The 115,343-nt window shown below is 60.8% G+C and carries 100 protein-coding genes, 4 tRNA genes and 1 pseudogene (2 of these 105 cut by a window edge); 33 read left to right on the top strand and 72 right to left on the bottom strand.

Features of this window, described 5'->3' with window-relative positions; translation table 11 throughout:
- From mltG to J3P95_RS08435, 9 genes are all read right to left on the bottom strand, one after another.
- On the bottom strand, positions 1–487 hold the 5' end (the start) of the coding sequence (gene mltG, locus J3P95_RS08475) for an endolytic transglycosylase MltG (protein ID WP_434562091.1). The gene continues 674 nt to the left of window position 1, outside the view; the window shows 487 of its 1,161 coding nt (coding positions 1–487); its start codon is at positions 485–487; its stop codon lies off the left edge, out of view.
- A gap of 3 nt (positions 488–490) precedes the next feature.
- Positions 491–1,306: an aminodeoxychorismate lyase gene (gene pabC / locus J3P95_RS08470; protein ID WP_434562089.1), complete on the bottom strand. Its 816-nt coding sequence runs from the start codon at positions 1,304–1,306 to the stop codon at positions 491–493.
- Positions 1,306–2,550 carry a beta-ketoacyl-ACP synthase II gene (gene fabF, locus J3P95_RS08465; RefSeq protein ID WP_434562087.1) on the bottom strand — a complete coding sequence of 415 codons (1,245 nt, stop codon included), beginning with the start codon at positions 2,548–2,550 and terminating at the stop codon, positions 1,306–1,308. Before fabF ends, pabC begins: the two co-directional genes overlap by 1 nt.
- Positions 2,551–2,658: 108 nt before the next feature.
- A complete protein-coding gene (gene acpP / locus J3P95_RS08460) occupies positions 2,659–2,895 on the bottom strand; it encodes an acyl carrier protein (protein ID WP_003175607.1) in 237 nt (78 codons plus the stop codon).
- Positions 2,896–3,086: 191 nt separating this feature from the next.
- On the bottom strand, positions 3,087–3,830 hold the full coding sequence (fabG, locus tag J3P95_RS08455) for a 3-oxoacyl-ACP reductase FabG (RefSeq protein WP_434562085.1): 744 nt from the start codon (positions 3,828–3,830) through the stop codon (positions 3,087–3,089).
- A gap of 15 nt (positions 3,831–3,845) precedes the next feature.
- Positions 3,846–4,784, bottom strand: coding sequence for an ACP S-malonyltransferase (gene fabD, locus J3P95_RS08450; protein WP_434577865.1), 939 nt, complete (start codon positions 4,782–4,784; stop codon positions 3,846–3,848).
- Positions 4,785–4,907: 123 nt separating this feature from the next.
- Positions 4,908–5,918 (bottom strand): phosphate acyltransferase PlsX, encoded by a 1,011-nt coding sequence (plsX, locus tag J3P95_RS08445; RefSeq protein ID WP_434562081.1) that lies wholly within the window; start codon positions 5,916–5,918, stop codon positions 4,908–4,910.
- Positions 5,919–5,922: 4 nt separating this feature from the next.
- Positions 5,923–6,105: a 50S ribosomal protein L32 gene (rpmF, locus tag J3P95_RS08440; RefSeq protein WP_003179396.1), complete on the bottom strand. Its 183-nt coding sequence runs from the start codon at positions 6,103–6,105 to the stop codon at positions 5,923–5,925.
- Between the two features lie 13 nt (positions 6,106–6,118).
- Positions 6,119–6,646: a YceD family protein gene (locus J3P95_RS08435; RefSeq protein WP_014339505.1), complete on the bottom strand. Its 528-nt coding sequence runs from the start codon at positions 6,644–6,646 to the stop codon at positions 6,119–6,121.
- A 105-nt stretch (positions 6,647–6,751) separates the two neighbouring features.
- On the opposite strand from J3P95_RS08435, the gene J3P95_RS08430 reads away from it, so the two are divergent.
- Positions 6,752–7,330 carry a Maf family protein gene (locus tag J3P95_RS08430; RefSeq protein ID WP_434562079.1) on the top strand — a complete coding sequence of 193 codons (579 nt, stop codon included), beginning with the start codon at positions 6,752–6,754 and terminating at the stop codon, positions 7,328–7,330.
- A 53-nt stretch (positions 7,331–7,383) separates the two neighbouring features.
- Here J3P95_RS08430 and J3P95_RS08425 read toward each other — a convergent pair whose 3' ends face one another.
- Genes J3P95_RS08425 through rluC form a run of 3 tightly spaced genes read right to left on the bottom strand, consistent with a single transcriptional unit; the run spans position 7,384 to position 10,002 of the window.
- Positions 7,384–8,373, bottom strand: a complete 990-nt coding sequence (locus J3P95_RS08425; protein WP_434562077.1) for a S49 family peptidase — start codon at positions 8,371–8,373, stop codon at positions 7,384–7,386.
- Positions 8,374–8,393: 20 nt separating this feature from the next.
- The gene (locus J3P95_RS08420) at positions 8,394–9,056 is read right to left on the bottom strand and encodes an HAD-IA family hydrolase (protein ID WP_434562075.1); all 663 of its coding nucleotides are present in this window, start codon (positions 9,054–9,056) and stop codon (positions 8,394–8,396) included.
- Positions 9,046–10,002: a 23S rRNA pseudouridine(955/2504/2580) synthase RluC gene (gene rluC, locus J3P95_RS08415; protein ID WP_434562073.1), complete on the bottom strand. Its 957-nt coding sequence runs from the start codon at positions 10,000–10,002 to the stop codon at positions 9,046–9,048. The genes J3P95_RS08420 and rluC overlap by 11 nt, the downstream gene beginning before the upstream one ends.
- Before the next feature lie 698 nt (positions 10,003–10,700).
- Between rluC and rne the strand changes: the two genes are divergently transcribed.
- Positions 10,701–13,928, top strand: a complete 3,228-nt coding sequence (rne, locus tag J3P95_RS08410; RefSeq protein WP_434577869.1) for a ribonuclease E — start codon at positions 10,701–10,703, stop codon at positions 13,926–13,928.
- 79 nt (positions 13,929–14,007) lie between these two features.
- Here the strand turns inward: rne and J3P95_RS08405 are convergent, their stop codons facing one another.
- From J3P95_RS08405 to J3P95_RS08350, 12 genes are all read right to left on the bottom strand, one after another.
- Positions 14,008–14,598, bottom strand: a complete 591-nt coding sequence (locus tag J3P95_RS08405) for a nucleotidyltransferase family protein (RefSeq protein ID WP_434562069.1) — start codon at positions 14,596–14,598, stop codon at positions 14,008–14,010.
- 18 nt (positions 14,599–14,616) lie between these two features.
- Positions 14,617–15,588, bottom strand: a complete 972-nt coding sequence (locus J3P95_RS08400) for an XdhC family protein (protein WP_434577871.1) — start codon at positions 15,586–15,588, stop codon at positions 14,617–14,619.
- Positions 15,588–17,903, bottom strand: coding sequence for a molybdopterin cofactor-binding domain-containing protein (locus J3P95_RS08395; RefSeq protein WP_434577872.1), 2,316 nt, complete (start codon positions 17,901–17,903; stop codon positions 15,588–15,590). The genes J3P95_RS08400 and J3P95_RS08395 overlap by 1 nt, the downstream gene beginning before the upstream one ends.
- Positions 17,900–18,370, bottom strand: a complete 471-nt coding sequence (locus J3P95_RS08390) for a (2Fe-2S)-binding protein (protein WP_434562063.1) — start codon at positions 18,368–18,370, stop codon at positions 17,900–17,902. Before J3P95_RS08390 ends, J3P95_RS08395 begins: the two co-directional genes overlap by 4 nt.
- A 265-nt stretch (positions 18,371–18,635) precedes the next feature.
- Entirely contained in the window at positions 18,636–19,655 is a 1,020-nt protein-coding gene (gene murB / locus J3P95_RS08385; protein WP_434562061.1) for a UDP-N-acetylmuramate dehydrogenase, read from the bottom strand.
- Positions 19,652–20,116, bottom strand: coding sequence for a low molecular weight protein-tyrosine-phosphatase (locus J3P95_RS08380; protein WP_434562059.1), 465 nt, complete (start codon positions 20,114–20,116; stop codon positions 19,652–19,654). Before J3P95_RS08380 ends, murB begins: the two co-directional genes overlap by 4 nt.
- The gene (gene kdsB, locus J3P95_RS08375) at positions 20,116–20,880 is read right to left on the bottom strand and encodes a 3-deoxy-manno-octulosonate cytidylyltransferase (RefSeq protein ID WP_186611532.1); all 765 of its coding nucleotides are present in this window, start codon (positions 20,878–20,880) and stop codon (positions 20,116–20,118) included. Before kdsB ends, J3P95_RS08380 begins: the two co-directional genes overlap by 1 nt.
- Positions 20,877–21,062 carry a Trm112 family protein gene (locus J3P95_RS08370; RefSeq protein WP_003179363.1) on the bottom strand — a complete coding sequence of 62 codons (186 nt, stop codon included), beginning with the start codon at positions 21,060–21,062 and terminating at the stop codon, positions 20,877–20,879. Before J3P95_RS08370 ends, kdsB begins: the two co-directional genes overlap by 4 nt.
- Positions 21,063–21,085: 23 nt before the next feature.
- Positions 21,086–22,096 (bottom strand): tetraacyldisaccharide 4'-kinase, encoded by a 1,011-nt coding sequence (gene lpxK / locus J3P95_RS08365; protein ID WP_434577876.1) that lies wholly within the window; start codon positions 22,094–22,096, stop codon positions 21,086–21,088.
- Positions 22,096–22,524: a biopolymer transporter ExbD gene (locus tag J3P95_RS08360; protein WP_186611534.1), complete on the bottom strand. Its 429-nt coding sequence runs from the start codon at positions 22,522–22,524 to the stop codon at positions 22,096–22,098. Before J3P95_RS08360 ends, lpxK begins: the two co-directional genes overlap by 1 nt.
- Positions 22,521–23,156 (bottom strand): MotA/TolQ/ExbB proton channel family protein, encoded by a 636-nt coding sequence (locus J3P95_RS08355; RefSeq protein WP_434563748.1) that lies wholly within the window; start codon positions 23,154–23,156, stop codon positions 22,521–22,523. Before J3P95_RS08355 ends, J3P95_RS08360 begins: the two co-directional genes overlap by 4 nt.
- A 95-nt stretch (positions 23,157–23,251) precedes the next feature.
- The gene (locus J3P95_RS08350; protein ID WP_434577878.1) at positions 23,252–25,498 is read right to left on the bottom strand and encodes a DNA internalization-related competence protein ComEC/Rec2; all 2,247 of its coding nucleotides are present in this window, start codon (positions 25,496–25,498) and stop codon (positions 23,252–23,254) included.
- A gap of 144 nt (positions 25,499–25,642) precedes the next feature.
- Here J3P95_RS08350 and J3P95_RS08345 point away from each other — a divergent pair, with 144 nt between their 5' ends.
- The gene (locus J3P95_RS08345; protein WP_434562053.1) at positions 25,643–26,158 is read left to right on the top strand and encodes a DUF2062 domain-containing protein; all 516 of its coding nucleotides are present in this window, start codon (positions 25,643–25,645) and stop codon (positions 26,156–26,158) included.
- Between the two features lie 72 nt (positions 26,159–26,230).
- Here J3P95_RS08345 and J3P95_RS08340 read toward each other — a convergent pair whose 3' ends face one another.
- The 3 genes from J3P95_RS08340 to J3P95_RS08330 form a co-directional block, all read right to left on the bottom strand.
- Positions 26,231–27,010, bottom strand: a complete 780-nt coding sequence (locus J3P95_RS08340) for an ABC transporter permease (RefSeq protein WP_186611537.1) — start codon at positions 27,008–27,010, stop codon at positions 26,231–26,233.
- A complete protein-coding gene (locus J3P95_RS08335) occupies positions 27,007–27,939 on the bottom strand; it encodes an ABC transporter ATP-binding protein (protein WP_434562051.1) in 933 nt (310 codons plus the stop codon). The genes J3P95_RS08340 and J3P95_RS08335 overlap by 4 nt, the downstream gene beginning before the upstream one ends.
- A 133-nt stretch (positions 27,940–28,072) precedes the next feature.
- A complete protein-coding gene (locus J3P95_RS08330; RefSeq protein ID WP_434577880.1) occupies positions 28,073–28,696 on the bottom strand; it encodes a glutathione S-transferase family protein in 624 nt (207 codons plus the stop codon).
- 296 nt (positions 28,697–28,992) lie between these two features.
- Between J3P95_RS08330 and J3P95_RS08325 the strand changes: the two genes are divergently transcribed.
- Together J3P95_RS08325 and J3P95_RS08320 are read left to right on the top strand one after the other, a co-directional pair.
- Complete coding sequence (locus tag J3P95_RS08325) at positions 28,993–31,440, top strand: acyl-CoA dehydrogenase (RefSeq protein WP_434577882.1); 2,448 nt, start codon at positions 28,993–28,995, stop codon at positions 31,438–31,440.
- An 88-nt stretch (positions 31,441–31,528) separates the two neighbouring features.
- The gene (locus J3P95_RS08320) at positions 31,529–31,936 is read left to right on the top strand and encodes a PA2817 family protein (protein ID WP_434577884.1); all 408 of its coding nucleotides are present in this window, start codon (positions 31,529–31,531) and stop codon (positions 31,934–31,936) included.
- A 170-nt stretch (positions 31,937–32,106) separates the two neighbouring features.
- Here J3P95_RS08320 and J3P95_RS08315 read toward each other — a convergent pair.
- The 4 genes from J3P95_RS08315 to J3P95_RS08300 form a co-directional block, all read right to left on the bottom strand.
- Positions 32,107–32,182 (bottom strand) — tRNA-Gly (locus J3P95_RS08315).
- A gap of 3 nt (positions 32,183–32,185) precedes the next feature.
- Positions 32,186–32,261: transfer RNA gene (locus tag J3P95_RS08310), tRNA-Glu, on the bottom strand.
- 105 nt (positions 32,262–32,366) lie between these two features.
- A tRNA-Gly gene (locus J3P95_RS08305) sits at positions 32,367–32,442 on the bottom strand.
- 2 nt (positions 32,443–32,444) lie between these two features.
- A tRNA-Glu gene (locus J3P95_RS08300) sits at positions 32,445–32,520 on the bottom strand.
- Positions 32,521–32,889: 369 nt separating this feature from the next.
- Between J3P95_RS08300 and J3P95_RS08295 the strand changes: the two genes are divergently transcribed.
- Positions 32,890–33,648: a hypothetical protein gene (locus tag J3P95_RS08295; protein ID WP_434562043.1), complete on the top strand. Its 759-nt coding sequence runs from the start codon at positions 32,890–32,892 to the stop codon at positions 33,646–33,648.
- A gap of 423 nt (positions 33,649–34,071) precedes the next feature.
- Here J3P95_RS08295 and J3P95_RS08290 read toward each other — a convergent pair whose 3' ends face one another.
- The 4 genes and pseudogenes from J3P95_RS08290 to J3P95_RS08275 form a co-directional block, all read right to left on the bottom strand.
- Entirely contained in the window at positions 34,072–34,935 is an 864-nt protein-coding gene (locus J3P95_RS08290; protein ID WP_434626661.1) for a methyl-accepting chemotaxis protein, read from the bottom strand.
- Positions 34,933–35,127: pseudogene (locus J3P95_RS08285) on the bottom strand (HAMP domain-containing protein); the annotation flags it as partial. The pseudogene J3P95_RS08285 and the gene J3P95_RS08290, both read right to left, overlap by 3 nt.
- 1,022 nt (positions 35,128–36,149) lie before the next feature.
- Positions 36,150–37,547: a PLP-dependent aminotransferase family protein gene (locus J3P95_RS08280; RefSeq protein WP_434562039.1), complete on the bottom strand. Its 1,398-nt coding sequence runs from the start codon at positions 37,545–37,547 to the stop codon at positions 36,150–36,152.
- Positions 37,548–37,744: 197 nt separating this feature from the next.
- Entirely contained in the window at positions 37,745–38,506 is a 762-nt protein-coding gene (locus J3P95_RS08275; protein ID WP_434577886.1) for an SDR family oxidoreductase, read from the bottom strand.
- A 226-nt stretch (positions 38,507–38,732) separates the two neighbouring features.
- On the opposite strand from J3P95_RS08275, the gene J3P95_RS08270 reads away from it, so the two are divergent.
- Positions 38,733–39,737, top strand: a complete 1,005-nt coding sequence (locus tag J3P95_RS08270) for an NADP-dependent oxidoreductase (protein WP_434562037.1) — start codon at positions 38,733–38,735, stop codon at positions 39,735–39,737.
- Between the two features lie 54 nt (positions 39,738–39,791).
- Here the strand turns inward: J3P95_RS08270 and pyrF are convergent, their stop codons facing one another.
- The 9 genes from pyrF to J3P95_RS08225 all read right to left on the bottom strand — a co-directional run bounded on the left by pyrF (position 39,792) and on the right by J3P95_RS08225 (position 46,848).
- Positions 39,792–40,490, bottom strand: a complete 699-nt coding sequence (gene pyrF, locus J3P95_RS08265; RefSeq protein ID WP_434577888.1) for an orotidine-5'-phosphate decarboxylase — start codon at positions 40,488–40,490, stop codon at positions 39,792–39,794.
- Positions 40,491–40,639: 149 nt separating this feature from the next.
- On the bottom strand, positions 40,640–41,686 hold the full coding sequence (locus J3P95_RS08260; RefSeq protein WP_434562033.1) for an AI-2E family transporter: 1,047 nt from the start codon (positions 41,684–41,686) through the stop codon (positions 40,640–40,642).
- A 62-nt stretch (positions 41,687–41,748) separates the two neighbouring features.
- Positions 41,749–42,567: a DUF4892 domain-containing protein gene (locus J3P95_RS08255; RefSeq protein ID WP_434577889.1), complete on the bottom strand. Its 819-nt coding sequence runs from the start codon at positions 42,565–42,567 to the stop codon at positions 41,749–41,751.
- A gap of 129 nt (positions 42,568–42,696) precedes the next feature.
- Positions 42,697–43,548 (bottom strand): alpha/beta fold hydrolase, encoded by an 852-nt coding sequence (locus tag J3P95_RS08250; protein WP_434562029.1) that lies wholly within the window; start codon positions 43,546–43,548, stop codon positions 42,697–42,699.
- A complete protein-coding gene (locus J3P95_RS08245) occupies positions 43,545–44,339 on the bottom strand; it encodes an alpha/beta fold hydrolase (RefSeq protein ID WP_434577890.1) in 795 nt (264 codons plus the stop codon). The genes J3P95_RS08250 and J3P95_RS08245 overlap by 4 nt, the downstream gene beginning before the upstream one ends.
- Before the next feature lie 170 nt (positions 44,340–44,509).
- Positions 44,510–44,953, bottom strand: a complete 444-nt coding sequence (locus J3P95_RS08240) for a hotdog fold thioesterase (RefSeq protein WP_434562025.1) — start codon at positions 44,951–44,953, stop codon at positions 44,510–44,512.
- A 44-nt stretch (positions 44,954–44,997) separates the two neighbouring features.
- Entirely contained in the window at positions 44,998–45,450 is a 453-nt protein-coding gene (gene sixA, locus J3P95_RS08235; protein ID WP_434577892.1) for a phosphohistidine phosphatase SixA, read from the bottom strand.
- Positions 45,447–45,794, bottom strand: a complete 348-nt coding sequence (locus J3P95_RS08230) for a DUF4389 domain-containing protein (RefSeq protein ID WP_434577894.1) — start codon at positions 45,792–45,794, stop codon at positions 45,447–45,449. Before J3P95_RS08230 ends, sixA begins: the two co-directional genes overlap by 4 nt.
- Positions 45,795–45,822: 28 nt before the next feature.
- Positions 45,823–46,848, bottom strand: coding sequence for an NAD(P)H-dependent glycerol-3-phosphate dehydrogenase (locus J3P95_RS08225; protein WP_434562019.1), 1,026 nt, complete (start codon positions 46,846–46,848; stop codon positions 45,823–45,825).
- A 265-nt stretch (positions 46,849–47,113) separates the two neighbouring features.
- On the opposite strand from J3P95_RS08225, the gene J3P95_RS08220 reads away from it, so the two are divergent.
- From J3P95_RS08220 to fabB, 5 genes are all read left to right on the top strand, one after another.
- Complete coding sequence (locus J3P95_RS08220; protein ID WP_434581259.1) at positions 47,114–49,171, top strand: TonB-dependent receptor plug domain-containing protein; 2,058 nt, start codon at positions 47,114–47,116, stop codon at positions 49,169–49,171.
- Entirely contained in the window at positions 49,172–50,104 is a 933-nt protein-coding gene (locus tag J3P95_RS08215; protein ID WP_434577896.1) for an ABC transporter substrate-binding protein, read from the top strand.
- Entirely contained in the window at positions 50,101–52,002 is a 1,902-nt protein-coding gene (locus J3P95_RS08210) for an ATP-binding protein (protein WP_434577897.1), read from the top strand. The genes J3P95_RS08215 and J3P95_RS08210 overlap by 4 nt, the downstream gene beginning before the upstream one ends.
- 250 nt (positions 52,003–52,252) lie before the next feature.
- The gene (fabA, locus tag J3P95_RS08205) at positions 52,253–52,768 is read left to right on the top strand and encodes a 3-hydroxyacyl-[acyl-carrier-protein] dehydratase FabA (protein ID WP_003204400.1); all 516 of its coding nucleotides are present in this window, start codon (positions 52,253–52,255) and stop codon (positions 52,766–52,768) included.
- Between the two features lie 11 nt (positions 52,769–52,779).
- Complete coding sequence (gene fabB / locus J3P95_RS08200; RefSeq protein WP_434562013.1) at positions 52,780–53,997, top strand: beta-ketoacyl-ACP synthase I; 1,218 nt, start codon at positions 52,780–52,782, stop codon at positions 53,995–53,997.
- 75 nt (positions 53,998–54,072) lie between these two features.
- Here the strand turns inward: fabB and J3P95_RS08195 are convergent, their stop codons facing one another.
- The gene (locus J3P95_RS08195; RefSeq protein WP_186611576.1) at positions 54,073–54,537 is read right to left on the bottom strand and encodes a DUF3859 domain-containing protein; all 465 of its coding nucleotides are present in this window, start codon (positions 54,535–54,537) and stop codon (positions 54,073–54,075) included.
- Positions 54,538–54,657: 120 nt separating this feature from the next.
- A complete protein-coding gene (locus J3P95_RS08190) occupies positions 54,658–55,674 on the bottom strand; it encodes an amidohydrolase family protein (protein ID WP_434562011.1) in 1,017 nt (338 codons plus the stop codon).
- Between the two features lie 121 nt (positions 55,675–55,795).
- Here J3P95_RS08190 and J3P95_RS08185 point away from each other — a divergent pair, with 121 nt between their 5' ends.
- Positions 55,796–56,656, top strand: coding sequence for a pirin family protein (locus J3P95_RS08185; RefSeq protein ID WP_434577899.1), 861 nt, complete (start codon positions 55,796–55,798; stop codon positions 56,654–56,656).
- Between the two features lie 60 nt (positions 56,657–56,716).
- Here J3P95_RS08185 and J3P95_RS08180 read toward each other — a convergent pair whose 3' ends face one another.
- The 4 genes from J3P95_RS08180 to J3P95_RS08165 form a co-directional block, all read right to left on the bottom strand.
- Positions 56,717–57,445, bottom strand: a complete 729-nt coding sequence (locus J3P95_RS08180; RefSeq protein ID WP_434562007.1) for a dienelactone hydrolase family protein — start codon at positions 57,443–57,445, stop codon at positions 56,717–56,719.
- Positions 57,446–57,513: 68 nt separating this feature from the next.
- Entirely contained in the window at positions 57,514–59,418 is a 1,905-nt protein-coding gene (gene htpG / locus J3P95_RS08175; protein WP_434577901.1) for a molecular chaperone HtpG, read from the bottom strand.
- 87 nt (positions 59,419–59,505) lie between these two features.
- Entirely contained in the window at positions 59,506–59,967 is a 462-nt protein-coding gene (locus tag J3P95_RS08170) for a PaaI family thioesterase (protein WP_434562003.1), read from the bottom strand.
- Positions 59,964–60,440, bottom strand: a complete 477-nt coding sequence (locus tag J3P95_RS08165; protein WP_434562001.1) for a PaaI family thioesterase — start codon at positions 60,438–60,440, stop codon at positions 59,964–59,966. Before J3P95_RS08165 ends, J3P95_RS08170 begins: the two co-directional genes overlap by 4 nt.
- Positions 60,441–60,598: 158 nt before the next feature.
- Here J3P95_RS08165 and J3P95_RS08160 point away from each other — a divergent pair, with 158 nt between their 5' ends.
- Entirely contained in the window at positions 60,599–60,850 is a 252-nt protein-coding gene (locus J3P95_RS08160; RefSeq protein WP_030138335.1) for a hypothetical protein, read from the top strand.
- Between the two features lie 77 nt (positions 60,851–60,927).
- Here the strand turns inward: J3P95_RS08160 and J3P95_RS08155 are convergent, their stop codons facing one another.
- From J3P95_RS08155 to sdhC, 11 genes are all read right to left on the bottom strand, one after another.
- A complete protein-coding gene (locus tag J3P95_RS08155) occupies positions 60,928–61,665 on the bottom strand; it encodes a DUF599 domain-containing protein (protein WP_434561999.1) in 738 nt (245 codons plus the stop codon).
- 163 nt (positions 61,666–61,828) lie between these two features.
- On the bottom strand, positions 61,829–63,142 hold the full coding sequence (gene brnQ / locus J3P95_RS08150; RefSeq protein WP_434577903.1) for a branched-chain amino acid transport system II carrier protein: 1,314 nt from the start codon (positions 63,140–63,142) through the stop codon (positions 61,829–61,831).
- A 357-nt stretch (positions 63,143–63,499) separates the two neighbouring features.
- A complete protein-coding gene (gene sucD, locus J3P95_RS08145; protein ID WP_039594137.1) occupies positions 63,500–64,384 on the bottom strand; it encodes a succinate--CoA ligase subunit alpha in 885 nt (294 codons plus the stop codon).
- A complete protein-coding gene (gene sucC / locus J3P95_RS08140; protein WP_007919879.1) occupies positions 64,384–65,550 on the bottom strand; it encodes an ADP-forming succinate--CoA ligase subunit beta in 1,167 nt (388 codons plus the stop codon). The genes sucD and sucC overlap by 1 nt, the downstream gene beginning before the upstream one ends.
- Positions 65,551–65,746: 196 nt before the next feature.
- Positions 65,747–67,183 (bottom strand): dihydrolipoyl dehydrogenase, encoded by a 1,437-nt coding sequence (gene lpdA, locus J3P95_RS08135; RefSeq protein ID WP_434561995.1) that lies wholly within the window; start codon positions 67,181–67,183, stop codon positions 65,747–65,749.
- A 105-nt stretch (positions 67,184–67,288) separates the two neighbouring features.
- Positions 67,289–68,509 (bottom strand): 2-oxoglutarate dehydrogenase complex dihydrolipoyllysine-residue succinyltransferase, encoded by a 1,221-nt coding sequence (gene odhB, locus J3P95_RS08130; RefSeq protein WP_434577907.1) that lies wholly within the window; start codon positions 68,507–68,509, stop codon positions 67,289–67,291.
- A 43-nt stretch (positions 68,510–68,552) separates the two neighbouring features.
- Positions 68,553–71,384 carry a 2-oxoglutarate dehydrogenase E1 component gene (locus J3P95_RS08125; protein ID WP_434561991.1) on the bottom strand — a complete coding sequence of 944 codons (2,832 nt, stop codon included), beginning with the start codon at positions 71,382–71,384 and terminating at the stop codon, positions 68,553–68,555.
- A gap of 262 nt (positions 71,385–71,646) precedes the next feature.
- Positions 71,647–72,351 (bottom strand): succinate dehydrogenase iron-sulfur subunit, encoded by a 705-nt coding sequence (locus J3P95_RS08120; protein WP_434561989.1) that lies wholly within the window; start codon positions 72,349–72,351, stop codon positions 71,647–71,649.
- Between the two features lie 11 nt (positions 72,352–72,362).
- Positions 72,363–74,135 carry a succinate dehydrogenase flavoprotein subunit gene (gene sdhA, locus J3P95_RS08115; protein ID WP_434561987.1) on the bottom strand — a complete coding sequence of 591 codons (1,773 nt, stop codon included), beginning with the start codon at positions 74,133–74,135 and terminating at the stop codon, positions 72,363–72,365.
- A 3-nt stretch (positions 74,136–74,138) separates the two neighbouring features.
- Positions 74,139–74,507, bottom strand: a complete 369-nt coding sequence (sdhD, locus tag J3P95_RS08110; protein ID WP_003179222.1) for a succinate dehydrogenase, hydrophobic membrane anchor protein — start codon at positions 74,505–74,507, stop codon at positions 74,139–74,141.
- Complete coding sequence (sdhC, locus tag J3P95_RS08105; protein ID WP_024780620.1) at positions 74,501–74,875, bottom strand: succinate dehydrogenase, cytochrome b556 subunit; 375 nt, start codon at positions 74,873–74,875, stop codon at positions 74,501–74,503. The genes sdhD and sdhC overlap by 7 nt, the downstream gene beginning before the upstream one ends.
- 365 nt (positions 74,876–75,240) lie before the next feature.
- Between sdhC and gltA the strand changes: the two genes are divergently transcribed.
- Complete coding sequence (gltA, locus tag J3P95_RS08100) at positions 75,241–76,530, top strand: citrate synthase (RefSeq protein WP_186611589.1); 1,290 nt, start codon at positions 75,241–75,243, stop codon at positions 76,528–76,530.
- A gap of 240 nt (positions 76,531–76,770) precedes the next feature.
- On the opposite strand, the gene J3P95_RS08095 is transcribed toward gltA, so the two are convergent.
- The 3 genes from J3P95_RS08095 to J3P95_RS08085 form a co-directional block, all read right to left on the bottom strand.
- Positions 76,771–78,429: a cation acetate symporter gene (locus tag J3P95_RS08095; protein WP_434577910.1), complete on the bottom strand. Its 1,659-nt coding sequence runs from the start codon at positions 78,427–78,429 to the stop codon at positions 76,771–76,773.
- On the bottom strand, positions 78,426–78,737 hold the full coding sequence (locus J3P95_RS08090) for a DUF485 domain-containing protein (RefSeq protein WP_434561983.1): 312 nt from the start codon (positions 78,735–78,737) through the stop codon (positions 78,426–78,428). Before J3P95_RS08090 ends, J3P95_RS08095 begins: the two co-directional genes overlap by 4 nt.
- A 225-nt stretch (positions 78,738–78,962) precedes the next feature.
- Positions 78,963–79,817, bottom strand: coding sequence for a glycine betaine ABC transporter substrate-binding protein (locus J3P95_RS08085; protein ID WP_434561982.1), 855 nt, complete (start codon positions 79,815–79,817; stop codon positions 78,963–78,965).
- Between the two features lie 427 nt (positions 79,818–80,244).
- Between J3P95_RS08085 and J3P95_RS08080 the strand changes: the two genes are divergently transcribed.
- Both J3P95_RS08080 and J3P95_RS08075 read left to right on the top strand, forming a co-directional pair.
- Positions 80,245–81,543: a serine/threonine protein kinase gene (locus J3P95_RS08080; RefSeq protein WP_434577913.1), complete on the top strand. Its 1,299-nt coding sequence runs from the start codon at positions 80,245–80,247 to the stop codon at positions 81,541–81,543.
- The gene (locus tag J3P95_RS08075; protein ID WP_186636176.1) at positions 81,536–82,324 is read left to right on the top strand and encodes an MlaA family lipoprotein; all 789 of its coding nucleotides are present in this window, start codon (positions 81,536–81,538) and stop codon (positions 82,322–82,324) included. Before J3P95_RS08080 ends, J3P95_RS08075 begins: the two co-directional genes overlap by 8 nt.
- 64 nt (positions 82,325–82,388) lie before the next feature.
- Here J3P95_RS08075 and J3P95_RS08070 read toward each other — a convergent pair whose 3' ends face one another.
- Positions 82,389–83,303, bottom strand: a complete 915-nt coding sequence (locus tag J3P95_RS08070) for a DUF808 domain-containing protein (protein ID WP_434561978.1) — start codon at positions 83,301–83,303, stop codon at positions 82,389–82,391.
- 131 nt (positions 83,304–83,434) lie between these two features.
- On the opposite strand from J3P95_RS08070, the gene J3P95_RS08065 reads away from it, so the two are divergent.
- From J3P95_RS08065 to J3P95_RS08040, 6 genes are all read left to right on the top strand, one after another.
- On the top strand, positions 83,435–84,040 hold the full coding sequence (locus tag J3P95_RS08065) for a TetR/AcrR family transcriptional regulator (RefSeq protein ID WP_186636170.1): 606 nt from the start codon (positions 83,435–83,437) through the stop codon (positions 84,038–84,040).
- A gap of 110 nt (positions 84,041–84,150) precedes the next feature.
- Positions 84,151–84,738, top strand: a complete 588-nt coding sequence (locus J3P95_RS08060; protein WP_434561976.1) for a UPF0149 family protein — start codon at positions 84,151–84,153, stop codon at positions 84,736–84,738.
- 8 nt (positions 84,739–84,746) lie between these two features.
- The gene (locus tag J3P95_RS08055; protein WP_434561974.1) at positions 84,747–85,136 is read left to right on the top strand and encodes a YbaN family protein; all 390 of its coding nucleotides are present in this window, start codon (positions 84,747–84,749) and stop codon (positions 85,134–85,136) included.
- 384 nt (positions 85,137–85,520) lie between these two features.
- A complete protein-coding gene (locus J3P95_RS08050; RefSeq protein ID WP_434626469.1) occupies positions 85,521–87,506 on the top strand; it encodes a hypothetical protein in 1,986 nt (661 codons plus the stop codon).
- A 162-nt stretch (positions 87,507–87,668) separates the two neighbouring features.
- Positions 87,669–88,091, top strand: a complete 423-nt coding sequence (locus tag J3P95_RS08045) for a hypothetical protein (RefSeq protein WP_434561970.1) — start codon at positions 87,669–87,671, stop codon at positions 88,089–88,091.
- 229 nt (positions 88,092–88,320) lie between these two features.
- Complete coding sequence (locus J3P95_RS08040) at positions 88,321–89,655, top strand: Ig-like domain-containing protein (protein WP_434577918.1); 1,335 nt, start codon at positions 88,321–88,323, stop codon at positions 89,653–89,655.
- Positions 89,656–89,763: 108 nt separating this feature from the next.
- On the opposite strand, the gene J3P95_RS08035 is transcribed toward J3P95_RS08040, so the two are convergent.
- Positions 89,764–96,138 (bottom strand): retention module-containing protein, encoded by a 6,375-nt coding sequence (locus J3P95_RS08035; RefSeq protein WP_434577920.1) that lies wholly within the window; start codon positions 96,136–96,138, stop codon positions 89,764–89,766.
- Between the two features lie 448 nt (positions 96,139–96,586).
- Between J3P95_RS08035 and J3P95_RS08030 the strand changes: the two genes are divergently transcribed.
- The 3 genes from J3P95_RS08030 (at position 96,587) to J3P95_RS08020 (ending at position 101,683) form a co-directional block, all read left to right on the top strand.
- On the top strand, positions 96,587–97,945 hold the full coding sequence (locus J3P95_RS08030) for a TolC family outer membrane protein (RefSeq protein WP_434577921.1): 1,359 nt from the start codon (positions 96,587–96,589) through the stop codon (positions 97,943–97,945).
- A 19-nt stretch (positions 97,946–97,964) separates the two neighbouring features.
- The gene (locus J3P95_RS08025) at positions 97,965–100,124 is read left to right on the top strand and encodes a type I secretion system permease/ATPase (RefSeq protein ID WP_434577923.1); all 2,160 of its coding nucleotides are present in this window, start codon (positions 97,965–97,967) and stop codon (positions 100,122–100,124) included.
- Between the two features lie 194 nt (positions 100,125–100,318).
- Complete coding sequence (locus J3P95_RS08020; RefSeq protein WP_434561960.1) at positions 100,319–101,683, top strand: HlyD family type I secretion periplasmic adaptor subunit; 1,365 nt, start codon at positions 100,319–100,321, stop codon at positions 101,681–101,683.
- 159 nt (positions 101,684–101,842) lie between these two features.
- Here J3P95_RS08020 and J3P95_RS08015 read toward each other — a convergent pair whose 3' ends face one another.
- Both J3P95_RS08015 and J3P95_RS08010 read right to left on the bottom strand, forming a co-directional pair.
- Positions 101,843–102,439, bottom strand: a complete 597-nt coding sequence (locus J3P95_RS08015) for a tRNA-uridine aminocarboxypropyltransferase (protein WP_434577925.1) — start codon at positions 102,437–102,439, stop codon at positions 101,843–101,845.
- A gap of 2 nt (positions 102,440–102,441) precedes the next feature.
- Positions 102,442–103,335 carry a LysR family transcriptional regulator gene (locus tag J3P95_RS08010; protein WP_047227898.1) on the bottom strand — a complete coding sequence of 298 codons (894 nt, stop codon included), beginning with the start codon at positions 103,333–103,335 and terminating at the stop codon, positions 102,442–102,444.
- Positions 103,336–103,611: 276 nt separating this feature from the next.
- Here J3P95_RS08010 and J3P95_RS08005 point away from each other — a divergent pair, with 276 nt between their 5' ends.
- From J3P95_RS08005 to J3P95_RS07985, 5 genes are all read left to right on the top strand, one after another.
- Positions 103,612–104,871 carry an IS256 family transposase gene (locus tag J3P95_RS08005; protein WP_434577927.1) on the top strand — a complete coding sequence of 420 codons (1,260 nt, stop codon included), beginning with the start codon at positions 103,612–103,614 and terminating at the stop codon, positions 104,869–104,871.
- A 178-nt stretch (positions 104,872–105,049) separates the two neighbouring features.
- Positions 105,050–106,000, top strand: coding sequence for an agmatinase (gene speB, locus J3P95_RS08000; RefSeq protein ID WP_434561956.1), 951 nt, complete (start codon positions 105,050–105,052; stop codon positions 105,998–106,000).
- 9 nt (positions 106,001–106,009) lie between these two features.
- Positions 106,010–106,417, top strand: a complete 408-nt coding sequence (locus J3P95_RS07995; protein WP_434561954.1) for a YybH family protein — start codon at positions 106,010–106,012, stop codon at positions 106,415–106,417.
- Between the two features lie 51 nt (positions 106,418–106,468).
- Positions 106,469–107,974: a purine-cytosine permease family protein gene (locus tag J3P95_RS07990; protein ID WP_434581260.1), complete on the top strand. Its 1,506-nt coding sequence runs from the start codon at positions 106,469–106,471 to the stop codon at positions 107,972–107,974.
- A gap of 201 nt (positions 107,975–108,175) precedes the next feature.
- Positions 108,176–109,564, top strand: coding sequence for a sodium:solute symporter (locus J3P95_RS07985; RefSeq protein WP_186614022.1), 1,389 nt, complete (start codon positions 108,176–108,178; stop codon positions 109,562–109,564).
- 157 nt (positions 109,565–109,721) lie between these two features.
- Here the strand turns inward: J3P95_RS07985 and J3P95_RS07980 are convergent, their stop codons facing one another.
- Both J3P95_RS07980 and ptrR read right to left on the bottom strand, forming a co-directional pair.
- On the bottom strand, positions 109,722–109,850 hold the full coding sequence (locus tag J3P95_RS07980) for a PA1414 family protein (protein WP_256222727.1): 129 nt from the start codon (positions 109,848–109,850) through the stop codon (positions 109,722–109,724).
- A gap of 139 nt (positions 109,851–109,989) precedes the next feature.
- Positions 109,990–110,883, bottom strand: coding sequence for a putrescine utilization regulator PtrR (gene ptrR, locus J3P95_RS07975; protein ID WP_434577930.1), 894 nt, complete (start codon positions 110,881–110,883; stop codon positions 109,990–109,992).
- A gap of 103 nt (positions 110,884–110,986) precedes the next feature.
- Here ptrR and J3P95_RS07970 point away from each other — a divergent pair, with 103 nt between their 5' ends.
- Complete coding sequence (locus tag J3P95_RS07970; RefSeq protein WP_434577932.1) at positions 110,987–112,159, top strand: MFS transporter; 1,173 nt, start codon at positions 110,987–110,989, stop codon at positions 112,157–112,159.
- Here the strand turns inward: J3P95_RS07970 and J3P95_RS07965 are convergent, their stop codons facing one another.
- Both J3P95_RS07965 and J3P95_RS07960 read right to left on the bottom strand, forming a co-directional pair.
- On the bottom strand, positions 112,160–113,614 hold the full coding sequence (locus tag J3P95_RS07965; protein ID WP_434577934.1) for an NCS1 family nucleobase:cation symporter-1: 1,455 nt from the start codon (positions 113,612–113,614) through the stop codon (positions 112,160–112,162).
- 400 nt (positions 113,615–114,014) lie between these two features.
- Positions 114,015–114,851 (bottom strand): CvfB family protein, encoded by an 837-nt coding sequence (locus tag J3P95_RS07960; protein WP_434561948.1) that lies wholly within the window; start codon positions 114,849–114,851, stop codon positions 114,015–114,017.
- A gap of 327 nt (positions 114,852–115,178) precedes the next feature.
- On the opposite strand from J3P95_RS07960, the gene J3P95_RS07955 reads away from it, so the two are divergent.
- Positions 115,179–115,343, top strand: the 5' portion of a protein-coding gene (locus J3P95_RS07955) for a hypothetical protein (protein ID WP_172436054.1). It continues 24 nt past the right edge of the window; only the first 165 of its 189 coding nucleotides appear in the window; it begins with the start codon at positions 115,179–115,181; its stop codon lies off the right edge, out of view.

Genomic DNA, 115,343 nt, shown 5'->3' with positions numbered 1-115,343 from the left:
GAAAGAACCGGCCCTCGGGAAATACCCCGGAATGGCCAAGACGCTCCATCACCTGGCTGTCGCTCAGGCCGGCAACGGTTTGCTCGAGCTTTTCAGCCTTGGCCAGCGCAGCGCGAACCTGACGGAAGTTCCAACCCTCTACCAGCGTCACGCTGTACTGCACCACTTCGCCGCGCTTCCAAACACCGATCAGGCCTTCCATGGTCATCCCCGGCGTCATCCGGTATTCACCGGAATGCAACGGCTGGCCGGCGAGATTGAAACGCCAGTAGACCCGCAACCAGAAAGCATCCTTTATCAGGCCATCAGCTTCGAGACGATTGAAGGTGCCGGTTGGCGTGGTCCCGTTGGGCACGTCGAGCAGTTCTTCCTGGGCGATGTTCAAAGGCTGCTGCAAAGCTGAATGAATTTTCCAGGCCGAAGCGCCCAACAACAGCCCCGCCAGAACCAGTCCGGTCTCTAGCAGCAACAAGAATTTACGTCTCACGAATCAGGCTTCCAATAGCGCACGGGCAAGGGACTGCAGTTTACGGGTGAGCGGGCCAACCGACCAGCGCGCCGAACCGCATCCGCGTACCGGCCACACGCCATACACGCTGTTGCAGACAAAGACTTCGTCGGCCTGGTGCAGCTGTTCGAGGCTGATATCGGTGATTTGCGTGGCGATGCCTTGAGACTCGGCTTGAAACAATAATTGCCCACGCATCACCCCGGCGACACCACAACGGCTCAAGTCCGCCGTGATCAGCGCTCCGTCGCGCACCATAAATAGATTGCTGAACACGCCTTCGATCACCCGCCCGGACATATCCAGCATCAAGCCTTCGGCGTGCTCGGTGTCGCTCCACTCGGCGCGGGCCAGCACTTGCTCAAGGCGATTGAGGTGTTTGAGGCCGGCGAGCAGCGGTTGCTCGGACAGGCGTGTAACGCAGGGGAACAGTTGAATGCCTTGCTCGGCATGGGCCAGCGGATAGGCGGCCGGCGGGCTGCCCTGCAAGATGCGGCGGGCCTGGGCCAAAGGATTGGCGGCGTAGCCCCGCAGGCTGTCACCGCGGGTCACGGTCAGTTTCAGGATGCCATCGCCAAGCTGCTGCGCATAGGCTCGCAGTTCGGCGTTCAACACCGCCTGATCGACACCGATTGCCAACCGTTGGCACCCCAGCGCGAGGCGTTGCAGATGGCGTTCCAGCAAAACGAGCTTGCCGTCACGCACGGCGATGGTTTCGAAAAACCCATCACCGTAGGCCAGGCCGCGATCTTTCAGCGACAGAGCGTCAGCCGGCTGACCGTCGACCCAGCTTTCCATCAACCGGCGAACCGGCGAAACACCAGCGAGCCGTTGGTTCCGCCGAAGCCGAAGGAGTTGGACAACACCACATCGATGTCCATGCTACGGGCCGTATGCGGCACGAAGTCCAGGTCGCAACCCTCGTCCGGCTCATCGAGGTTGATGGTCGGCGGCGCCACCTGGCTATTGATCGCCAGCACGCTGAAGATCGCTTCCACCGCCCCTGCTGCACCCAGCAGGTGACCGGTCATGGACTTGGTAGAGCTGACAGCCAGCTTGTAGGCGTGGTCGCCGAACACGGTCTTGATCGCCTGGGCTTCGGCCAAGTCGCCGGCCGGGGTCGAAGTGCCATGGGCGTTGATGTACTGCACCTGTTCGCCGTTGAGCTTCGCATCCCGCAGGGCGTTGGTGATGCAACGGGCAGCACCGGCACCATCGGGCGGCGGCGACGTCATGTGATACGCATCGCCGCTGGTGCCAAACCCGATCAGTTCGGCATAGATGGTCGCGCCGCGCGCCTTGGCGTGCTCCAGCTCTTCGAGAACCAGCGCTCCGGCACCGTCCGACAGCACGAAGCCATCACGGCCCTTGTCCCACGGCCGGCTGGCCCGGGCTGGCTCATCGTTGCGGGTCGACAGCGCACGGGACGCGCCGAAACCGCCCATGCCCAGGCCACAGGCGGCCATCTCGGCGCCGCCAGCAATCATCACGTCGGCTTCGTCATACATGATGTTGCGCGCGGCCATGCCGATGCAGTGGGTACCCGTGGTGCAAGCGGTGGCAATGGCGTAGTTCGGCCCCTGTGCACCCAAGTGGATGGACAGGAATCCGGAAATCATATTGATGATCGAGCCCGGCACAAAAAACGGAGAAATCCGTCGCGGCCCCGAATCATGCAGCGTGCGGCTGGTTTCTTCGATATTGGTCAAGCCGCCAATACCCGATCCCATGGCCACGCCGATGCGTTCACGGTTGGCGTCAGTGACTTCCAGGCCGGCGTTACGCACCGCCTGGAACCCGGCTGCCAGACCGTATTGAATGAACAGGTCAAGCTTGCGAGCTTCCTTGACCGACAGGTATTCCTCGACATTGAAGTCCTTTACCGAGCCGCCAAAACGGGTGGAATAGGCAGAAAGGTCGGTGTGTTCGATCAGACCAATGCCACTACGGCCAGCCAGAATGCCCTGCCAGCTGCTCGGCACATCCGTGCCCAGTGGCGACAACATACCCATACCGGTGACTACGACGCGTCTACGCGACACAGCACTCTCCTTTTTCTAATGACGACTTTGCATCAGGCCTAAAGAAAAAACCGCACGCCGTAAAGGCAGTGCGGTTTTTCCATGACAGCTAGCGACGACTAAAAACGATTACGCCTGGTGGCTGGTAACGTAGTCGATAGCAGCTTGTACAGTAGTGATCTTCTCAGCTTCTTCGTCAGGAATCTCGGTCTCGAATTCCTCTTCCAGAGCCATCACCAGCTCAACAGTGTCAAGGGAGTCGGCACCCAGGTCTTCAACGAAGGAAGCGGTGTTCACAACTTCTTCTTCTTTGACGCCCAGTTGCTCGGCAACGATTTTCTTGACGCGCTCTTCGATGGTGCTCATACCTTGTTTTCACTCCTAATGGACAAATTCAGGCAGCTGGCCGGTGGGTAAGTGTATAGAAAGACTTTTCAGTTTTTCAACCGAAAGCTTCACTCCTCGAACCCTGGGGCCCGCCGCCTATAAATAGATTGCAGCTTTATAACGGATTTTAGACAGCTCGTATGACATTTTTTTGAAGCAATCCGTCACATTTAACTCATGTACATCCCGCCGTTTACCGGGATTGTAGCCCCAGTCACGTATGCCGCACCGTCCGAAGCAAGAAAAGCGACCACCGACGCGATTTCTTGAGCTTGCCCCAGACGACCCAGCGGAATCTGCGTCAACAAGGCTTCACGCTGTGCTTCTGGCAGTTCACGGGTCATGTCGGTGTCGATGAAACCCGGTGCAACCGAGTTTACCGTAATCGAGCGCGAACCCACTTCACGCGCCAGCGCACGACTGAAACCTTCCAGGCCAGCCTTCGCTGCAGCATAGTTTACTTGGCCTGCGTTGCCCATGGCACCCACCACCGAACCAATACTGATAATCCGACCCCAACGGGCCTTGGTCATGCCACGCAAAACGCCCTTGGACAGCCGATACAGGCTGTTCAGGTTGGTATCGATAACGTCGAACCATTCGTCATCTTTCATGCGCATCATCAGGTTATCGCGGGTGATGCCAGCATTATTGACCAGGATCGCCGGCGCACCGAACTGTTCCTGAATGCTTGCCAACACCGCCGAGACAGATTCGTCGCTGGTCACGTTCAGTTCAAGGCCGGTGCCCTGAATAGCGTTTTCCTTCAGGGTCGCGGCGATACGCTCGGCACCCGAAGCGGAAGTCGCGGTGCCAACAACGATGGCGCCTTGGCGACCCAATTCCAGGGCAATGGCCTGGCCGATGCCACGGCTTGCACCGGTCACCAGTGCAACTTTACCTTGCAGACTCATGCAAGCTTCTCCTGTTCAGGCTTGCGCTGCGCGAGCGGCAGCGAAAGCGTCTGGGGTATTGAGATTGGAAGTCGATACGCCTTCGGCGCAGCGTTTGTTCAGGCCAGCCAGCACTTTGCCAGGCCCGCACTCGACCAGTTCGGTCGCGCCCTTTGCCGCCAGGGCCTGCACCGTTTCGACCCAGCGAACCGGCTTGTAGAGTTGTTCCAGCAAATCGCGCTTGAGGGTCTCGAGATCCGGTGCCACGTCGGCGCTGACGTTTTGCACAACGGGAATCTGCGGCGCTTGCCACTGGATCGCGGCGATGGATTCGGCAAAGCGCTCGGCGGCCGGGCGCATCAGCTCGCAGTGCGACGGCACGCTGACTGGCAGCGGCATGGCGCGCTTGGCGCCACGGGCCTTGCAGCCTTCAATGGCGCGCTCGACGGCCGCCTTGGCGCCAGCAATGACCACTTGGCCCGGGGAGTTGAAGTTCACTGCACTGACTACTTCGCCCTGTGCCGCTTCAGCGCAGGCGGCCAGCACATCGGCATCGTCCAGGCCGAGGATCGCGGCCATGCCACCCTTCCCGGCCGGAACGGCTTCCTGCATCAGCTGGCCACGACGCTCTACCAGCTTGACCGCATCACCCAGGCTCAAGCTGCCAGCGGCCACCAGGGCGCTGTATTCGCCCAGGCTGTGACCGGCGACAAACGCCGGGCGTGGGCCGCCTTCGGCCAGCCACAGGCGCCACAGCGCAACGGAGGCGGTCAAAATGGCGGGCTGGGTTTTATCGGTTTGATTGAGTTGTTCTTCCGGCCCTTGTTGGGTCAGTGCCCACAAGTCGTAGCCGAGCGCATCGGACGCTTCTTTGAATGTTTCAAGGACCAGTGGGTATTGCGCGCCCAACTCGGCCAACATGCCGAGGGACTGCGAGCCCTGTCCTGGAAAGACGAATGCGAGGGAAGCAGACATGAAAACAAAGCCCCTAATGATCTTGTCGTCAAAAATTGACGCCCCTGGGGGCGCTAGGAAACTGACAGTTGGATGGCCGGTTGAACCGACCGGTCACATTTAAGCATTGTCGGACGAAAACGCCTAAGTTAACAAATCCCCGAGGCGGCCATGAAGCCGTTCCGGCAGATTTTCCTGGATTTCGATCACAGCCCTGTTGATCGCGCTTTGAAAACCCTGCACGCCCGCCGAGCCATGGCTCTTGATGACAATGCCCTGCAACCCCAGGAAACTCGCCCCGTTGTGCCGCGCCGGCGCCAGGTCGGCCTGCAGTCGCCGCATCAACGGCAGCGCCAGGGCGCCAACCATCCGCGAGGCCAGGCTCTGCTTGAACAACGTCTCGATGCGCTGGCCGATCATGGTTGCCAGGCCTTCACTGGACTTGAGCAGGATATTGCCGACGAAGCCGTCGCAAACCACCACATCGGCCTCGCCACGGTACAAGCCGTCGCCCTCGATGAAACCGATGTAGTTGATACCGCGCGCGCCCTGCAACAACGTCGCCGCCAGCTTGACCTGCTGGTTGCCCTTGATGTCTTCGGTGCCGATATTGAGCAGCGCCACGCGAGGTTGGGCGATGCCGAGGGTCTGCGCCGCAACCGAGCCCATCACGGCGAACTGCAACAGGTGCTCGGCGCTGCAATCGACGTTGGCGCCCAGGTCCAGCAACTGGCAGAAGCCGCGCTGGGTCGGGATCGCAGCCACCATCGCCGGGCGATCGATACCCGGCAGGGTCTTGAGTACGTAGCGCGACAGCGCCATCAGCGCACCGGTGTTACCCGCGCTGACGCACGCTTGGGCCTTACCGTCTCGCAACAACTCAAGGGCCACCCGCATCGAAGCGTCAGGCTTGCCACGCAGAGCCTGGGCCGGTTTTTCGTCCATCGTGATGACTTCGGACGCAGGCGCAATCGATAGGCGCGCGCGATCCACAGCCGATTGGCCGCTGAGCATTTCTTCAAGGAGAGAGGGTTGACCGACGAGGGTCAGGTGTAGCGAGGGCGTGGCATTCAGGCAAGCAAGGCTGGCCTGGACAATGCTGCGGGGACCGAAGTCCCCGCCCATTGCGTCAATCGCGATGACTTGAGCGGACAAGTGATTACTCGTCAGCGCCCTTGTCGATCACTTTACGGCCACGGTATACGCCTTCTGGCGATACGTGGTGACGCAGGTGAACTTCACCGGTGGTTTTTTCTACAGACAGGGTGCTAGCCTCGAGAGCGTCGTGCGAACGGCGCATGTCACGGGCAGAGCGGGATTTTTTGTTCTGCTGAACAGCCATAATTGATTAACTCCTAAACGTTTGGGTCACGCTTTAACTGCGCCAATACACTGAACGGGTTGGACCGCGTTACCTCGTCCTCGCTCGGTTCGGGCTCATCTGCTCCCGCCGGCTGCTGGCATTCTTCCGGATGATGAGCAGGCACAATGGGCAAGGCGAGCAGAAGCTCCTCCTCGATCAGTGACTGCAGATCCAATGGATCTTCGCCCAGTTCCAGCACGTCATAACCTTTCGGCAACGACTGGGTATTCGCACCCTCCTTCACCACGGCGTAACTGCATTCGCTATGGATCGGCAGGGTGACCAGCTCAAGACAACGCTGGCAAACCATTTTGACTTCAGTGTCGATAAAGCTGTGGATGACCACAGATTTACGTTCATCTCGTTCAAAAACGAATTTGGCCTGGACCGTACCGACATTGTCGGAAAGCGGGTCGCAGAGTCTCTTCAAATCGGCCAGCAGCAGTTCACCTTGAAGGGTGGTGCCACGGTCAGCCAATTTGCGCGGGTCAACGTGAGGTGGAATCGGGTCATTCAACATAGGCGCAGCATTATAGGGATGCACCGGGCCATGTCAAAGGAAATTCAGCCCTGTCCGTCACTTGCGCGCCTCGCTAGAATTCGCTCCTGCCTCCTGGAGACGCCCATGCTGCCTTTATTACTTGCCTCAAGCTCGGTCTACCGCCGGGAATTGCTCGCCCGCCTGGGGCTGCCGTTCGTCTGCAGCTCACCGGACATCGACGAAAGCCGCCACGCCGATGAATCCGCGCTCGAACTGGTAAAACGCCTGGCCCGGGAAAAAGCCTTGGCGCTAGCCGCCAGCCATCCGGCGCACCTGATCATCGGATCAGACCAGGTCGCCGTGCTCGACGAGCGCATCCTGGGCAAGCCCCACACCTTCGAAAACGCCCGTGAACAACTACTGGCCGCCAGCGGCGCCCGCGTAACGTTCCTGACGGGCCTGGCGCTGCTTAACAGCCAGACAGGCAACTGCCAGGTCGATTGCGTTCCGTTTACCGTGACGATGCGGACATTGGATCAGGCACGCGTTGAGCGCTACTTGCGGGCGGAGCAGCCGTACGACTGCGCGGGTAGCTTCAAGGCCGAGGGACTGGGCGTGAGCCTGTTTCAGAGCACCGAGGGCCCGGACGCCACCAGCCTGATCGGACTGCCGTTGATTCGCCTGGTGGATATGTTGCTGGCCGAGGGTGCGCAGATTCCCTGAATACCTCGCCACAGGGACCGCATCGCCTTTCAGGTGCGCAGCCTTTCAAAAAATCAGCGCAACGCCGGGCCTTGGAAGCCCATCCACATTGCCAGGTGCTCGGCAATGCTTGCGCCCAGTTTTTTCGAGAAGCGATCGAACGGCGATTCTTCGATGGTGAAATCCACCAGCTCTTTCTCGCCGATCACGTCCCGAGCCACGAAACTCGCGCTGCCCAGGCCATCGATCAAGCCCAGCGGCAACGCCTGCTCCCCGGACCAGACCAACCCGGAAAACAACTCCGGATGCTCCTTGTCCTTCAGGCGTTCGCCCCGCCCTTTCTTGACGCTAGCGATGAACTGCTTGTGAGTCGTGTCCAGCACGCCTTGCCAGAACGCGGTTTCTTCAGGCTTGCGCGGCTGAAACGGATCAAGGAACGACTTATGCTCGCCCGAGGTATAGACCCGGCGCTCGACACCCAGCTTTTCCATGGTCCCGACAAAACCATAACCCGCCGCCGTCACACCGATGGAACCGACCAGACTCGCCTTGTCGGCATAGATCTGGTCTGCCGCACTGGCAATGTAATAGGCCCCGGACGCACCGAGATCGGCGATGACCGCGTAGACCTTGATGTTCGGATGCAACGCGCGCAACCGGACGATCTCGTCATACACATAACCCGACTGTACCGGACTGCCGCCCGGACTGTTGATGCGCAGCACCACACCCTTGACCTTCGGATCCTCGAACGCTGCCCGCAGGCTACCGACGATGTTGTCCGCGCTGGCGGGCTCCTTGTCGGCGATCATGCCTTCGATGTCGATCAGCGCGGTATACGCCGAACCGCCCGCGGCGCTTTTCTCCAGGCTCATCAGCGGTGTGAACAGCATGAGCGCGGCGAAAAGATAAACAAACGTCAGCAGCTTGAAGAAAATGCCCCAGCGGCGCGAACGGCGCTGCTCCTGGACACTGGCCAGCAGAGTCTTTTCCAGCAGCTTCCAGCTTTTATCATCACCGTTCTCGGCGTTTGCCTTGGCCGGTGCCTTCCATTCATCCGTCATGCATGCATCCCCGTCAAAACTTAATCGGCACGCCGGCTCAGCCAGGCGTGCAACTCAGGAAAATGGTCAATGGCCAGGCACGGCTCGAAGGCCTTTAGCGCCTCGATCGTCTGGGCACCATAACTGACAGCCACCGAGCCCATGCCAGCATTGCGCGCCATTTGCAGATCGAACGACGAGTCCCCGACCATCAGCGCCTGTTCGGGCCGCATATCGCAATGAGCAAGGATCTGCTCAAGCATCAATGGGTGCGGCTTGCTGGCGGTTTCGTCCGCGGCTCGGGTGATGTCGAAATAATCGTCCCAGCCGTGAGCCTTCAACACCCGATCCAGCCCGCGCCGAGCCTTGCCAGTTGCGACCGCCAGGCGATAGCCCTCGCCCCGCAACGCATGAAGCGTCTGCGCCACGCCTTCGAACAACGGCGAAGGCTCGGCTTCCAGTGCAATGTAGTGATCGGCGTAATGCTGGCGAAAAACGATTAATTGCTCATCGTCGATCTCCGGATACAGGCTGCGAATCGCCTCCGGCAACCCAAGGCCGATGATGCCTTTTACCGCCAGATCGTCACGCAAGGGAAAACCCGTGCGGTCCGACGCGACATGCATCGCCTCCACGATCCGACCGATGGAGTTGGCCAGAGTGCCGTCCCAATCGAATATGAGCAGCTTGTAATCAGGATGCACTCAACCGCTCCACGGTCTTGGCCCACATGTCATCCACGGGAGCCTGCAATTTCAACTCACCGCCGTCGGGCAGCGGCACGGTCAGCATATAGGCATGGAGAAACAGGCGCTTGCCACCCAGGTCGCGGATTTCCTTGGTGAAATCGTCATCGCCATATTTGCTGTCACCGGCAATGCAATGCCCGGCATGCAGGGTATGGACGCGAATCTGGTGCGTGCGCCCGGTCACCGGCTTGGCCTCGACCATGGTGGCGAAATCGCCGAAGCGACGGAGCACCTTGAATACGGTAAGCGCTTCCTTACCCTCCTCGTTGACTTCCACCATGCGCTCACCCGAGCGCAAGTTGCTCTTGAGCAACGGCGCACGGACCTGCTTCACGGAGGTATCCCAACGACCACGCACCAGCGCCATGTAGCGCTTGTCGACACCATCGCCGCGCAACTGCTCGTGCAGATGCCGCAGCATGCTGCGCTTCTTGGCGATCATCAGCAGACCGGAGGTATCGCGATCCAGGCGATGGACCAGTTCCAGCTCCTTGGTATCCGGACGCAACTGACGAAAGGCTTCGATCACCCCGAAGCTCAGGCCACTGCCGCCGTGGACCGCGATACCCGCGGGCTTGTTGACCACGATCAGCGCCTTGTCTTCGAAGACAATCGAGGCTTCAAGGCGTTGCAACAAACCTTGCGCCAAGGGCACCGGTTCGTCGCGCTCGGGCACGCGAACCGGCGGCACGCGCACGACGTCGCCGGCCTGGAGTTTGTACTCGGGCTTGATCCGACCTTTGTTCACCCGCACTTCGCCTTTGCGCAAGATGCGATAGATCAAGGTCTTGGGCACGCCTTTGAGCCGGGCAAGGAGGAAATTATCGATTCGTTGGCCGGCATATTCCGGCGAGACCTCGAGCAGTTGAACGCCAGGGGTCGAAGGGGCAGTAGTTGTCATGGCCGCGATGATAACAATTTTTTATGGAATTGAAGCACTTAATCATTGCTGCTATAGTCGCGAACGCCGCCAAAAGTGGCTGGCCAGCGGACTAGCGGTTAAAAACCGGCCCTGACCAACGCAATTCACGAGGACGAGAGGCCGTCCTACGGGGCTTTTGCTACGTAACGGTAGAGTTTTCGAGTGTAACGAGCGCAGGTGACATGAGGCCTGAAATACGCCGCAAAGCAGAGTTTTGACTCGCCTTGCGCGCCACATTCATGGCCAGTTCACAAAGTGCAGTCACTTGGGAACGACCCCGAGCGAGAGCTTCGGAAACAACGCCTAAATTAGCCATGATGCGTGACCTCCCCTTTCGGAGCTCACGGTAAATGCCAACCCGCTGCGGATTCTGCGCGCGGCAGCACCCGAATTATCAGGGATACGTGTAGGGTGGAGATGTACAACCGTCGGACTGTGTAGCATTAGGCTTATATTTAGACGCTTCATCTCGTCCACAGACGCCGGTTGATTCCTCCTCCTGACTGAGTGCTTGAGTACCAGCAAGCAGGACGCGTCCGTCGCGACTTCGCCATCATTGGGTCGAACTCGCTGGACACTGGAATGGCCCGCCATTACCAGGACGCACCTGACACCGACCGTGAGAAGTCGTGTGTGCCGAACGCCGTTTCCGGCAGCCCGGAAACCGACGGTACTACATGAAAAGAATGCTGATTAACGCAACTCAACCCGAAGAGTTGCGTGTTGCACTGGTAGACGGCCAGCGCCTCTACGACCTGGATATCGAATCCGGTGCACGCGAGCAGAAGAAGGCCAACATCTATAAAGGCCGGATTACTCGCATCGAACCAAGCCTTGAGGCTGCCTTTGTCGATTTCGGCTCCGAGCGCCACGGCTTCCTGCCCCTCAAAGAAATCTCCCGCGAATACTTCAAGAAGGCCCCTGAAGGCCGCGTCAACATCAAGGACGTCCTGAGCGAAGGCCAGGAAGTCATCGTCCAGGTCGAAAAAGAAGAACGTGGCAACAAGGGCGCCGCCCTGACCACCTTCATCAGCCTCGCCGGCCGTTACCTGGTCCTGATGCCGAACAACCCGCGTGCCGGTGGTATCTCCCGCCGCATCGAAGGCGAAGAGCGCAACGAACTGCGTGAAGCCCTCAACGGCCTGGTCGCACCCGCCGACATGGGCCTGATCGTGCGCACTGCCGGCCTTGGCCGCAGCAGCGAAGAAATGCAGTGGGACCTCGACTACCTGCTGCAACTGTGGACCGCCATCAAAGAAGCCTCGCTGGATCGCTCCGCGCCATTCCTGATCTACCAGGAAAGCAACGTGATCATCCGCGCCATCCGCGACTACCTGCGCCAGGACATCGGCGAAGTGCTGATCGACAGCGTCGAAGCCCAGGACGAAGCCCTGACTTTCATCCGCCAGGTGATGCCGCAGTACGCCAGCAAGATCAAGCTCTACGAAGACAGCGTCCCGCTGTTCAACCGTTTCCAGATCGAAAGCCAGATCGAAACCGCCTTCCAGCGCGTCGTCGAACTGCCGTCCGGCGGCTCCATCGTCATCGATCCGACCGAGGCCCTGGTGTCCATCGACATCAACTCGGCGCGCGCCACCAAAGGCAGCGACATCGAAGAAACCGCGCTGCAGACCAACCTTGAAGCCGCCGAAGAAATCGCCCGTCAGTTGCGCCTGCGCGACATCGGCGGACTGATCGTCATCGACTTCATCGACATGACCCCGGCCAAGAACCAGCGCGCCGTGGAAGAGAAGGTCCGTGAGTGCCTGGAAGCCGACCGCGCCCGCGTACAGGTCGGTCGTATCTCGCGTTTCGGCCTGCTGGAAATGTCCCGTCAGCGCCTGCGTCCATCGCTGGGTGAAAGCAGCGGCATCGTTTGCCCTCGCTGCAACGGCACCGGCATCATCCGTGACGTTGAATCGCTGTCCTTGGCGATCCTGCGCCTGATCGAAGAAGAAGCCCTGAAAGACCGCACCGCCGAAGTCCGCGCCCAGGTGCCGATTCCAGTGGCAGCGTTCCTGCTCAACGAGAAACGCAACTCGATCACCAAGATCGAACTGCGCACCCGGGCCCGTATCGTCATCCTGCCGAACGATCACCTCGAGACGCCGCACTTCGAAGTGCAGCGCCTGCGCGATGACAGCCCGGAAGCCCACACCAACCAGTCGAGCTACGAAATCGCTGCTGCCGCTGCCGAAGTGGAAGAAGTCCAGCCCGCTGCGGCGACTCGCACCCTGGTTCGCCAGGAAGCGGCGGTCAAGACTGCCCCAGCCCGCGCCAACGCTCCGGTCCCGACCGAAGTCGCCGCCCCGGCCCCTGCCCCAGCGGCCGCGCCAGAACCGAGCCTGTTCAAGGGCCTGGTGAAATCCTTGGTCAGCCTGTTTGCCTCCAAGGAAGAGCCTGCCGCTCCGGCCGTCGTCGCCAAGCCTGCCGCTACCGAGCGTCCGGCCCGCAACGAGGAGCGCCGTAACGGTCGCCAGCAGACCCGCAATCGCAACGGTCGCCGTGACGAAGAGCGCAAGCCGCGCGAAGAACGCGCGCCCCGTGAAGAACGAGCGCCACGCGAGCCGCGCGAAGAGCGTCAGCCACGCGAAGCCCGCGAGGAAACGCCAGCGACTCCAACCGTAGCCCGTGAAGAGCGCGCACCGCGTCCTCCACGTGAAGAGCGTCAGCCGCGTGCACCGCGCGAAGACCGCAAGCCGCGTGGCGAACGTGAAGAACGTGTCCGCGAACTGCGTGAGCCACTGGATGCCGCACCAGCTGCCGCCGCTGGCGCCGCACCGGCTGAAGAGCGCCCGGCCCGCCAGCCTCGCGAAGAACGCGCACCGCGTCAGCCGCGTGAAGAGCGTCAACCACGCGCCGAGCAGGCAGCCGCCGCTGCCAGCGAAGAAGAAGTGCTGAACAGCGAAGAGCAGTTGCAGGAAGACGGCCAGGACAATGCCGAAGGCGATCGTCCACGCCGCCGCTCCCGTGGCCAGCGTCGTCGCAGCAACCGCCGCGAGCGTCAACGTGATGCTAATGGCAACGTGATCGAAGGTTCGGAAGAGTCCGAATCCGCCGAGAACGCCGAAGCGCCAAGCGGTGCGGATCTGGCCGCAGGCCTGGCCGTCACCGCGGCAGTGGCCAGCAGCGCGATCAGCGCCCCGGCCGAAGCCCAGGCACACGAGCAGGCTGAACGCGCCACCGCTGCGGTGGAAGACGCCCCGGTTGAAGCGCCAGTCGTCGAAGCGACCACGCCAGTACAAGCCACCGCTTCGCCGGAAGTGGAACTCGCGCCGGTTCCCGACGCAGAGCCTGAAGTCCAAGCCGCCGCCGAGCCGGCACCGGTCGTCGAGCAGCCAGTGGCCGCCGCCGAACCTGCCGTCGAAGCTCCGGTGCAGGAAACCCCGGCCGAGGAAGTTGCGCCCGAACCTGTTCGTGAAGAGCAGACGACGTTCAACTGGCACGCAGAACCCGCAGCGCCAGCGCCAATCGCCGAGCCTGAGCCGGTGAAAACCGTCGAAGCGCAAGTGATCGAGCCTGCTCCGGAGGTCGAAGCTGCCTCGGTGGAAGAGCCTGCGCCAGTGATCGAGGCTCCTGCGGTTGTCGAAGCTCCGGCCCCGGTTGAGGCACCTGCACCTGTCAGCGCCTTGGCTCCGAATGGCCGCGCTCCGAATGATCCGCGTGAAGTGCGCCGTCGCAAGCGTGAAGCCGAGCGCCTGCAGAAGGAAGCCGAACAGGCTGCCGCTGCCCTGGCGCCTGCCGCCGAACCGACGCCAGTCGTGGAAGCCGTCGAAGCCCCTGCCCCGGTTGCCGAAACCGCAGCAGAGCCAGCGATCGACGAACCTCAGCAGTCCGCTGAAGAAGTTGCACCGCACCACCCTGAAGCCCTGGAAAAAGAGCACGAGCCTAAACCTCACGCCTGATTCCATCGCCCAGTAAAAAGCCCCGCCTGGTGATGCCAGGCGGGGCTTTTTTATGCCTCAGTGGATCTGATCGAGTGAGTTATCTAAAAACCAGTGCCTCAGGCACATCGACATCCCACGTCACACCTGGATCGTCCACCGGCACGTGGACCACGTGCGCCCCGGCTAACAGCACCTTGGCGCCGCGATCACCCGTCAAGGCCATCAGTGGCGGACCCAACGCGCGACCGAATCCCACCGGATGCCCATGCTCCCCGGCAAGCACCGGCACGCTGACGCCATCCTCGCGCATCCCCGCCATCACCCCTTCGAAGCTCGACGGCAAGATGAACGGCATGTCGCCCAACACGATCAGCCAGCCATCAAGGTCCGGGCACGCCCGGACGCCGGCGGCAATGCTGTCGCCCAGGCCGGGCGAGTCCAGCTCCACGTAATCGCACCCGTAGGCCTGGGCCATGCGAATGGCCTGCGGACGATCGTTGCGGGTCACCAGCACGCGCTTTTCCAGGGAGGACGGTAAATTGGCCAGCACATGTTCGATCACTGAGCGCACCGCACCGTCACGCCCGGTGCAATCGGCCAGCAACTTATCCTTGTCGGCACCGGCAACCTCACGGAAACGGCGACCCGATCCCGCCGCAAGAATGATCACGCCAATGGACCCAGTCATAACCTGCTCCTTTGTGGCTTACAGCGGTTTCTTCTGCCGCAGTTCGATGCCATTTTTGATGGCAACGATTTCCGCCAGCAACGACAAGGCGATTTCCGCTGGTGTATGACTGCCGATGTGCAGGCCGATAGGGCCATGCAGCCGTTCGATGGCCTGTGCCGACAAGCCTAGCTGAGCCAGGTTGTCCCGGCGTTTCTGGCTGTTGACCCGCGACCCCAGGGCGCCCACATAAAAGGCCTTGGAATCGAGGGCGGTCAACAAGGCCATGTCGTCCAGGCGCGGGTCATGGGTCAGCGCCACGATCGCCGTGCGCTCATCAGTCTGGATGCTCAGCACCGCTTCGTCGGGCATGCCGGTCACGAAGCGGCCATGCTGCTCTTCCCAGCCGTAGACGAATTCCTTGCGCGGATCGCAGATCAGCACTTCGAAATCCAGCAGCCGGGCCATCTCCGCGACGTAACGGGACAGCTGCCCAGCGCCGATCAACAGCAGCCGCCAACGCGGCCCATAAATCGCCCGCAGTGTCTCGCCATCAAACACTAAAGCATCGCTTTTACTGGCCGGCACCAACGACACGCTACCGGTGGCGACGGTCAATTCCCGGGCGACAATCTCATGGGCCTCGCAACGCTCCAGCAAGTCGGCAACCCACTGTGGATCGCCCACTCGCTCTTCCGTCAGGCGCAAGGTGCCGCCGCACGGTAGGCCGAAGCGCGCTGCCTCCTCGCGGGTGACGCCATAGGTGATCAACTGCACCGGCGGGCCGTCCGCCGGAATCCGGCCGTCGTGCAACCGGGCAATCAAGTCATCTTCGACACAACCGCCCGACACCGAACCGATTACCACGCCATCCTCGCGCAGGGCCAGCATGGCGCCGGGAGGCCGTGGCGCGGTGCCCCAGGTCTGGACTACGGTAAACAACACCACGCGCTGCCCGGCGCGGCGCCACGCCAGCACGCTGCGCAGGACATTCAGGTCAACGCTGTCCATCAGGCTTTGGCCTGTTGCCAGCCTTGCAGCTGATAACGCACGGGCAGATCGCGGATACGCTTGCCGGTGGCAGCAAAAATCGCGTTGCACAGCGCCGGTGCAATCGGCGGCACGCCTGGCTCACCCACGCCGCCCAAGGGCACTTCACCCGGCGGCGTGACCAGATGCACCGCCACTTCCTTGGGCGCCAGGGACATGCGCGCCACTTCGTACATGTGGAAGTTATCCTGCTGGACCTTGCCGTCCTTGAAGCTGATTTCCCCCACCACCGCATTACCCAAGCCCATGACGCAGGCGCCTTCGAACTGGGAGCGGATGCGCTCGGGGTTGATCTGTGGCCCACAATCCACGGCAATGTCGGCCTTGTGCACGATCACCGTGCCGTCATCCTTGACCTCGACTTCGATCACCGCCGCGACGTAAGTGACGAAACTGTAGTGCACCGCCAGCCCCAAGCCCCGGCCCTTGGGCAGTTCGCGCCCCCAGCCGGCGGCTTTTGCGGCGGTCTCCAGCACAGTACGGATCCGCGCCGTATCGATGGGATAACGCTCGGGGGATTCGCCGTAGTTCCAATCGTCGTTCAGGCTGTTCGGATTGATCTTGCGGTCCGGCCCCAGCAACTTGAGGTGATACTTCAGAGGATCCTGGCCGGCCTTGTGGGCCAATTCATCGATGAAGCTCTGGATCGCAAAACCGTGGGGAATATTCGACACCGAGCGGTACCAGCCCACCCGGGTATGAGCCACTGCCTCGGGATTTTCCAGGCGCATGTTGGCAATCGCATAGGCCATGTTGGTCACGCCCATTCCTACTTCGAACGGCGCTTCGTGGGTCATGCCCGGAGCGAACAACGCGGTGATGGTCGGCGCCACGGTGCGATGCAGCCAACCGGAAGGCATGCCGTCCTGGTTCAGGCTGGCCTTCAGGTATTGGGCCGATACGGTGTGGAAATACGAATGGTGGATGTCATCCTCGCGGGTCCATTGCACCCGTATCGCCTGACCGGGAAACTCCTTGGCGAGCACGGCGGCTTCGACGACGAAGTCGGGTTTCGACTTGCGTCCGAAACCACCGCCCAACAAGGTGATGTTCACCGTGACCTTCTCGAAAGGAATGCCCAGGCGTTCGGCGACACGTTCGCGGGTCACCTGCGGTGCCTGGCTCGGGGCCCAGGCTTCGCATTGGCCATCCTTGAACCGGGCGACGGCGACCATCGGCTCCATTGGGGACTGGGACAGGTGCGGCAGATAATACGAAGCTTCCAACGTCGAATCGGCCTTGGCCCATGCGCCATCGAGATCACCGGTGCTGCGCAGGACTTTTCCAGGCTGGCGAGCAGCCGCTTCCAGTTCCTTGCGATAGGCGATGGAGTCGTAACCGGCGTTCGGGCCGTCGTCCCACTCTATTTTCAGCGCTTCGCGGCCCTTGATCGCCGCCCAGGTATTTTTCGCCACCACCGCCACGCCGCCCAGAGGCTGGAATTCCGAAGGCAATGGGCGCCCCTCGATCTGGAGCACCTTGACCACGCCTGGTACTTTCAACGCCGCGCTGCTGTCGACGCTCTTGACCTTGCCGCCATAGACCGGCGGCCGCGCGATGACGGCATAGAGCATGCCGTCGAAATGCACGTCGGCACCGAAGACTGCGCGACCGTTGACGATGTCCGCGCCGTCGATGGCACGGCTCGCCTCCTTGCCGATGTAACGAAACTCCGAAGGCTGCTTGAGGCGCAGGTTCTCGCGGGCCGGCACCGGCAAGGCACTGGCTGCGGCAGCCAAGGCGCCATAACCCAGCTCCCGCCCGGAAGGCTGGTGCACCACTTTGTGCAGCTGCGCGCGGCATTCGCCTACCGGCACGTTCCATTGTGCAGCGGCGGCCAGTTCCAACATGGTCCGCGCGGCGGCACCGCAACGGCGCATCGGCTCGTACCAATGGCGCATGCTGCGCGAGCCGTCGGTGTCCTGGTTGCCGAAGCGCGCCTCATCTGCCGGTGCCTGCTTGACCTTGACCAGCGCCCAGTCGGCGTCCAGTTCGTCGGCCACCACCATGCTCAGGCTGGTGCGCACACCCTGGCCCATCTCGGAACGGTTACAGATCACCGTCACGCTGCCGTCGGCGGCAATGCTCAAGTAGACCTTGGGGTCGTCGACCGCGCCATTGGGCATGCCCTCGGCGCCAAATTTCTTTTCCTCGGCGAAGGCATCCGGCAGGCCCCACGTGGCCGCCAGCACCAGCACACCGGTAGCGCTCGCACCTTTCAGGAAACCACGACGGCTGAGGTTGCTCAGGACAAAATCATCGGGCAAGCGGCTCATGCCTTGGCCTCCTTCAGGTGAGTGGAGGCTTGGCGTATCGCGGTCTTGATCCGGTTATAAGTGCCGCAGCGGCAGAGGTTGCCGACCATAGCTTCTTCGATCTGCTCGTCGCTGGGGTTGGGGTTGGTCTTGAGCAGGGCTGTAGCAGACATGATCTGCCCGCCCTGGCAAAAACCGCACTGAGCTACCGCGGTGTCCAGCCAGGCTTTCTGCACCACCTGCCCGACCGGGTCGACGTGAAGCGCGTCGATGGTGCTGACGCTTTGCCCCTTCACCGAGCCGATCGGCGTGATGCAACTGCGAGCAGGGGCGCCGTCGATGTGGATGGTGCAGGCGCCGCACAAGCCCATGCCGCAGCCGAACTTGGTGCCGTTGTAACCGGCCACGTCACGGATTGCCCATAGCAGCGGCATGTCCTCGGTCACATCCAGTTGGTGATCTTTTCCATTGAGTTTCAGGGTAATCATGGGCACGCCCGCATCGTCATCGAGTTATGGGGTCGAGCCATCTGCCGTTTGGTTATCGGTTCGGTGTCGCAGACTGGCTCAGGCTAATCGGGCTCTCTTGTGCACACGCGAGCACGCGTCTGCACCGGGCCTCAGGGATGCGTATGCTCGCATCGCCAGCCCGTTAAATTAACCCAGGATCAAGCAAAACGCCCTGCACAATCCTGCACAAATGGTTTTGTGCAGCCTGTCCAGGGCGTTTTTTCCGGCGATTGCGAAGCGCGGGTCAGTACCGATTGGGCTCCATTTCCAGCTCGACCTGAAAACGTTCGGCAATGTCCTTTTGGATGCGCCGAGCCAGTTCAAGCAGTTGCAGGCCGGTCGCATTGCCGTAGTTGACCAACACCAGCGCCTGCAATTTATGCACCCCGGCGTCGCCCTCGCGAAACCCCTTCCAGCCGGCGTGCTCGATCAGCCAGCCAGCGGCGATCTTCATCTGGCCGTCGGGCTGTGGATAAGCCACCAAGTCCGGGTATCGGGCCTTGAGTTGCGCCACGTGGGAGGCCGGCACCAACGGGTTCTTGAAGAAGCTGCCGGCATTGCCCAGCACCGCTGGGTCTGGCAGTTTTTCGCTGCGGATACTGCAGATGGCCCGGCTCACATCCGTGGGCGTTGGCTGATCGATGCCCTGTTCGGTCAATCGCTGGCGGACCGGGCCGTACTCCAAATGCAAGTGCGCGGCACGACTGAGGGCGAAACGCACCCGCAGGATCAACCAGCGCCCGGCCTGTTGCTTGAACAGGCTGTCGCGGTAGGCGAAACCGCATTCCTCAAGGGTGAAATCGCGCAGCTCGTCGGTGTCACGATCCAGCGCGGTGAGGCCAGCGAAGACGTCCTTTATCTCCACCCCGTAGGCGCCGATATTCTGCATCGGTGCCGCACCCACCGTACCGGGAATCAGGCTGAGGTTCTCCAGCCCCGACCAACCTTGCGCCAGCGTGTACTGGACAAAAGCGTGCCATGGCTCGCCCGCCTCGGCCTCGACCACCACGCGCTCGCCGTCATCACTGAGCAGGCGGACGCCTTGGCTGGCCATGCGCAACACCAGCGCGTCCACGTCGCCGGTCAACAAGAGGTTGCTGCCGCCGCCGATGACCAACAGGGGCATGTCTTGCTCGGCGGCGTAGGCCAAGGCCTCACGGACATCCTCGTCGTTGTGGGCTTGGGCGAACAACCGGGCGGCGACATCCACGCCAAAGCTGTTGAATGGCTTGAGGCTGACACCCGGCTGGACGTGCAAGGTCATAACCGCCCCTTCAGTTCGACCACCAGGCGATCCGTGGCACGTTCAATCAAATCCAACACCTGCTCGAAACCTTGCTCACCGTCATAGTAAGGGTCTGGTACGTCATCGAGTTCCGCCTCGTAACGACGCAGGAACAGGTCCAGTTCAGCCCTGGCATTGGTCGGTTGCAGGACTTTGAGATTGCGCAGGTTGCTGCTGTCCATCGCCAGGATCAGGTCATAGGCGGCGAAATCGGCGCGCGTCACTTGTTGGGCGCGCTGGGCCGACAAGTCGTAGCCACGGCTCAGGGCCGCGGCCTGGCTGCGCTTGTCCGGTGCCTTGCCGACGTGCCAGTCACCGGTGCCGGCGGAGGCGACCTCCACCTGAGCGTCCAGCCCGGCTTCGCGCAACTTGTGGCGCAAGATGCCTTCGGCCGTGGGCGATCGGCAGATATTGCCGAGACAGACAAACAAAACCCGCATCAGGCCTCCAGCAAGCGCCGAACGCGCTCAAGATCTTCAGCGGTATCGACACCGGTCGGCGGAGCGATCAGTGCATCGGCCACATGGATTCGTACGCCGTGCCACAGGGCACGCAACTGTTCCAGCGCTTCGGTGTTTTCCAGCCAGCACGGTCCCCAGGCCACGAAGTCGTGGAGGAAGCCGGCGCGGTAGGCGTAGATGCCGATATGGCGGCGGTACGGCACGCCTTCGGGCATCACGTCCCGGCTTTGCGCGAAGGCATCCCGCGCCCAGGGCAACGTCGCGCGGCTGAAGGTCAAGGCCAGGCCATTGAGGTCGCTGATCACCTTGACCACATTGGGATTGAACAACGCTTGCACGTCGTCGATCGGCTCAGCCAGGGTCGCCATGCGCGCTTCGGGATGGGCCGCCAGGTTAGCCGCGACCTGATCGATCACACTGGGCGGGATCAACGGCTCGTCGCCTTGTACGTTGACCACGATGGCGTCGGGTTCAAGGCCCAGTTTCGTGGCGACTTCCGCCAGTCGATCGGTGCCGGAATTATGATCTTCGCGGGTCAGCACCACTTCGGCGCCAAACGCCTCGCAGGCTTCGACGATGCGCGCATCGTCAGTCGCGACCACCACGCGCTGGGCGCTGCTTTTGCTGGCCTGTTCCCAGACGTGCTGGATCATCGGCTTGCCGGCGATCAACAACAACGGCTTGCCCGGCAGGCGCGTCGAGGCGAAGCGCGACGGAATGACGACGGTGAAGGCTGTGGTCATTTATCCAGGCGCTCATCAGTGGTCAGGGTGCGGGCTTCGCTCTCGAGCATCACCGGGATGCCGTCGCGAATCGGATAGGCCAGGCCGGCACCCTTGCTGATCAGTTCGGTCTTGTCGGCGCTGAGCTTGAGCGGGCCTTTGCAAACTGGGCAGGCCAGAATATCGAGCAATTTGGTGTCCATGGAATTCCCCTGGGTAAAAGGTTTTAAGGCAAGAGCCGATCCGGCAACAGGCGCATCAATTGCCTATCGAACCAGGCCGCGAAGGCTGGCGACGGTGCGGCGTCCACCGCCAGGTACCACCAGTGCGGCGCGGCGAAGGCACGGCACTTGACCGCGTCCTTTTCCGTCATGACCACTGGCAGGGTTGGCGTGAAATTCAAGGCCTGGGCACTGTATTCGGCGTGATCGGCAAACCCGTGCGGTATAGGCCGCCAGTGTAGCGTTTCGAGGGTCGTGAAGAAACGCTGCGGATTGCCGATACCGGCCACGGCGTGCAGGGCCTGCCCGGCTGGAAAGTGGTCGAGGGTGCGCCGTTCTCCACTGGCGAGGTTCACCAGGGCGGTGGGCCGCAATTGGAAGGCGAAGCCGTCTTCGCGGTCGGCGCTGGCGCCGTTGTACAACACCGCATCGACCGATTGCAGGCGTTCGACCGGTTCGCGCAACGGACCGGCAGGCAGGCAACGGCGGTTGCCGAGGCCGCGGGCGTTGTCGATCAGTACCAGTTCAAGGTCCCGGGCCAGGCGGTAATGCTGCATGCCGTCGTCGGACAGGATCAGGTCCAGCGGCTCGGCTTCCAGCAGCGCGCGGACTGCGCGACTGCGATCAGGGTCGATCATCAACGGCACACCGGTGCGCTGGACGATCAGCAGCGGCTCGTCACCCGCGATGTCGGCGCCCTGCTCGGCCTGGACCCGCCAAGGCAGTTGCGGCGGCTTGGCTCCATAGCCACGACTGACCACGCCAACCCGCAAGCCACTGCGCTGGCAATGTTCGATCATCCACAGGATCAACGGCGTCTTGCCGGTACCGCCAACGGTAATATTGCCGACCACGATCAGCGGCACGGGCGGTTGGTAGATCTCGCCGTCGCCCGCCAGGAAGCGTTCGCGCTTGCTCACCACCACACGTCGATACAGCCATTCCAGCGGTCGCAACAGCGTCAGGGCCGGGTGACCTTCGTACCACGCGGCAAGCAATCGATCGGACATGGCCATCAGGGCGCCGGCGCCGCCTCGACCGTCGTCATGCGCAGGTGGCTGAAGCCGAGCTTGCCGGCCGCGTCCATGGCGGTGATAACGGATTGATGAGGGGTCTTGCCGTCGGCGCTGATGGACAACGGCAGGCTGGTGTCACCGCCGGATTCCTTCTGCAGGGCCTCGATCAGGCTCGCCAGGTCGCTTTTGGGCAGCAAATGGTTGTTCACCGAGAACGCGCCTTCGGCGCTGATGGTGACTTCCAGGTTCTTCAACTGCTGGTCTTCGGCGGGCGAACCACTGACCGCTTGCGGCAATTCGACCTTGAGCTGGGTCTCCCGGGTGAACGTGGTGGTCACGACGAAAAACAGCAGCAGGATGAACACCACGTCGATCAGCGACGCGAGATTGATCTCGATGTTTTCCCGTGGTTTGCGGCGGAATTTCACTGCTTGCCCCCGGCCAGGTCCACGTCACGGTCGCCCTGCACCACCTCGACCAGCTTGATGGCTTCCTGCTCCATGCCCACCACCAACTCGTCGACGCGGCGTTGCAGGAATCGGTGGAAGAACACGGCTGGGATACCGACCATCAGGCCTGCGGCGGTGGTGATCAGGGCCTTGGAAATACCCCCCGCCAACACCGCGGCGTTGGTGGTCATGCCAGAACCGGTGAAGGCACTGAAAATATCGATCATGCCCAGCACAGTGCCCAGCAGGCCCAGCAATGGGGACATGGCCGCGATGGTACCCAGGGCGTTGAGGTAGCGCTCCAGGTCATGAATGACCCGCGCGGCCGCTTCTTCAATGCATTCCTTCATGATCTCGCGACCATGCTTGGAATTCGCCAGGCCCGCCGCAAGAATCTCCCCCAAAGGCGAACTGGCTCGCAGCTCCTTGAGCTTGTCCTTGTTCAGCTGTTTGTCCTTGATCCAGACCCAGACCTGCCCGAGCAGATGCTCCGGGGTCACGCGACTGACCCGCAGGGTCCACAGGCGTTCGGCAACGATACCCAATGCCGCGATGGAACTCAGAATGATCGGCAACATCATCCAACCGCCGGATTTGACCAATTCCCACACAGTGACAGCCCCCTCGAAAAAGTGCGCCACTTTATCATACAGACTCGCCGTGCAGACCCGCCCGGCCGACAACACGGCAAGAACGATGAGCCAGATCAATGCTGCGTCGATGGGCCAGCGGGTGGCGGCTCACGCCAGTATCGACGTTCGCCGGCTAGGGTGTGCGCCGGCCCGAACGCGCCCAGTTGCAGACGAATGGCACCCTGTTTGGCACTGTCATAGATTGTCATGCCCAACCTTCGATAGCGCTCTATCACCCATGGATGCGGATGGCCATATGCGTTGTTTCGCCCTCGGGAGATCAATACCGAATGAGGCTGCAGGCGCGCCAGCAGCGCAATCGACGATGAGCTGCGGCTGCCATGATGCGGTGACGCCAGCCATTGGGTCGGCGCCCCCAATGGACCGTCGAGCAAGGCGCGCTCGGCATGGGTGTCGATGTCACCCGTCAGCAACAATCGCTCGCCGCAGGCCTCGACCAGCAAGACGCAGGACGTCTGGTTACTTTCGACAGCCGATGCCCATCGCCAGAGCTCGAACCTGACCCCGTCCCACTCCCAGCCTTCACCGCTATCGCACGGGCCCGCCTGCAGATCGACGGCCAGCGTAGCGGGGTCGCCGCTGATCACCCGAGTCGTCGGTAGCCCGTTGCGCACGGCACGGGCGCCGCCGGCGTGATCTGCATCGGCGTGGCTGAGCAACATCAGGTCCAATCCGCGCACGCCGAGCTTGCGCAACGTCGGCACCACCACGCGCTCGCCCGCATCGGCGTCGCCAAAGCGCGGCCCCGCGTCATATAGCAAGGCATGGCGACGGGTGCGCACCAGGACCGCCAACCCCTGGCCAACGTCCAGTTGCCAGATTTCGGCCTGCCCCTGGGGCACTTCTTCCCATGGAGGAAAAACGATCAGCAACAACATCGGCCAGCCCAGGATCCGCAACGGCAAGCCCCTGGGCAACAACAGCAACAACGCGCCGAGCGTCGCAAGAGCCCAGGCCCATAGCGGCAAGGCGGGCGGTACCCAAGCCGGTATTCGCCCGGCTGCCAAGGCAAGCCCCTTGAATAGCAGATCGAGCAATCCACCGGCGATCCATAAAAGGCTTTCCCCCACGAACGGGACCGGCAGCAACGCCGTGCCAAGCAGGGCCGCAGGCAATACCAACAAGCTGATCCAGGGCACCGCCAGCAAGTTGATCAACGGACCGCTGAGACTGACCGGCAAACCCAGTATCAGTAACAACGGGCAAAGGCCGAGCGCAATCAGCCACTGGGCGCGGGTCCAAGTCTGCCACCAACGCCAGGGCCCCAGGCGAGCGCCAAACGTGAACATCAATATGGCCACGGCGGCAAACGACAACCAGAACCCTGGCCGCAGGCTCGCCAGCGGGTCCAGCACCAGCACTCCAACGAAGGCCAACAGCCAAGCCCACCAAGGCTTCGCCTGCCGGAAGCGCAAGCGCCACAACAGCACCAGCCCGATCATGGCGCAGGCCCGCCGCACCGGCACCTCGAACCCGGCGAGCAAGCCGTAACCCAGGGCAGCGGCAAAAGCCAGCGCACAGGCCCAGGGCAACCACGGCAGACGCGACGGCCATACGCCATAACGCGCCGCGCCGGCCACCAGTAGATAAACCAGGCCGGCAAGCAAGCCGATATGCTGTCCGGAGATCACCAGTAAATGGACAGTGCCGGTGTCTTGCAGCACCTGCCAATCTTCCCGGGCCAGACCGGCACCGTCGCCTAGAACCAACGCCATCAGCGCGCCGGAGCGACCCTGGGCATCGACTTTTGCCAGCGCCTGGCGCACCCCATCGCGCCAGGCGCCTTCGGCCGGCTGCACCCGCCAACCATCCTTGACCGAGCCGGTCGCGCCAATGCCCCGGCTCAGCAACCACGCTTCATAGTCGAAGCCGTGGGGATTGAGCAGCCCGGCGGGCCTTTTGAGCTTGACCGCCAGGCGCCATTTTTCACCGCTGTTGACCGCCGGCCCGTCGTACCAGGCCAGGCGCATCAACGTCGGCAAGCGTGTGCGTCGGGATTGAGCGTCGGCCAGTTCGAAGCGCACCACGCCGTCACTCTGTTGCGGCAAGCCGACGACACGCCCCTCGACCCAACGGGTCTCACCCTCCAGCGCGGCGGGTAACCGGTCGTCCAATGCAAGCTGCGCCGAGAAACAGGCCCAAGCCAGCCCGAAGAAAAAGAAGCCCACCGGGTAAAGGCGCGATGGCAACACCATCAATGCCGATATCGACATGGCTGCGATCAGCCACAGCGGCGGCAATACCGGTAGAAAAATCGGGGCCAGCAGCCCCAATGCAAGCGCGACCATTGCTGTACGCATAAGCTCATCCTTGAGAGTTCCCTCTCAGGCTTAGCCGGTTCATGGCACCGCGCGCGTTATCAATTGTCACAAAGTCTGAATCTGCCGGCCGTAGAATCCGGACATACTTGCGACCTGACTGCTTTGATCCCACCGAGAAGCCTTATGCCCCGGCGCCTATTCAAACGTTTCATGCCTGACCCAGCGAGCATTCGGGAACACAAGTCCTTACGCTTTCTCGGTACTCTGCTTCACGATCCCAACCTTTGGCACCTCAATCGCCATTCAGTGGCACGAGCGATGGCCGTCGGCCTGTTCGCCGCGTTTCTGCCGATCCCGTTGCAAATGCTGTTGGCCGCGGCGCTGGCCGTCACGGTGCGTGGCAATATTCCGATTGCGGTGAGCCTGGTCTGGTTGACCAACCCCATCACGATGCCTGCGGTGTTCTTCTGCACTTATCAAACCGGCGCCTGGCTGATGGACGTGCCAGCCCGGACGTTGCCGGATGAGCTGACCTGGGAGTGGATCACTAACCAGTTGTCGACATTGTGGCAGCCGTTTTTGCTGGGGTCTGTGGTGACGGGGTTGGTGCTTGGCGCGTTGGCTTATTTTGTCACCATGGCGTATTGGCGATGGTGGGTGACGCGGCAGTGGCGGCGACGTAAGAAAAGCCGGATGTGAAATGCGAAAAGGCCTCCAACAATTGGAGGCCTTTTCGTTCCGCTCGAGAGGGTGGCGCATGAAACTACCGGCTCAGGTCCGCATCCCCCGCCCACTCACCAACAACCGCGCACACCCCACATAAAGCACCACGGTCGCCACCACCATGAACGTAATCGCAATGCTGATGCGAATGTCCGAAACCCCAAGGATCCCGTAGCGGAAAGCGTTGACCATGTGCAGCACCGGGTTGGCCAGCGATACGGTCTGCCAGAACGGTGGCAGCAGGGAAATCGAGTAGAACACTCCGCCCAGGTAGGTCAACGGCGTGAGCACGAAGGTCGGGATGATGGAAATGTCATCGAAGTTGCGCGCAAACACGGCGTTGATGAAACCCAGTAGCGAAAAGATCGTCGCCGTCAGCACTACAACCAGGATCGTCAACCCCAGGTGATGCACTTGCAGGTCAGTGAAGAACAGTGACAGCAGCGTCACGATCAGACCCACCGCCAGCCCTCGCAGCACGCCGCCCAAGGTGAAGCCGATCAGGATCGTGTGAGGTGAAACCGGCGAGACCATCAGTTCTTCGATCGAACGCTGGAACTTGCTGCCGAAGAAACTCGACACGACGTTGCCGTAGGAGTTGGTGATCACCGACATCATGATCAGTCCCGGCACGATGTAGTCCATGTACGTGAAGCCGCCCATGTCGCCGATCTGCCGGCCGATCAGGTTGCCGAAGATGACGAAATACAGAACCATCGTGATGGCCGGCGGCAGCAGCGTTTGCGGCCAGATTCGCATGAAACGTCGGACTTCTCGGTAGACGATGGTGTTGAGAGCGATGAGGTTGGGGCGCAATTCGGAACTCATACCGCCACCTTCGCCAGGTTTTTCTCCACCAGGGACACGAACAACTCCTCAAGGCGATTGGTTTTGTTACGCAAGCTCAGCACTTCGATGTTCTGTAGCGCCAATTGGGTGAACAACCCGGTGATACCAGCGGCTTTGTCGACCTGGACTTCCAGTGTGTGGCCGTCCACCAGCCGGGTGGGATAGCCAACGAGCTGCGGCACGACACTCAGGTCATGCTTGAGGTCCAGCAAGAAGGTTTCCACATGCAACTGGCTCAGCAACTGGCGCATGCTGGTGTTTTCCACGATGGTGCCGTGGTCGATGATGCCGATGTTGCGGCACAGCTGCTCGGCTTCTTCAAGGTAGTGCGTGGTGAGGATGATGGTGATGCCTTTCTGGTTCAGCTCGGTCAGGAAGGTCCACATCGAACGGCGTAGCTCGATGTCCACACCCGCGGTCGGTTCGTCGAGGATCAGCAGGCGCGGCTCGTGCACCAGCGCGCGGGCAATCATCAGGCGCCGCTTCATGCCCCCGGACAAAGAACGGGACGGCACGTCGCGCTTGTCCCACAACCCTAGTTGGGTCAGGTACTGTTCGGCGCGCTCATTGGCGACCTTCGGCGGGATGCCGTAGTAGCCGGCCTGGGTCACGACGATGTCGAAGGTCTTTTCGAATTGGTTGAAATTGAATTCCTGGGGCACCACGCCAATGCAACGCTTGAGCGCGGCGGGTGAACGGTCCAGGTCATGGCCGAAGACATTTACCGTACCGCCGGACTTATTCACCAGGGTGGAAAGAATGCCGATGGTGGTGGACTTGCCTGCTCCGTTAGGGCCAAGCAAGGCGAAGAAATCACCTTCGGCAACGTCCAGATCGATACCACTCAGGGCCTGGAAACCGTTGCCGTAGGTTTTGGTTAACTGCCGTATGGACAGAGCGGAACTCATATCGGATTACGCACCAAGAAGGGGAAGAAAAGAATAGATAAGGGCGTGCGGCGAGCAATACAACCACGGCACACGAAGGCAATGGTGAGTGGCGTCGCCGCACAAGTACAGTGAAGTGTGTCGATAGTAAGTATTAAGTCAACGCGGTCATGACGGCTTTTCGATAGGCTGGACGCTGCGTGAGCCGTGCATACCAGGCCTCCAGGTGAGGCAGGTCGGGGCGCCCGATGGGCATCTCGAACCAGGCATAAATGAAACTGCCCAAGGGAATGTCGCCGATGCCGATTTCTTCACCCGAGAGGTAAGGCTGTTCGGCCAAGGCCTGCTCCACCATCGCCAGCAAGTCGCTGCATTCCTTGATTCCCGCGTTGATGGCCGCCCAGTCCTGTTGCTCGGGAGGGGTGCGCAACACACCCCAGAATACCGTGCGAAACGGCGCAGCGAAGCTGGAGGTGGTCCAGTCCATCCATTTTTCAGCCCGAGCTCGGGCCCGAACGTCAGCGGGGTACCAGGCCGAACCCGGGGCATGACGAGCGGCCAGATAGCGGACGATGGAGTTGGATTCCCAGAGCACGAAGCCGTCCTCCTCGATCATCGGGACACGGCCGTTGGGATTCTTCGCACGGTACTCAGGCGTGTCCACCACACCGAACGCCCCGCCCGCGTCGATGGCCTGGTAAACCAGGCCCAGCTCTTCGGCGCACCATAACGCCTTGCGCACGTTCGATGAATTCTTCCGGCCCCAGATCTTCAGCATCACGGCTTCCTCATTGGATAAATGCCGCAGCAGCATACGCCGGATCAGCCCTGGCTCAAATCGCCCGGCAGGTCCTCAATCCATAACAGCCCTGGCTCGGCGATAACGACGTTTCGGCCAGACAATGGCGTTTTCTCACGCTGACAACGAACGATTTCCCACGGCTGTTGCCAACCAGACTGGCGCAATGTGTCGAGGGTTTCCCACGAAAACAGTCACATCGCGCCTACCGCCGGTTTTGCAGGGGCCGTCTAAGCTCTGAAGGTCGGTTTGCCTTGGTTCACGGAGGATCACTTATGCTGTTGTTGTGGATACTGGTGCTGGTCGTTGGAATAGCCTGGCTGGCGCACCGTCGCACCGCCCCGCTGCCCGCGCTGGGCATCGTCGCGGTCTATTTGCTCGTCATGGGTGTTTCCAGCCACGCCCCCGGTTGGCTGATGCTGATCCTGTGGCTGGCGCTCGCCGTCGTCGCTGCCCCGCTGTTGTTGCCAGACCTGCGCCGCAAATATTTCAGCGCACCGATGTTCGACTGGTTCCAGAAGACCTTGCCGCCCATGTCGCAGACCGAACGCGATGCCATCGACGCCGGCACGGTGTGGTGGGACGGCGAGCTTTTCAGTGGCCGCCCGAACTGGGACATGTTGCTGGCCTACCCCAAGGTGCAATTGACCGAAGAAGAGCAGGCGTTCCTCGACGGCCCTACCGAAGCGCTCTGCGCGATGGTCAGCGACTGGCAGATCGGCCAAGCCATGGACCTGCCGCCGCAGGCCTGGGCCCATATAAAGGAACACGGTTTCTTCGCGCTGATCATCCCCAAGGAATACGGCGGCAAGGGGTTCTCCGCCTATGCCCATTCCCAGGTGGCGATGAAACTGGCGACCCGCAGCGGCGACCTGGCCTCCACCGTGATGGTCCCCAATTCCCTCGGCCCGGCCGAACTGCTCTTGCACTATGGCACCGATGAACAACGCAACCATTACCTGCCGCGTCTGGCCCGTGGTGACGATATCCCCTGCTTCGCCCTGACTGGGCCGCTGGCCGGCTCCGACGCCGGGGCGATGCCCGACACCGGCATCATTTGCAAAGGCGAATGGGAAGGCAAGGAAACCCTGGGCCTGCGCTTGAACTGGGAAAAGCGCTACATCACCCTTGGCCCGGTCGCCACCCTCCTCGGCCTGGCCTTCAAAGCCTACGATCCCGACCACCTGCTCGGCGACGAAGAGGACCTCGGGATCAGCCTGGCGCTGATCCCGACGGATACACCCGGCGTCCAGATCGGTCGCCGTCACCTGCCCCTCGGTGCCGCCTTCATGAACGGGCCGAACTGGGGCAAGGACGTGTTCATCCCGCTGGACTTCCTCATCGGCGGCCAGGCCATGCTCGGCAAGGGCTGGATGATGTTGATGAACTGCCTGTCGGTCGGGCGCTCGATTTCCCTGCCGGCGGTAGGCACCGGCGCGGCGAAGTTCACCAGCCTGGTGACAGGCCAATACACCCAGGTGCGTGAACAATTCAACGTACCGCTGGCTGCCTTCGAAGGTATTCAAGAGGCCATGGCGCGGATCGGTGGTAACGCCTGGCTGATGGATGCCGCGCGCATGCTGACCGCCAATGCGGTAGACCTCGGCGAGAAACCCTCGGTGCTGTCGGCGATCCTCAAGTACCACCTGACCGAACGCGGTCGCGAGTGCATCAGCCACGCCATGGACGTGCACGGCGGCAAGGGCATCATCATGGGCCCGAACAATTACCTGGGCCGAAGCTGGCAAGGCGCACCGATTTTCATCACGGTCGAAGGAGCGAACATCCTCTCGCGCAACCTGATGATCTTTGGCCAGGGTGCAATCCGCTGCCATCCGTTTGTACTCAAGGAAATGGCGCTGGCGACCCGGGAAGATCAGGACCAGGCGCTGATCGAATTCGACGGCTTACTGCTCAAGCACATCGGCTTCGCGGTCAGCAATGCCGCCAGCACCCTGGTGCTGAACCTGGGCCTGGGACATTTCGACAACGTGCCGGGCAATGCCTTGAGCCAAGGGTATTTCCGCGCCCTCAATCGGCAGGCGGCAGCATTCGCCCTGCTGGCGGATTTGAGCATGATGTTGCTCGGCGGCGAACTCAAACGTCGCGAACGCCTGTCCGCACGCCTGGGTGATGTATTGAGCAACCTTTACCTGGCGTCTGCAGCTCTAAAGCGCTACCACGACCTCGACTCGCCAGACCATATGGCGCCGCTGTTCCAATGGGCCATGGAAGAAAGCCTGGGCCAGTCGGAGCGGGCGTTGGACGAACTGCTGGCGAACTTTCCGAACCGCGTGCTGGGTTGCCTGCTGCGGGTGGTGGTGTTCCCTTTCGGCCGGCGCCACAAGGGCCCGAGCGACAGGTTGGACGCCGAGGTAGCCGCCGTGATCGGCCGGGCCAAGGGCGATCCAACCTTGGAGGAACTGCTACAAGGCTGTTATCGCCCGCAATCGACGGACGACCCAGTCGGAGCGTTGCAACATGCCGCCGACCTGCTGGCCGCCGCCCAGCCGCTGCACAAAAAACTGCAGGGCGCGTTCAAGCACGGGCAGCTCAACCCGGCGCCCGGTGAACACCTCATCGACGCTGCCCTGGAAGCGGGTGTCCTGCAAGCCGGTGAGGCGCAGACTTTGCGCGCAGCTGAAGCGGCACGCCGCCAGGTCATCGACGTGGATGATTTCGACAAGGAGGAACTGATGCTCGCCGAGGCGAAAGTTCGTTAACCCTGTCGGCGATCTGATCGCTGCCATGTAAAAGCGGGCGCAGGGGCTTTATACTCCTGCGCCCGTTTTGCTCTTGAGGACTTATCTCGTGTCCAACGTCGTTGCCGATCACCTCGTCTTGCTTGACCACTTGCGCAGCATCCTGGTCGCCGTGGGTGAGGCCGAACAGGTTCCCGAAGAAAGCCATGCGCTGTTCCTGGAGCGCTTTGACGAATTGCGCGCGCAACTGCCGGTCGACCCGATCCAAAGCCAGTACCTGGGCCAGGATCTGCTGTGCCAGGTCATCGTGCGTTATCCACAGATCGCCCACCTGGTGCCTCGCGACCTGCTGTGGTATTTCGGCGGCGATTGCCTGCACTACATGCCTGACGAAGAAATCGGTCTGTACCAGGCCCTTGAGGAACGTCGCTTCGAAGCCGAGCAAAACGACGAGCCTTTCGACTGGAACCAGGAAAAACAATTGCTGGCCATGTCGGATCAGGACAGTAAGCACTGATTGCAAACAGCACGACAAAGACCCGCATGAGTTAAAACTCTGCGGGTCTTTTTTTGATCTTTTTATCGAGCATGTTTGGCAGTGGGCGCGCGATACTTAGCCTTGAAGTTGGGACAGACTTTTCCTGCGCGCAAAAAAAACGCCGCTCAATGAGCGGCGTTTTTTGAATTTGGAGCGGGAAACGAGACTCGAACTCGCGACCCCGACCTTGGCAAGGTCGTGCTCTACCAACTGAGCTATTCCCGCAAATGGCGTCCCCTAGGGGACTCGAACCCCTGTTACCGCCGTGAAAGGGCGGTGTCCTAGGCCACTAGACGAAGGGGACACGCTAACTGAAATACATGGTGTGTATTCCAGTGCCCAAACCCGCATCCTAAGATGTCGGCTCTGGCTTCACTCAGCACTGCCCGAAAGCAACGCTGCTTAAAATTGGAGCGGGAAACGAGACTCGAACTCGCGACCCCGACCTTGGCAAGGTCGTGCTCTACCAACTGAGCTATTCCCGCATTGGCGTCCCCTAGGGGACTCGAACCCCTGTTACCGCCGTGAAAGGGCGGTGTCCTAGGCCACTAGACGAAGGGGACACACGTACAACATTCACTGCTTATCGCGTTTGGCTGAGTGCTTTACGCTGTAAGTGGCGCGCATTCTATGGACGGATTGGAGGGTCGTCAACCCCCAGATATAAATTTATTTAAATCAATGACTTCCTCAGGTTTGGGGCGGATTTGCGGATTTTGCCCGCCCGGTCCCTGACGCCTATATTCTGTCGCCCGCCAAGACGTTATAGTCGCACGCGGCAAATGATGGCAATGTGCATCTATGGCTGCGTACTCCATAAACAGCACGACGCCCGTCTAATCGCATCGTTCGGGCCTATGCGCTTAAAAGCCAAGCCACTACACTCATGACATGCAAACGCTAATAAAGAGGTCTTACCGGTGACACCACTCATGATCACCCTGCTCGTCGTAGCCGGGATCGCGCTGTTGATCGCCATTGGCTACATGAACCATGTGGTGGAAAACAACAAGCTGGAAAAGGCCCGCACCAAGGTTGAACTCAACGACCGTTTGCGTCGTTGCGGCGAGCTGACCGAAACCTTCCCCGGCCAGCTGATGACTCCGGCCCTGAAACTGTTGATCACACGCCTTGAACTCAACGTCTGCCAGCGCTTGCTCAATCTGGACAAGACCAATGCTGCGGTCAAGGCACGCCTGGACGAACTGACTGCATTGGCGGCCCAAGGTGAATCGATCCCGGTGAGCAACCCGCCGGCACCGATCCAGACCGAAGCCAAGGCCAAGGATGTACGGTTTCTGCTCGAGGCCTTGCACGGCCAGATCACCCGCGCTGCCCAGGACGGTTTCCTGCCGTCCAATGAGGCCAAGCGTTGGATCCGTGAAGTGCGGCATATCCTGGTGCTGTTGCACATCGAATTCTTCAACAACCTTGGCCAGCAGGCTTTGCAACAGGAACAGCCGGGGCAGGCTCGCCTGGCGTTCGAGCGTGGCGTGCAGTATCTGCGCAAGCAGCAGGAGCCCCAGCTCTATGTCGAGCAGTTGGCCTATCTGGAGAAGCTCCTGGCTCGGGCCAATGCCCAGGTCCTGGCCAGCACTCAGCCGGTCGAGGGTGAGGTGAATCAGTTGACGGAAGGCTTGAAGGACGACGAAGCGAACGACGAGTGGAAGAAGAAGAAGGTTTACGATTGAGTTGGGGACTGGGATTGGGACTGGGATTGGGTGTATATCCGTTGCCGCGGTAACGGCTGCTTAAGGTTTCGCCCTTACGGCGAGTCACTTTTGAAAAGCGTCAAAAGTAACCAAAACCGCTTTGCCCCACCACTCGGCACCTCGCCTAGGCTCGGTGTACCCGAACGCAGGCATTGCTCCGTGGGCCCGCTGCGAAGGGCCATCCATGGCCCAGCGCAGCTATCCCGGCATCCATGCCGGGATGCCCACTGCGCAATACCTGCGTTCGGCCAGCGTGGTTAACGGGGCGCCGAAATCAACGTCCGCCGCGAGGCGGCCTTATAGCCGACCTGTCTCTGGATGGCCGCGTTTCTTCTGTGAGAGCAAGACTGCTCACGGTAGCCGAATCAGTTGCAAAGGTTGGATTGCTGTCGCCGCCCCCATTCACAACCTGAAATGCCCCACCATCCCCTTCAATTCAGCGCCCAGCTGCGCCAGTTCAATACTGGACGCGGCGTTGCCTTGCATGGCCACGGATGACTGATCGGCGCTTGCCCGGATGCTGGTGACGCTGCGGTTGATTTCTTCGGCCACTGAGCTCTGTTGCTCGGCGGCCGCGGCGATCTGCTGGTTCATTTGCTGGATGAGCGACACCGCTGCCGCGATGCTGCCGAGGGCGCTTTCGGTCTGTAGTGCATCGCTGACGGCCATTTTCACCAGGTCGCCGCTGCTCTGGATCTGTTGTACGGAGGTCTGGGCGGCTGAGCGCAAAGCACTCACCAGTCGCTCGATTTCCTCAGTGGACTGTTGCGTACGCTTGGCCAAGGCCCGTACTTCGTCGGCCACCACAGCAAATCCCCTGCCCTGTTCGCCCGCCCGAGCCGCCTCGATCGCGGCATTGAGCGCCAGCAGGTTGGTTTGTTCGGCCACGCTCTTGATGACACTCAGGACCTTGCCGATGTTTTGTATTTCGGCGCTCAGGCTTTCGATGCTGGTGCTGGCCAGTGTGGCCGAGTCGGCCAATTGCTCGATGCGTACCATGCTCTGGCGCACTACCTGCTGGCCGCTTTCGACCTTGTCGTCAGCCGTCTGAGCCGCTTGCGCCGCCTCTTCGGCATTGCGGGCGACGTCGTGCACGGTGGCGGTCATCTGGTTCATGGCCGTCGCCACTTGCTCGGTTTCCTCCTTCTGGCTGCTGACTTCCAAGTTGGTCTGTTCGGTCACGGACGACAGCGACTGGGCCGAGCTGGCCAGTTGCTCGATCCCGGCCTGCAATCCACTGACGATGCTGCTCAAGCCGGCGGCCATCTGTTGCATCGCGAGCATCAACTGGCCGATCTCGTCCCGACGCGTCACTTCGACCTTGGCACTCAAGTCACCCGAAGCAATTTGCTGAGCGACACGAATGACACTGCGCAGCGGCGTGACGATCAGCCGGGTGATGACCCAAGCGGCGATCAATCCCACCAGCAGCGCCAAGGCCGACGAGCCGATGATCATCAGCGAGTTCTTCTTCAGTTCCCTCTGCATGGCACTGTCTTCGGCGCCGTAGGCCTGGTTGACCCGCGCCACGACCTGATCGGCGCGCTCGTGCAGTTGCTGGTAGACGGTCTTTTCGTTGGCCAACAGGCCGGTGTATTCGGCGAGCTGTTGGTTGAACCCGCCAATATGCCCGGCCACTTCGTTGAGCACGGTCTGGTAGCCTGGATCCTTGACGGCGCTCCTGAGCCCTTCGGCCAGTTTCATGGCCTGCTCGGCCTGTTCTATATTGCCTTGTCCAGCGGCTTCATCACTGCCTTTGCGGCTCTGATCAAGGCGAACGCGCGCTTCGTTCATGGCCTGCAACATCATCCGCGACACTTCGCTGACCTGATTGGCCTGCTCGATGAACTCGGCGCCCTCCTTGCCTTCCGACTCCTTCAACGTGTAGGCGCCGTCATCGGCTAACCCAGCCTGCAACACATCCAGGTTGTTGGCGACGCTGGAGACTGACCAACTGGCCATTTCGAGGGCCAGATCCTTGCTCTGGCTCAGCCCGACGAACTCATCGAATGCTTTGCGATAGGCCGCCAGGGCCTGTTCCACATCTTCCATCACTGGCACGTTGGCAGCCGATTGTGCCTTGAGCTCGTTTGCCAGGGCCACCAGCCCGTCAACACCCTGGCGCAAGGCATCGGCGGTCTTGGGATCGGAGCGCAAGGCGTATTCCTGTTCAAGCAGCCGGACCTTGAGCAGCTCGTTGTTGAGGGACGACATCTGCTTCAAGCCATCGAAGCGAAAACTGATGGTTTGCAGGGACCAGACGCCAATAGCCGCCACTACTGCGGTGAGCAGCAATACCAGGACGAACCCGATGCCCAGTTTCTTTGCCATACCCAGGTTGGCAAAACGTCCTTGCACGGCCGAAATCATTGCGCCCAATCCTCTGCCAGTGTGTGTTGATTGCAGGTTCGCAACGAGACGCCCCGCAACACAAGATGCTCGCGTCGGAATAATGGCAAAAAGCTACAGCCGCGTCGTTTTCAGGACACTTGAGGTCGATCCAGAGCCGTCGCTCGGAAGAACGCCAAGGCTTTGGGATCTCGGGCATAGGCCACGTTGATACGCAGCCAGTCAGTGTCCGTGCCCGAAGGGCTGAATGCGGTGCGCGACGACAGCTGTATACCGCACCGTTTGGCCAGCCGCTGCAACTCAGCATAGTCACACAATGGCGCACGCGCCCATATGAACAAGCCACCCGCCGGCTTGCCAAACACTTTCCAGTCGGCGTCCTCCAGCAGCTGCAAAGCCACTGCCATATCCACGCTCAGTCGCTGCCGTTGGCGTTGGACCAGTTTGCGATAGGCACCGTTGGCCAGAAGATTGGCCAGCACCGATTCGCAGAATCGAGAACCGCCCATGCTGGTGATCTCCTTGACCTCGCTCAAGCGCGCGATAGTGGCCGGCCCGGCGACCACGAAGCCGACTCGCAACGAGCTGCTCAGGGTTTTTGAAAAGCTGCCCAGGTAAACCACATCGGCATCCAGCGCCGCCAGGCGCGGGCGCATCGAACTTTGAAAATCGGCATAGACGTCGTCTTCGATAACCAGCATGGCGTGTTTTTTTGTCAGTTGCAGCAGCTGCTGGGCCACGGCTGGAGCCAGGCTGCTCCCGGTAGGATTGTGGCAGGCGCTGTTGACGAACAGAGCGCAGGGCCGATGGATCGCCAGCAGGCATTGCAGGGCGTCGATGTCCGGTCCGCGTGGGGTCCTGGGCAGTTCGATCATGTCTATTTTATGCAGCCTGAGCAGATCGAACAGGTTCGAATAGCCGGGACTCTCCACTACCACGCAACATCCTGGTGGCAGCAGGGTGCGCACGATCAGGTCAAGCCCGTGGGTGGCGCCCGCAGTCGTAAGGATCCGGTTCTTATCGGCGTCGATATCGAACTGCTTCAGTCGCCTGGACAGAAGCTCGCGTAGGGCCGGCAACCCCAGCGGCGTGCTGTAATTGAACAGGCCTGCCATGTCTGTTCGGGTTACCTGACGGATCGCATAGCCCAGATCGTCGCTTTCGCGCCAACTCTCGGGCAGGCCGCCACAACCCAGCTTCAGCTCTTGTTGCGCGTCGCTGGCCGGGCGGGGCGGGGCAGACAGTGCGTCCTGGAGCCAGACGCTGCCTGCCGGCTCCCCCACTGCCGAAGGGGCGAGGGCGACAAAAAAACTCGAGCCATTACGGGATTCCAGCACGCCTTGGGCAACCAGGCGTTGGTAGGCGTCGTGAACACTGGCCTGGCTGAGCAGGTTCTCCCGCGCCAGTTGCCGGATCGATGGCAGGCGAGTGCCCGGTTCAACCGTCCCTTGTCGAACCCAACTGGCCAGCGCATCGACGATTTGCTGCACGACAGGTACCAGTGCCTGCCGGTCGATTCTCAACTCCATGAGTAACCAAGCTCCTAAGCGTTTGTTTTATTTCCACAAACAGTTAAGCACAGGCCGCCGCCGGACGATGTACGACATCGGCGCAAAACCACCTGATTCTCATTCTTTGAAATACATTGGCGCCCTTATCAAGGGAACCTTCGGCGCCAAAAGAAAAAGCCCGCGGGCAATGCGGGCCCTATCTTACGTAGTTGGCGTCAGAACGCAGTGACCCCACCGTCCACTGCCAAGGAATGTCCCGTGGTGAATGCAGCGCCATCGCTGCACAGATACAACACTGCGCTGGCAATTTCCTCGACCTTGCCAATGCGCCCGACCGGGTGCATTGCGTTGGCGAAATCGGCTTTTTTCGGGTCCGCCTCGTAGGCTCGACGGAACATGTCCGTGTCGATCACTGCCGGGCAAACTGCATTCACGCGGATTTTCTTCTTGGCGTACTCAATGGCCGCCGACTTGGTCAGGCCGATCACGGCATGCTTGGACGCCGCATAGATACTCATTTTCGGCGCCGCCCCGAGCCCTGCCACCGAGGCGGTATTGACGATAGCTCCACCGCCTTGAGCCAACAGCAATGGCAACTGGTACTTCATGCACAGCCACACGCCCTTTACGTTGACGCCCATGATTGCGTCGAATTCATCCAGCGTACCGTCAGCCAACTTGCCCTTCTCGATCTCGATGCCCGCGTTGTTGAAGGCATAATCGAGGCGCCCATAAGCACTGATCACTTCGCTCATCAGATTCTGCACGTCGCTTTCCAATGTCACGTCGCAACGCACGAACACAGCTTCGCCCCCCGCCTCGCGGATCGACTGCACCGTGCCCTCGCCGCCCGCCACGTCGAGGTCGGCAACGACCACCTTGAGGTCTTGCGCCGCGAATGCCTGAGCCGTGGCGCGGCCAATGCCCGCCGCCGCCCCCGTCACCACCGCAACCTGTCCGGAAAACGTCATGCTCATTGTCAATGCCTCGAAGAATTACCGCTGATTGCTGCATATAGCCATCGATCGCAACGGCACGGCAGCACTATCCAACCGCCGGTTGGCATCGCATGAGCGCCAGTGATAATAGCGCCCGTCGCACTATCACTGGCTTGGATAAACCTGCATTCGCTGTATTGGCAAACCTTGCGGCGCAGGCCTGGAGGGTCTATCAACAAGGCTTCATTCATTTTGAGTGCCTGTCATGACTGCCCAGACCAACCGCCAGTTCCTGCTCGCCAAACGCCCGGTGGGCGCCGCGACCCGTGAGACGTTTACCTTTCAAGAAGTCCCCGTCGGCGAAGCGGCAGCCGGCCAGATCCTGGTCAAGAATGAGTACCTGTCCCTCGACCCGGCCATGCGCGGCTGGATGAATGAAGGCAAGTCCTACATCCCGCCGGTCGGCATCGGTGAAGTCATGCGGGCGTTGGGCGTGGGCCAGGTCATCGCGTCGAACAATCCGGGATTTGCGGTCGGGGATTACGTCAACGGTGCGCTGGGCGTGCAGGATTATTTCCTTGGCGAGCCGCGAGGTTTCTACAAGGTGGACCCGAAACTGGCGCCGCTGCCACGCTATTTATCCGCGCTGGGCATGACCGGGATGACTGCTTATTTCGCCCTGCTGGATGTCGGTGCGCCCAAAGCCGGAGAAACCGTGGTGCTTTCCGGGGCCGCCGGTGCAGTGGGCAGCATTGCCGGGCAGATCGCCAAGATCAAAGGTTGCCGTGTGGTGGGCATCGCCGGTGGCGCCGATAAATGCAAATTCCTGATCAATGAGCTGGGCTTTGACGGCGCCATCGACTACAAGAGCGAAGACGTCCACGCAGGCCTAAAGCGCGAGTGCCCCAAAGGCGTAGATGTTTATTTCGACAACGTCGGCGGCGACATCCTCGATGCGGTTCTCAGCCGCCTGGCCCTCAAGGCTCGCGTGGTGATTTGCGGTGCGATCAGCCAATACAACAACAAGGAAGCGGTAAAGGGCCCGGCCAACTACCTGTCGCTGCTGGTCAACCGCGCGCGTATGGAAGGTTTCGTGGTTATGGACTATGCGTCGCAGTTCGCCGCGGCTGGGCAGGAAATGGCCGGCTGGATGGCCAAGGGACAACTCAAGAGCAAGGAAGATATCGTCGAAGGGCTGGAAACGTTTCCCGAGACACTGACCAAATTGTTCAGTGGCGAGAACTTCGGGAAGCTGGTTCTCAAGGTCTGAAGCGAGACAAGCGGGAGCGAGCTTGCTCGCTCCCGCACGATCTGCAGTGTTGGATCAGGCCAGTTCGGCCACCACCGCCGCCAGCGCCTTGGCCGGATCCGCCGCCTGGCTGATCGGGCGGCCTATCACCAGATAATCGGAGCCGGCGTCCAATGCCTGGCGCGGTGTCAGGATACGGCGTTGATCGTCCTGGGCGCTGCCCGCCGGACGAATCCCCGGCGTCACCAGTTGCAGCGATGGATGGGCCGACTTCAGGGCGTTGGCTTCCAGGGCTGAACAAACCAGGCCGTCCATGCCGGCTTTCTGGGCCAGCGCCGCCAAGCGCAGCACTTGCTCCTGAGGCTCGATGTCCAGGCCGATCCCTGCCAAATCCTCACGCTCCATGCTGGTCAGCACAGTCACGCCGATCAACAGCGGTTTTGGACCGCTGCGCTGATTGAGCACTTCGCGGCACGCGGCCATCATGCGCAGGCCACCGGAGCAATGCACGTTGACCATCCACACCCCCATCTCCGCGGCAGCCTTGACGGCCATCGCGGTGGTGTTCGGGATGTCGTGGAATTTAAGGTCCAGGAACACTTCGAAACCCTTGTCACGCAAGGTACCGACGATTTCCGAGGCACAGCTGGTGAACAGCTCCTTGCCGACTTTGACCCGGCAAAGCTTGGGGTCCAACTGGTCGGCCAGCTTCAGGGCGGCGTCACGGGTGGGGAAATCCAGGGCGACGATGATGGGCGTCTGGCAGGCGGACATGAGTGGGCTCTCAGGCAAGTCGAAATCGGCGCGCATTGTAGCGGAACCAGCGCCCGTGCGGGACCCGATGATCGTTAAATCGTCAAACGCCCACGCACGGGTCTTTCACCAGCAGGCTCGTGTCCCGATCCCTCTCGCCACAGCTTGTTCTATATGTCCTGCCGCGCGTGGCTCTTGCTCCAGTCCGTCAGCAAGCTGTACGCCACCGCCAGCAAGGTTGGACCGATGAACAGCCCAATGAAACCGAATGCAATCAGCCCGCCGAACACCCCCAGCAACACGATGACCAGCGGCAGGTTCCCGCCACGGCTGATCAAGTACGGCTTGAGCACGTTGTCCACGCCGCTGATGATGAAGGTCCCCCAGATGCCCAGGAACACCGCCATTCCGTATTCGCCCTTCCACGCCAGCCAGGCGGTGGCGGGGATCCAGACCAATGGCGGCCCCATGGGAATCAGACTGAGCAGGAAGGTGACGATCCCCAGTACCAGGGCACCCGGTACCCCGGCGATCAGGAAGCCGATCAGCGCCAGCACGGCCTGGGCCGCCGCGGTCCCGATCACGCCATTGACCACTCGTTGGACCGTACCGGCCACCAGTTCGACGTAGTAGCCGGCACGGTCGCCGATCAGCCGCTCCAGCAGCCCTTGGACAAACGCCGCCAGTCGCGGGCCGTCGCGGTAGAAGAAGAACACGAACACAATGCTCAGGGTCAATTCGAGAATCCCGCCGCCGATTTGCGCACTGCGGGCCAACAACCAGTTGCCGACCCGTCCCAGGTACGGCTTGACGGAAGCCATCATCGCCGCTCCTTGCTGGTCGATACTGTCCCAGAGCGTCACCAGCCGTCCGCCGACCAATGGCACACCGGCCAGCCACTCGGGCGCTTCGGGCAGGCCGTCGACCTGGACGTCCCTGATGAAGGCCGTGGCATCGCGCACATGATCGGCCAGGTTGAACCCCAGCCACACCAGCGGCACCGCCACCAGCAACATCCAGCCTACCGTCAGCAACGCCGCCGCCAGGGATTCACGGCCATTGACCCAACGCGTCAGCAAGCGCATCAGCGGCCAACTGGCAAACGCCAGCACGGCGCCCCAGAACAGCGCCGACCAGAACGGAGCCATTACCCAAAGGCTTGCTCCGAACAACACCAGGAGCAGGATCTGCACCAACAGCCGATCGTTATTGAGCATGGACGGTCCCGAAAAATGAACAAGGCCGGGATAAGGTCGTCAAGCGCACTCCCCCAGATAGCTTATCGCAGCAGTTCAAGGTGTAGGCCAGTGACGTCACTCCTGGTCGCCTCCATTCTTGCCGCGCGGACACCTTGATCGACCAAGGCCTGGCGCCAAGCCTCGGCGTGCGGGCCGGCGATGCTGACTCGCAGGCCCGTGTCCAGGTTCAGGGCCCGGGACAGCAAGCGCAACCAGGCGTCATCCGGCTCGCCGGCCAGACGCGGCAAATCCAGCACGCCTGTGTCCTTGAGCTGGCGCAGCAGTGTCGCCGATGTCGGCAGGACGTTCCCCAAGGGCGCGCCCGCTTCGAACTGCTCGATCTGCAGGTACGCCTTGCGGTTGCCACGGGTTATCGCATACAGCGCGATCAGTGTGTTGTCCGCAGGCGGCGCCAGGCGCAGCAACAGGTAGGCCTGACCGTTATCGGCGCCATAGAGCTTGGCATTGCCGAATACGTCGTTGGCCCACAGGCTGCTTTCGCCGCAATCGCGAGCTTGGCACCAGAACAACAGCTCGGCACCCTGCTTTTGCAAGGCTTCGCGCGCAGTGGTAAAGGCTTGGGTGGCGGAATGTTCCGGCGGCAGTTCGTAGGTCACTGACGTGGCGTTGCCACGGGCATCGACCTGCCCGTCGAAACGCAACTGGCCGCTGATCCTGCGGATCGCCCCCATCGGGTAGATGCGCTCAAGGTCGCTGGTTTGCCGGTAATCGACGATCTGCGCGTCGGGCATACGTGGCACGCGTTCCAGGTCCCGACTGCCGGGCACATCGGCGGCCAGCGATGCCGGGCTGAGACAGGCCAGCGCCAGCAGGACGAATGAGTGAATGGTCGGTTTCATCGGATGGACTTGGCCTGGATCCGCGCGACGCAAAGGCGTTCGTCAATGCGCAGCAAGGCGAGTGGGTGGTTGTCTGTCATGGTTGGCTCCCTTTCAACCCGCCCAGCCTCGACACTTGCCCGGCGCAAGTCAAGGAACGCAGAAGAACCGATTGAAACAGTCTGCTACAAGCGCGGCACCGACCTCGTCGTTCAGGTGCAAATGATGACCGCCAGGCAGCTGTTCATGACTGAAGGGTAGACGCTCCAGCAACTCGGGGTGCTGGGCAAGCATGCCGTCGGCCGCCACCACCAGATGAGCAGGACAAGCGACCCGAGCCACGAAGGCCATGGCTTGTTCATCGGTCAGGCGCAGCGGTGAGGGCAAGGTCAGTCGGTTGTCGGTGCGCCAGGTGTAGCCCCCCGGCACCGGCATCAGCCCGCGCTGGGCCAACAGCTCGGCTGCCTCGCGACTGACCGCCACCAGCCCTTTCATACGGGCTTCGATGGCCCGGTCGAGGGTTTTGTAGACGGGTTTGCGTTTTTGTTGCAGTTCCAGCTGCGCTTGTAAGGCCATGCCCATGCGCTCCGCCGCATTGTCGCCTTTGGCCGTAGGAGGAATCACTCCATCAATCAAGCCCAAGTGCGTGATCCGCTCCGGCAAAGCGCCGGCCAACACCAGCGAAACAATCGCGCCCATGGAGTGCCCCAACAAGGCAAAACGCTTCAAGCCCAGTTGTTCGGCGACTTGCAGCACGTCATGCGCGTAGTCCCACAGGGCGTAGCCGGCGCCAGGCGGGCGGTGCCCGGAATGACCGTGACCGGCCATGTCCAGGGCAATGACTCGGACACCCTTCAGTCGGGGTGCCAGCCGGGCGAAACTGTTGGCATTGTCCAGCCAGCCATGCAAGGCGATCACCGGTCGGCCATCTTCCGGCCCGAACAGGTGGGCCGCCAGTTCGATGTGAGGCAGGCTCAGGCGAACCTCTTCGACGGCATTCATGCTCGCTGCCCTTCCCAGCGCTGGAGCAGGTCCTTGATCAAGGTGGCCGTCTCCTGGGGGTATTCGAGAGGAAACATGTGGCCGCCCGGCATGCTCAGGGATTCGCCCAAGGGCATGCGCCCCACCGAACGGGTGTGGTGACGCATTACCACCCGGCTCTGTCGGCCTCGCACCACCGCCAGCGGCACTTGTAGCTTTAGAGCCCGACCTGGGCTGGTGTGCGGCACGCCGCGATAGATGCTGATTTCCGTGGCCGGGTCGAAGCGCAGTCGCAACCGGTCGCCAATGGGCTGCAAGCCATGTTGCAGGTACGCTTCGAAGCATTCTGGATCGAAACCGCGAAACAGCGTCTTGCCGGCAAAATAGGCCCGCGCCGATTCGAGATCGTTGAACTCCTCGCGCCGGCCCAGAGTCCGCCCGGCCGGGGTCAGGCGATCGATGAAGCCCAGGCGCTTGGCGGCGAGGATCACCCAACGGTCCGCGCGGGTCAGCACCGGCGAATCAAGCATGACCACGCCCCGATACAGCCGAGGGCATCGCAACGCTGCGTGAAGGTGCAGTACGCCGCCTAGAGAGTGGCCCACGCCCCATACCGGCTCCGGTTGTTGTTCGAGGTGATGAATCAGTTCGTCCACCAGGTTGTTCCAGTTGTCATCCACCGGAAATCGCGGGTCATGGCCGTGCAGTTCAAGGTGCGCAACCTCGTATTGCGGCGCTAGCGCGGCAAAGAGCTTGCCGTAGGTGGCCGAAGGGAAACCGTTGGCGTGGGCGAAAAACACCTGTTGCGACATGTAGGCCGATCCATTGCGAGAACTGCGACCGATTGTGCGCAGAACCCGACGCTGGGGCAATGACCGTAACTGACAGGAATGATGACAGCTGGATTCAAGCTGCAAGCTGCAAGCCTCACGCTGCCAGTAAACGCAGGCCTGCTTCGCTTGTAGCTTGTAGCTTGTAGCTTTTAGCGCCCCGGCGGCTGCTCACCCAACGGTACCACCGCCATGGTCAAGCGCGACACGCAGTTGACCTTGCCGTCATCGTTGACCAGGCGGATGTCCCAGACTTGGGTGGTGCGGCCCAGGTGAACCGAGCGAGCCGTGGCCGTGACTCGCCCGCTGCGCACGCCGCGCAGGTGGTTGGCGTTGATCTCCAGACCGACGCAATAGAACTTGCTGGTATCCACGCACAGGTAGGCGGCCATGGAGCCGACCGTTTCGGCCAACACCACCGAAGCGCCGCCGTGCAGCAGGCCGAACGGTTGGTGGGTGCGGTGATCGACCACCATGCTGGCGGTCAGGGACTCGTCGTCGAACGACTCGAAACGGATGTCCAGCACTTCGCTGATGGTGTTCTTACCGGCAGCGTTCAACTGTTCGATGTTGGGGATGGTGCGCCACAGACTCATCGTTGCCCTTCCTTTTTGATTTTTATGTTCCGGCAAGTGGTTTTTCAGGGATGCTTAAGGCTTTCGAGCGTCATCGCACCGGCCAACGGCAGGTCACCTTCAAGCTCGGCCAGCCCAGCCGTTTGCACCTGCTCGGGCTGCTGCAAGTGACCGTGCTGCAACAAGCCCAGCAAGCTGCCCACCAGCGGGTTGTGGCTGACCAACAGCACGTCGTCCTGATCCTTCAGATGTTTCGGCACATCGGTCGGTCGGGTCTCGGGCGTCAGCCAGTCCACGGTAATCAGCTCAGGCTCGAACCCCAACGCTTCACGCACCAGTTGGGCGGTCTGTTGGGCGCGCACGTAGGGGCTGGCATAAATGACCCGCAACGGCTCGCCCATCAACCGACCGGCGCTGCGCAGCACTTCTTCGCGACCATGCACCGTCAATACCCGCTCCGGATCGGGACGAACGCCGTGGGGCTCGGCCTCACCATGACGCAATACCCATAGTTTCATAGCTTTGGCTCCTCGTCGCGGACTGGATGCGGCGCCGGCGCTACGGCATGAGGCGCTTCGCCTTCTGGTGTGCGTGGGGTTGGCCAGTCAGCGAATGGCCAGGGTTTCTGGTCGCTGTGGAACGTGCCGAAGCGGCCGATCTGCGCCAGGAACTGGCTCAGGCTGTCGCCGAAATTCATCAGGCCGGCGCTGGGTGCGCCGTAGATCAACCGGTAGATCAACTGTATCAGCACCACGGCGCCGAGGATGAATTGCGCCACCTGCCAGACCAGCAGGTAAATCACCATCCACAGCACACGCAGCAGGATGGATTCGTATCGAGGCTGCCCTTTCGGATCATTCATGGTTCGCTCCTGCTTGCGGTCAATAGAATCAGTTGAAACCGCTGGTGGAAATGAAATCGACGTCGGTCTTCGGTTCGCCACGCATCAACAGTTCGATCACCTGTTCCAGCGTCCGCCCTTCGAACAGAATCGCGTGCAACCCGGCGACCAATGGCATGTAGACGCCGGCCTCCTGGGACTTGGCCTTGAGCACCTTGAGCGTATTGACCCCCTCGGCCACTTCGCCCAGGCGCGACACCGCCTCATCCAGGCTCAGCCCTTGGCCGAGAGCAAAACCCACCTGGTAGTTGCGGCTCTTGGGCGAGGAACAGGTGACAATCAAATCGCCCACCCCGGCCAGCCCGAGGAAGGTCATCGGGTTGGCGCCCTGGCTGACGGCAAAGCGGGTCATTTCCGCCAGCGCCCGGGTGATCAGCATGCTCTTGGTGTTCTCACCCATGCCCAGCGCGACCGCCATGCCGGCGATGATTGCATAGACATTTTTCAACGCCCCGCCCAACTCCACGCCGAAACGGTCAGCACTGGCGTAGACCCGGAAGGTGCGGCCATGCAGTGCCGCCTGGACCCGCTGGCAGAGTTCTTCATCTTCGCTGGCGACCACGGTGGCGGTCAGTGCGTGTTCGGCGATCTCGCGCGCCAGGTTCGGCCCGGAAATCACGCCGATGCGCGCCTTGGGGGCGATCTCTTCGAGGATCTCGCTCATCAGCTTGAAGGTCTGTGCCTCGATGCCTTTGGTCAGACTCACCAGCAATTTGCCGCTCAAGCGTTCGGCATGCGCCGCCAATACCGAGCGCAAGGCGCTGGAGGGCAAGGCGACAAAGAACAGGTCGCTGCCCTCAAGTGTCGCCTGCAAGTCAGTGACGGGCTCCACTTCAGGCCGGACCTTGATGCCTTTGAGGTAACGCGGATTCTCCCGGTTCACGCGGATGGCCTCGGCCTGCTCCGGGTCACGCATCCATTGGCGTACCGCGTGGCCATTTTCCGCCAGCAGGTTGGCCACGGCGGTGCCGAAACTCCCGCCTCCCAGGACCGCAATCGGGCGCTGTTCAGTCATATGCAATCCGCTCTTCCGTACCAAGTGGCAATGCCAGGCATTATACGGAGCGGCCAGATCGCGACCAGCCCCGTTAGTAAATAGCCACAGCCGTAGGAGGCAGACCATCAATTTCCAGGAAAATGCTGTCAACGTGAATGGAAAAGTCGTTCGGCTCGGTTAACATGCCCGCCACCCTTCCTTTATCAAAGGCTGTGCCGTGCTCGCTGGCCCTTCCCGTTCAGGTTCACCACTGCTATTGGCGCTGATCATCAGTGCGCCAGTGATGGCCGACGACTTGTTCGTGGACAACCAGCCCTTGCCCCAGATACTGACCGCCACGCGCCTGAAACAATCGCCAGCGGCGGTGCCGGGCAGCATGACCGTGCTCGACAGCGAACTGATCAAGGCCAGCGGCGCCCGGGACATCAGCGAACTGTTGCGTCTGGTGCCGGGCATGATGGTCGGCAATCTCAGCGGCAACCAGGCCACGGCGAACTACCACGGCACCAGCGCCAGCGAAGCGCGACGCATGCAGGTGCTGATCGACGGCCGCTCGGTGTACCGCGCCGGCCTCGCGACGGTGGACTGGAGCGATATCCCAGTGGCCATGGAAGACATCGATCGGATCGAAGTCTTCCGCGGCCCCAACACCGTCAGCTACGGCGCCAACGCCCTGATGGCGGTGGTCAACATCATCACCCGCGCCCCGGTCGACAGCCACGGTACACGCTTGAAAATAACCCGGGGTCAGCGCGGGATCGGCGACTGGTACGCGAGCCAGGGCAGTGGCTGGGAGCACGGAGACTGGCGACTTTCACTGTCAGGCCAGGAAGACGACGGTTTTGACAGTGACCGCAACGGCGCAAACTACCGCGACAGCCGACGCCTGGACCGCTTCAACCTGTCGGTCAGCCAGACCCTGGACGAACGCCAGAGCATCGACTGGCAGTTGAACGCCAAGGACGGGACCAATCAACGTCCCTATACCTATCGCCCGGTTTTCGCCGGGATTACCGCGGCAGGTGACAACTCCGACGTCGTCGCCAAGGATTACGCCGGCTCGCTGCGTTGGAACCTGGACCTGAACCCCAATCACAGTCTTTATGTGCAAGGCTCGATCCAGCATTGGGATCGCCAACAAACCTGGCGCGCCTGTGACGCCGAGGTGTCCTTCAGCCCGCAATTGACCGATCTCTGGCAGCTCAACCCCCACTACGCCGAGAAGCTGGCACGCAACATTCCCAGCTTCCTCGGCACGGGTGCGCCTGCCGGCACGGCCCAGGAACAGGCGTTGGCCAATCAAGTGATCGACCAGTGGCGCAACGGCGCCTCGCGCACCCTGTGCGGCGACATCGACCAGAGCGCCCGGGAATCGCGCTATGACTTGGAAATCCAGGACACCTTGAGCCTGTCCGACAGCCTGCGGCTGGTCACCGGGGCGAATTATCGCTACGACCGCGCCGATTCCGAAACTTATTTCAACGGCACACTCGACGACACCACCTGGCGCTTGTTCGGCCAGCTCGAATGGCGAGCCAGCGAGCACTGGCTGTTGCAGGGCGGTGCAATGTTCGAAGACACGCGTCTGACCGGCAGCTCGCTGACCCCGCGCATGGCGGTCAACTACCTGATCACCCCGCGACACGGACTGCGGGCGGTGTACTCCGAGGCCGTACGCTCGCCGGACATGTTCGAGAACAATGTCAATTGGAGCTACCAGGTGACCAACCTGCGGCCCGCCGCGTTCGGCCAGGACAGCGCCCGTTATTTCGTCCGCACCCGCGGCCCGGGCAACCTGGAACAAGAGCACATGCGTTCCCGGGAGCTGGGCTACAACGGTTATTTCATGGACCTGGGCCTGGCGGTCGATGTGAAGCTGTTCCATGACGAAATCACCGGCATGATCAGCGAACCGCTGCGCAACAATCAGTACATCGCCAGCAACAGCAACAAATCGCAATTTACCGGCGCCGAGACCCAATTGGACTGGCGCGTGACCCGCGCCGATCGCCTGCGCCTGACCTACGCCTACGTTGACGCCCTGGCGAGCAATCCCCTCGATGAACAACTGACCGCCCGCAACAGCGGTTCGGCCGGCTGGCTCCGTGACTGGGGCCGAGGCTGGAACAGTGCGGTCTTCTATTACGCCGCTGATGCCCTCAATGGCTATCGCTACGAGCGGATCGACACCCGCCTCGCCCGGCGCATTCCCCTGGGCAAGGCCAGCCTGGAGCTGGCGGGCATCCTGCAACAACGTCTCGACGATCAGCCGACCACGTTCGTCGACAACCGCTACGACTCCCGTCATGTGCTGTATTTCAGCGCGGAGTTATCCTTCTAGATGTTGCGCGACCAACCCAGCAAGACGCCCTTTTGTGGCCGCCTGTGGTGGCTACTGTGCCTGGCGTTCGCTGGCCTGCTGGGCACCCTTGAGGCGCGGGCCGCCGAGATTCTGTTGACCGGCGCCCAGGACGGTCCCGGCGTGCAATCGTTTACCCAAGCCCTACAGGCCCGGCGTCCCCAGGACCGCGTGCGGTTTGCACTCCTGGCCAGCCTGCCGGCACCGGACCGTTTGCCCGCCGACATGCGCCTGGTCCTGCTGGACCTGCCGGGCCTCGACTGGCGCCTGCAAACGCCCAACGGGCCGGCCACCCTGGTGCTGCGGATCAGCCGCCAACAAGCCCGCGAGCGCCTCGGCGAGGCGACGCCCGATCAACTGAGCCTGCTCTGGAGCGATCCACCGATAGCCCGGCAATTGCGCCTGATTCGCAAGGTCCTGCCGCAAGTGCGGCGGGTCGGCGTGCTGTTCGACAGGCACAGCGAGTTTCTGCTCAAGGATCTTCGCCAGGCCGCGACGCCCCTGGGCCTGGAAATCGTCAGCGAACGCTGGGACGACACCAACGACAGCCGCCCTTTGCAAAGGCTGTTGGGCCAGAGCGATGTCTTGCTGGGCCTCGATGACCCCGACCTCTACAACCCCAAGACCGTGAAGAACGTGCTGCTCAGCAGTTATGCCCGACAACGGGCGCTGATCGGCCCAAGTGCCGCCTTCGTCAAGGCCGGCAGCCTGGCCAGCACCTACAGCGACCAGGAAGACTGGCTGGCGATTCTTGACGACCTGCTCGACCGCCCCACCGCCACTTGGCCACGCGCCTTGTATCCGGCCCGTTTCAAGATTCTGAGCAACCAGCAGGTCGCCCGCTCGCTGGGGATCGAACCGATTGACGCCGAATCCGTCGCTGCGCAGTTGGCAGAAGGAGAACATCGCCCATGACCTTGCGTCGCCGTTGGGACATCAATACCCGCACCCAGCTCATTGCGCTTGGCCCGGCTTTGTTGCTGACCGTGCTGTTGATCAGCTTTTTCACCTTCGTGCGTATCCAGGACCTGCGCCAGGAACTCAACCACACCGGGCAACTGATCGCCAACCAACTGGCCCCCGCGGCGGAATACGGTGTGATTTCCGGCAACAACGACGTACTGGAAAGCCTGCTCACGGCCACTCTCGCCACGCCACACGTGCGTTTCCTGGAAGTCCAGGATCGCTCGGAGCGGGTGCTTGTGTACGTCGAGCAACCCGCACAAACCGGCGGCCATTCCCGGCAGGTGGAGGTGTTCCAGGCCCCGGTTCGCCTGCAGCGCATTGCCCTGAACAATGATTTCCTGCAAAGCGCCGGCCCGTCCATCGAGATGCCCGGCGAGGACTATCTGGGCCGTGTCATCGTCGGCATGTCCAGCGAGGCCTTCAGCCAGCGCCAACAGGAAATCTTGCTCAAGGCGGCGATCCTGGCACTGTTTGCCCTGTTGTTCACCTTCCTGGTGGCGCGTCGCCTGGCGGCGAGCCTATCGCAGCCGATTCGCGACATCGGCAACGCGGTCAAGGCCATCCAGCAAGGCGACTACAGCACCCCACTGCCGATCGTCGACGACGGCGAACTGGGCGCGTTGTCGCGGCACATCAACAATCTGGCGGACGGTCTGGAACAAGCCAGCCGCGAACAGCACCAGGCCATGGCGCAACTGATCAAGACTCGGGAGGAAGCGGAAAAAGCCAACAGCGCCAAGTCGGAATTCCTGGCAATGATGAGCCATGAACTGCGCACGCCGATGAACGGTGTGCTGGGCATGCTGCAACTGCTCGAAACCACGCAGATGACCGATGAGCAGCAGGAGTACACCGCGCTGGCGTCGGAATCCACCGAGCACCTGTTGAAGGTGATCAACGACATCCTCGATTTCTCGCGCATCGAACGTTCGGCGCTGGAACTGGAACATATCCCCTTCAACTTGTCTGAACTGGTCGGCAGCTGTGCCCAATCGTTCCAGCACAGCGCCGCGCAACGCAAGCTGGGCCTGGACCTGCTGATCCCTGACGACATGAAGGTGCTGCGGGTACAAGGCGACCCGACGCGTATCCGACAGATACTGGTGAACCTGATCGGCAACGCACTGAAGTTCACCGACCAGGGGCGGGTCACCGTGCAATGCCAATGGCAGGCCCTGGATCACGAGTTGCTGTGGTTCACCTGCACGGTGCGCGACAGTGGCATCGGTATCCCAGCCGAGAGCCTGGAGCGAATGTTCGACGCTTTCCAACAGGCCGATAGTTCGATTTCCCGGCGCTACGGCGGCACGGGCCTGGGCCTGCCGATCGCCCGCACCCTGGCCGAACGCATGGGCGGCACGCTGCGTGCCCAGAGCCAGGAGGGCCAGGGCTCGGTGTTTACCTTGGAAATCCCGTTGGCCTTGTCGCGCCTGGCCCCGCCGATCTTGGTCCCGCGCCTGCCTGCTGGAAACGGCGATGGAGAAGGCCGCAACATCTTGCTGGTAGAAGACAACCCGGTGAACCAGACCGTGATCGAAGCGATGCTGCGCAGCCTGGGCTTCAAGGTGAGCGTTGCCACGGACGGCGCCCAGGCGGTACGCAGCGCCGAGAGCCTGATTTTCGAAGCGATCCTGATGGACTGCCGGCTGCCGGTGATCGATGGCTACGAAGCCACGCGCCAGATTCGCCAGTTGCCCGGCTGCGCCGAGGTGCCCATCATCGCGCTGACGGCCAACGCGTTGCAGGGCGACCGCGAAGCGTGCCTCGCGGCGGGCATGAACGATTACCTGGCAAAACCCTTCAAACGGGTTGACCTGCAGCAGATTCTGCAGCGTTGGGTGGGATGAATGCGGTCTCTTGGACGATCTGTGACTGGCGTGAAAAGCGAAAGTGCGGCAGTCTTAGGCACCCGGACACGCCTCGATCGGGAAAGGAATAACCATTTCAGTGCACAGGTGTACATTCATTTTCCCGTGTGCTGTGACTTTCACTACAACGCAATAGTCTATGAGTAGGCTGCCGACTCGAGGCATGAACGCTTCGATCGGCCGGGAAGATTTGCCCCACCCTGCCGCATGGGACTATTGAGGAGCTCGCATGACCAAACAAAACGCCTTTACTCGGGAAGATCTGCTGCGCTGCAGTCGCGGTGAGCTGTTCGGCCCAGGTAACGCGCAACTGCCCGCCCCGAACATGCTGATGGTGGATCGCATTACCCATATCAGCGAAGAGGGTGGCAAGTACGGCAAAGGTGAATTGGTCGCCGAGCTGGATATCACTCCGGACCTGTGGTTCTTCGCCTGTCACTTCGAAGGCGACCCGGTGATGCCGGGCTGCCTGGGCCTGGATGCCATGTGGCAACTGGTCGGCTTCTTCCTCGGCTGGCAGGGCCTGCCGGGTCGCGGTCGCGCCTTGGGCTCGGGCGAAGTGAAGTTCTTCGGTCAGGTTCTGCCGACCGCCAAGAAGATCACCTATAACATTCATATCAAACGCGTCCTCAAGGGCAAGCTGAACATGGCCATCGCCGATGGTTCGGTGGCTGTCGACGGTCGCGAGATCTACACCGCCGAAGGCCTTCGGGTCGGCGTTTTCACCTCCACTGACAACTTCTAAGGGTTATCCGCATGCGCCGCGTCGTTATCACTGGTCTGGGCATCGTTTCGTGCCTGGGCAATGACAAAGAGACCGTCTCCGCTAACCTGCGTGCAAGTCGCCCTGGCATCCGGTACAACCCGGAATATGCCGAAATGGGTCTGCGTAGCCAGGTTTCCGGCTCCATTGACCTCAACCTCGAAGAGCTGATCGATCGCAAGATCTACCGTTTCGTCGGCCATGCGGCGGCTTACGCCTACCTGGCCATGAAGGACGCCATCGCTGACTCCGGCCTGACCGAAGAGCAGGTGTCCAACCCGCGCACCGGCCTGATCGCCGGCTCCGGCGGCGCCTCGACCTTGAACCAGATGGAAGCGTTGGACATCCTGCGCGAGAAAGGCGTCAAGCGCGTAGGTCCGTACCGCGTCACGCGGACCATGAGCAGCACCGTTTCCGCCTGCCTGGCCACACCGTTCAAGATCAAGGGCCTGAACTATTCCATCGCCTCTGCCTGTGCCACCAGTGCCCACTGCATCGGTACTGCCATGGAACAGATCCAGATGGGCAAGCAGGACATCGTCTTTGCCGGTGGCGGCGAAGAAGAACATTGGAGCCAGTCGTTCCTGTTCGACGCGATGGGCGCCCTGTCCAGCAAGCGCAACGACACGCCGGAAAAAGCTTCCCGTGCCTACGATGCCGACCGTGATGGCTTCGTCATCGCCGGCGGTGGTGGCATGGTCGTGGTCGAGGAGCTGGAACACGCCCTCGCCCGTGGCGCAAAAATCTATGCGGAAATTGTCGGCTACGGCGCCACTTCGGACGGCTACGACATGGTTGCCCCGAGCGGTGAAGGCGCCGTGCGTTGCATGCAAATGGCGATGTCCACCGTCGATGCATCGATCGACTACTTGAACACCCACGGCACCTCGACCCCGGTCGGCGACGTTGCGGAAATGAAAGGCGTGCGTGAGGTGTTCGGTGACAAAGCACCGGCCATCAGCTCCACCAAGAGCCTGTCGGGTCACTCCCTGGGCGCCGCCGGCGTTCACGAAGCGATCTACTGCATGCTGATGATGGAAGGCAACTTCATGGCCGGTTCGGCCAACATCGACGAGCTGGACCCGGAAGTGGCGGACCTGCCGATCCTGACCAAGACTCGCGAAAACGCCACCATCAACACCGTGATGAGCAACAGCTTCGGCTTCGGTGGCACCAACGCCACCCTGGTCATGAAGCGCTGGCAGGGCTAGTAAGCCCCGCCGCTACGCCGCACACAAAAACGCCCCGACTGGTTCGGGGCGTTTTTTTGCCTGCTCAGTACGTGTTCAGCGCACGACAAACCGCTGCTGCGTCAGCAGTCGGTCACCCTGGAACACCATGAACCGCCACTCCCCCGGCACCACTTCATGGCTTTCGGTGAACTCATACGCCATCACGTCCTGAGGCGCGCCGGGCACCAGTTTCTGGATAACTTCGAACTTGTCGTGCCGCACGCCATCGGGAGTACGAATGCCCGGCGTGAAGTACAGCAGTGTCAACGGTTGGTCATCCGCGACCTTGCCCGCCAACTGATAGCGCATGCCAAATTTGGTGCCCAGCTTGGCCGGCACACTTTCGGTCTGACGGATCTGCTCGTTGCTGCGACGCAGGACTCGCTCGCCCGATTGCAACTCGGCTTGTGGCCCTTCAAACACGCCGTACTCCACCGGGCCTTCGACACGGACTTCCGCCTGGGCCAGGCCACAGGTCATCAACAGCGCGAGCAGCGCGCTTGGACGGGTGAGATGCATATTGCGCTCCTTGATTGAGATGAGCGCGAGGGTATGACGCCGGGGTGACAGGCTGATGACAAAGCCAATGCACCCTGCCACCGATAACTCGGGCAAATGGCTAACCTGTGGCGAGGGAGCTCAGCGGGCCACTGAGCGAGGCAATACCGCGAGGAAATTATCCCGCGCCACTTTCCTCGCCACGTCTTCCGGCAAGGCATCCAGGAACGGGGCAAAGCTGCGCAGCTCCTTACCCAGTTTGTTGAAGCGTCCTACCACATCAGACCCCAGCATGAAGCGCTCAGGGAAGCGCTCCACCAGCTTTACCCATTCAACCCTGGGCTTGCCCGCCTCGTCGAGCAAGTAAGGCGTGAGCATGCTCCAGGACAGGTCGATGAACAGGTTGGGGTAGGACTCGAGCATCCGCGTCAGCGTGGGCAGCAGGAAATCCAGCTGAGTCTGGTGCCGATGAATCTCCATGCTAGTGCCGGCATGGGCCCAAATGAACCGTGTGTGCGGATGATTACGCAACGGCTCTTCTATTTCCGCCAGGTAAAGCGGATTTCTCTCACGCTTGGACGTGATATTGGAATGCAGCATCACCGGCAGGTCGTTCTCGGCGGCCAGGTGATAGATCCGGGTCATGGCCTCGTTGTTAGCGCGGGGGGTGTCGCCGGAAGTCAGCGCCGTCAAGTCGTCATGGCGAGTGAACACTTCGCCGATGCCTTGCCACAGCCCAGGGTACAGATCGAGCATGCGCTGGATATGTGCAGCGGAATTCTTGTCGTTGGGGTTGAACCCGGACAGGAATGGATGGAAATACCGGCGTTGTTCGGCGGGCAGTTTGTTGACCGCCGCTGCGACAATCACGTCAGTGGCGCTGTACCAATAGGCGTCCGCATCATCACCGGCGTAGTAGCGAGGACGCTTGGGTTCATCCTCATGCCATTTCTTCGCCACCGGCACGCCGGAAATCATGACGTGCTCGATGCGGTTGTCGGCCATGGCCTTGAGCAGCTTGGGCATGCCGGCAGACTCCTGGAAGAAGTCAACATAATGCAGGTGCGCATCACTGTAGACATATTCACGAGCCACGGCGCCGCTGCTCGTAATGGCCAACAGGCAAGCGAAGATCAGACGGGGCGAAGGCACGAGCACTCTCCAAAAAAGCCATGAGCAGCATAGACCCGGCCGTCCCGCCCGGGTTCAAGCCGCCGCTGCCGCTCTCTGTAAGCTCGGGTTATGCTCTGCGCATTCGTCGTTCAACCTGGAAGCCCTCATGACCGCTCCCCTGATCGTTCGCCCCCGTGCAGAAGATGTGGAAGGCCAGCCCATTCTGCGGCCGCTGCCGTCCGCCAAATGCCGCAACGTCGGACCCTTCGTGTTTTTCGACCACATGCTGCAGACCGCCTACCCGGCCGATAAAGGCATGAACGTCCGCCAGCATCCGCATATTGGCCTGTCCACCCTCACCTACCTGTTCGAGGGAACACTCCAACACAAGGACAGCCTGGGTTCCGATCAGGTGGTGGAGGCTGGGGACGTCAGCTGGATGACGGCGGGCAGCGCCATCGCCCATGTCGAGCGCACCCCTGACTCATTGCTGGGCAGCGCCTTCGTCATGCATGGCCTGCAAGTCTGGTTGGCTTCGCCCAAGTCCCATGAGCAAGGGCCAGGGCACTACAGCCATCATCCGGGCCAGACCCTACCGGTCAGCAACAACCTGGGCGTCAGCATCCGCATGATTGCCGGGTCAGGCTTTTGCCTGGAGTCGCCGGTCCCGGTATTGTCGCCTACGCTGTATGCCGAACTGAACCTGCAAACCGCGACGACGCTGCTGATCCCGACCGAGCATGAAGAACGCGCACTGTATGTCCTGAGCGGCGAGGCGCAGTTGGACGGTGAACCGCTGGAGCCTCATTCGCTGGTGATACTGCCAGCGGGGGAAGAGATGGCGCTGTTTGCCGACAGCGATTGTCACGCCGTGCTGTTCGGCGGCGCTCCGCTGGACGGGCCACGGCGAATGAACTGGAATTTCGTTTCCAGCGACCCGGCTCGCATCGACGAAGCCCGCCGGCGCTGGGCGGCCGGGGACTGGCCGACGGTGCCGGGGGAAAGCGAGCGGATCGAATTGCCCTAGCTACACACCCAATAACTGTGGTGAGGGAGCTTGCTCCCTCACCACAGTTATTGGGTGGATTCAGCCCTTGAACACTTCATCCAGCAAATTATGCATCGACCGGAACGCGCGCCCGGCGACCTTGGCGTTGTACATCATTTTGCCAGGCACATTGGCTTGTGGATCGGTGAAAGAGTGCACCGCGCCGCCATAGCTGAGCAATTGCCAGTCCACACCAGCGGCGCTCATCTCAGCTTCGAACGCGGGCAGTTGTTCCTTCGGCACCAGCGGGTCGGACGCGCCATGCATCACCAACACCGCGCCCTTGATATTTTGCGCATCGGCCGGGTCCGGTGTATCCAGGGTGCCGTGAAAGGAAATGGTGGCCTTCAGCGGCGCACCGCTTCGCGCCAGTTCCAGGGCGCAGCAGCCACCGAAGCAGAAGCCGAACGTGGCCAGTCTCGCCGTATCGACCTCTGCGTCACCCTGGCTCTGCAGTTGTTCGAACGCGGCCTGCATGCGCTTGCGCAACAAGGCCCGGTCGTTCTTGAGCGGCATCATCGCCGCCCCGGCCTCATCGGCATTGCTCGGGCGCACCGTTTGCCCGTACAGGTCGGCGATCAACACCACATAACCATTAGCCGCCACCGATCTGGCGATGTCTTCGGCACCCGCCCCGACACCCATCCAGTTCGGCGCCATCAGCAAACCCGGACGCGGGCCCTGCTGGTTGACGTCGAAGGCCAGACGACCTTCATAACTTTGACCATCGATCTGATAGACCAGCGAACGAACCGTAACCTCACTCATGACGGACTCCTTTTTGACTGAACACCAGAAATGACAAAACCCGCCGAAGCGGGTTTTGTCTCACTTGATCAAGCTGACAGTTCAACCAGCAGCTTGTTCAGGCGACGGACATATGCCGCCGGGTCCTTCAAGCTGTCGCCGGCCGCCAGGGCGGCCTGGTCGAAGAGGATGTGCGACAAGTCGCCGAAACGCTCTTCGCTCTGCTCGTTATCGAGCTTCTCCACCAGCGGGTGAGCCGGGTTGAATTCGAAGATCGGCTTGGAATCCGGGACCTTCTGGCCGCTGGCTTCGAGGATCTGACGCATCTGCAAACCGAGGTCCTGTTCACCGATAGCCAGGATCGCCGGAGAATCGGTCAGGCGGTGGGAAACACGCACTTCGCTAACGGCATCGCCGAGGGCCGTCTTGATCCGCTCGACCAAGCCTTCCTTGCTCTTGGCGACTTCTTCGGCGGCTTTCTTGTCTTCTTCCGAATCCAGGTTGCCGAGGTCCAGGTCGCCACGGGCCACGTCGACGAAACTCTTGCCGTCGAACTCGTTGAGGTAGCTCATCAGCCACTCATCGATGCGGTCGGTCAACAGCAGCACTTCGATGCCTTTTTTGCGGAAGACTTCCAGGTGCGGGCTGTTTTTCACCTGTGCATAAGTTTCACCGGTGAGGAAGTAGATCTTGTCCTGGCCTTCCTTGGCGCGAGCCAGGTAATCGGCCAAGCCAACGATCTGCTCGCCATCGTCACCCTGGGTGGATGCAAAGCGCAGCAGGCCGGCGATTTTCTCTTTGTTGGCGAAGTCCTCGGCGGGGCCTTCTTTCATCACCTGGCCGAAGTTCTTCCAGAAGCTCTTGTATTGCTCCGGCTCGTTCTTGGCCAGTTTTTCCAGCATGTCCAAGACGCGCTTGGTCAGCGCCGACTTCATGGAGTCGATGATCGGGTCTTTCTGCAGGATTTCCCGCGAGACGTTCAGCGACAGGTCATTGGAGTCCACCACACCCTTGATGAAGCGCAGGTAAAGCGGCAGGAACGACTCGGCCTGGTCCATGACGAACACACGCTGCACGTACAGTTTCAGGCCGCGTGGCGCTTCACGCTGGTACAGATCGAACGGCGCACGGGCCGGCACGTACAACAGCGAGTTGTATTCCAGCTTGCCTTCGACCTTGTTATGGCTCCAGCTCAGCGGATTCTCGTAGTCGTGGGCGATGTGCTTGTAGAACTCCTGGTATTCCTCGTCCGTAACCTCAGTGCGCGGACGGGTCCACAGGGCACTGGCGCGGTTGACAGTCTCCCATTCCACTTCAGGCTTTTCTTCGCCCTCGGCAGCGGTGACTTCCTTCGGCAGCTCGATCGGCAGCGCGATGTGGTCGGAGTATTTCTTGATGATGTTGCGCAGGCGCCAGCCATCGGCAAACTCGTCTTCGCCGGACTTGAGGTGCAGCACGATGCGGGTGCCCCGATCAGCCTTGTCGACGGTGGCGACTTCAAATTCGCCCTCGCCCTTGGACGACCAATGCACGCCTTCGCTCGCAGCGAGGCCGGCACGGCGGCTGAACACTTCGACCTGATCGGCGACGATGAATGCGGAATAGAAACCGACGCCGAACTGGCCGATCAGGTGGGAATCTTTCTTCTGGTCGCCGGACAGGTTTTTCATGAAGTCGGCGGTGCCCGACTTGGCGATGGTGCCCAGGTGCGTGATCACCTCTTCGCGGCTCATGCCGATGCCATTGTCTTCGAGGGTGACGGTTTTCGCGTCCTTGTTGAAGCTCACACGGATCTTCAGCTCAGCACCGCCCTCCAGCAGCTCTGGCTTGGACAGTGCTTCAAAACGTAACTTGTCGACAGCGTCAGAGGCGTTCGAGATCAGCTCGCGAAGGAAAATTTCCTTATTCGAATACAGCGAGTGAATCATCAGGTGCAGCAGTTGCTTCACCTCGGTCTGGAAGCCCAGGGTTTCCTTTTGAGTTTCCACGCTCATGGTCATCAAACTCCAAGTGGATGGTGGTGTCCGCCTCGCAGAGATTGGCGGCGGGATGTCCTGAAGGTGGGGGCAACGGTGATGATTTCAAGGGCCGGTCGGCTTGGAAGGCGCAGGGATCTTGAAATGGGCCCGCGCCGTTGCAATAGGCTCGGCCTCACTTTCCTGCCAAGCAGTGATCGCCACGTTGGCCACGCGCCGCCCCTGGCGCCATACCTGGCATTTGGCATAGGTGTCGCGAAACTGCCCGGCGCGCAGGTAATCCAGGGAAAAATCGATGATCTTCGGCACGCCCGGCGCACGGGTGGCGATCAGCAGATGAACGGCAGCCGACAACTCCATGAAACCGGCGATCACACCGCCATGAATGGCTGGCAGCAAAGGGTTACCAATGTTGTCCTTGTTGGCCGGCAGGCAAAACAGCAGTTCGTCGCCCTGTCGCGTGCATTCAATGCCAATCAGCTGCGCATAGGGAATCGAAGCGAGCAGCAGCGCGTAGTCGCCCTGTTCGCAGGCGCGGCGCAGTTGTTCCTCGGTGATGTCGGTCATGGCTGGGCCACGGCGGTCATCGGGCCGCCCTTCCCCATTCCCCGAGCATGCTCGCCCAGGCGCATGAACGTGCCCACCACATGAGCGATGGGTTGCCCGGGGTCGTCCTGGTAGGCGAAACCGCGAGAGAAGATCACATCCGGAGTCACCCGGTAGCATTGAGCGAAGCCGTAGACGTCCTTGTGGGGCTCGGCGGCGTGCATGTAATCGATGCGCAAGTCGAGGGTGGGACAGACTTCGAATTGCGCAAGCACGCATAAGGTCGACATGCCGCAGGCGGTGTCCATCAATGAAGTCAACGCGCCACCATGGATGATGCCCGTCAGCGGGTTGCCGACGATTTGCGGGCTGAACGGAAGGATGACCGTCAGCCCATCACAACTGGCGCTGTGCAACTTCAAGCCCAGGACCTGACAATGCCGCAGCGCGGATAAAAAACGTGTCGCACGCTCAAAAACGGGATCTTCAGCCATGTTCATCAATGCCCTTGTTTGTTGATAGGCCTGGCAACAGGCGGGTGCGCTAAAGTTCCGCAACCTTGCAAAGTTATATATCTGTCGCAAAAGAGGAACTTAACCTGAGGGGGGTTGCTCAAAAGGCCAGTAGTTATTTCCATAAGGAGAAACACCCCATGCGTAAGACTTTTGCTATTGCCTTGATGTTGGCCGCCTCCCTCGGTCTCGCTGCCTGCGATAAAAAATCCGAGGACAAAGCTCAAGATGCCAACCAACACGCTGAGCAAGCTCAGCAAGACATGAACAAAGCACAGGATAAAGTGAACGACGCGGCGAAAGAAAACGCCGAAGCCGCCAAAGCTCAGTCTGAATCGAACAGCGCCGCCCAGCAGGAACAAGCCCCTGCTACCGCGCCTAAAACCAACTGATACGGTTTTAGCAGTAAAAGAAAACCCGCCTGGAGCGGGTTTTCTTTTGCCTGCAATTTGGGTGGCTCAACGCTTCATCACGCGGTTTCCTTGCCGGCGTCCGACGTTGGCGCTTCGGTAGGCGTATAGACCATTACATCCAGTACATCCGAATGAAACTCGCGCTGATACAGCACAAACACCACACCGGCGCTCATCAACATGAATAACACGGGGCTGACGAACCACGCCAACATGGTCATGCCGAAATAATAAGCGCGCAGGCCGAAGTTGAACTGGTTGGCCGCCATGGAGATGACCCGTGCCGCTCTTGATGCAAAGGCCTTGCGCTCTTGCTCGGACACATGTCGTTCACCGATCATCGGCGCCGAACCCACCAGGACCGCGGCAAAGTTGTACTGGCGCATGCACCAACTGAACGTGAAGAACGCATACACAAATACCAGCGCCAGGCACAGCAGCTTCACCTCTGCCATGCCTTGGGAAGCCTGCTGCACCAGTGGCAGGTCCGCGAGCAACGACACCGCACGGTCCGACGCGCCCAATACCGTGAGGATACCGGCAAGGATAATCAGCGTACTGGAGGCGAAGAACGACGCGTTGCGCTCAAGGTTACCAATCACGCTGGCATCGGCGATGCGGTTATCGCGCAGCAACATGCGACGCATCCAATCTTCCCGGTACAGGTGCATTACGCTGGCCAGGCACGCCGTATCGCGCGCTTTCCAGGAAGCGTAACGGGTGTAGCCAGCCCAGCAGATAATGAACCATACGGCGGCGAGAAGATGAATCAGGTTGGCTTGGATGAATGACATGCAATTCCCTGTATGACAATAACGAACGCTGGAACCGTGTTTGCGGACTCAGGACACTCCATTCGACGCTAGCTCAAGGAAAAAGACACTGCACCCATAAAAAATGCCCCGTATCGATTGATACGGGGCATTTCGTTCTACGGGTTAGCCTGTTCGAAGCCGCTTAAGCCAGTGCTTCGCTGCGCTTGCCCAATAACCGATCGCAGACCACCGCGACCACGAGGGTCATGACCGAAGGCACCAGCCAGGCCAGGCCCTGATCGCTCAGCGGCAGGTGGGCCAGCTGCGTCGGCAGCCAATCCGCCAACCCGGCGCCCTTGAGAGCGTCGATCAAGCCGAACAGGAACGACACCAGCATGACCGGGCCGACGATGCGCCCCTGCTCGTGCCAGAAGTCCTTGCAGAAGCTCAGGGCAACCAGAACGATGCAGGGTGGATAGATCGCCGTCAGCAACGGAATCGAGAAGGCGATCAGCTTGGTCAGGCCGAGGTTGGAGACCAGCAGCGAGAACGCCGCCAGGATGATCACCAGCGTCTTGTACGACAGCGGCAGGACGCGGCTGAAGTATTCGGCACAGGCGCAGGTCAGGCCGACCGCAGTCACCAGGCACGCCAGGGAGATCAGTACCGCGAGGAAACCGCTGCCCAGGCTGCCGAACGTGTGTTGCACGTAGGCATGCAGCACGGCCGCGCCATTGGTTGCGCCCGCCGCGACTTCGTGGCTGCCGGAGCCCAGGCGGAACAGGCTGACGTAGACCAGCGCCAGGCCCACTCCGGCGATCAGCCCGGCGATGATCGCGTAGCGGGTGATCAAGGCAGGCGACTCCACGCCTCGGGAACGGATCGCGTTGACGATGACGATGCCGAATACCAGGGCACCGAGGGTATCCATGGTCAGGTAGCCATTGATGAAGCCCTGGGAAAACGGCGCCGCCACGTATTGCGGTGTCGCCACGCCGATATCGCCGGCAGGCAAGGCAAACGCGGCGATGCCGAGCACGGCCAGGGCGATGATCTTCAGCGGGGCGAGAAAGCGCCCGACGGTGTCCAGCAAGCGGCCCGGATAGAGCGAGATGAAGAACACCAGCAGGAAGTACGCCGCGCTATAAAGAAACAGCGCCAGCGGACTCTCGCCGGTCAGCGGTGCCAGGCCGACTTCGAACGAGACCGTGGCGGTGCGCGGTGTGGCAAACAGCGGGCCGACAGCCAGGTAGCACACCGCCGCCAGCAAACCACCGGCGATCTTGCCGATAGGGCTGCTCAAGGCATCCATCGCCCCGCCGACCTTGGCCAGCGCAACGACGGTGATCACCGGCAGCCCGACCGCGGTGATCAAAAAGCCCAGCGCCGCCATCCAGACATGCGGCCCGGACTGCAAACCAACGATAGGCGGGAAGATGATATTGCCAGCCCCGACGAACAGGGCAAATGTCATGAAACCAAGCGCCAGGATGTCCTGGCCTTTCAATACTTTCATTAAGGAAACCACACTACTGAATCGGAATTTAGAGAGGGATTTCCCTGAAGGGTGAGGGAAATGCTGCCGATCCGTATGGGACCAACCCGTTTAGCGCGTCGTTTCCTTGTGGGCCGCGATCGCAAAATGGCCGCCAGACTAACGAATCTGGGTGAAAAACGCACTGTTACAGGGCGAACTATCCGATACACGACATTTCCTTGTCGCGTTTACGTAATAAAAGCAGCTGCAGGCTACAAGTTTCGAGCTGCTAGCTTTTATCTTGCAGCTAGCCGCTTGAAGCTTGGCGCTGCTCTGGAACGACAAAGGCCACCCGAAGGTGGCCTTTGTTGCTGGAACGAAGGGGTCAGCCGAAGCTTACTTCTTCATTTCCCAGCCAGTCAGCTCGGCCAGGGCCTTGCCGATGTCTGCCAGCGAACGCACGGTTTTCACGCCTGCGTCTTGCAGCGCAGCGAATTTCTCGTCTGCAGTGCCTTTGCCGCCAGAGATGATTGCGCCAGCATGGCCCATGCGCTTGCCCGGAGGAGCAGTCACACCCGCGATGTAGGAAACAACCGGCTTGGTCACGTTGGCCTTGATGTAGGCAGCCGCTTCTTCTTCAGCGGAACCGCCGATCTCACCGATCATGACGATCGCTTCGGTCTTCGGGTCTTCCTGGAACAGCTTCAGGATGTCGATGAAGTTGGAGCCTGGGATCGGGTCACCGCCGATGCCGACGCAAGTCGACTGACCGAAACCGGCGTCAGTGGTCTGCTTGACGGCTTCGTAGGTCAAGGTGCCGGAACGGGAAACGATACCGACCTTGCCTGGCAAGTGAATGTGACCTGGCATGATGCCGATCTTGCATTCGCCTGGAGTGATCACGCCTGGGCAGTTAGGGCCGATCAGGGTGATACCCAGCTCGTCGCACTTGACCTTGGCTTCCAGCATGTCGATGGTCGGGATGCCTTCGGTGATGCAGACGATCAGCTTGATGCCGCCGAACGCTGCTTCAAGGATGGAGTCCTTGCAGAAAGGAGCAGGAACGTAGATCACGCTGGCGGTAGCGCCAGTGGCTGCAACAGCGTCCTTGACGGTGTTGAAGACAGGCAGGCCCAGGTGCTCGGTGCCGCCCTTGCCCGGCGTTACGCCGCCAACCATCTGGGTGCCGTATTCGATGGCTTGCTGGGTGTGGAAACTACCTTGCGAACCGGTAATACCCTGGCAGATAACCTTGGTGTCTTTATTGATCAGGACGCTCATTATTTGCCCTCCGCAGCTTTAACGACTTGTTGAGCAGCGTCGGTCAGGCTGGTAGCAGCGATGATGTTCAAACCGCTTTCTGCCAGTACTTTAGCGCCCAGCTCAGCGTTGTTGCCTTCAAGGCGAACAACAACCGGGATTTTCACGCCGACTTCTTTCACGGCGCCAATGATGCCTTCGGCAATCATGTCGCAACGAACGATGCCGCCGAAGATGTTGACCAGTACTGCAGCGACGTTGGTGTCGGACAGGATGATCTTGAACGCTTCGGTTACGCGTTCCTTGGTAGCACCGCCGCCCACGTCGAGGAAGTTGGCTGGCTTGCCGCCATGCAGGTTGACGATGTCCATGGTACCCATGGCCAGGCCAGCACCGTTGACCATGCAGCCGATGTTGCCTTCCAGGGCCACGTAGTTCAGTTCGAACTTGGCAGCGTGCGCTTCGCGCGGATCGTCTTGCGACGGATCGTGGAAAGTCTTCAGCTTAGGCTGACGGTACATGGCGTTGGCGTCGATGTTGATCTTGGCATCGAGGCAGTGCAGGTCGCCGTCGGCCTTGATCACCAGCGGGTTCACTTCCAGCAGCGCCAGGTCGTGGTCCTTGAACAGCTTGGCCAGGCCTACGAAGATCTTGGCGAACTGAGCAACTTGCTTGCCTTCCAGGCCCAGCTGGAAGGCCAGCTCGCGACCTTGGAACGGCTGTGCGCCAACCAGCGGATCAATGGTGGCCTTGAGGATTTTCTCAGGGGTGTCGTGAGCGATTTTCTCGATGTCCACGCCACCTTCGGTGGAAGCCATGAACACGATGCGACGGCTCGAACGGTCAACGACAGCGCCCAGGTACAGCTCTTTAGCGATATCAGTGCACGATTCAACCAGGATCTTGGTGACTGGCTGACCGTTGGCGTCAGTCTGGTAAGTCACCAGACGCTTGCCCAGCCACTGCTGTGCGAAGGCTTTGGCGTCTTCTTTGCTACGAACCAGCTTGACGCCGCCCGCTTTACCGCGACCACCGGCGTGAACCTGGGCTTTGACAACCCATTCGCTGCCGCCGATTTTGTCGCAAGCTTCTGCTGCCGCTTCCGGGGTGTCTACCGCGTAACCGGTGGATACTGGCAGGCCGTACTCAGCGAACAGCTGCTTACCCTGATACTCGTGAAGATTCATGCTTATTACCGTCTTCGTTAGGTACTGCGCATTCGGTGCTGCACCGTTGTGGTGCCGCACCACCTGTGACTGCTGCTTGCGTAGCGTTCCGGTGAACCGGTGTCACTACGCAAGGCTGCGTCCAGCGGATATTCCGCGGTGAGTCTTGCTCGCAAGGCTCACGACGGGCCATACCGCCGTGGTTTCTTATTGTCTATTAACGCTTCTTGCGGTTGGCCACGTGGATGGCGCCGCCATTTACGGCCAGGGCCGCTTCGTGCAAGGCTTCGGACAGGGTCGGATGGGAGAAGACCATCATGCCCAGATCCTCAGCGCTGGTGCCGAATTCCATACCGATCGCGCCTTGCTGTACCAGCTCGGCAGCGCTTGGGCCAATGACGTGAACGCCCAGTACGCGATCCGTCTTGGCATCGGCGATGACTTTCACGAAACCACCGGTATCGTTGGCGGCCATGGCACGGCCACTGGCGGCGAACGGGAAGGTGCCGACGTTAACTTCAACGCCTTCGGCTTTCAAGGCCTGCTCGGTCTTGCCGACCCATGCGATTTCCGGGTGGGTGTAGATCACCGAAGGGATCAGGTCATAGTTGATCTGGGCCTTGTGGCCCTTGATGCGCTCGACGACCATGATGCCTTCCTCGGACGCCTTGTGCGCCAGCATCATGCCGCGGACCACGTCACCGATGGCGAAGACGCCCGGTACGGTGGTGGCGCATTGATCGTCAACCTGGATGAAACCGCGCTCGTCGATTTCCACACCGCTGTCGGCAGCCAGCAGGTCAGTGGTCACCGGACGACGGCCGACCGCAACGATCAGCTTGTCGAAGGTGATGGTCTGTTCGCCGTTGGCGTCGGTGTAGGTCACCACGACTTCTTCGCCGTTGACCTTCGAACCGGTCACGCGAGCGCCCAGCTTGATGTCCAGGCCTTGCTTGGTCAGGGTCTTGAACGCTTCCTTGGAGACGGCGACGTCAGCGGCCATCAGAAAGGTGTCGAGGGCTTCGAGCACGGTCACTTCAGCGCCAAGGCGCGACCATACCGAACCCAGCTCGAGGCCGATCACGCCAGCGCCGATGACGCCCAGGCGTTTTGGCACGGTCTGGAATTCCAGGGCGCCGGTGGAATCGACAATCACGTTCTGGTCGACCGGAGCCGGTGGAATGTCGATCGGACGCGAGCCTGGCGCCAGGATGACGTTTTCGGCTTCGATCACTTCAACCGAGCCGTCCGGCTTGGTCACTTCGACTTTCTTGCCCATCAGCAGCTTGCCGTGGCCCTGGATCGAGGTGACGCCGTTGGCCTTGAACAGGGTGGCGACACCGCTGGTCAGGTTCTTGACGATGCCAGCCTTGCGGCCAACCATCGCAGCAACGTCCATTTTCACTTCACCGGTGGAAATACCGTGAACGTTGAAGCTTTCCTTGGCTTCCTTGTATTTCCAGGAGCTGTCCAGCAGCGCCTTGGAAGGAATGCAACCGACGTTCAGGCAAGTACCGCCCAAGGCCTGTTTGCCTTCCTTGTCGGTGTATTTCTCGATGCAGGCAGTGGTAAGGCCCAGTTGCGCAGCCTTGATGGCCGCTACGTAGCCGCCAGGGCCCGCACCAATCACTACCACGTCGAATTTCTGAGTCATGAAAAAGTTCCTTTTAGCTACAAGCTATAAGCTGCAAGCCACAAGAGAAGCCATTCCCGCTCGCTTTGAGCTTGAGGCTTGCCACTTGCAGCTAGCAGCTGCTTTTTAAATATCCAGGAGCAGACGAGCCGGATCTTCAAGCAGATTCTTGATGGTGACCAGGAACGTCACGGCTTCTTTGCCGTCGATCAAGCGGTGATCGTAGGACAGTGCCAGGTACATCATCGGACGAATAACGACTTGACCGTTGATCGCCATCGGACGCTGCAGGATGTTGTGCATGCCCAGGATAGCCGCTTGTGGCGGGTTGACGATCGGGGTCGACATCATCGAACCGAATGTACCACCGTTGGTGATGGTGAACGTACCGCCGGTCATCTCTTCGATGGACAGCTTGCCGTCACGGGCCTTCTTGCCGAAGGTGGCGATGCCGCCTTCGATTTCGGCCAGGCTCATCTGTTCGGCGTTGCGCAGGACCGGAACCACCAGGCCACGGTCGCTGGAGACCGCAACACCGATGTCGGCGTAGCCGTGGTAGACGATGTCGGAACCGTCAATCGACGCGTTGACGGCCGGGAAGCGCTTCAGCGCTTCGGTGGCAGCCTTGACGAAGAACGACATGAAGCCCAGGCGTACGCCGTTGTGAGACTTCTCGAACAGATCCTTGTACTTCGAACGCAGCGCCATGACTTCGGTCATGTCGACTTCGTTGAACGTGGTCAGCATCGCCATGTTCGACTGGGCTTCAACCAGACGCTCGGCAACCTTGGCACGCAGGCGGGTCATCGGCACGCGTTTTTCAACGCGGTCACCGGCAGCGAACACCGGAGCGGCGGCGGCAGGTGCGGCAGGCTTGGCCGGTGCGGCGGCTGGAGCGGCTTTCTTGGCGGCAACGGCGGCTACCACGTCTTCCTTGGTCACACGACCGCCCTTGCCGGTGCCGGCAACGGAAGCGATGTTGATGCCATTCTCTTCAGCCAGCTTGCGAGCAGCCGGAGCGGCGACTGGATCGTCTTCGCCCGAAGCAGCAGGCGCAGCAGCCTGAGCGGCAGCCGGTGCAGCGGCGGCTGGAGCGGCAGCGGCAGCGCCGCCCTCTTCGATCGAGCCCAGGACCTGATTCGACAGAACGGTAGCGCCCTCTTCGGCAACGATGGCGCCCAGCACGCCGTCAGCTTCGGCCAATACTTCCAGCACGACCTTGTCGGTCTCGATGTCGACGATCAGGTCGTCACGCTTGACGGCGTCGCCTGGTTTCTTGTGCCAGGTGGCAACGGTGCCATCGGCAACCGATTCCGGGAATGACGGGGCTTTGATTTCGATAGCCATTTCAGTGGGTCCTTAAAATTCGGTTTCAGTCAGCGCGAAGGCGTTAAACAGTGAAGGCATCTTGCAGCAGTTTTTCCTGCTGCTCGGCGTGCATCGACGCATAACCACACGCAGGTGCAGCGGAAGCATCACGACCGGCGTACTCCAGGCCCAGGCCCTTCTTATGGTTGCCGATGCTGCGACGCAGGTGATGCTGGCTGCTGTACCACGCGCCTTGGTTCATCGGTTCTTCCTGACACCACACCACATGGGTGAGATTGGTGTAAGGCGCGATGGCCTCCATCAGGTCCTCTTCCGGGAACGGGTAAAGCTGCTCGATACGCACGATGGCGATGTCTTCGCGGCCTTCGGCACGACGTTTTTCCAGCAGGTCGTAGTAGACCTTGCCGCTGCACAGGACCAGGCGAGTCACCTTTGCCGCGTCCAGGGTGTCGATTTCCGAAATGACGGTCTGGAACGAGCCTTCAGCCAAGTCTTCAAGCGTGGAAATCGCCAGTTTGTGACGCAGCAGCGACTTCGGTGTCAGCACGATCAGCGGCTTGCGCAGCGGACGGATGACTTGACGACGCAGCAGGTGGTAGATCTGCGCGGGGGTCGTCGGTACGCAAACCTGGACGTTGTGCTCGGCGCACAGTTGCAGGTAACGCTCCAGACGTGCCGAAGAGTGCTCCGGCCCCTGCCCTTCATAACCGTGTGGCAACAGCATGGTCAGGCCGCAGAGACGGCCCCACTTGTGCTCGCCGCTGGTGATGAATTGGTCGACGACCACCTGGGCACCGTTGGCGAAGTCGCCGAACTGGGCTTCCCAGATCACCAGCGCATTCGGCTCGGTGGTGGAATAGCCATATTCGAACGCCAGGACGGCTTCCTCGGACAGCAGCGAATCGTACAGGTCGAAACGTGGCTGGCCCTTGTACAGGTTCTGCAGCGGAATGTAGGTACCCGCGTCTTTCTGGTTGTGCAAGACAGCGTGACGGTGCGAGAACGTACCGCGACCGATGTCCTGGCCCGTCATGCGAATCGGGTGACCTTCGAACGCCAGGGTCGCGTACGCCATGGTTTCAGCGTAACCCCAGTTGATCGGCAAGCCACCGGCTTGCATCTTCTGCCGGTCTTCGTAGATTTTCGCAACCTGGCGCTGGACCACGAAGCCTTCCGGAATTTCCAGCAGCTTGGCGGACAGCTCTTGCAAGGTCTTGAGGTCGAAGCGCGTGTCGTGACGAGCGGTCCAGGCGTGGCCCAGATACGGACGCCAGTCCACGAACAGCTCCTTGTTCGGCTCTTTGACCAGGCTCTTTACCACATGCAGGCCGTTGTCCAGGGCGTTGCGATATTCATCGACTTTTTCCTGGACGCGCGCGGCATCCAGGACGCCGCCTTGGGTCAGGCGCTCGGCGTACAGCTCACGGGTGGTGCGCTGCTTGGCGATCTGCTGGTACATCAGCGGCTGGGTGCCGCTTGGCTCGTCGGCCTCGTTGTGGCCGCGACGGCGGTAGCAGACCAGGTCGATCACCACGTCACGCTTGAACTGCATGCGGTAGTCGATGGCCAACTGGGTCACGAACAGCACGGCTTCCGGGTCATCGCCATTCACATGGAGAATCGGCGCCTGGATCATTTTCGCGACGTCGGTTGCGTACTCGGTGGAACGCGAGTCCAGCGGGTTGCTGATGGTGAAACCGACCTGGTTGTTGATCACGATGTGCACGGTGCCGCCGGTCTTGAAACCGCGGGTCTGCGACATCTGGAAGGTTTCCATGACCACGCCTTGACCGGCGAATGCCGCGTCACCGTGGATGGAGATCGGCAGCACCTTCTCGCCGGTCGGGTCGTTGCGACGATCCTGGCGGGCGCGAACCGAACCCTCGACCACCGGGGAAACGATTTCCAGGTGGGACGGGTTGAACGCCATGGCCAGGTGCACTTCGCCACCTGTGGTCATCACGTTGGACGAGAAGCCCTGGTGGTATTTCACGTCACCGGAGCCCAGCTCGACCTTCTTCTTGCCTTCGAACTCGTCGAACAGCTCGCGCGGGTTCTTGCCGAAGGTGTTGACCAGTACGTTCAGGCGACCACGGTGGGCCATGCCGATGACGACTTCCTTGGTGCCGTACGAACCGGAACGCTGGATCAGCTCGTCGAGCATTGGAATCAGGCTTTCACCGCCTTCCAGGCCGAAACGCTTGGTGCCCGGGTATTTGGTGCCCAGGTACTTCTCCAAACCTTCACCCGCGGTGACGCGCTCGAGCAAGTGACTCTTGATATCCGCGGAGTAAGCCGGACGACCACGAACGCTTTCCAGACGCTGCTGGAACCACTGGCGCTGTTCGGAATCGGTGATGTGCGTAAATTCAGCGCCGATGGTGCGGCAATATGTCTGCTGCAACGCTTCGTGAATTTCGCGTAGGCTCGCTTCCTCTTTGCCGATGAACAGGTCGCCGGCACGGAAGGTCGTATCAAGATCGGCATTGGTCAAGCCGTAATGAGTGATCGACAGGTCTGCAGGTGCAGGACGCTGCCACAGCCCCAGCGGGTCCAGCTGGGCTGCCTGGTGGCCGCGCATCCGGTAGGCCTGGATCAGTCGCAGTACTTCAACTTGCTTCTTTTCATGCTCGGAGCTCACGCTGCCGGCAGACACCGGTTGGGCGCGGCGCTGGTTCTTTGCCAGCAGCACGAAATGATCGCGAATCGTCGAGTGCGAAACATCAGTGGCAGAGTTACCGTCAGCTGGCAACTTCTGAAAGTAGGTGCGCCATTCTTCTGGCACAGCGTTAGGGTCGTGCAGGTAGAGCTCGTAGAGCTCTTCCACATAGGCAGCGTTACCACCGGAGAGGTGGGCACTGTTCCACATGCGCTGCATCACGCTTTCTTGCATGCTTGGTCACCCTCGATTTGGGGAACACCATCGGCGAAAACACCGAGCAAACTTGCAGAAGTCCGAGTGCAGCGACTAAAACAAGCCACTTAGGATCACGCTGATAGTCCGGGTACCAGCCCGGATGCCCCTGCTTGTCTCATTTCTTCAAAATAAGAACTGCCGCTTTGTGAGTGGCTGTTCTGGTTATAGCCAGGACGTGGGTTGAAGCCCACGCCCTCGCCTCTACGGGTACAGCGGTTCTACGGGTACAGCAGCTGAATCACACGCCGTTTTGCAGCAGCATGTTACGTACGTGACCGATGGCCTTCGTCGGGTTCAGGCCTTTCGGGCAGACGTTGACGCAGTTCATGATCCCGCGGCAGCGGAATACGCTGAACGGGTCATCCAGTGCGGCCAGACGCTCGGACGTCTTGGTGTCGCGGCTGTCTGCCAGGAAGCGATACGCTTGCAGCAGGGCGGCCGGGCCCAGGAATTTGTCCGGGTTCCACCAGAAGGATGGGCACGAGGTCGAGCAGCAGGCGCACAGGATGCACTCGTACAGACCGTCGAGCTTTTCACGCTCTTCCGGAGACTGCAGACGCTCGATGGCCGGAGCCGGCGTGTCGTTCTGCAGGAATGGCTTCACCTTCTCGTATTGCTTGTAGAAGATGCTCATATCAACGACCAGGTCACGGATGACCGGCAAACCTGGCAACGGGCGAACGATCAGCTTGTTGCCCTTGACCACAGCCGACAATGGCGTGATGCAGGCCAGGCCGTTCTTGCCGTTGATGTTCATGCCGTCGGAGCCGCAAACGCCCTCGCGGCACGAGCGACGATAGGAAAAACCTTCGTCCTGCTCTTTGATCAAGGCCAGCACGTCCAGCACCATCAGGTCTTTACCACCGGTATCGACCTGGAAGTCCTGCATGAACGGCGCAGCGTCCTGATCAGGGTTGTAGCGATAAACACTGACTTTCAACATAGCGGTCACCCTTAATAAGTCCGGACTTTTGGTTCGAAAGTCGGAACAGTCTTCGGCGAGAAGTTCACGGCACGCTTGGTGACGCGCTTATCACCCGGGAAGTACAAGGTGTGGCACAGCCAGTTTTCGTCGTCACGGTCTTCATAGTCTTCGCGGGCATGGGCACCACGGGACTCTTTACGTACTTCTGCCGCGATGGCGGTGGCTTCGGCCACTTCCAGCAGGTTCTGCAATTCCAGCGCTTCGATACGGGCAGTGTTGAACGCCTGCGACTTATCGTTGATCTTCACGTTGGCAATTCGTTCACGCAATTGCGCGAGCTGGGCGATACCCTTCTGCATGTATTCGCCGGTACGGAACACACCGAAGTAGTTCTGCATGCAGCTTTGCAGCTCGCGACGCAGGGTGGCGACGTCTTCGCCTTCGGTACGCTCGTTGAGACCGGCCAGGCGCTTGAGGGCCACGTCGATGTCGGTGTCGCTGGCGTCGCGGTATTCGATACCGTCGGTCAGCGCTTTCTCCAGATGCAGGCCGGCAGCACGGCCGAACACCACCAGGTCGAGCAGCGAGTTGCCGCCCAGGCGGTTGGCACCGTGGACGGATACGCAAGCCACTTCACCTACTGCGAACAAGCCAGGGATGATTTGGTCCACGCCTTCGGCGTCCTGGGTGATCGCCTGGCCATGAATGTTGGTGGCAACGCCGCCCATCATATAGTGGCAGGTTGGAACGACCGGAACTGGCGCAACGACCGGATCGACGTGGGCGAAGGTCTTGGACAGTTCGCAGATACCTGGCAGCCGGCTATGCAGCACTTCCTCGCCCAGGTGATCGAGCTTGAGCATCACGTGGTCGCCATTGGGGCCACAGCCGTTGCCGGCGATGATCTCTTTAACCATCGAACGAGCCACAACGTCACGACCGGCCAGGTCCTTGGCGTTCGGCGCATAACGCTCCATGAAACGCTCGCCGTGCTTGTTGATCAGGTAGCCGCCTTCTCCGCGGCAACCTTCGGTGACCAGCACACCGGCGCCAGCGATGCCGGTCGGGTGGAACTGCCACATTTCGATGTCTTGTACCGGCACGCCGGCACGCAGTGCCATGCCGACGCCGTCACCGGTGTTGATCAGGGCGTTAGTGGTGGACGCGTAGATACGCCCTGCACCGCCGGTCGCCAGTACGGTGGCCTTGGCGCGGATGTAGGTGGTTTCACCGGTTTCGATGCAGATCGCGATCACGCCGACAAAAGCGCCGTCCTGGTTCTTCACCAGGTCGACAGCGTAGTACTCGTTCAGGAACACGGTACCGGCTTTCAGGTTGCCCTGATAAAGGGTGTGCAGCAGTGCGTGACCGGTACGGTCGGACGCCGCGCAAGTACGTGCGGCCTGGCCGCCCTTGCCGTAGTCCTTCGACTGGCCGCCGAACGGACGCTGGTAGATACGACCCTGTTCGGTACGCGAGAACGGCATGCCCATGTGGTCCAGCTCGTAAACAGCAGCCGGGCCTTCCTGGCACATGTATTCGATAGCGTCCTGGTCACCGATGTAGTCGGAACCCTTGACGGTATCGTACATGTGCCAGCGCCAGTCATCGTTCGGGTCGGCCGAAGCGATGGCGCAAGTGATGCCGCCCTGGGCGGACACAGTGTGCGAACGGGTCGGGAAAACCTTGGTGATCACGGCAGTCTTGTGACCGCCCTGTGCCAGCTGCAGCGCTGCGCGCATGCCGGCACCGCCACCACCAATGATGATGGCGTCGAAAGAAATCGTTGGAATGTTAGCCATGAATCAGATACCCCAGAGAATCTGCACACCCCAGACGAAGTAAGCGAACATCGCAACGCCGCATACTGCCTGGAAGAGGAAACGTACGGCAGTCGCCGACTTGCCGAACGCCATCTGCGTCAGGTAGTCGGTGGCGATGGTCCACATGCCGACCCAGGCGTGAGCGCCGAGTGCGACAAGTGCCAGCAGACTGAAGATACGCATCCAGTTGTTTGCAAACAGTTCGTGCCATTGGGCGTAGCCCAGGCCGGGGTTGGCTACTACATATCCGATCAGGAAAATGAAATAAGCCGCGAGAACGACCGCCGACACACGTTGCGCCATCCAGTCATAAAGGCCAGAACGCGAGAGGTTCGTGACGTTGGTTACCATATCCAGACTCCTGCCAGAACGATTACCACCACGGAAACGGCGATAACGATTTTCGAGCCCAGCTTGCCGCCTTCCAGCGTCTCACCGATGCCCATGTCCATGATCAAGTGGCGCACGCCGGCTACCAGGTGATACAGCAAGGCGGACAGGATGCCCCAAATCACTAGCTTGGCTAGCGGACTGGTCAGACACGCTTTCACCTGACCGAAGCCTTCTTCCGAATCGAGCGACTTGTCCAATGCGTAAAGCATGATGGCCAGGCTGACGAAGAGGATGACACCGGAAATACGGTGAAGAATGGACGTGTAAGCAGTGACTGGGAGTTTGATGGTCCTTAGGTCTAGGTTTACAGGTCGTTGGCTTTTCACGGCTTTTTTTTCACACTGAAGAGCCCCTAACAATCAGGGCAAAGTTGTTGGGGCGCGCACTGGTCAGGTACTCACCACCCAGGGAGTGACGACCCCCAAGAAAGCAGGCCCAAAAGCCCCTGGCGGTCGGTGGCCGAGTATAGACAGTTAGGCTACTAATGACAACGCGTTCACCTTCCCCTAATAGCGCATTGCACAAGCGCCATAAAAGGCGTAAATGGCAGTCAATTTCGCGGAAAAAGTCCGGTTAAAGCCTTCTGGAGCAAGACTTTAGGCAAATTGACATTCGGATTTATCTCACTATAGTGGTGCGGGCCCTGCGTGGGGGGTCTGTCTGATGATTCCAAGCATTAATAGGAGGCCACATGGCTGACAAAAAAGCGCAGTTGATCATCGAGGGCGCAGCCCCCGTCGAGCTGCCCATTTTAACCGGCACCGTTGGTCCCGATGTAATCGACGTACGGGGCCTGACGGCCACGGGCCGTTTCACCTTTGACCCAGGTTTCATGTCGACCGCTTCGTGCGAGTCGAAAATCACCTACATCGACGGCGACAACGGCATCCTGCTGCACCGCGGCTACCCGATCGAGCAACTGGCTGAAAAATCGGACTACCTGGAAACCTGCTACCTGCTGCTCAACGGCGAGCTGCCAACCGCAGAGCAAAAGGCCCAGTTCGTCAGCACCGTGAAGAACCACACCATGGTTCACGAGCAGTTGAAGACCTTCTTCAACGGCTTCCGTCGCGATGCCCACCCGATGGCCGTCATGTGCGGCGTTGTCGGCGCCCTCTCGGCCTTCTACCACGACTCCCTGGACATCAATAACCCCCAGCATCGCGAAATCTCCGCGATCCGCCTGGTGGCGAAGATGCCGACCCTGGCGGCCATGGTCTACAAGTACTCCATGGGCCAGCCCATGATGTACCCGCGCAACGACCTGACCTATGCAGAGAACTTCCTGCATATGATGTTCAACACCCCGTGCGAGATCAAACCGATCAGCCCGGTGCTCGCCAAGGCCATGGACCGGATCTTCATCCTCCATGCCGACCACGAGCAGAACGCCTCCACGTCCACCGTACGCCTGGCCGGCTCGTCGGGTGCCAACCCGTTCGCCTGTATCGCCGCCGGTATCGCCGCGCTCTGGGGCCCCGCCCACGGCGGTGCGAACGAAGCGGTACTGACCATGCTCGATGAAATCGGCGATGTCTCGAACATCGACAAGTTCATCGCCAAGGCCAAGGACAAGAACGATCCGTTCAAGCTGATGGGCTTCGGTCACCGGGTCTACAAGAACCGCGACCCGCGCGCCACCGTCATGAAGCAGACCTGCGACGAAGTGCTCAAGGAACTGGGGATCAAGAACGATCCGCAACTCGAACTGGCCATGCGCCTGGAAGAGATCGCCCTGACCGACCCGTACTTCATCGAGCGCTCGCTGTACCCGAACGTCGACTTCTACTCGGGGATCATCCTCAAGGCGATCGGCATCCCGACCAGTATGTTCACCGTGATTTTCGCCCTGGCGCGGACCGTCGGCTGGATCTCCCACTGGAAGGAAATGCTCTCCAGCCCGTACAAGATCGGCCGCCCACGCCAGTTGTACACCGGCTACGAGTCGCGTGACATCACCAAGCTGGAAGATCGGCACTAAACCCCAGCCAGAAAAAACGGCCTCTTGATGAGGCCGTTTTTTTTTGCTGGGGTTTAGTTAGTTTCAAGCTGCAAGCTGCAAGCTTCAAGCTTCAAGCTTCAAGCTTCAAGCTTCAAGCTGCAGGCAAAGGCAAAGGCAAAGGCAAAGGCAAAAAAATACCCCTGCCTCTCAACAGGGGTATCTCTCTACATAACGCTGCTTCTAACTAGCAGCTTGCAGCTCAGAACTTGCCGCTGCTTCTTAATGATTTACCGCCCCACTCGCACCCAGCCCCGTCTGCGAACGCACGAATTGCGGGAAGAACAGCGCCCGCTCATTGGCGCCTTCAACCGACTTGTCGGTGATGGAGAAGAACCAGATACCCACAAACGCAATGGCCATCGAGAACAGCGCAGGGTATTCATACGGGAAGATCGCCTTCTCGTGACCCATGATCTGCACCCAAATGGTCGGACCGAGCACCATCAGGCCCACGGCACTGACCAGGCCCAGCCAGCCGCCGATCATGGCGCCACGGGTGGTCAGCTTCTTCCAGTACATCGAAAGCAGCAGCACCGGGAAGTTGCAGCTCGCCGCGATGGAGAACGCCAGGCCCACCATGAACGCGATGTTCTGCTTCTCGAACAGGATGCCCAGGCCGATCGCCAGCACCGCCAGACAGATGGTGGTGATTTTCGAGACGCGAATCTCATCCTTCTCGTTAGCCTTGCCTTTCTTGATCACGCTGGCATACAGGTCATGGGACACCGCCGAGGCACCGGCCAGGGTCAGGCCCGCTACCACCGCCAGGATGGTCGCGAACGCCACCGCCGAGATGAAGCCCAGGAAGATGCTGCCGCCAACCGCGTTGGACAGGTGCACCGCCGCCATGTTGTTACCGCCCAGCAAGGCACCTGCCGCGTCCTTGAAGGCCGGGTTGGTGCTGACCAACAGGATCGCGCCGAAGCCGATGATGAAGGTCAGGATGTAGAAGTAGCCGATGAAGCCAGTGGCGTACAGCACGCTCTTGCGCGCTTCCTTGGCGTCGCTCACGGTGAAGAAGCGCATCAGGATGTGTGGCAGGCCAGCAGTACCGAACATCAGCGCCAAGCCGAGGGAGAAGGCCGAGATCGGATCCTTCACCAAGCCGCCCGGACTCATGATCGCTTCACCCTTGGCGTGTACCTTGACAGCCTCGGAGAACAGCATGTTGAAGTCGAAGTTGACGTGCTTCATCACCATCAAGGCCATGAACGAAGCACCCGAAAGCAACAGCACCGCCTTGATGATCTGTACCCAAGTGGTCGCCAGCATGCCGCCGAACAACACATAGAGGCACATCAGGATGCCGACCAGGATCACCGCAACGTGATAGTCCAGGCCGAACAGCAGCTGGATCAGCTTGCCGGCACCGACCATTTGCGCGATCAGGTAGAACGCTACCACCACCAGCGAGCCGCAGGCGGACAGACTGCGGATCTGGGTTTGCCCGAGGCGATAGGACGCCACGTCGGCAAAGGTGTATTTACCCAGGTTGCGCAGGCGCTCGGCGATCAGGAACAGAATGATCGGCCAGCCCACCAGGAAGCCGATGGAGTAGATCAGGCCGTCATAACCGGACGTGAACACCAGCGCGGAAATACCCAGGAAGGACGCCGCCGACATGTAGTCGCCCGCGATTGCCAGGCCATTCTGGAAGCCGGTGATCTTGCCGCCGGCCGCATAGTAGTCGGCCGCCGAGTTGTTTTTCTTGGATGCCCAGTACGTGATGTACAGGGTCGCGCCGACGAAGGCCACGAACATCAAGATAGCCGCGACGTTGAGGGGCTGTTTCTGCACGGCCCCCGCCACGGCATCAGCCGCCCAGACGCCCGGTGCAAACGCTGCGATGCTCAATAGAGCCAGTAGACGCCGGATCATTGCTGAGCCTCCTTGAGAATCGCATTGTTCAGGTCGTCGAACTCGCCATTGGCACGTCGTACGTAAATACCGGTCAGGACGAAAGCCGAGAGAATCAGGCCAATCCCGATGGGGATACCCCAAGTAATCGTCGACTCGGGACTGATCTTCGCTCCCAGGATGTGAGGCCCGTAGGCAATCAGAAGAATGAAGCCGGAATACAAACCAAGCATGATCGCCGAGAGAATCCAGGCGAACTTCTCTCGCTTTTTCACCAGCTCCTTGAAGCGCGGGCTGTTTTGAATCGAGAGGTAAATGCTGTCGTTCATTGTTTTTATCCTCGCAGCACAAATTAAGTTGGAACGACGCTACTCTATGCGGCTCAAGGCCAGGTTCCAGACGACCTTAGTATTAGAACGACATGACTGCCTTGCCGGTTTCCAGCACATTCGCGCAGCCCGCCATAGGGGCACCGCAAGGATCAAATATTCCAGGCACAAAAAAGCCGCACGACGCGAGCCGTGCGGCCTTAGGAAATCACCCAACCAGGCGGGTTATTTGCCGGTCCACTCCTTCACGCGGTCCGGGTGCTTGGCGACCCAGTCCTTGGCGGCGGCGTCAGGCTTGGCACCTTCCTGGATCGCCAGCATCACTTCGCCGATTTCATCCTTCGAGGCCCATTGGAATTTTTTCAGGAACGCGACCACTTCCGGCGCCTTGGCTTCCAGGCCTTTGCTGCCGATGCTGTTTACCGTCTCAGCCGCGCCATAGACGCCCTTCGGGTCTTCCAGGAAGCGCAGTTTCCACTTGGCGAACATCCAGTGCGGAACCCAACCGGTGACCGCGATGGATTCGTTTTTCTTCTCGGCGCGGGTCAGCTCGGCAATCATGCCGGCACCGGAACTGGCCTTGAGTTGATAACCGGTCAGGTCGTAGTCCTTGATGGCCTGTTCGGTCTTGATCATCACACCTGAACCGGCGTCGATGCCGACGATGCGTTTCTTGAAGGAATCGTCGGTCTTGAGGTCTTCAAGCGACTTGGCCTTGACGTACTCCGGCACGATCAGGCCGATTTTAGCGTCCTTGAAGTTCGGGCCGTAGTCGACCACCTGATCCTTGTTCTTGGTCCAATAGTCGCCATGGGTCACTGGCAGCCAGGCCGAGAGCATCGCGTCGAGCTTGCCGGTGGCCACGCCTTGCCACATGATCCCGGTCGCCACGGCTTGCAGCTTCACGTCATAACCGAGCTTCTGCTTGATCACTTCGGCGGCCACGTGGGTGGTCGCGACGCTGTCGGACCAGCCGTCAACGTAGCCAATGCTCAGGGTTTTGGTTTCGGCGTTGGCCAGGGTGGAGCTGATCGCAAGTACCAGTGCGGCACCTGCGCCCAAGAGTCGTCGCATCTTCATCGTTACTTCCCCGAAAGTGCTGCGCCCGGCGGATGCCGAGCAGCGTCAACGTATTGTTATGGTGCACAGCGCCCCCATCACGCTCGCCTGCAAACCGGTTCGAATGCCAGTGGAGTACTGACAGGCTGATCATCAACCTGCGCCGATCTGGAACCTGCTCTGTCTGCGACGCTGAGGCAGCGAGAAACGACATCAGAAAGCCAGCAAGCCATTCCAGGCGTTTCAGCCCGCGAATTTCGATCAAATCTTGCATGTCTGAACCAAGCGAGCCGCCGAGTCACTAGCGGTCACCACGTCTCACCGTGTATCGTCCCGCTACTATCGCGCCCCGCCCGCGCTTGTTTTGCATCCGTCATGGCACTTGGCTTCGCTTCGGTGGTCATAGGCTGCGAACTTCATTCGGCACCTTCCTCTAAGGGATCCAGTCATGCTCCGTTCCTTGCGCTTCGCTGCCCTCGCCGGCGGCCTTATCTTGAGTGCGTCCGCGCTGGCGGTGGATGTCGACGCCGCCAGCTATGGCTACCCCTTGACCAACCCGTTCGAGGCGACCATTGCCACCACGCCGCCGGAGCTGCGCCCGGAGCTGCCGCTGAATGAGGACATCAACCAGTCGGACCAGAGCCTGACCCTGCGCCCGGAACGCGAATTCATCCTGCCGGACAACTTCTGGCCGGTGAAAAGCCTCACTTACCGCATGGCTACCCAGGACAAACCCGCGCCGCTGATCTTCCTGATCGCCGGCACCGGCGCACGGTACGACAGCACGCTCAACGAGTACCTCAAGCGCCTTTACTACAAGGCCGGTTATCACGTGGTGCAACTGTCGTCGCCAACCAGCTTCGACTTCATGAGCGCGGCCTCGCGATTCGCCACCCCGGGTATCACCAAGGAAGATGCCGAAGACATGTACCGGGTGATGCAGGCGGTGCGCGCGCAAAACCCGAAACTTCCCGTCACCGAGTACTACCTGACCGGCTATAGCCTGGGCGCCCTGGACGCGGCGTTTGTCGCGCATCTGGACGAAACCCGGCGCAGCTTCAACTTCAAGAAAGTCCTGTTGCTGAACCCGCCGGTGAACCTCTACACCTCGATCACCAACCTCGACAAACTGGTCCAGACCGAGGTCAAGGGCATCAGCAGCAGCACCACTTTCTATGAATTGGTGCTGAACAAGCTGACCCGCTACTTCCAGCAAAAAGGCTACATCGACCTCAACGATGCCCTGCTCTACGACTTCCAGCAGTCCAAGCAACACCTGAGTAACGAACAGATGGCGATGCTGATCGGCACCTCGTTCCGTTTCTCGGCGGCGGACATCGCGTTTACCTCGGACTTGATCAACCGTCGCGGCCTGATCATCCCGCCCAAGTTCCCGATCACTGAAAGCACCAGCCTGACGCCGTTCCTCAAGCGCGCGCTGCAATGCGATTTCGATTGCTACCTGACTGAGCAAGTGATTCCGATGTGGCGCGCGCGCACCGACGGCGGCAGCCTGCTGCAACTGGTCGATCAGGTCAGCCTCTACGCCCTGAAGGATTATCTGCAGGCCAGCCCGAAGATCGCGGTCATGCACAACGCCGACGATGTGATTCTCGGCCCAGGCGACTTGGGTTTCCTGCGCCAGACCTTTGGTGATCGCCTGACGGTTTACCCACTGGGCGGCCATTGCGGCAACCTTAACTATCGCGTCAACAGCGACGCCATGCTGGAGTTCTTCCGTGGCTAAATACCTTCTGCTTATTGCCGCATTAATGAGCGCTGGCATGGTCCACGCCGATAACAGCAAGGCCAACGCGCCCGTGGTGGTGGATTCGGATGGCTTCAAGGAACCGCTGTCCAAGCTCAAGTTCAACCCCGGCCTGGACCAGCGTGAATTCGAACGCTCGACGCTCAACGCCCTGAACGTCTACGACCCGCTGGAATCCTGGAACCGTCGCGTCTACCACTTCAACTACCGCTTCGACCAATGGGTCTTCCTGCCTGTCGTCGATGGCTACCGCTACGTCACGCCGAGCTTCGTGCGTACGGGGGTCAGCAACTTCTTCAATAACCTGGGGGACGTGCCGAACCTGATGAACAGCCTGCTGCAATTCAAGGGCAAGCGTTCGATGGAAACCACGGCGCGACTGTTGCTCAACACGACCGTCGGCATCGCCGGCCTGTGGGACCCGGCCACGGCCATGGGCCTGCCGCGCCAGAGCGAAGATTTCGGCCAGACCTTGGGCTACTACGGCGTGCCCGGCGGCGCGTACTTCGTGCTGCCGATCTTCGGCCCGTCGAACCTGCGCGATACCTCGGGCTTGCTGGTGGACTACACGGCCGAGTCGGCGATCAACTTCCTGAACGTCGCCGAGGTCAGTTCCAACCACCCGGAACTGCTGCTTTTGCGTGGCGTGGACAAGCGCTACCAGACCAGTTTCCGCTATGGCCAGCTGAACTCGCCGTTCGAGTACGAAAAAGTGCGCTACGTGTACACCGAATCGCGCAAGTTGCAGATCGCCGAGTAAACATCAGCCGACCGACCACCGTGGGAGCAGACTGGCTCCCCACGGTGGTTCTTGGGCGCCTGCTCTATTTCTTGAAGGTCTTCCAGACCTTGCTCACCGCCATCACCCCCGCCAGCACCACCGCACCCGCCACGATCCCGGCCACGGCATTGAGCAGCATCGGCACGATAAAACCGGCGCCGCCGGCACTGGCTGCCACGCCTTCGATCCAATGATGCACCGCCGGCACGCCATGGGTCAGGATGCCCCCGCCAACCAGGAACATCGCCGCCGTGCCGATCACCGACAGGCTCTTCATCATGTAGGGCGCTGCGCGCAGGATGGCCCCGCCGATGCTCTTGGCGGCCTGGCCCGGTTTCTGGGTCAGCCACAAGCCCAGGTCATCGAGCTTGACGATACCGGCCACCAGGCCATAGACGCCGACGGTCATGACAATGGCGATGCCTGACAGCACGATGATCTGCTGGGTCAGCGGCGCATCGGCGACAGTGCCTAGGGTGATGGCGATGATTTCCGCCGAGAGGATGAAGTCGGTACGCACCGCGCCCTTGATCTTGTCCTTTTCGAAGGCCACCAGATCCACCGCCGGATCGGCCACCGCCTCGACCAATTGCGCGTGCTCGGCCTGGTTTTCAGCCTTGCTGTGGAGGAACTTGTGGGCAAGCTTTTCGAACCCTTCGAAACACAGGTAGGCGCCGCCGACCATCAGCAACGGCGTCACCAGCCAGGGCACGAAAACACTGATGGCCAGCGCCGAGGGCACCAGGATCAGCTTGTTGATAAACGATCCCTTGGCCACCGCCCAGACCACCGGCAGCTCCCGCTCGGCCCGCACACCGGACACTTGCTGGGCATTGAGCGCCAGGTCATCACCGAGTACACCAGCGGTTTTCTTGGCCGCCATCTTGGTCATCAGCGCGACATCGTCGAGCACGGCGGCGATGTCGTCGATCAGTACCAGCAAACTGCTTCCAGCCATGAAGGGACTCCTTGAATAAATAATGCTGCGCAGCATAGCGCGAGCGGTGCTTGCATGGGCATTCTTGAGCGCCGCGCGAGCCCGGTGCTACCATGCGCCACCGCCAGAACCGGCAAGGAACCCCAGGGTTTATGAGCACTATCCGCGAGCGCAACAAAGAATTGATCCTGCGTGCCGCCAGCGAAGAGTTTGCCGACAAGGGCTTCGCCGCGACCAAAACCAGCGACATCGCGGCCAAGGCGGGCCTGCCCAAACCCAACGTCTACTATTACTTCAAATCCAAGGAAAACCTTTACCGCGAGGTATTGGAAAGCATCATCGAGCCGATCCTCCAGGCCTCCACGCCCTTCAACGCCGACGGCGAGCCGGGCGAGGTGCTGAGCCACTACATCCGCTCCAAGATCCGCATCTCCCGCGACCTGCCCTTCGCCTCGAAAGTCTTCGCCAGCGAAATCATGCACGGCGCCCCGCACCTGAGCGCCGACCTCGTTGAACAACTCAATGCCCAGGCCCGGCACAACATCGACTGCATCCAGACCTGGATCGACCGCGGCCAGATCGCCCCCATCGACCCCAACCACCTGATGTTCAGCATCTGGGCCGCCACCCAGACCTATGCCGACTTCGACTGGCAGATCAGCGCAGTAACGGGCAAAGCCAAGCTCGATGAAGCCGATTATGAAGCGGCGGCACAGACCATCATTCGGTTGGTGTTGAAGGGCTGCGCACCCGACTGATACCGGCGCGTCCAGCCACACCACCGAGAAGCAAATACGCCACGCGGCTGGCCTGGACGCTCAAGAAGGCCTAGAATTCCCGCATTGTTTATTCCCCAAGGTAGCCCGTAATGTCCTTCGCTGAGCAACTGACCCGCCTGCAAGTCTTCCTCGACGCCGATGAGCTGCACGAAGAGGCGCTGGATTACGTGGCCGCTCACGGCTATCTGACCGCTCTGTCCATCTGCGCAGAATCGGTGCCGGAGCGTGAATGGATCGATGCCCTGTTCGCCGAAGAGCCACATTACGCGGACGAAGCCCAGCGCGCCGAGATCGAAGCCACACTGGTTGGCCTCAAGGCCCACATCGCCCGTCAACTGGCGTCCGACGAAGAATTCGAACTGCCGTGCGAACTGGACCTGGGCGATGACCCGGACGATTCGGAACTGCGTGGCTGGTGCATCGGCTTCATGGAAGGCGTGTTCCTGCGCGAAGCCGCCTGGTTCGAAACCGCCGAAGAGGAAGTCAGCGAAATGCTCCTGCCGATCATGGTCGGTTCCGGCCTGTTCGACGAGCAACCGGAGTTCTCCGACATCGCCGCCGACGCGAACCTGATGGATGACATGATCGTCCAGATCCCCGAAGCCCTCACCGCCCTGTACCTGCTGTGCAACGCCCCGGACGAGAAACCGGCGATCCTCAAGCCGCGCCACCACTGAGTGACCGGGTGCCCTCGCCCGTCGGCAACCGCCCGCTGATCCTGCGTTACGCTCTACTGGCCATCGGCTGGTTGAGCGTGGTGCTGGGGGTCATCGGCATCTTCGTTCCCGTCCTCCCCACCACCCCCTTCCTGCTGCTGGCCGCCGCGTGCTTCGCCCGCAGTTCGCCGCGTTTCTATCAATGGCTGGTGGAACATCCCCGCCTCGGCCCGTGGATCAGCGACTACCTCAGCGGCAACGGCATCCCGCTCAAGGGCAAGGTCTACGCCATCGGCCTGATGTGGGCGAGCATCCTGTTGTCCTGTTATCTGGTGCCACTGCCGTGGGCGCGCGGGTTCATGCTGGCCAGCGCGGTGCTGGTGACGATTTATATCCTCAGGCAAAAGACGCTGCGCTGATGCTGAACGCAGCTTGAGTGTTTGTCGGTACATCCCCCAACCGCTCGTCCAAAAACCATCCGCACCTGTCAATCGCGCCCCCACGGAGCAAGGACCTGCGGAGCCCGCCCTGCAAATTTCAACCTACCTTCCGTCGATAACCTGGCCGCACCTGTAAGTTCTGACAGTTGCCGGCCTTCCCCGCCTGAAGTCTCATGATCCTGCACCGGAAGGTCTCACGCCCGTCATTTGCCAGGTAACCTTATGGACATCCCATCGTCCGTCTTGAACCACCCATTCGATCTCGTGCCTATCTACATTTTTGGGTGGGTAAGGCCAGTGCTACCGGAAGGTACCGCTTACGCCGGTATCCCTATAGCCCTTTATCATGAGGGATTGCAGTGCATGATCTACTCATGGACGCCTCTTCAAAGCGGCCCTCGAACCATGGCGGTGCTTGATCGAGTTGAGGTGTATGTCAACGACGTGCGGATCCCTGAAGCAGGTTTCACCGTCCAGCCGGAACAGGAAAATCAAGAGTACTTTTTATTCGACCTCCCCAAAGGGAGATTGAGGGACGGGGTGAACAAGCTGCACTACACGGTGCAGCGTCCCAGCGAAAATATCAGCAGCCCTTCCAGTAAAGTGAACGTGCTGTATCACCTGAAGGCACCGGGTGATCCTAGCGCAGACATGGTTCTCACAATCCCGCCAGAGGTGATTAAAACAGGGGTCGGCCCCGAGGAGGCTGCGCGGGGCGTGGAGTTTGGTTTTACCTATCCCTATCGGCGTAATTACGACCACATCAGCTTTTCTATAGGCCTCACGGACGAACTATTTGATGTACCGGATCTTCCGAGCCCAGTGGTGAAGATTCTGGGCACCGAAGAATTCCTACGGGCGGGGGACAATCCCAGGGCGGCGCTTCAATTCAGAGTGACTGACCAATTGGGTAACTCCAACCAGTCGTCAGAAGAATATATGGATATTCATGTCCGTCGTGTGCAACTGCCGGCACCCATCCCGCGGGAAATTCTCGGCGACTCGGACGACGATCCCAGCCTCATCGACCTCGAAAAGCTGGGCGACGACCTGTGGCTGATCATCTTGACCAGCGACCCGCATTTTATGCCGGGGGATACGATCGAGGCGATCTACGTCACGAAAGTCGCCGGCCAGCCGGATGTCACTTTCTCCGTGACAGGCACCGTAGAAACGGATCAGTTTGGACAGAAAATCCCCTGCATACTTGAGATTCCAAAGGATAAAGTCATCCCGAACAGCACCGTAGAAATGTCATATGAACTGTTGAGAGGCATTGAATTGCGGGGGACCTCGCGAACCGCACATGCGACTGTTATCGGGCAAGGCGGCCCGGGTGAAGTGCCAGTAATCCTCGGGGTTGAGGACGGCAACGGCATTGCTATTGTGCAAGGCGCAACCACGCTGTATCGGCAGGTAGTGGTTTACGGAAAAGCAGCTCCGTCAAGCACGGTAGGAATATACGATGGGTTCACACAGGTCGGCACTGCTCAGAGCGACGCGTCTGGTGCGTGGAGAGGTGTGACCGTCACGCTTGAAATAGGTGGCGTCCGCAATCTGGTTGCCCGTGAACGGCCAGGTGGAACAGATTCCAATACGTGGGTACTGACAATTGTCGAATCCTTCAATAGCACCTCGACATTCGAAAAAGATTACGACGGGTGGAACAAGGGCCCGGCTGCAAGTCACCCAGACGACTTGCTCAGGTACCAGGCCCCTGGAGAAGGCTGGGTACTGCACAACATGACCTATAGCCAGGCAAGCAACGGGATCATTCTGTTCAAGAGGCTTCAAATCAGAAAATTCATGGCCTATGAGTTTGCCATTCGAACTCGCCGAATCGTACACGAACAGGTTGTGCCAATCCTGTCCTTGGAAACTAGTACACAAGCAGAACTAACCCCGGCGACTCCAATCAGCAGTGCAGACTGGGTGGGGCTCGCCGGCAGACTCCCGGAAATTTCGGCTGATGAAGAGATCGCCTTCAGAATCCTCAGCCACGTCGCGACGGGAGGAGGAAACGATTATGAAATCTCCCACATCTGGGTTCGATCCGTTCTTCGACCGAGCATCCTGGTTGCCAGGGACCCAGGCGGCAATTCAATACCCAATGGCGACTCAACCTCCGGGGCCTTTGTCACCCTGAGCGGATTCGCGGTACCTGGCGTCCCGGTTCAGGTCATGGTGAATACCGTCGCTCTAGAGCCTGTCACCGCGAATCTAAATGGAGAGTGGTCAGTTCAAGTTCCTCGCGCCGAGGGCGGCTTCAAGGAATGCCGTGCCAAGCCAGGTTATTGGCTTAATGAAGATGTGTCTTCGATTGGATGGAGGATCAATTTTACAAACTGAACAGGGCGCGGTTGAGCGAAATACCTATCGCTTCAACCGCTCGTCCAAAAACCATCCGCACCTGTCAATCCTGACAGTAGCCAGGCCGATGCCGCAGAGGCTCAATCAGATCACACCCAAACTGCTTGAATCCAGAGCGTTGTCCTCGCAAGGAGCGTGGTCATGTCAAATATCTCGACTCCATTTTCTTCCGACATTTCATTGAACAACCAAGCAACGCCTCACGTCCCTTGCGAATCCGCCACGCTGCCCTGCCCGAGAGTGGAGGAAGCTCCAACGGATGTGCTCGACCTGTCCAGAGTGTTCGAAACCGTTCATGTGCTGATCGAGTATCCGCAGATGACCCGCAACGACGTTCTGATTGTTAGCTGGCAAGGGACCACCCCGTCGGGATGCACTCGCGGCCGGCTGACGGTCACGGACGTTGTCGAAGACCAACCAGTGCGTTTCACGGTAGGTGTCGAGTGTGTCATGCCCAACATGGGGCAGCGTGTCAGGGTGAGTTACGCCTTGTGGCGGTCGGCCGCGCGAGCATACGAATATTCGTCGACGCTCAGTTTGCTGGTGCATGAACTGGTAGCGTGACTCACGCCGACCTCTGTGGCTGCGAGTTGCTCGCGACAACGGCCCACCTGAAGCCGCGACACTTATTGTGGGACGCCTCGCAAGCACGTTAATGATCACCGCCCCGCCTGCCCAACCGCTCGTCCGAAACCGGCGCGCACCTGTCAAACCTGACAGTAGTCAGCCTTCCGGCCAAAGGATTAGATAAGCGAGTTCAAAGATCACAATCATTACTTGGCAGGAGAACAACATGGATATTCAATCTTCCGACTGGAACGAGTTGTTCGAACTGTTCCCCGTGTGGATTCCTGGCTGGAAACAATTCGAACCGGGAGACATTGCACACGGAGGTATACCCAAAAGTATTTATAACGATACCAAAAGCCTACTCTGCGTGGTCGATCCATGGACCGTACTTCAGCGCGACTCCAGAAAAATGGAGGAGTATGATCAAGTTGAGCTCTACGTCAATAACGGGAGAACCCCCGTAGCAACCCATACCGTCCTGAAGGATGAAGTAAACAACCGTATCGGATTGTATATTCCCCCCAAGTTGTTAATTAATGGGGTCAACGACTTGCACTACAATATCACCCGTGGCAGTCAGAATTTCGGGAAGTCAGAGGCGTTGCAGGTGCTCTATCACTCGCTGTCTCCCGGAGAGCCGCCGGAGACCAACATGGTTCTGGAACTGCCGCCCGAGATCCGCGCAAATGAGTCCATCACCGCCCAGCAGGCGGAAGCGGGGGTGAAGTTTGGTTTTAAATACACTTATCAGCGAAATCTTGACGAAATTGAATTCAATCTGGGTACCGTGACCCGCTTACACAACGTAACGGCACCCGCGCCTCCGTTGGTGGACACACTGTTCACTCAGACATTCAAAGAAGCAATGACGGGCCGCACTGCGGAGGCCGGGGTGCCCGTGCTGCCATTTTGGTACAGGGTGACAGACCGACTGGGCAATTCCAACGAATCGGTGCCCATACTTCTGAAGATCGACCTCGAGGGGGTGCCGCTATCGATTGATCCCTCAGATTACAGTCAATCTGCGTCAGATTATTTCATAGTGCGTGGGCGGCCACCCACAATGCCCCCCGATGACGCCACGGCAACGTATATGCGTACCGCTACGGGGGGAACTGCTCCTTACGTATACACGTCGTCCGATAACAACATCGCCATGGTTGACAGTGGCTCCGGCCTGGTGCGAGCGGCAGGGAATGGCGTGGCGCGTATCACAGCCACCGATGCAAACAAAAGCACAGTTTCCTACCAAATCACATTTTCAAACGTCAGGTGGGTCGAAAGAGTCGATGGGATGTGGTGGGACGCAAACTATTCCGCTGCCAGACCTGATCCGGAAGTTCACTTGGACATGACGCAGATGAAGAGATTCTGGGCGCTGTACTTTCCCTCGCACGGGCCTGTAGCCATCGCATTGGGTTGGCCTCCGGGTTGGTATTGGTCATCGACCAACGTGTGGACAGATGGTACGGCTTGGGCTGTCAACCTGGATTCGGACATCCCTGAGGAAAAAATATATCCAGGCAGTAACGTGTTTCCGGCAATAAAGAGGCTGTAGCTTCGAATGTAAGGTGCTGGACAAGTTCTAAACGGTTTTACGGTGAACATAACCGTCCCAAGTACACAAAACCCGGCACGTCGCCGGGCTTTGTCATTTCAGCTCACTTCACACCGTATCCACCTTCAACGAATGATCATTGAGCATCCCATTGATGATGGTCGCCGTGTCCGCGCCGCCGATCATCCCCCCCGAGCCCGGCGTGACGCCGTAGTGGCTGGCGAGGTTGACACCGGCCAGGTCGATGGTCTGGTTCGGCGTGGCGCCGGCGGTGCTGCCGACATCGATGCTGGTGATGACCGATGCGCCGGTGCCGGTGACGGTAAAGTGCAGGTAGTCGTCGAGGGACGCGGCGCTGCCGTTTTCGCCCAGTAGCAGTTGGGACAGGTCGAGTTTGTCCAGGCCTGGGGTGAAGTCGGTGATGACGTCGTGGCCGCTGTTGCCTGCCTGCCATTGGAAGGTGTCGGCGCCCCTGCCGCCGGTGAGGGTATTGTTGCCCAGGCCGCCGATCAGAATGTCATCACCGCCGCCGCCATTGAGCACGTCATGGCCGAGCCCCCCGTCGATGCGATTGCTCGCGCCGTTACCCGTGAGGGTGTCGTTGAAGTTCGAGCCGACGAGGCTTTCGATGCCGGCCAGGGTGTCGGTGCCTGCGCCGAGGGTGTCTTGTGCGGCAAGCAGGCCGAGGTTCACCGTGACACCCGCGCTGGCATGGGCGTAGCTGGCGGTGTCGTTGCCGCTGCCGCCGTCGAGCAGGTCATTGCCGCTGCCGCTGTAGAGCAAGTCGCCGCCCGCGCCGCCATTGAAGGTGTTGTTGCCGGTGCCCGCACTGAGAATGTCATTGCCATCGCCGGCGTTGAGCACGTTGTTGCCATTGCCGGCCAGCAGCACATCGTCCCCGCTTGTACCGGTGAGCGTATGGCCTGCCTGGTAGCTGATGCCGACCCCGCCACTGTCGCTGCCACCATGATTGTCGCTGGTGGTGTAGGTCCCGTGGTAATCCGGCGTGTGGTCCTGGGCGCCGGCGTAGTTGACGGTCATCGTCAGTTGGTAGTTTTCCGAGGCATTGGCGTTGCCATTGCCGGGGTTGGGGATGTTGGTGACGTGGATCTGGTAGTTGCCGTCCGCTGCCGCCGTGAACGAGGCGCCATCGTTGATCGCAATGAACGGCCCGCCGTTCAACGAGTATTCCATGGCGATGCGACCGGCCGTGAGGTTGTGATCCAGCGTTAACGTTTCGCCCTGCTTGAGGGCGACGTTGAGCCTGTCTTCATCGTTGGCGTTGTTGTTCGACACCGCCCCCAGCGCGCCGCTGACCACCAGCACCGCCGTCATGCTCGCGGCGTTGGCGACGAAGGCACTGCGGTTGAGGTTGATCGCCTGGGCATTGTTGCCGGTGAAACTGGCGGTGCCACTGGTGCCGGTGAAGTCCGCGCCCCTGGCAATCCAGCCGGTATTGAAGCCCGTGGGTGAAGCGGTGAGCGGATCGCCGTTGGCATCGCTGTCGTTCCCCAGCAAGCGTTCGCCGGGGATGACGATATTGCCCGACAGCACGTTGGTGATGACATTGTCCTCAACCGCCACCGGTGGGCTGTTGGGCACGACTTTGATCACCAGGTTGGAACTGGCCAGGTCGCCGTCGTTGTCGCTGATGGTGTAGCCGATGTGCTCGGTAATCAGCGTGCCGGTGGTGGTCTGCGAGGTGTAGCTGAACGCGCCGGTATCCAGATTGACCACCAGGGTACCGTCATGATCTGTGGCGATGCTCACCGTGTTGGTCGCGGTATTGAAGGTGCCGTGGTTGGCCCCACCGCTGACGATCAGTGAACCCTGGCCACCGTTGGCCTCCGGGTTGTAGCCATACGTTGTGCCGTCCACCACCAGGCTTTTGACAAACCCGCCGTCGGCGCCGAACGAGCCGCCCTCGCCCAGCAGGCTGCCGGTGACCGGCACGCCCTGCACGGTGCCGGAAAGCACCGAGTTGAGTTGGTTCAGGTCGGTGACCAGCACGGCGTCGGTATCGGTGTGGGTGCTGCCGTCATGGGCCAGCGGATCGAGGTGGACATCCCTGACGCCGCTGCCCAGGCCGATGGCGTAGTTCTTGATGCTGTTGGCGTCGAGGAAAGCCTTCCAAGCGGCTTCGTCCGCCGAGCCGATCTCGCCCAAGGTCGGCTTGCCGTCCGAGAAGAAATAGCCAACGTTCTGTGCGTCGGGCAGTTTGCCGGAGGTTGCGAACGCAGTCTGAGCCACCGCCACGGCCGCATCGTAATTGGTATCACCGTGCGCTTTGAGCGTCGAGATCAGCGTCTTGGCAGTTGCTACGTCGACCCACACGGAACTCTGGTCGGTGGCGCTGCCGCTGAAGGTCACGAGCTGGACTTTCACGTCGCCCATGTCGTCGTACTTATCGAGCAAAGCGTTTATCGCCTGTTTGGCCAAGTCCATTCGCGAGAGCCCCGACACGCCTGAGGGATCTTTCATGCTGCCGGACACATCAAGCACGATCAGCAGGTTCGAATCGATCTCCGTCGCCGTGACCGAACGTTCAGACGCGACCGCCTTGGGCACGTCATCGACGATGCTCACCACCAGGTTGCCGGTAGTGCTGTTGCCCAGGGAATCGGTGGCCTGATAGGTGAAGCTTTCGGTCAGCGCATTCGGGCCGTCGTTGACATGGGGCGAAGTCGCCGCCGGTGAAGTCAACGTGTAGGTGTAGGAGCCGTTGGGATTGAGCAGCAACTGGCCGTGGGCGCCGGTGGCGTCTCCCACCAGGGTAAATGTTACGGTGCCGGTCGCGCCGGTGACCGAACCGACCAAGGTGCCCGTGGCGGTTTCGCTGGTGGCACCCGGCTCGCTGCCCGTGGCGGTGCCAGGCGCGAGGTCCTGGCCGTCCTGTTTCAAGTCCAGGGCTTTTTCATGGACGGTGACGTCATGGTCGGTTTCGGCGACCAGACAGCTGTTGTGCACGTCGATGGTGATGGTCGTGGTGCTTTCGTCACCGTCGCCATCGCGCACGGTGTAGGTAAACACATCGGTGGCGCCCGGCGCGCCGACCGAGTCCGGGTTGCTGTGATAAACCGCATTGCCGTTGGCGTCCAGGGTCAGGTAGCCGTAGGTTCCGTTGATCTGCGTATTGAGGCCGCCAGTGACAGGCGTTGAAGTATCGTTGCCGGCACGTACGCCAAGCACCGCGCCACCGTCCGCGCCCAACACGTCGTTGTCCAGCACATTACCGCTGACCGTCCCGCCCTCCGCCACCGCAGCGGTATCACAATGAGCCTTGGGCACATCGTCGACGATGTTGATGACGATGGTGCTGGTGACGCTGTTGCCGAGTGAATCAGTGGCTTGGTAGGTAAAGCTTTCGCTCAGCACGTTCGGCCCGTCGTTGGCGGCGGGCGCTGTCGTTGCGGGCGAGGTCAGGGTGTAGGTGTAGGAACCGTCCGGGTTGAGCAGTAACTGACCATGGGCGCCGGTGGCATTGCCGATCAGCGCGAAGCTGACGGCGCCGACCGCACCGGTCACCGCATCCACGAGGCTGCCGTTGGCGGTTTCACTGCTGGCGTTCGGCGCGCTGCCAGTGACGGTGCCTGGGGCCAGGTCCTGGCCATCCTGGTTGAGGTCGAGCGCGCGTTCATGGACGCTGATCTCATGATCCGGCGCAGCGACGAGGCAGCTGTTGTGCACGTCGATGGTGATGGTCGTGGTGCTTTCATCGCCATCGGCGTCGCGCACGGTGTAGGTGAACACATCAGTGGCACCCGGTGCGCTGACGACGTTCGGGTTGCTGTGGTAAACGGCGTTGCCGTTGGCATCCAGGGTCAGGTAGCCATAGGCGCCGTTGATCTGGGTATTGAGGCCGCCGACGGCCGAGGTCGACGTATCGCCGCCCGCCCGTACGCCGATGACCGCACCGCTCGCCGCAGGACCATCGGCACCGCCCTCATCGTTGTTCAGCACATTGCCGCTGACCGTCCCGCCCTCCTCAACCGAGGCTGAATCGGCGTGGGCCTTGGGCAAGTCGTCGACGATGTTCACGTCCAGGTTGCCGTTCGCAGTGGTGCCGTTGTCATCGGTGACCACCACGGCAAATTGCTCGCCCAGGCTGTTGGCGCCATTCGCATTGGGATGCGCTTCGTTGTCGAGCAAGGTGTAGCTGTAGCTGACCACGCCGGTAACCGCGTTGAAGCCGGTGATGGTCAGTGTGTTGCCTAATGCGGTGGTGATCGATTGCGGGAAACCGGCGGTAACGCCACCACTGACCACGCTGATACCGCCGACGCTCACGGTTTGCACGCCGTCCAGCGCGGTCACGGTGAAGGTGCCGCTTTGGGTCAGCGCCGAAGCGTCGGGGCTGCTGCCGTCGTCGAGGTTTTTCTCTTGCAACGACAGCTCGCCGCCTTCGGTGTCGAGACCGGTGATGATCACTGGGTCGTCGTTGTTATGGACTTCAAGTACCAGGTTGGCGGTGCTGGTGTCACCGTCGGCGTCGGTCAGGGTGTAGGTGAAGGTTTCCGTGCCGTTGCCGCCACCGTGCAGCCCTTTGAAATCCGAGTCGGCGGCGTTGAGCGTGTAGGTATAGGAACCGTCGGCGTTGAGGACCAAGGTCCCGTAAGTACCGGTGAAGGTGCCGGGAGTAATCGGGCCGGACGCCACGTGATCGGCGCCTTCGGTATCGTTGGTCAGCACGCTGCCGGTCAGGGTCAGGTTGCTTTCCGAGGCGGTACCGGCGTTGCTGTCATCCACGGCCTTGGGCAGATCGTCGACGATGTTCACGTCCAGGTTGCCGTTCGCGGTAGTGCCGTTGTCATCGGTGACCACTACGGCAAATTGCTCGCCCAGGCTGTTGGCGCCATTCGCATTGGGATGCGCTTCGTTGTCGAGCAAGGTGTAGCTGTAGCTGACCACGCCGGTGATCGCGTTGAAGCCGGTGATGGTCAGCGTGTTGCCCAACGCGGTGGTGATCGATTGTGGGAAGCCGGCGGCGACGCCACCGCTGACCACGCTGATACCGCCGACGCTCAGGGTTTGCACGCCGTCCAGCGCGGTCACGGTGAAGGTGCCGCTTTGGGTCAGCGCCGAAGCGTCGGGGCTGCTGCCGTCGTCGAGGTTTTTCTCTTGCACCGTCAGCTCGCCGCCTTCGGTGTCGAGGCCGGCGATAACCACCGGGTCGTCGTTGTTATGGACTTGAAGTACCAGGTTCGCGGTGCTGGTATCACCGTCGGCGTCGGTCAGGGTGTAGGTGAAGGTCTCCGTGCCGCTGCCGCCACCGTGCAACGCGACGAATTGCGGGTCGCTGGTGTTCAGCGTGTAGGTATACGTGCCGTTGGGGTTGAGGACCAACGTCCCGTAGGTGCCGGTGAAGGTGCCGCCGATGATCGGGCCGCTGTCGGGTCCGGTGGGAATGCGATCAGCGCCCTGATGATCATTGGGCAAGACGTTGCCGGTCAGGCTGACGAGGGTTTGCGACGCGGTGCTGGCGTGGCTGTCGTCGATCGCCTGGGGCACGTCGTCGGTGATGTTGACGTCCAGGGTGCCGTTGGCCGTGTCACCGTCGGTATCGACCGCCACCACCGGAAATTGCTCACTGATGCTGTTGGCACCGTCGCCCGTCGGATGGGTTTCATTGTCGGTCAGGGTGTAGCTGTAGCTGACCACGCCAGTGGCCGGGTTATAGCCGGTGATGGTCAGCGTATTGCCCAGTGCCGAGGTGATGGATTGCGGGAAACCCGTGGGCACGCCACCGGCAATCACGCTGATGCCGCCAATGCTCAGGCTGCTCAGGCCGTCGGGGGCCGAGAGGGTGAACGTACCGTTTTGCACCAAGGCGCCTGGGTTACTCGCCGTGCCGTCGGCGAGGCTGGCCTCGTGGGCGGTCAGTTCACCGCCATCGACGGTCAGGCCGTCGAGGGTGACGGGATTATCCGGCGTCTCGGGCGTTACCGGCGGCACGGCGGCGTCATCGCCGTCGCCATCCGGGTCAGCGGCCAACTCCAGCTGAGGAAACTCCGGTATCCCGTTGAAGCCGGCGGTTGGAAAGCCGATGAGCGGATCAACCTCCCCGGCGACTTCTTCCAGCAATACAAAGCTGTGCCCGCCGCCTACCCCGCCCGGGTTGCCGCCCTCGGCGCCCGCAGCCGTGGCCTCGCCCGTCTGGGTCGGGTCGGCACCGGCGACGATGGCTTGCTGCAGCTGTTGTACATCGGTCAGTTGCGCATCGGTCGGCGCCGCGCTGTCAGGCGTGTCGACATGAGGCGCCTGGTTGGCGAGCAACTGCGGGGTCAGGCTCAGGTTGCTCTCGCGGCCCAGGGTCAATTCCTGGCCGTTCTGCAACTGCACTGCCACTGCGCCTTCGGCCCCGGTGATCAGATGCTCGCCGGCATACAGCCGATCGCCTTCGACCAGGGGGCGCCGCAGCCCACCGGCAGCCTCCGCGAAAACCTGCCCTACCACCTTGCTGACGGTACCGATGAGCGCTGCCATGTGCATTCCCTCCTGCCGACCGCAGTCAGCACCTGTCTGGGTGAAGAAGCGTGCTCAGGTCACCGTCAGAATCTGGAAAATCTGCCAGCTTTCGCGAACGTCCGAAGCGCTAGCCTTTCGCCATAATGACAAAAAACCGTCGCTTAAACCGCCTCTCCGCTCAACCTTTTTGCACGTCTTCACATCGTTTCAAAATTTGCCATGGAACTTTTTATTGACGCCTAAAAGCCGTCGCAACCCTTATTTTTCGCGGCTTTCGATTTGAACAATGTGCTGGATTTCTCAGAGCACATAAGTTTTTTTCGGAATAAAGCTTATGAGAAATCCTTCTTAGGTTTTCCTCAGGATGTTCTTAGCTGTGTTGTTACAAGGTTGAAACGGTTTTGATCTTTTAAACGTCAATATTCTGGCGACAACGAAGCACAACAGCCCTCAGGAGATGCTCCCCATGCGCGTTCTTACTCCCCTCTACAGCGCGGTTTTACTGGCCATGGCCTGCTCTTCTCAGGTGCAGGCCATGTCCGTGACCGAAGCGATCCAGAGCACCATTGCGACCCACCCCGAACTGGCGCAACGGGTGGACAGCCGTTTGTCGGCCAATGAAGACGTCAAGGTCGCCAGGGGGGGCTTTTTCCCATCGTTGGATCTGAACGCCGGTTATGGCCGCGGCTACAGCGATAACACCAATACCCGGGCATTGGGCAACCACCACACCAACATCCTTACCTACACCCAGTCGGAGCTGCGCCTGCGGCAGATGATTTTTGACGGGTTCAACACCGCCAATGAAGTGGAGCGCACCAAAGGCGTGGTCAATTCCCGAGCCTATTACGCCCAGGGCACTGCCCAGGACCTGGCCCTGCGCACCATCGAGGTGTATCTGGAAGTGCTCAAGCGTCGCGAACTGGTGACCCTGGCCAAGAACAATCTGCAAGCGCACCTGCGGGTCAACGATCAGATCGGCCTACGCACCGAGCGGGGCGTGGGCAGCACCGCCGACTCCGACCAGTCCAATGCCCGTCGCGCCCTGGCGGAAAATAACTACGACACTGCCCAAGTCGACCTCGCCGACGCCGAGGCGAACTTCTACAGCGTGGTCGGGCGCATGCCTGACGAGTTGGAAGCGCCGCCCTCGACCAAAGGCGAAATACCCGCCGACCTGCGCGAAGCCCAGCAAAGCATGGTCGACAACAATCCCTACCTGAAATCGGCCCAGGCCGACGTGCAGTCCGCCGAGAGCCAATACGAAGTGGCGAAGTCGCCGTTCTACCCGCGCTTCGACGCCGAAGCGGCCGTGGGCGCCAACAACAACCTCGGCGGCGAAGAAGGCCATGACAACAACTGGCGGCTCGGCGTGGTGATGAACTACAACCTGTTCCGCGGCGGCAGCGACAAGGCGCGGCTGGCCTCGAACGCCCATCAGATCAACCAGGCCATGGACATTCGCAACAACGCCCTGCGCCAGCTCAATGAAGACACGCGCCTGGCCTGGAACGCGATGCTCAACGCCCGCAAGCAGACCCCGACGGCCCGCGAGTACGCCGACACCACCGCTCGCGTGCGCGCCGCCTACCAAGACCAGTTCGGCCTTGGCCAGCGGACCCTGCTCGACTTGCTCGACAGCGAAAACGAGCTGTACAACGCCAACCGTCGCTACACCGAGGTGCGCTACACCGAGGAATACTCGATGTACCGGGTGCTGGCGAACATGGGCCTGTTATTGCAAAAACAACGGATCGTCCTGCCAGCCGACGCGGTCGCGCAGACCGAAATCAAGAACCAGGCACGGTTGCCGGAACTGAAGTAATCCAGTGGGAGTGATCAGCATGACCCGCATGGAACCGGTAATCCCCGGCGCCGATCCGCGCCTGAACTTCGATGATCCGTTGCTGGACGGCCTGTTGATCCTCTGCAAACTCCATGGCGCGACCGTCAGTCGCGCCAGCCTCAGCGCCGGGCTGCCTATGGCGCACCAACGCTTGAGCCTGGACCTGCTGCCTCGCGCAGCGGCCCGGGCCAGTTTGCAGGCGCGACTGTTGCGTCGCGACCTGAACGATATTTCCGCGCTCAACTTGCCGGTCATGCTGATCTTGGCCGGAGGTCGCTGCGCGATACTGCGGCGCTGGGGCGAGGACGGCCAGGCGCTGATCCTGCCCAGCGAAGCCGATGGCGGCGAGCAATGGGTCACTCGCCAGCAACTGACCGCCGACTACAGTGGCCAGGCGCTGTTCGCCCGGCCACGCCATGAACTCGAAGACTTGCGCGCGCCCTTGGTGCCGCGGGTCGAGGCATGGTTTCGCGACACGTTGAAACTGTCGCGCTGGTTGTACAGCGACGCGATCCTGGCAAGTTTCCTGATCAACTTGCTGGGCCTGATGGTGCCGCTGTTCGTGATGCAGACCTACGACCGCGTGGTACCGAACCAGGCCACGTCGACGTTATGGGTACTGGCCGTGGGGCTGTTGATCGGCACCGGGTTCGAATTGGTGCTGCGGGTGGTTCGCGCCCACCTGCTGGACACTGCCGGCAAGAAAACCGACGTGATTCTCTCCGCCACCCTGTTCGAACGCATCACCGGCATGGCAATGAAAGCCAAGCCCGTGACCATCGGCGGCTTCGCCCAGAGCATCCATGACTTCCAGGGCCTGCGCGAATTCCTCACCGCCGTGACCCTCACCAGTCTGATCGACCTACCCTTCGCCCTGCTGATGCTGGTGGTGATCGGCCTGCTCGGCGGCTGGCTGGTGGTGATTCCAATGGTGGCGTTTCCGATTACCATCGTCTTCGCCATGATCATCCAGGCACGCCTGCGCGACACCGTGCAGAAAAGCCTGGCCCTCGGCGCCCAGCGCCAGGCACTGCTGATCGAAACCCTCGGCGGCTTGGAAACCCTCAAGGCCTGCAGCGCCGAAAGCGAGCGCCAACATCAATGGGAAAGCACCCACGGCGCCCTCACCCGCCTCGACAGCCATGCGCGCAACCTTTCAGCGCTGGCGACCAATGGCACCCTCTTCCTACAGCAACTGGCGGGCATGGCGACCATCGTCGCCGGCGTCTACAGCATCATCGCCGGCAACCTCAGCGTCGGCGCACTGGTGGCGACCTACATGCTCGGTAGCCGCGTGCTGGCGCCGCTGGGCCAGATCGCCGGACTGATTACCCGCTATCAGCAAGCCCAACTCACCATGCGCAGCACCGATGCCCTGATGGCGTTGCCCCAGGAGCGCGATGCCAAACAGCGCCCGCTGGACCGCACTCAGTTGCAGGGCGCGCTGGACGTCAGCGGCGTGACCTTCCACTACGACGGCCAGAGTACCCCGGCGCTGGCCAACGTCAGCTTCAGCCTCAAGCCTGGCGAACGGGTCGGGATCATCGGCCGCAGCGGCTCGGGCAAAAGCACCCTGGCGCGCCTGGTGATGGGTTTCTATGCACCGGAGGAAGGCCAACTGCTGCTCGATGGGCTGGACTTGCGGCAAGTGGACGTCGCCGACTTGCGGCAGCAGATCGGCTATGTTGCCCATGACCTGCCGCTGCTGGCCGGCAGCCTGCGCGACAACCTCACCCTCGGCGCCCGCTATATCAGCGACGCGCGCATGCTGGAAGTGGCGGAGCTGACCGGCGTTACCGAACTGGCCCGCCAGCATCCACAAGGTTTCGACCGCCCGGTGGGCGAGCGCGGGCAGTTGCTCTCCGGTGGCCAGCGCCAAGCCGTGCTGCTGGCCCGCGCGCTGCTGCTCGATCCGCCGATCCTGTTGCTCGATGAACCCACCAGCGCCATGGACAACAGCAGCGAGGATGTCTTGCGGCAAAAGCTTCACACCCATGTACAGGGCAAGACCGTGCTGTTGGTCACCCACCGCACCTCAATGCTGAGTCTGGTGGACCGCTTGGTGGTGCTGGATAACGGGCGGATCGTGGCGGATGGGCCCAAGGACGCGGTGATCGATGCACTGCGCAAAGGGCGGGTGGGGTCTGCTGCGGTATAGCCGCCAACACATACTCTGTGGCGAGGGAGCTTGCTCCCGCTCGGCGGCGCAGCCGTCGCGAAACCTGCCCGCGCGATCTACCTGTTACACCGAGGTGAATGTTTTTAGGGCTGCTTCGCAGCCCAGCGGGAGCAAGCTCCCTCGCCACAAAAGCAGCGCTCAGTGAATTTCATTTAACCAACGGGTACCGCCCCATGTCCGCTCAAACACCCGACTCAGCCGCCCGCAGCTACTTCGGCAGTTTCAGCAGAAGCGCCGAAAGCGAGTTCATGCCGGAAACCGCCAGCGCCACGCTGCAGGACTCGCCCCGTCGCTCGCGGGTCACCGTGTGGCTGGCCGCCGGGTTGATTATCACTGGGCTGGTCTGGGCCAAACTGGCGGTGCTGCAAGAAGTCACCACCGGTGAGGGCAAAGCCATTCCATCGAGCAAGATCCAGGTGATCCAGAACCTGGAGGGCGGCATCGTCACCGAGATTTTCGCGCGCGAAGGCCAGATGGTGAACAAGGGCGATACCCTGCTGCGCCTGGACGACACGCGGTTCCTGTCGAACAAGGGCGAGAGCGAGGCCGACCGTTACGCCCTGACGGCCCAAGTCGAGCGCTTGTCGGCCGAGGCAGAAGGCCGTCCCTTCAAGCTGTCGGCCGAGGTGATCGCCAAGGCGCCGCAAGTGGCCGAAGACGAGCGCTCGTTGCATGAGCAACGCCAGCGACGTCTGGCCAGCGAGCAACGCACACTGTCTGAACAACTGCGGCAGAAGACCCAGGAACTTGCGGAATTTCGCTCCAAGCAAAGCCAGTTCAGCTCGGCCCTGGCCTTGCTCCAGGAAGAAATGAACATGTCGGCGCCGCTGGTGCGCACCGGGGCGGTTTCGCCGGTGGAGATCCTGCGGCTCAAGCGCAGCGCGGTGGAAATACGCGGTTCGCTCAACGCCACGACCTTGGCAATCCCACGGGCCGAATCGGCGATCAACGAGATCAAGAGCAAGATCGACGAATCGGAACAGTCCTTCCGCTCCGACGCGGCCAAGGAGCTCAACGAGAAGCGCACCGAGCTGTCAAAAATCACCGCCTCGAGCATCGCCATCGACGACCGTGTCACCCGCACCACGGTGGTTTCGCCGGTGCACGGAGTGATCAAGCAGCTCAAGGTCAACACCATCGGCGGCGTGGTCCAGCCGGGCAGCGACATGATCGAAATCGTGCCCCTGGAAGACAACCTGCTGATCGAAGCCAAGGTCCGTCCCCAGGACGTTGCGTTCCTCCATCCAGGCCAGAAAGCCATGGTCAAGTTCAGCGCCTACGACTACACGATTTATGGCGGCCTGAGCGCCAAGCTCGAACTGATCGGCGCCGACACTATCACCGACGACAAGGGCAACAGCTTCTACCTGATTCAGGTTCGCACCGATAAAAATCACTTGGGCGGCGATGCAAAACCGCTGCTGATCATTCCGGGGATGGTGGCCACGGTGGATATCATTACCGGGGAGAAAAGTGTCCTGGATTACTTGCTCAAACCAGTGTTGAAGGCACGGACCGAGGCGATGCGCGAGCGCTGATCCGGATTTACGCCGATCCCGTGGCGAGGGAGCTTGCTCCCGCTGGGCTGCGCAGCAGCCCCAAGACCATTCACCTCGTTGTGTCAGGCAGACCGCGCCAGCAGGTTTCACGACGGCTGCGCCGCCGAGCGGGAGCAAGCTCCCTCGCCACAGGGGACTCTATTCCCCTCCATGGTTCTTTTGGTAGGTTTCTTCGCCCATCGCCGCGATCTGCCCTTCGATCAACGCCTCGAACGGCTTGAGCAACAACTCGAAGCTCGCCGGCGCTTCGAGGGTTTGCAGCGCCTGGACAATCGCCTCCACCGTCGACAACGCCCCCGGTCCTGGCGCCTTGCGCAAACGGTAACGGGATACCTTGCCTTCGGCCAGCGTCACCCTCGGCAACGCCGCCAGCAGCGGGTTGAGGTGCAGCAGCTTGCGTGCCTTGCGCCAGGTGCCGTCGGGTACGACCAATAGCAGCGGATCATCGGGCGGCCGGTAGGCTTGCAGCGGCTGCGCATCGTCAGCAGGAAACAACAACCGCGCCTGATAACCCGGTTGGTTGAGCAGCCTGGGCAAATCCGCGAACACCTCGCCCACGATCAATTCGGCATTATTGAGCCCCAACGCCGCCAACCGGGCGGTATTCAAGGCGTGGTTCACCTCGCTGGGGTGCTGCAACAACAAGACCCGGGTGCGGCTGTCGAGGCTGGGGATCAGCGGGCACAGGCAGTGGCTTTGCGGCCGGAGGCAACGCGGGCATTGGATTCTGGACATGGTCAGGCCTGATTCAGTTGCGCTTTGAGCAAGTCGCGGAAAGTCTGGATCAACGGCTCGCGGCTGCGGCCACGGCGCACGATCATCGAAAACGGCGCCTGATAGCCGAACGTCGCCGGCAGCAGCACGCGCAAGTCGCCCTTGTCGACCCAGGCCTGGGCGTAATGCTCGGGCAAATAACCGACATAGGCACCGGACAGCACCAGGATCAGCTGGGCCTCCATGCTTTCCACCGTCGCCGCGCTGTGCTTGAAGCCGTGGCGGGCCAGTTCGGCCTGGCTCCAGTAACCGCGCCCGACCATGCGTTGTTGGGTGATGAGTTGTTCAGGGATGCGCCGCTCGTTGAACAGCGGGTGGCGGTTGCTGCAATACAACCAGTGCTGCTCGCGGTACAGCGGCATGTAGACGAGGCCGCTCATGCGCGTGGAGAACGCGCCGATGGCCAAGTCCAGGCGATTGTCCTGAACGCCGAGTTGCAGTTCGTAAGGGCTCATGACGGACAAGTGCAAATGTACCGCCGGATGTTCCTGGCTGTAGGCGCCGATGGCTTCGGCAAACGGCAGGGCCTTGTCGCTGACGGTGGAGTCGATCACGCCGAGGTTCAGCGTACCGCGCAGTTCGCCCTTGAGCGCTGCGGCGTACTGCTCGAACCCTTCGAGTTCGCCCAACAAGCGCAGGGTTTCCTGATGGAACAACTCGCCCTTGCTGGTCAGGCTGAACCCGCCCCGCCCGCGATGGCAGAGCACCAGGCCCAGGGCCGATTCGAGCTGGCTCATGTAGGTACTGATGGCCGACGTGGAAAGATTGAGCTCGTGCTGGGCATTGGCGAACCCCTGGTGCCGGACCACGCTGACAAAAATGCGCAGCAGTTTCAGGTCGGGTAGAGCGTTGGCCATGGGGTCTCCGAATTACTTAGGGCTTGGTAGCGCTCTTGTGGCGAGGGAGCTTGCTCCCGCTGGGCCGCGAAGCAGCCCCAAACCATTCACCTCGATGCATCAGACAGACCGCGTCGGCAGGTTTTGCGATGGCTGCGCCATCGAGCGGGAGCAAGCTCCCTCGCCACAGGGGCATCATGTCCCCCCGGGATTGCGTTGCTGCGGAGTCTATCGCCCCGCCCGCCGGGACTGTCAGAAATTTTGTGTTCGGGCATAACATGCTGAAGAGGTGCATGTATGCCAACCAAAAAGAAGACGGCCTTGGAGGCCAAAGCCGAGCTCCCTTCGATCCCGAAGGAGCTGATTGATCAGTTCGTCAAAGGCCCAATGACTGCCGAGGCGATTCAGGATGCGTCGATGGCCTTCAAGAAGGCGCTTATCGAGCGAGCCCTGGGCGCAGAGCTGGGCCACCATCTTGGCTATCCTCAGGGCGCGGAGCGTCCCGAGGAGTCGAGTAACCAGCGCAACGGTAAAAGCGGCAAGACCGTTCTGACAGACGACGGTCCGCTTCGTCTGGAGATTCCCCGTGATCGCGATGGCAGCTTTGCGCCGATCCTGATTCCCAAGCATGAGCGGCGCTTTACCGGGTTCGATGACAAGATCATCGCCATGTACGCTCGGGGCATGACGGTTCGCGAGATTCGCGCGTTTCTCTTGGAACAGTACGGGACAGATGTCTCGCACGACTTCATCAGTTCGGTCACCGACGCGGTGATGGAGGAGATCGGCGCCTGGCAGCAACGACCGCTTGAGCAGATGTATCCGGTCATCTTCTTCGACGCGTTGCGGGTCAAAATCAGGGAAGAAGGACTGGTCCGCAATAAGGCCATCTACTTGGCCTTGGGCGTATTACCGGACGGAACCCGCGATATCTTGGGCATCTGGATCGAGACAACGGAAGGCGCCAAGTTCTGGATGAAGGTCTTCAATGACCTCAAGACACGCGGAGTCGAAGATGTGCTGATTGCCGTGACCGATGGTCTCAAAGGCATGCCAGAAGCCCTGAGCGCGGTGTTTCCTGAGACGACTTTGCAGACCTGCATCGTACATCTGATCCGCAACAGCCTCGACTATGCAGCCTGGGACAAACGTCGGGAACTGGCCAAAGCGCTTAAGCCGATCTATCAAGCGATCAACGCCGAGGCCGCCGAAGCGGCTTTGGACTCGTTCGAAAATGGCCCCTGGGGCAAACAGTACCCAACCATCGTAGCTGCCTGGCGACGCGCCTGGGATCGAGTCATCCCGTTTTTTGTCTTTCCGCCCGCCATCCGGAAAGTGATTTACACGACCAATGCAATCGAGAGCATCAACGCTCAACTGCGCAAGATCATTAAAACGAGGGGGCACTTCCCAACCGATGAAGCTGCCACCAAGTTAATCTGGCTGGGCTTGCGCAATATAACCGCAAACTGGGGCAGTGCAGCCCATGACTGGAAAAGCGCCATGAATCAGTTCGCGATCCTGTACGGGGATCGGTTCATCAGGCCGACGTGGTAAATGAAGGTCTGCCTAACGGCAGGCCGTTACCGGCCCGCACACAAAAAATCTGACACTCCCCGCCCGCCATTAGTTTAGAAAAATCTGAACTAAGTATTTGCCGCCAGCGATTCTTCACGGCAAAAGCTTTTCGCAGAATCGGCCCCTGATCAATAAAACAAACGATGAGGCCCTACCCGTGGACAAGATTCTTCACCAACCACTGGGCGGCAACGAAATGCCGCGCTTCGGCGGCATCGCCACCATGATGCGACTCCCCCATTTGCAAACCGCTGCCGGCCTCGACGCTGCGTTCGTCGGCGTACCGCTGGACATCGGCACCTCCCTGCGCGCCGGCACCCGTTTCGGGCCCCGCGAAATCCGCGCCGAATCCGTGATGATCCGCCCCTACAACATGGCCACCGGCGCCGCGCCATTCGACTCGCTGGCGGTGGCGGACATTGGCGACGTGGCGATCAACACCTTCAATCTGCTGGACGCGGTACGGATCATCGAAGAGTCGTACCACCAGATTCTCGAACACAACGTGATCCCCCTGACCCTGGGCGGCGACCACACCATCACCCTGCCGATCCTGCGGGCGATCCATAAGAAGCACGGCAAGGTCGGGCTGGTGCACATCGACGCCCACGCCGATGTGAACGACCACATGTTCGGCGAGAAAATCGCCCACGGCACCACCTTCCGCCGCGCTGTGGAAGAAGGCCTGCTCGATTGCGACCGCGTCGTCCAGATCGGCCTGCGGGCCCAGGGCTATACCGCCGACGATTTCAACTGGAGCCGCAACCAGGGCTTCCGCGTGGTCCAGGCCGAAGAGTGCTGGCACAAATCCCTGGCACCACTGATGGCCGAAGTGCGCGAGAAAGTCGGCGGCGGCCCGGTGTACCTGAGTTTCGACATCGACGGCATCGACCCCGCCTGGGCGCCTGGCACGGGCACCCCGGAAATCGGCGGCCTGACCACCATCCAGGCGATCGAAATCGTCCGTGGTTGCCAGGGCCTCGACCTGGTCGGTTGCGATCTGGTAGAAGTCTCGCCGCCGTATGACACCACCGGCAACACCTCGCTGCTGGGCGCCAACCTGCTGTACGAGATGCTCTGCGTACTACCTGGCGTGGTCCATCGCTGAGGCGCCGCCATGAGCCATCGGGATCAGGTTCTCAAGGCCGCCGCCGAGCTGGTATCGGCCTTCGCCCGCAATGACCGCGAGGTTTACTTCGGCGCGTTCGCGGCCGATGCGAGTTTCGTGTTCTACACCCTCGAACAGCCGCTGCTGTCACGCGAGGCCTACCAGGCCTTGTGGGACCGCTGGCGGTCCGAGGAGGGTTTCGAGGTGCTGAACTGCACCTCGAGCAACGCCTTCGTCAGCCTGCAAGGGGACGTGGCGATTTTCATCCATGACGTGGCCACCGAGCTGCGCATGCAAGGGGAGCTTCACTTTAGCCAGGAGCGCGAAACCATTGTGTTTCGCCAAGAACAACAAGGCCTATGGCTGGCCTGTCATGAACATTTGTCCGCAATGCCGGAAGGGCTGCCACCCCCTTAGCCAAGCAGGCAACGTTCACATCCGATGAACGCGCCTCGATGATCGGAGCAGATCATGAATAACAATAACGATAAAAGCCTTACGCAGATTGAAACCAACGGGGTCGAACAGATCCCCGACCATGAACGAACCGCCGGTCCGGGCGATCTGTTTCGCCTGATCTTCGGCGGCGCCAATACCTTTGCCACCGCCGTGCTCGGCAGTTTCCCGGTGCTGTTCGGCCTGTCATTCCAGGCCGGTGCCTGGGCGATTGTGCTTGGGGTGTTGGTGGGTTCGATCATCCTCGCGCCGATGGGCCTGTTCGGCCCGCTCAACGGCACCAACAACGCGGTGTCTTCGGGTGCGCACTTCGGCGTCCACGGGCGAATCGTCGGCTCGTTCCTCTCGCTGTTGACCGCTATCGCGTTCTTCTCGCTGTCGGTGTGGAGTTCGGGCGATGCGCTGATCGGCGGCGCCAAGCGCTTGATCGGCGTGCCGGAAACCGACCTCAGCCTGGGCTTGGCCTACGGCTTGTTCGCACTCCTGGTGTTGACCGTGTGCATCTACGGCTTCCGCTTCATGCTGTGGGTCAACCGCATCGCCGTGTGGGCCGCCAGCCTGCTGTTCCTGCTGGGCATATTCGCCTTCGCGCCGAGCTTCGACAGCCAGTTCGCCGGCACGGTCAGCCTCGGCCAGCCGGGCTTCTACGCCGCTTTCATCGGCGCCGCGCTGGTGGCCATGAGCAACCCGATTTCCTTCGGCGCGTTCCTGGGCGACTGGTCGCGCTACATCCCGCGAGATACGCCGAAGCCGCGCATCATGCTGGCGGTGATCGCTGCCCAGTTGGCCACGCTGATTCCGTTCCTGTTCGGCCTTGCCACCGCCACCATCGTGGCGATCAAGGCACCGGACTACATCGCGGCCAACAACTACGTGGGCGGCCTGCTGGCGGTTTCGCCGGGATGGTTCTTCCTGCCGGTGTGCCTGATAGCGGTGATCGGCGGCATGTCCACCGGGACCACGTCGCTGTACGGCACCGGGCTGGACATGTCCAGCGTCTTTCCCCGCGTGCTGTCGCGGGTCAAGGCGACGCTGCTGATCGGCGTGCTGTCGATTGCCTTCATCTTTATCGGGCGCTTCGCCGCGAACCTTGTGCAGAGCGTCTCGACCTTCGCCGTGCTGATCATCACCTGCACTACGCCATGGATGGTGATCATGATCATCGGCCTGCTGGTGCGCCGCGGCTTCTACTGCCCGGACGACTTGCAGGTGTTCACCCGCGGCGAAACCGGCGGGCGCTACTGGTTCAGCCACGGCTGGAACTGGCGGGGCCTGGGGGCGTGGATTCCCAGCGCATTGGTGGGGCTGTGCTTCGTCAATCTGCCGGGGCAATTCGTCGGGCCATTGGGCGAACTGGCCGGCGGTATCGACGTCAGCCTGCCGGTGACCCTGGGGCTGGCGTCGGTGGTTTACCTGGCGCTGCTGGGACTGTTTCCAGAGCCGGCGGCGGTGTATGGACCGCAGGATCCGCGTAGCACTGATCCGCTCAACCCGTCAGAACTGCGACAGGCCGCCTGACTGACCAATTCCCGTGGCGAGGGAGCTTGCTCCCGCTGGGTTGCGCAGCGACCCCCAGGTTTTCTGACTTGAAAAGCGGCGACTGCTGCGCAGTCGAGCGGGAGCAAGCTCCCTCGCCACGAAAGCCCGTGCGCATTGAGGCTGCGGTGTCAATGCCAGCAGCCTCGCCCCACATAAAAAGACAATCGGAGACACGCCATCATGGCTTTGGATTTAATCGTCGTTCTCATCTATGCCGCCGGCATGATCGCCCTGGGCTGGTATGGCATGCGCCGCGCCAAGACGCGTGACGACTACTTGGTCGCCGGGCGCAACCTCGGCCCGGGTTTTTACCTGGGCACCATGGCCGCGACCGTGCTGGGCGGCGCATCGACCATCGGCACCGTGCGCCTGGGCTATGTCCACGGCATTTCCGGGTTCTGGCTGTGCGGCGCGATCGGCCTGGGCATCGTCGGCCTGAGCCTGTTCCTGGCCAAGCCGCTGCTCAAGCTGAAGATCTACACCGTGACCCAAGTGCTGGAGCGCCGCTACAACCCGGCGGCTCGTCACGCCAGCGCGCTGATCATGCTGGTGTATGCGCTGATGATCGGCGCCACCTCGACCATCGCCATCGGCACGGTGATGCAGGTGCTGTTCGGCCTGCCCTTCTGGGCTTCGATCCTGGTGGGCGGCGGTGTCGTCGTGCTGTATTCCACCATCGGTGGCATGTGGTCGCTGACCCTGACCGACATCGTGCAATTTTTGATCATGACCGTTGGCCTGGTGTTCCTGCTGATGCCGATGTCCATCGTCGACGCCGGCGGCTGGGATGCGATGGTGGCGGCGTTGCCGGCGCGTTATTTCGATTTCACCGCGATCGGCTGGGACACGATCCTCACTTACTTCCTGATCTACTTCTTCGGCATCTTCATCGGCCAGGACATCTGGCAACGGGTGTTCACCGCTCGCAGCGAGCGCGTGGCGAAAGTCGCCGGTACTGCCGCCGGCCTTTATTGCGTGCTCTACGGCCTGGCCGGTGCGCTGATCGGCATGGCCGCCAAGGTGTTGCTGCCGGACCTGGAAAACGTCAACAACGCCTTCGCCAGCGTGGTGCAGACCAGCCTGCCCAATGGCATTCGCGGGCTGGTAATCGCCGCAGCGCTGGCGGCGCTGATGTCCACCGCCGCGGCGGGCCTGCTGGCAGCGTCCACAACGGTGGTCCAGGACCTGTTGCCGCGTCTGCGCCAGGGTCGAGAAAGCGGCGACGGCGACGTCCACGAGAACCGCATCGCGACCTTGCTGCTGGGTGTGGTGGTGCTGGGCATCGCCCTGGTGGTCAGCGACGTGATCAGCGCCCTGACCCTGGCTTACAACCTGCTGGTGGGCGGCATGCTGATCCCGCTGATCGGCGCGATCTATTGGAAACGCGCCACCACGGCCGGGGCAATCACTAGCATGTCGCTGGGCTTCCTGACCGCGCTGTTCTTCATGTTCAAGGACGGCCTGGATGCGAACACGCCGATCTACTACAGCCTGAGCGTGGCGCTGGTGAGTTTTGTGCTGGTGAGCCTGTTGTCGCCACGTTCGAATGTGGTGGCTAAGGCCGCTTGATCAAGCAGCAGGAAAGGTTTTCTTCGAGGGGCATGGCGTCGGTGGCCATGCCCCTTTTTTTCCTGCATCTGTCCCGTCAAAACAAAAAAAAGATCGCAGTCTCGGGCTGTTTCAATTGAAACAGCCCGAGACTGCGATCTCTCCAAAATCGGTGGGTTTACCGGCGGCGCGGCTGGCGGCGGCGTTGCTCGTCGTCGGTGCGGATCGGTATCGGCTGCATCGGCGGTTCGATCAGGCCGAGCGCGACACCCAAGTCGTGAAGCCAGTTCTGGATTTTCTCTTTCATCGTGGTGCCCCCTCAGGGTGGTGCGAGCGGCAGATTTCTGTGGCCCCTTCGCACTGATAATAGTCCGAAGTCCTACGCAATGCTCGTGACAGATTGCAATGATCTGTTACTGAATTGATCCAAATCCCAACCTGGGAGTTCAAGCCGATTGCGCCGTGATCATTGGCGCACGCGGCCAGGCTTGTTGTTGCAGTTCAATCCAGGCGTTCAAGTTGGCGCCTACCATGCCTTTGCGCCACATCAACCAGGTCGTTGCGCTGGCAAACGGCTCGGCCAGCGGATGCATCAATACCCGTTCGCGGCCCGGCAGGCTAGCGAGCATCGACTCGGACATCAACGCCACCCCGGACCCGGCGATCACGCAGGCCAGCATCCCTTGGTACGACTCAATCTCCATCGCCCGACCCATGGTTGCATGATCATGGGCAAACCAGGCTTCCAAGCGCATCCGGTAGGAACAGCCGCGCCGGAACGTGAACACCGCGCGGCCCTGGACATCCAGCGCACTGCGCACCGGTGGATGATCGGCCTCGGTGATCAACACCAGCCGCTCGTCGCACAACGGCACGCCATCCAGCCCCGCCAGCTCCAGCGGGCCGTCCACCAACGCCGCATCGAGGCGATTGGTGAGCAGGCCTTCCAGCAATTCTCCGCTCGGCCCCGATTGCACTTGCAAGTTCACCGCCGGGTAAGCCCGGTGGTAACCGGCCAGCAGGTCCGGCAAATGCGTCGCCGCCGTGCTGTACATGGTGCCCAACACAAAATCCCCGGCCGGCTGACCGCCCTGCACCGCCGTATGGGCTTCGTCATGCAGGGCAAACAGCTTGGTCGCATAGTCCAACAGGACTTTTCCCGCAGGCGATAACTGCAAACGCTGACGCTCACGCAGGAAAAGGTCGACGCCCAACTGCTCTTCGAGCTGCTTGAGCCGGGTCGAAAGGTTCGACGGCACCCGGTGCAGGCGTTCTGCCGCTCGGGTGATGGAGCCTTCTTCGGCCACCGCCTGGAAAATCCGTAACTGGCTGAACTCCACGACCTTCTCCAAAAAAGAACAAGTTACTCACTATTATTCATTTTTAATGAAAGTCAATCGATTCTAGCCTGACGGTCATTCGCCTCGACGCTGGAGATCGACCATGTCGCCCTTGATTCGCCTGCTCGCCAGTTTCATTGCCCTGATGATGGCCATGGGCATTGGCCGCTTCGCCCTGACACCGCAATTACCTCATTTAATCGGCGAAGGTCAGGTCGACTTGACCGCCGCCGGTCTGATTGCAGCCGCCAATTACCTGGGTTATCTACTCGGTGCGCTGGATGCCATGTTCGCCCGTCGTCCGCAACAGGTGCAGCGACGTCTATTGGGAGGCCTGTGGCTGTGCGTAGTACTGACGCTGGCGTCGTTCTGGGCCTGGGGATTCTGGCCGCACCTGGCGCTGCGCTTCGGCACCGGCGTGGCGAGTGCCTGGGTGATGGTGATGATTACCGCGTTGAGCCAACCTTTGGCAGCGGCGGCGGGACGGCCCCGACTCGGCGCACTGGTATTTGCCGGACCAGGCCTGGGGATTTTTCTTACAGGCTTGCTGGCCTTGGGTTCGAACTTGCTGGGCCAGACATCCGACACCCTATGGCTGGTGTATGCCGGCGCAGCGCTGGTGATGTTGCTGGTGATTCTGCCGGCCCTGCCCAAACCCGTACCGACGACCACTGTTGCAGCACCCATCGCCGCGTCCAGCAACAGCGGCATCGCCCGGCTCTGCGTGGTCTACGCCTTGTATGGTGTGGGCTACATCATTCCGGCGACTTTCCTGTCGCAAATGGCTTCTGCGCAATTTCAGGGGCAGTGGCAGGCGGATCTGTTTTGGCCCTGCTTCGGCCTGGCCGCTGCCACCGGCGTGCTGCTGGTGAGCCTGCGCCGGCCGAACCCGAACACCACCAGTCGCTGGTTGGTGGCGACATTGTGGCTGCAAGCCGCTGGCGTATTTGCCTGCCTGCTGGGCAGCGGCATGGGGCTGGCCATGGGTGTGTTTCTCTGTGGCGCGCCGTTCCTCGCCTGCATGCAACTGATGGTGATGCGTGCCAGGGAACTGGCGCCCCACGCGACCCAGCGCAACATCGGGCTGCTGACCGCCTGCTTTGCCGTAGGCCAGCTCAGCGGTCCATTGCTGGCGGCGCTGAGCAGCCATTTCAGCGGCGGCCTGCAACCGGCGCTGATCGTCGCCGGCAGCGGTTTGGTGTTGGCGGGCGGTCTGTTGCTGCGGCCCGCCAAACGCGGCGCGAGGAACCCTTGCGCCCAGACCGCCCTACGCTGATCAGGCTTGGCCGGCGGGGCTGTAGGATTTGTCCAACTGCGACGTCGGCTCACGTCGCGCCAAGGCGAAATACAACACTCCGCCGAGGAAGCATCCGGTGAACCAGGCAAAGTTGGCCATCGGTTGCAGCAGCGGCGTGAAAGTGACCGCCACCCCCATCAACGTCGCCGGAACCAACGCCTTGATGGCGGTCCAGTTGATGCCGCCACTGTAGTAATAACGCCCGCTCGGGCCGTCGTTGAACAGGGCATCAACATCGATCTGCTGTTTTTTGATCAGGTAATAATCCACCAACAGAATGCCGAACAACGGCCCGATAAACGCTGCCAGCACGTCCAGGGTGTAGTGGATCACTTCAGGGTTGTTGAACAGGTTCCACGGGGTGATGAAAATCGACGCCACCGCCGCGATCATGCCACCGGCGCGCCAACTGATCTTGCTCGGCGCGACGTTGGCAAAGTCGAAGGCCGGGGACACAAAGTTGGCGACAATATTAATGCCGATGGTGGCGGTCACGAAGGCAAACGCCCCGAGCAAGACGGCGACATCGTTGTCGATGCGCGCCACCGTAGCGATCGGATCGTGAAGCATTTCCCCGAATACCGGCAAGGTCCCGGAGACAATCACCACGGTGACCAGGGAGAACGCCAGGAAATTCACCGGCAGCCCCCAGAAATTTCCCCGGCGCACGTCAGACATGCTCCGGCAATAACGGCTGAAATCACCGAAGTTCAGGGTTGGGCCGGAAAAGTACGACACCACCAAAGCTGTCGCCACGATGACCTGGCCAAACGCTTGCCAGCCGGACAGCGACTTCTCGGCCAAGGTAAAACTGATGTTGCTCCAACCGGCTTTCCAGACGATCCAACCGGCCAACAGGAACATCACCGCATACACCAGCGGCCCGGCCCAGTCGATGAAACGACGGATCGACTCCATGCCCGTCCAGAACACCAGCGCTTGGACAAACCATAAGCCGAGGAAACCAAACCAGCCCAGGTAGGACAAACCTGCAAAATGCGGCGTCGCATAGACTTCCATCGAAGGAAAAAACCGCAGCACCACAATGATCAGCGCACTCGAGGCCAGATAGGTCTGGATGCCATACCAGGCCACGGCGATCAGGCCTCGGATCACCGCCGGGATATTCGCTCCGAACACGCCGAACGCCAGCCGGCAAATGACAGGATAAGGCACCGCCGCCTGCTGGCTCGGCTTGGCGACCAGGTTGGCGATCAACTGCACGATGCAAATCCCGCCCAACAATGCGATGAGCACCTGCCAACTCGCCAAGCCCAAGGCGAACAGGCTGGCGGCAAATACATAGCCGCCGACGCTGTGCACGTCACTCATCCAGAACGCGAAGATGTTGTACCAATTCCATTTCTGCGGCAGCGGGCCCAAGTCTTCGTTATAGAGACGAGGGCTATAGCCGTTGGGCATTTGCTCGGACATCGCGGGGCTCCTTTTCGATACCGCCGAGCCCCCGAGTTGATTGTCCACCACACTGCGCACGGGAGCTGGCATGGTTTGTATACCGGTTCCCAGGCAGAATGCGTGCCACAGGCGCTGGATGTGAGACAAACCGTGGTGTTCAGCGCAGGTAAAAACCGAACGAGCACAGACGAACGCCCGCGAACAGAGCGCAGGTGCATGTTTAAGGTGCAGGTTTTTGTATACAGCGAGAATCAACCGTGGCGAGGGAGCTTGCTCCCGCTGGGCTGCGAAGCAGCCCCAAAACTATTTTTCACCACAGTACGTCAGGAAGATCGCCGGGGCCCGCTACGCAGGCCAGCGGGAGCAAGCTCCCTCGCCACAAGGTCACAAGCTCATAAACCCGGGAGGCTGCGTTCGATCAGCTCAACTCGATACGATCGGCATGAATGACAATCTGCCCATTCTTGTACAGCGCACCAATGGCCTTCTTAAAGTTGCCCTTGCTCACGCCAAACAGGCTGGTGATCAATACCGGGTCGCTCTTGTCACTGACCGGGAGCGTGCCGTTGTTCTCACGCAACTTGGCGAGGATCTTGGCGTTCAAACTGGTGGCCGCTTCCTGACCCACCGGCTGCAGGCTCAGGCTGATCTTGCCGTCCGGACGGATTTCCTTGATGAAACCCTTTTCCTCTTTACCGGCGCGCATGAACTTGAAGATTTCGTTCTTGTGGATCAAGCCCCAGTGCTTGTTATTGATGATCGCCTTGAAGCCCATGTCAGTGGCTTCGGCCACCAGCAAATCGACTTCCTGCCCAGGCGTATAGTTGGCCGGGGTCTTGTCCAGATAACGGTCCAAGCGCGCCGTGGCGGTGATGCGGCGGGTGTGTTTGTCCAGGTAGACATGCACCACGCAATATTCGCCGGCGGTCATCTGGCGTTTCTCTTCGGAGTACGGCAGCAGCAGATCCTTGGGCAGCCCCCAGTCCAGGAACACGCCGATGCTGTTGACCTCAACCACTTTCAGGCTGGCAAATTCGCCCACCTGGACTTTCGGCTTTTCAGTGGTGGCGATCAGTTTGTCGTCGCTGTCCAGATAAATAAAAACATTCAGCCAGTCTTCATCTTCGCTGGGAATATCCTTGGGGATATAACGATTGGGCAGCAGGATTTCACCGTCCGCCCCACCGTCCAGATATAAACCGAAGTTGGTATGTTTAACCACTTGCAAACTGTTGTAGCGCCCGACTAAAGCCATTTCCAATACCCTCATTGCGTGGGCGGCATTCTACCCGGTTTTGCGGCGCGATTCGTGGCCGACGACGAGCTTCGCCGCGCGGCCTTTGATTTTCCTGGGTTTTCGTCCAAGGCATGGCCATTCGTCAGACGCCCGAAAGTTCGCGTCGCTTCCCGTCGGCCCTGGGCTTGCTCAGGCGTTCTTATTTAAAACAGCGACTTAGCGCCATAAACACGGATAAAACGCCGATATTCCGGATTCAGCCACAACAACTCAGGAGGATATTTGCCAAGCAATTGTCAAGTATTTCCTGTACGATGCCTGGCCCAATTAATTATCTACAGGTTAATGGTCGTCATGCGCGTAAAAGCATCCAACAGCAAATCAAAGCCAGCTCCAGCCGTTGAAACCAGCGAGTCGATCAACGACCAGATCGCTGCGTTCCTCAAGTCCGGCGGTGAAATCCAGCAAATTGCCAAAGGTGTCAGCGGCCAGACATTCGGTCCGTCCAAG

The organism is Pseudomonas sp. Z5-35, from assembly GCF_051131945.1.
Classification (GTDB): Bacteria; Pseudomonadota; Gammaproteobacteria; order Pseudomonadales; family Pseudomonadaceae; genus Aquipseudomonas; species Aquipseudomonas marvdashtae.
The sequence above is the reverse complement of the archived record's forward strand: the minus strand, read 5'-3'. Positions and strand labels throughout refer to the sequence as shown.

What these genes read in the sequence shown, in the direction of transcription:
- J3P95_RS08220 (WP_434581259.1), top strand. Translation starts at nt 47,114, where the DNA reads ATGGCCGACGACTTGTTCGTGGACAACCAGCCCTTGCCCCAGATACTG.
- odhB (WP_434577907.1), bottom strand. Translation starts at nt 68,509, where the DNA reads ATGGCTATCGAAATCAAAGCCCCGTCATTCCCGGAATCGGTTGCCGAT.
- J3P95_RS08085 (WP_434561982.1), bottom strand. Translation starts at nt 79,817, where the DNA reads ATGAAGATGCGACGACTCTTGGGCGCAGGTGCCGCACTGGTACTTGCG.
- htpG (WP_434577901.1), bottom strand. Translation starts at nt 59,418, where the DNA reads ATGAGCGTGGAAACTCAAAAGGAAACCCTGGGCTTCCAGACCGAGGTG.
- J3P95_RS08340 (WP_186611537.1), bottom strand. Translation starts at nt 27,010, where the DNA reads ATGAGTTCCGAATTGCGCCCCAACCTCATCGCTCTCAACACCATCGTC.
- J3P95_RS08345 (WP_434562053.1), top strand. Translation starts at nt 25,643, where the DNA reads ATGCCCCGGCGCCTATTCAAACGTTTCATGCCTGACCCAGCGAGCATT.
- J3P95_RS08290 (WP_434626661.1), bottom strand. Translation starts at nt 34,935, where the DNA reads ATGGCCGCCGGCTTGAGCAGCATCGTCAGTGGATTGCAGGCCGGGATC.
- J3P95_RS08380 (WP_434562059.1), bottom strand. Translation starts at nt 20,116, where the DNA reads ATGCGGGTTTTGTTTGTCTGTCTCGGCAATATCTGCCGATCGCCCACG.
- gltA (WP_186611589.1), top strand. Translation starts at nt 75,241, where the DNA reads ATGGCTGACAAAAAAGCGCAGTTGATCATCGAGGGCGCAGCCCCCGTC.
- J3P95_RS08245 (WP_434577890.1), bottom strand. Translation starts at nt 44,339, where the DNA reads ATGTCGCAACAGGTGTTTTTCGCCCACGCCAACGGTTTCCCTTCGGCC.
- pabC (WP_434562089.1), bottom strand. Translation starts at nt 1,306, where the DNA reads ATGGAAAGCTGGGTCGACGGTCAGCCGGCTGACGCTCTGTCGCTGAAA.
- J3P95_RS08180 (WP_434562007.1), bottom strand. Translation starts at nt 57,445, where the DNA reads ATGAGTGAGGTTACGGTTCGTTCGCTGGTCTATCAGATCGATGGTCAA.
- J3P95_RS08405 (WP_434562069.1), bottom strand. Translation starts at nt 14,598, where the DNA reads ATGACTGGGTCCATTGGCGTGATCATTCTTGCGGCGGGATCGGGTCGC.
- J3P95_RS08195 (WP_186611576.1), bottom strand. Translation starts at nt 54,537, where the DNA reads ATGCATCTCACCCGTCCAAGCGCGCTGCTCGCGCTGTTGATGACCTGT.
- brnQ (WP_434577903.1), bottom strand. Translation starts at nt 63,142, where the DNA reads ATGAAAGTATTGAAAGGCCAGGACATCCTGGCGCTTGGTTTCATGACA.
- J3P95_RS08045 (WP_434561970.1), top strand. Translation starts at nt 87,669, where the DNA reads ATGTCAAATATCTCGACTCCATTTTCTTCCGACATTTCATTGAACAAC.
- J3P95_RS08275 (WP_434577886.1), bottom strand. Translation starts at nt 38,506, where the DNA reads ATGAGCATGACGTTTTCCGGACAGGTTGCGGTGGTGACGGGGGCGGCG.
- J3P95_RS08280 (WP_434562039.1), bottom strand. Translation starts at nt 37,547, where the DNA reads ATGGAGTTGAGAATCGACCGGCAGGCACTGGTACCTGTCGTGCAGCAA.
- J3P95_RS08160 (WP_030138335.1), top strand. Translation starts at nt 60,599, where the DNA reads ATGCGTAAGACTTTTGCTATTGCCTTGATGTTGGCCGCCTCCCTCGGT.
- J3P95_RS08065 (WP_186636170.1), top strand. Translation starts at nt 83,435, where the DNA reads ATGAGCACTATCCGCGAGCGCAACAAAGAATTGATCCTGCGTGCCGCC.
- J3P95_RS07965 (WP_434577934.1), bottom strand. Translation starts at nt 113,614, where the DNA reads ATGTCCGAGCAAATGCCCAACGGCTATAGCCCTCGTCTCTATAACGAA.
- J3P95_RS08060 (WP_434561976.1), top strand. Translation starts at nt 84,151, where the DNA reads ATGTCCTTCGCTGAGCAACTGACCCGCCTGCAAGTCTTCCTCGACGCC.
- J3P95_RS08025 (WP_434577923.1), top strand. Translation starts at nt 97,965, where the DNA reads ATGACCCGCATGGAACCGGTAATCCCCGGCGCCGATCCGCGCCTGAAC.
- J3P95_RS08210 (WP_434577897.1), top strand. Translation starts at nt 50,101, where the DNA reads ATGACCTTGCGTCGCCGTTGGGACATCAATACCCGCACCCAGCTCATT.
- fabD (WP_434577865.1), bottom strand. Translation starts at nt 4,784, where the DNA reads ATGTCTGCTTCCCTCGCATTCGTCTTTCCAGGACAGGGCTCGCAGTCC.
- rluC (WP_434562073.1), bottom strand. Translation starts at nt 10,002, where the DNA reads ATGACAACTACTGCCCCTTCGACCCCTGGCGTTCAACTGCTCGAGGTC.
- J3P95_RS08015 (WP_434577925.1), bottom strand. Translation starts at nt 102,439, where the DNA reads ATGTCCAGAATCCAATGCCCGCGTTGCCTCCGGCCGCAAAGCCACTGC.
- fabB (WP_434562013.1), top strand. Translation starts at nt 52,780, where the DNA reads ATGCGCCGCGTCGTTATCACTGGTCTGGGCATCGTTTCGTGCCTGGGC.
- J3P95_RS08390 (WP_434562063.1), bottom strand. Translation starts at nt 18,370, where the DNA reads ATGATTACCCTGAAACTCAATGGAAAAGATCACCAACTGGATGTGACC.
- sucC (WP_007919879.1), bottom strand. Translation starts at nt 65,550, where the DNA reads ATGAATCTTCACGAGTATCAGGGTAAGCAGCTGTTCGCTGAGTACGGC.
- lpxK (WP_434577876.1), bottom strand. Translation starts at nt 22,096, where the DNA reads ATGGCCATGTCCGATCGATTGCTTGCCGCGTGGTACGAAGGTCACCCG.
- J3P95_RS08270 (WP_434562037.1), top strand. Translation starts at nt 38,733, where the DNA reads ATGACTGCCCAGACCAACCGCCAGTTCCTGCTCGCCAAACGCCCGGTG.
- J3P95_RS08370 (WP_003179363.1), bottom strand. Translation starts at nt 21,062, where the DNA reads ATGGACACCAAATTGCTCGATATTCTGGCCTGCCCAGTTTGCAAAGGC.
- J3P95_RS08170 (WP_434562003.1), bottom strand. Translation starts at nt 59,967, where the DNA reads ATGACCGACATCACCGAGGAACAACTGCGCCGCGCCTGCGAACAGGGC.
- J3P95_RS08165 (WP_434562001.1), bottom strand. Translation starts at nt 60,440, where the DNA reads ATGGCTGAAGATCCCGTTTTTGAGCGTGCGACACGTTTTTTATCCGCG.
- J3P95_RS08185 (WP_434577899.1), top strand. Translation starts at nt 55,796, where the DNA reads ATGACCGCTCCCCTGATCGTTCGCCCCCGTGCAGAAGATGTGGAAGGC.
- J3P95_RS08430 (WP_434562079.1), top strand. Translation starts at nt 6,752, where the DNA reads ATGCTGCCTTTATTACTTGCCTCAAGCTCGGTCTACCGCCGGGAATTG.
- J3P95_RS08250 (WP_434562029.1), bottom strand. Translation starts at nt 43,548, where the DNA reads ATGAATGCCGTCGAAGAGGTTCGCCTGAGCCTGCCTCACATCGAACTG.
- J3P95_RS08240 (WP_434562025.1), bottom strand. Translation starts at nt 44,953, where the DNA reads ATGAGTCTGTGGCGCACCATCCCCAACATCGAACAGTTGAACGCTGCC.
- J3P95_RS08225 (WP_434562019.1), bottom strand. Translation starts at nt 46,848, where the DNA reads ATGACTGAACAGCGCCCGATTGCGGTCCTGGGAGGCGGGAGTTTCGGC.
- J3P95_RS07980 (WP_256222727.1), bottom strand. Translation starts at nt 109,850, where the DNA reads ATGAAAGAGAAAATCCAGAACTGGCTTCACGACTTGGGTGTCGCGCTC.
- J3P95_RS08260 (WP_434562033.1), bottom strand. Translation starts at nt 41,686, where the DNA reads ATGCTCAATAACGATCGGCTGTTGGTGCAGATCCTGCTCCTGGTGTTG.
- J3P95_RS08215 (WP_434577896.1), top strand. Translation starts at nt 49,172, where the DNA reads ATGTTGCGCGACCAACCCAGCAAGACGCCCTTTTGTGGCCGCCTGTGG.
- J3P95_RS08020 (WP_434561960.1), top strand. Translation starts at nt 100,319, where the DNA reads ATGTCCGCTCAAACACCCGACTCAGCCGCCCGCAGCTACTTCGGCAGT.
- pyrF (WP_434577888.1), bottom strand. Translation starts at nt 40,490, where the DNA reads ATGTCCGCCTGCCAGACGCCCATCATCGTCGCCCTGGATTTCCCCACC.
- J3P95_RS08330 (WP_434577880.1), bottom strand. Translation starts at nt 28,696, where the DNA reads ATGCTGAAGATCTGGGGCCGGAAGAATTCATCGAACGTGCGCAAGGCG.
- J3P95_RS08400 (WP_434577871.1), bottom strand. Translation starts at nt 15,588, where the DNA reads ATGGACAGCGTTGACCTGAATGTCCTGCGCAGCGTGCTGGCGTGGCGC.
- rpmF (WP_003179396.1), bottom strand. Translation starts at nt 6,105, where the DNA reads ATGGCTGTTCAGCAGAACAAAAAATCCCGCTCTGCCCGTGACATGCGC.
- J3P95_RS08125 (WP_434561991.1), bottom strand. Translation starts at nt 71,384, where the DNA reads ATGCAAGAAAGCGTGATGCAGCGCATGTGGAACAGTGCCCACCTCTCC.
- J3P95_RS08030 (WP_434577921.1), top strand. Translation starts at nt 96,587, where the DNA reads ATGCGCGTTCTTACTCCCCTCTACAGCGCGGTTTTACTGGCCATGGCC.
- J3P95_RS08230 (WP_434577894.1), bottom strand. Translation starts at nt 45,794, where the DNA reads ATGAATGATCCGAAAGGGCAGCCTCGATACGAATCCATCCTGCTGCGT.
- rne (WP_434577869.1), top strand. Translation starts at nt 10,701, where the DNA reads ATGAAAAGAATGCTGATTAACGCAACTCAACCCGAAGAGTTGCGTGTT.
- J3P95_RS07995 (WP_434561954.1), top strand. Translation starts at nt 106,010, where the DNA reads ATGAGCCATCGGGATCAGGTTCTCAAGGCCGCCGCCGAGCTGGTATCG.
- J3P95_RS08435 (WP_014339505.1), bottom strand. Translation starts at nt 6,646, where the DNA reads ATGTTGAATGACCCGATTCCACCTCACGTTGACCCGCGCAAATTGGCT.
- J3P95_RS08255 (WP_434577889.1), bottom strand. Translation starts at nt 42,567, where the DNA reads ATGAAACCGACCATTCACTCATTCGTCCTGCTGGCGCTGGCCTGTCTC.
- J3P95_RS08295 (WP_434562043.1), top strand. Translation starts at nt 32,890, where the DNA reads ATGATCACCCTGCTCGTCGTAGCCGGGATCGCGCTGTTGATCGCCATT.
- J3P95_RS08050 (WP_434626469.1), top strand. Translation starts at nt 85,521, where the DNA reads ATGATCTACTCATGGACGCCTCTTCAAAGCGGCCCTCGAACCATGGCG.
- J3P95_RS08040 (WP_434577918.1), top strand. Translation starts at nt 88,321, where the DNA reads ATGGATATTCAATCTTCCGACTGGAACGAGTTGTTCGAACTGTTCCCC.
- sdhD (WP_003179222.1), bottom strand. Translation starts at nt 74,507, where the DNA reads ATGGTAACCAACGTCACGAACCTCTCGCGTTCTGGCCTTTATGACTGG.
- sdhA (WP_434561987.1), bottom strand. Translation starts at nt 74,135, where the DNA reads ATGGCTAACATTCCAACGATTTCTTTCGACGCCATCATCATTGGTGGT.
- J3P95_RS08425 (WP_434562077.1), bottom strand. Translation starts at nt 8,373, where the DNA reads ATGACGGATGAATGGAAGGCACCGGCCAAGGCAAACGCCGAGAACGGT.
- lpdA (WP_434561995.1), bottom strand. Translation starts at nt 67,183, where the DNA reads ATGACTCAGAAATTCGACGTGGTAGTGATTGGTGCGGGCCCTGGCGGC.
- sixA (WP_434577892.1), bottom strand. Translation starts at nt 45,450, where the DNA reads ATGAAACTATGGGTATTGCGTCATGGTGAGGCCGAGCCCCACGGCGTT.
- fabA (WP_003204400.1), top strand. Translation starts at nt 52,253, where the DNA reads ATGACCAAACAAAACGCCTTTACTCGGGAAGATCTGCTGCGCTGCAGT.
- J3P95_RS08395 (WP_434577872.1), bottom strand. Translation starts at nt 17,903, where the DNA reads ATGAGCCGCTTGCCCGATGATTTTGTCCTGAGCAACCTCAGCCGTCGT.
- J3P95_RS08335 (WP_434562051.1), bottom strand. Translation starts at nt 27,939, where the DNA reads ATGAGTTCCGCTCTGTCCATACGGCAGTTAACCAAAACCTACGGCAAC.
- sucD (WP_039594137.1), bottom strand. Translation starts at nt 64,384, where the DNA reads ATGAGCGTCCTGATCAATAAAGACACCAAGGTTATCTGCCAGGGTATT.
- J3P95_RS08005 (WP_434577927.1), top strand. Translation starts at nt 103,612, where the DNA reads ATGCCAACCAAAAAGAAGACGGCCTTGGAGGCCAAAGCCGAGCTCCCT.
- fabG (WP_434562085.1), bottom strand. Translation starts at nt 3,830, where the DNA reads ATGAGTCTGCAAGGTAAAGTTGCACTGGTGACCGGTGCAAGCCGTGGC.
- J3P95_RS08010 (WP_047227898.1), bottom strand. Translation starts at nt 103,335, where the DNA reads ATGGCCAACGCTCTACCCGACCTGAAACTGCTGCGCATTTTTGTCAGC.
- J3P95_RS07970 (WP_434577932.1), top strand. Translation starts at nt 110,987, where the DNA reads ATGTCGCCCTTGATTCGCCTGCTCGCCAGTTTCATTGCCCTGATGATG.
- J3P95_RS08120 (WP_434561989.1), bottom strand. Translation starts at nt 72,351, where the DNA reads ATGTTGAAAGTCAGTGTTTATCGCTACAACCCTGATCAGGACGCTGCG.
- J3P95_RS08095 (WP_434577910.1), bottom strand. Translation starts at nt 78,429, where the DNA reads ATGATCCGGCGTCTACTGGCTCTATTGAGCATCGCAGCGTTTGCACCG.
- J3P95_RS08090 (WP_434561983.1), bottom strand. Translation starts at nt 78,737, where the DNA reads ATGAACGACAGCATTTACCTCTCGATTCAAAACAGCCCGCGCTTCAAG.
- J3P95_RS08070 (WP_434561978.1), bottom strand. Translation starts at nt 83,303, where the DNA reads ATGGCTGGAAGCAGTTTGCTGGTACTGATCGACGACATCGCCGCCGTG.
- acpP (WP_003175607.1), bottom strand. Translation starts at nt 2,895, where the DNA reads ATGAGCACCATCGAAGAGCGCGTCAAGAAAATCGTTGCCGAGCAACTG.
- J3P95_RS08080 (WP_434577913.1), top strand. Translation starts at nt 80,245, where the DNA reads ATGCTCCGTTCCTTGCGCTTCGCTGCCCTCGCCGGCGGCCTTATCTTG.
- kdsB (WP_186611532.1), bottom strand. Translation starts at nt 20,880, where the DNA reads ATGACCACAGCCTTCACCGTCGTCATTCCGTCGCGCTTCGCCTCGACG.
- J3P95_RS07960 (WP_434561948.1), bottom strand. Translation starts at nt 114,851, where the DNA reads ATGGCTTTAGTCGGGCGCTACAACAGTTTGCAAGTGGTTAAACATACC.
- J3P95_RS08350 (WP_434577878.1), bottom strand. Translation starts at nt 25,498, where the DNA reads ATGCGTACAGCAATGGTCGCGCTTGCATTGGGGCTGCTGGCCCCGATT.
- J3P95_RS08035 (WP_434577920.1), bottom strand. Translation starts at nt 96,138, where the DNA reads ATGGCAGCGCTCATCGGTACCGTCAGCAAGGTGGTAGGGCAGGTTTTC.
- J3P95_RS07985 (WP_186614022.1), top strand. Translation starts at nt 108,176, where the DNA reads ATGGCTTTGGATTTAATCGTCGTTCTCATCTATGCCGCCGGCATGATC.
- J3P95_RS08325 (WP_434577882.1), top strand. Translation starts at nt 28,993, where the DNA reads ATGCTGTTGTTGTGGATACTGGTGCTGGTCGTTGGAATAGCCTGGCTG.
- J3P95_RS08155 (WP_434561999.1), bottom strand. Translation starts at nt 61,665, where the DNA reads ATGTCATTCATCCAAGCCAACCTGATTCATCTTCTCGCCGCCGTATGG.
- murB (WP_434562061.1), bottom strand. Translation starts at nt 19,655, where the DNA reads ATGACCTTGCACGTCCAGCCGGGTGTCAGCCTCAAGCCATTCAACAGC.